General features: G+C 65.6%; 114 protein-coding genes, 2 tRNA genes, 2 rRNA genes and 1 pseudogene. 71 read left to right on the top strand and 48 right to left on the bottom strand.

All coding sequences use genetic code 11. The features are described 5' to 3' along the window. From ABWP22_RS14095 to ABWP22_RS14060, 8 genes are all read left to right on the top strand, one after another. Positions 1-163: ribosomal RNA gene (locus ABWP22_RS14095) — 23S ribosomal RNA — on the top strand; the annotation flags it as partial. A 68-nt stretch (positions 164-231) separates the two neighbouring features. Beyond that, positions 232-346, top strand: a 5S ribosomal RNA gene (rrf, locus tag ABWP22_RS14090). Between the two features lie 99 nt (positions 347-445). Further along, positions 446-522: transfer RNA gene (locus ABWP22_RS14085), tRNA-Met, on the top strand. Between the two features lie 183 nt (positions 523-705). After that, the gene (locus ABWP22_RS14080) at positions 706-1,689 is read left to right on the top strand and encodes an aldo/keto reductase (protein ID WP_353200616.1); all 984 of its coding nucleotides are present in this window, start codon (positions 706-708) and stop codon (positions 1,687-1,689) included. Between the two features lie 78 nt (positions 1,690-1,767). Next, positions 1,768-3,054, top strand: a complete 1,287-nt coding sequence (locus ABWP22_RS14075) for an MFS transporter (RefSeq protein WP_353200615.1) — start codon at positions 1,768-1,770, stop codon at positions 3,052-3,054. Next, positions 3,041-3,379, top strand: coding sequence for a TIGR04076 family protein (locus tag ABWP22_RS14070; RefSeq protein WP_353200614.1), 339 nt, complete (start codon positions 3,041-3,043; stop codon positions 3,377-3,379). Before ABWP22_RS14075 ends, ABWP22_RS14070 begins: the two co-directional genes overlap by 14 nt. Beyond that, positions 3,376-4,437: an aldo/keto reductase gene (locus ABWP22_RS14065; RefSeq protein ID WP_353200613.1), complete on the top strand. Its 1,062-nt coding sequence runs from the start codon at positions 3,376-3,378 to the stop codon at positions 4,435-4,437. Before ABWP22_RS14070 ends, ABWP22_RS14065 begins: the two co-directional genes overlap by 4 nt. Before the next feature lie 290 nt (positions 4,438-4,727). Continuing rightward, the gene (locus ABWP22_RS14060) at positions 4,728-7,754 is read left to right on the top strand and encodes a TonB-dependent receptor domain-containing protein (protein WP_353200612.1); all 3,027 of its coding nucleotides are present in this window, start codon (positions 4,728-4,730) and stop codon (positions 7,752-7,754) included. A 184-nt stretch (positions 7,755-7,938) separates the two neighbouring features. Here ABWP22_RS14060 and ABWP22_RS14055 read toward each other — a convergent pair whose 3' ends face one another. Both ABWP22_RS14055 and ABWP22_RS14050 read right to left on the bottom strand, forming a co-directional pair. Then, positions 7,939-8,763, bottom strand: coding sequence for a class I SAM-dependent methyltransferase (locus ABWP22_RS14055; protein ID WP_353200611.1), 825 nt, complete (start codon positions 8,761-8,763; stop codon positions 7,939-7,941). Beyond that, positions 8,760-10,586 carry a 2OG-Fe(II) oxygenase family protein gene (locus ABWP22_RS14050; RefSeq protein WP_353200610.1) on the bottom strand — a complete coding sequence of 609 codons (1,827 nt, stop codon included), beginning with the start codon at positions 10,584-10,586 and terminating at the stop codon, positions 8,760-8,762. The genes ABWP22_RS14055 and ABWP22_RS14050 overlap by 4 nt, the downstream gene beginning before the upstream one ends. Here ABWP22_RS14050 and ABWP22_RS14045 point away from each other — a divergent pair. Next, positions 10,579-12,078, top strand: a complete 1,500-nt coding sequence (locus ABWP22_RS14045) for a TonB-dependent receptor (protein WP_353200609.1) — start codon at positions 10,579-10,581, stop codon at positions 12,076-12,078. The genes ABWP22_RS14050 and ABWP22_RS14045 overlap by 8 nt on opposite strands. Here ABWP22_RS14045 and clpB read toward each other — a convergent pair. Continuing rightward, positions 12,075-14,651 carry an ATP-dependent chaperone ClpB gene (gene clpB / locus ABWP22_RS14040; protein WP_353200608.1) on the bottom strand — a complete coding sequence of 859 codons (2,577 nt, stop codon included), beginning with the start codon at positions 14,649-14,651 and terminating at the stop codon, positions 12,075-12,077. The genes ABWP22_RS14045 and clpB overlap by 4 nt on opposite strands. 79 nt (positions 14,652-14,730) lie before the next feature. Beyond that, complete coding sequence (locus ABWP22_RS14035) at positions 14,731-15,180, bottom strand: hypothetical protein (protein ID WP_353200607.1); 450 nt, start codon at positions 15,178-15,180, stop codon at positions 14,731-14,733. Between the two features lie 167 nt (positions 15,181-15,347). On the opposite strand from ABWP22_RS14035, the gene ABWP22_RS14030 reads away from it, so the two are divergent. Beyond that, positions 15,348-16,391, top strand: a complete 1,044-nt coding sequence (locus ABWP22_RS14030) for a PQQ-dependent sugar dehydrogenase (protein ID WP_353200606.1) — start codon at positions 15,348-15,350, stop codon at positions 16,389-16,391. A 5-nt stretch (positions 16,392-16,396) separates the two neighbouring features. Here the strand turns inward: ABWP22_RS14030 and ABWP22_RS14025 are convergent, their stop codons facing one another. The 3 genes from ABWP22_RS14025 to ABWP22_RS14015 all read right to left on the bottom strand — a co-directional run bounded on the left by ABWP22_RS14025 (position 16,397) and on the right by ABWP22_RS14015 (position 19,637). Further along, positions 16,397-17,206: an SDR family NAD(P)-dependent oxidoreductase gene (locus ABWP22_RS14025; protein WP_353200605.1), complete on the bottom strand. Its 810-nt coding sequence runs from the start codon at positions 17,204-17,206 to the stop codon at positions 16,397-16,399. 75 nt (positions 17,207-17,281) lie between these two features. After that, positions 17,282-17,677 carry an MAPEG family protein gene (locus ABWP22_RS14020; RefSeq protein ID WP_353200604.1) on the bottom strand — a complete coding sequence of 132 codons (396 nt, stop codon included), beginning with the start codon at positions 17,675-17,677 and terminating at the stop codon, positions 17,282-17,284. Positions 17,678-17,714: 37 nt separating this feature from the next. Beyond that, positions 17,715-19,637, bottom strand: a complete 1,923-nt coding sequence (locus ABWP22_RS14015; protein ID WP_502951132.1) for a CocE/NonD family hydrolase — start codon at positions 19,635-19,637, stop codon at positions 17,715-17,717. A gap of 131 nt (positions 19,638-19,768) precedes the next feature. Here ABWP22_RS14015 and ABWP22_RS14010 point away from each other — a divergent pair, with 131 nt between their 5' ends. Further along, positions 19,769-20,344, top strand: a complete 576-nt coding sequence (locus tag ABWP22_RS14010) for a hypothetical protein (protein ID WP_353200602.1) — start codon at positions 19,769-19,771, stop codon at positions 20,342-20,344. 1 nt (position 20,345) lies between these two features. On the opposite strand, the gene ABWP22_RS14005 is transcribed toward ABWP22_RS14010, so the two are convergent. Genes ABWP22_RS14005 through xseA form a run of 5 tightly spaced genes read right to left on the bottom strand, consistent with a single transcriptional unit; the run spans position 20,346 to position 24,334 of the window. Then, positions 20,346-21,059 carry a 2OG-Fe(II) oxygenase gene (locus ABWP22_RS14005; RefSeq protein WP_353200601.1) on the bottom strand — a complete coding sequence of 238 codons (714 nt, stop codon included), beginning with the start codon at positions 21,057-21,059 and terminating at the stop codon, positions 20,346-20,348. Further along, entirely contained in the window at positions 21,056-21,823 is a 768-nt protein-coding gene (locus ABWP22_RS14000; protein WP_353200600.1) for a 2OG-Fe(II) oxygenase, read from the bottom strand. The genes ABWP22_RS14005 and ABWP22_RS14000 overlap by 4 nt, the downstream gene beginning before the upstream one ends. Beyond that, complete coding sequence (locus tag ABWP22_RS13995; RefSeq protein WP_353200599.1) at positions 21,820-22,671, bottom strand: M23 family metallopeptidase; 852 nt, start codon at positions 22,669-22,671, stop codon at positions 21,820-21,822. Before ABWP22_RS13995 ends, ABWP22_RS14000 begins: the two co-directional genes overlap by 4 nt. Further along, positions 22,671-22,892: a DUF2093 domain-containing protein gene (locus ABWP22_RS13990; protein ID WP_353200598.1), complete on the bottom strand. Its 222-nt coding sequence runs from the start codon at positions 22,890-22,892 to the stop codon at positions 22,671-22,673. The genes ABWP22_RS13995 and ABWP22_RS13990 overlap by 1 nt, the downstream gene beginning before the upstream one ends. Then, positions 22,892-24,334, bottom strand: coding sequence for an exodeoxyribonuclease VII large subunit (gene xseA / locus ABWP22_RS13985; protein ID WP_353200597.1), 1,443 nt, complete (start codon positions 24,332-24,334; stop codon positions 22,892-22,894). Before xseA ends, ABWP22_RS13990 begins: the two co-directional genes overlap by 1 nt. Positions 24,335-24,408: 74 nt before the next feature. Here xseA and purD point away from each other — a divergent pair, with 74 nt between their 5' ends. From purD to ABWP22_RS13970, 3 genes are all read left to right on the top strand, one after another. Further along, positions 24,409-25,665, top strand: coding sequence for a phosphoribosylamine--glycine ligase (gene purD, locus ABWP22_RS13980; protein ID WP_353200596.1), 1,257 nt, complete (start codon positions 24,409-24,411; stop codon positions 25,663-25,665). Between the two features lie 45 nt (positions 25,666-25,710). Next, a complete protein-coding gene (locus tag ABWP22_RS13975; RefSeq protein WP_353200595.1) occupies positions 25,711-26,781 on the top strand; it encodes a phosphotransferase family protein in 1,071 nt (356 codons plus the stop codon). Positions 26,782-27,005: 224 nt separating this feature from the next. Then, a complete protein-coding gene (locus tag ABWP22_RS13970; protein WP_353200594.1) occupies positions 27,006-28,727 on the top strand; it encodes a M20/M25/M40 family metallo-hydrolase in 1,722 nt (573 codons plus the stop codon). Between the two features lie 10 nt (positions 28,728-28,737). Here ABWP22_RS13970 and ABWP22_RS13965 read toward each other — a convergent pair whose 3' ends face one another. Further along, positions 28,738-30,054 (bottom strand): hemolysin family protein, encoded by a 1,317-nt coding sequence (locus tag ABWP22_RS13965; protein WP_353200593.1) that lies wholly within the window; start codon positions 30,052-30,054, stop codon positions 28,738-28,740. A gap of 139 nt (positions 30,055-30,193) precedes the next feature. Between ABWP22_RS13965 and ABWP22_RS13960 the strand changes: the two genes are divergently transcribed. Then, positions 30,194-30,880: a YiaD family glycine zipper/OmpA-like lipoprotein gene (locus ABWP22_RS13960; RefSeq protein WP_353200592.1), complete on the top strand. Its 687-nt coding sequence runs from the start codon at positions 30,194-30,196 to the stop codon at positions 30,878-30,880. On the opposite strand, the gene ABWP22_RS13955 is transcribed toward ABWP22_RS13960, so the two are convergent. The 6 genes from ABWP22_RS13955 to rpmI all read right to left on the bottom strand — a co-directional run bounded on the left by ABWP22_RS13955 (position 30,877) and on the right by rpmI (position 35,659). Beyond that, a complete protein-coding gene (locus ABWP22_RS13955) occupies positions 30,877-31,287 on the bottom strand; it encodes a PIN domain-containing protein (RefSeq protein ID WP_353200591.1) in 411 nt (136 codons plus the stop codon). The two genes, ABWP22_RS13960 and ABWP22_RS13955, sit on opposite strands and share 4 nt — an antisense overlap. Then, the gene (locus ABWP22_RS13950) at positions 31,242-31,517 is read right to left on the bottom strand and encodes a CopG family ribbon-helix-helix protein (protein WP_353200590.1); all 276 of its coding nucleotides are present in this window, start codon (positions 31,515-31,517) and stop codon (positions 31,242-31,244) included. The genes ABWP22_RS13955 and ABWP22_RS13950 overlap by 46 nt, the downstream gene beginning before the upstream one ends. A 36-nt stretch (positions 31,518-31,553) precedes the next feature. Next, a complete protein-coding gene (pheT, locus tag ABWP22_RS13945) occupies positions 31,554-33,917 on the bottom strand; it encodes a phenylalanine--tRNA ligase subunit beta (protein ID WP_353200589.1) in 2,364 nt (787 codons plus the stop codon). Continuing rightward, complete coding sequence (pheS, locus tag ABWP22_RS13940) at positions 33,914-34,987, bottom strand: phenylalanine--tRNA ligase subunit alpha (protein ID WP_353200588.1); 1,074 nt, start codon at positions 34,985-34,987, stop codon at positions 33,914-33,916. The genes pheT and pheS overlap by 4 nt, the downstream gene beginning before the upstream one ends. An 87-nt stretch (positions 34,988-35,074) precedes the next feature. Next, positions 35,075-35,443: a 50S ribosomal protein L20 gene (rplT, locus tag ABWP22_RS13935; protein ID WP_353200587.1), complete on the bottom strand. Its 369-nt coding sequence runs from the start codon at positions 35,441-35,443 to the stop codon at positions 35,075-35,077. 12 nt (positions 35,444-35,455) lie between these two features. Next, on the bottom strand, positions 35,456-35,659 hold the full coding sequence (gene rpmI, locus ABWP22_RS13930) for a 50S ribosomal protein L35 (RefSeq protein ID WP_353200586.1): 204 nt from the start codon (positions 35,657-35,659) through the stop codon (positions 35,456-35,458). A 194-nt stretch (positions 35,660-35,853) separates the two neighbouring features. On the opposite strand from rpmI, the gene ABWP22_RS13925 reads away from it, so the two are divergent. Beyond that, positions 35,854-36,225, top strand: coding sequence for a VOC family protein (locus ABWP22_RS13925; RefSeq protein ID WP_353200585.1), 372 nt, complete (start codon positions 35,854-35,856; stop codon positions 36,223-36,225). A 53-nt stretch (positions 36,226-36,278) separates the two neighbouring features. Here the strand turns inward: ABWP22_RS13925 and ABWP22_RS13920 are convergent, their stop codons facing one another. Then, positions 36,279-36,839, bottom strand: a complete 561-nt coding sequence (locus tag ABWP22_RS13920) for a YqgE/AlgH family protein (protein ID WP_353200584.1) — start codon at positions 36,837-36,839, stop codon at positions 36,279-36,281. Between the two features lie 84 nt (positions 36,840-36,923). Between ABWP22_RS13920 and ABWP22_RS13915 the strand changes: the two genes are divergently transcribed. The 6 genes from ABWP22_RS13915 (at position 36,924) to ABWP22_RS13890 (ending at position 41,931) form a co-directional block, all read left to right on the top strand. Next, a complete protein-coding gene (locus ABWP22_RS13915; RefSeq protein WP_353200583.1) occupies positions 36,924-37,409 on the top strand; it encodes a peroxiredoxin in 486 nt (161 codons plus the stop codon). A gap of 53 nt (positions 37,410-37,462) precedes the next feature. Next, positions 37,463-39,700 carry a xanthine dehydrogenase family protein molybdopterin-binding subunit gene (locus tag ABWP22_RS13910; protein WP_353200582.1) on the top strand — a complete coding sequence of 746 codons (2,238 nt, stop codon included), beginning with the start codon at positions 37,463-37,465 and terminating at the stop codon, positions 39,698-39,700. Beyond that, positions 39,697-40,722 carry a ferrochelatase gene (hemH, locus tag ABWP22_RS13905; protein WP_353200581.1) on the top strand — a complete coding sequence of 342 codons (1,026 nt, stop codon included), beginning with the start codon at positions 39,697-39,699 and terminating at the stop codon, positions 40,720-40,722. The genes ABWP22_RS13910 and hemH overlap by 4 nt, the downstream gene beginning before the upstream one ends. 92 nt (positions 40,723-40,814) lie before the next feature. Further along, on the top strand, positions 40,815-41,537 hold the full coding sequence (gene phbB, locus ABWP22_RS13900) for an acetoacetyl-CoA reductase (protein ID WP_353200580.1): 723 nt from the start codon (positions 40,815-40,817) through the stop codon (positions 41,535-41,537). A gap of 3 nt (positions 41,538-41,540) precedes the next feature. Further along, on the top strand, positions 41,541-41,726 hold the full coding sequence (locus tag ABWP22_RS13895) for a hypothetical protein (protein ID WP_353200579.1): 186 nt from the start codon (positions 41,541-41,543) through the stop codon (positions 41,724-41,726). A 1-nt stretch (position 41,727) separates the two neighbouring features. Then, entirely contained in the window at positions 41,728-41,931 is a 204-nt protein-coding gene (locus tag ABWP22_RS13890; RefSeq protein ID WP_353200578.1) for a ribbon-helix-helix domain-containing protein, read from the top strand. 42 nt (positions 41,932-41,973) lie between these two features. Here ABWP22_RS13890 and ABWP22_RS13885 read toward each other — a convergent pair whose 3' ends face one another. The 3 genes and pseudogenes from ABWP22_RS13885 to ABWP22_RS13875 form a co-directional block, all read right to left on the bottom strand. Then, positions 41,974-42,597, bottom strand: coding sequence for an SOUL family heme-binding protein (locus ABWP22_RS13885; protein ID WP_353200577.1), 624 nt, complete (start codon positions 42,595-42,597; stop codon positions 41,974-41,976). A 20-nt stretch (positions 42,598-42,617) separates the two neighbouring features. Next, positions 42,618-43,097 (bottom strand): cupin domain-containing protein, encoded by a 480-nt coding sequence (locus ABWP22_RS13880; RefSeq protein ID WP_353200576.1) that lies wholly within the window; start codon positions 43,095-43,097, stop codon positions 42,618-42,620. A gap of 166 nt (positions 43,098-43,263) precedes the next feature. Further along, positions 43,264-43,317 (bottom strand): annotated as a pseudogene (locus ABWP22_RS13875) (hypothetical protein); the annotation flags it as partial. Between the two features lie 486 nt (positions 43,318-43,803). Here ABWP22_RS13875 and ABWP22_RS13870 point away from each other — a divergent pair. Continuing rightward, entirely contained in the window at positions 43,804-44,049 is a 246-nt protein-coding gene (locus ABWP22_RS13870; protein ID WP_353200575.1) for a PEPxxWA-CTERM sorting domain-containing protein, read from the top strand. Here ABWP22_RS13870 and ABWP22_RS13865 read toward each other — a convergent pair. Further along, positions 43,998-44,792, bottom strand: coding sequence for a DUF1295 domain-containing protein (locus ABWP22_RS13865; RefSeq protein WP_353200574.1), 795 nt, complete (start codon positions 44,790-44,792; stop codon positions 43,998-44,000). The genes ABWP22_RS13870 and ABWP22_RS13865 overlap by 52 nt on opposite strands. Next, positions 44,792-45,409, bottom strand: a complete 618-nt coding sequence (locus tag ABWP22_RS13860) for a lysophospholipid acyltransferase family protein (RefSeq protein ID WP_353200573.1) — start codon at positions 45,407-45,409, stop codon at positions 44,792-44,794. The genes ABWP22_RS13865 and ABWP22_RS13860 overlap by 1 nt, the downstream gene beginning before the upstream one ends. Before the next feature lie 124 nt (positions 45,410-45,533). Between ABWP22_RS13860 and ABWP22_RS13855 the strand changes: the two genes are divergently transcribed. Then, a complete protein-coding gene (locus tag ABWP22_RS13855; RefSeq protein ID WP_353200572.1) occupies positions 45,534-45,938 on the top strand; it encodes a DUF2177 family protein in 405 nt (134 codons plus the stop codon). On the opposite strand, the gene serB is transcribed toward ABWP22_RS13855, so the two are convergent. Next, on the bottom strand, positions 45,935-46,828 hold the full coding sequence (serB, locus tag ABWP22_RS13850; protein WP_353200571.1) for a phosphoserine phosphatase SerB: 894 nt from the start codon (positions 46,826-46,828) through the stop codon (positions 45,935-45,937). The two genes, ABWP22_RS13855 and serB, sit on opposite strands and share 4 nt — an antisense overlap. Here serB and miaA point away from each other — a divergent pair. From miaA to ilvC, 7 genes are all read left to right on the top strand, one after another. Further along, entirely contained in the window at positions 46,809-47,699 is an 891-nt protein-coding gene (gene miaA, locus ABWP22_RS13845) for a tRNA (adenosine(37)-N6)-dimethylallyltransferase MiaA (RefSeq protein WP_353200570.1), read from the top strand. The two genes, serB and miaA, sit on opposite strands and share 20 nt — an antisense overlap. Before the next feature lie 179 nt (positions 47,700-47,878). Continuing rightward, positions 47,879-49,117 carry a collagen-binding domain-containing protein gene (locus ABWP22_RS13840; protein WP_353200569.1) on the top strand — a complete coding sequence of 413 codons (1,239 nt, stop codon included), beginning with the start codon at positions 47,879-47,881 and terminating at the stop codon, positions 49,115-49,117. 188 nt (positions 49,118-49,305) lie between these two features. After that, entirely contained in the window at positions 49,306-49,530 is a 225-nt protein-coding gene (locus ABWP22_RS13835) for a hypothetical protein (protein ID WP_353200568.1), read from the top strand. Between the two features lie 495 nt (positions 49,531-50,025). Further along, positions 50,026-50,760 carry a PEPxxWA-CTERM sorting domain-containing protein gene (locus tag ABWP22_RS13830; RefSeq protein WP_353200567.1) on the top strand — a complete coding sequence of 245 codons (735 nt, stop codon included), beginning with the start codon at positions 50,026-50,028 and terminating at the stop codon, positions 50,758-50,760. Positions 50,761-50,992: 232 nt separating this feature from the next. Continuing rightward, complete coding sequence (locus tag ABWP22_RS13825) at positions 50,993-52,753, top strand: acetolactate synthase 3 large subunit (protein WP_353200566.1); 1,761 nt, start codon at positions 50,993-50,995, stop codon at positions 52,751-52,753. Positions 52,754-52,756: 3 nt separating this feature from the next. Then, on the top strand, positions 52,757-53,266 hold the full coding sequence (gene ilvN, locus ABWP22_RS13820; protein ID WP_353200565.1) for an acetolactate synthase small subunit: 510 nt from the start codon (positions 52,757-52,759) through the stop codon (positions 53,264-53,266). 135 nt (positions 53,267-53,401) lie between these two features. Further along, positions 53,402-54,421, top strand: a complete 1,020-nt coding sequence (gene ilvC, locus ABWP22_RS13815) for a ketol-acid reductoisomerase (RefSeq protein ID WP_353200564.1) — start codon at positions 53,402-53,404, stop codon at positions 54,419-54,421. Positions 54,422-54,528: 107 nt separating this feature from the next. Here the strand turns inward: ilvC and ABWP22_RS13810 are convergent, their stop codons facing one another. Then, positions 54,529-54,990, bottom strand: coding sequence for a DUF2721 domain-containing protein (locus ABWP22_RS13810; RefSeq protein WP_353200563.1), 462 nt, complete (start codon positions 54,988-54,990; stop codon positions 54,529-54,531). Between the two features lie 222 nt (positions 54,991-55,212). On the opposite strand from ABWP22_RS13810, the gene ABWP22_RS13805 reads away from it, so the two are divergent. Then, positions 55,213-56,763, top strand: a complete 1,551-nt coding sequence (locus ABWP22_RS13805; RefSeq protein WP_353200562.1) for a 2-isopropylmalate synthase — start codon at positions 55,213-55,215, stop codon at positions 56,761-56,763. Between the two features lie 9 nt (positions 56,764-56,772). Further along, positions 56,773-57,126, top strand: a complete 354-nt coding sequence (locus tag ABWP22_RS13800; RefSeq protein ID WP_353200561.1) for a hypothetical protein — start codon at positions 56,773-56,775, stop codon at positions 57,124-57,126. A gap of 16 nt (positions 57,127-57,142) precedes the next feature. On the opposite strand, the gene ABWP22_RS13795 is transcribed toward ABWP22_RS13800, so the two are convergent. Continuing rightward, positions 57,143-57,976: a CPBP family intramembrane glutamic endopeptidase gene (locus ABWP22_RS13795; RefSeq protein ID WP_353200560.1), complete on the bottom strand. Its 834-nt coding sequence runs from the start codon at positions 57,974-57,976 to the stop codon at positions 57,143-57,145. Between the two features lie 213 nt (positions 57,977-58,189). Between ABWP22_RS13795 and rpsF the strand changes: the two genes are divergently transcribed. From rpsF to ABWP22_RS13775, 4 genes are all read left to right on the top strand, one after another. Next, positions 58,190-58,648, top strand: a complete 459-nt coding sequence (gene rpsF, locus ABWP22_RS13790; protein ID WP_353200559.1) for a 30S ribosomal protein S6 — start codon at positions 58,190-58,192, stop codon at positions 58,646-58,648. A 13-nt stretch (positions 58,649-58,661) separates the two neighbouring features. Then, positions 58,662-58,886, top strand: a complete 225-nt coding sequence (gene rpsR, locus ABWP22_RS13785; protein WP_353200558.1) for a 30S ribosomal protein S18 — start codon at positions 58,662-58,664, stop codon at positions 58,884-58,886. Positions 58,887-58,898: 12 nt separating this feature from the next. Further along, entirely contained in the window at positions 58,899-59,483 is a 585-nt protein-coding gene (gene rplI, locus ABWP22_RS13780; protein ID WP_353200557.1) for a 50S ribosomal protein L9, read from the top strand. A 90-nt stretch (positions 59,484-59,573) separates the two neighbouring features. Next, positions 59,574-59,858: a DUF3297 family protein gene (locus ABWP22_RS13775; RefSeq protein ID WP_353200556.1), complete on the top strand. Its 285-nt coding sequence runs from the start codon at positions 59,574-59,576 to the stop codon at positions 59,856-59,858. Here ABWP22_RS13775 and ABWP22_RS13770 read toward each other — a convergent pair. Beyond that, positions 59,855-60,985 carry an endonuclease/exonuclease/phosphatase family protein gene (locus ABWP22_RS13770; RefSeq protein WP_353200555.1) on the bottom strand — a complete coding sequence of 377 codons (1,131 nt, stop codon included), beginning with the start codon at positions 60,983-60,985 and terminating at the stop codon, positions 59,855-59,857. The two genes, ABWP22_RS13775 and ABWP22_RS13770, sit on opposite strands and share 4 nt — an antisense overlap. Before the next feature lie 87 nt (positions 60,986-61,072). On the opposite strand from ABWP22_RS13770, the gene ABWP22_RS13765 reads away from it, so the two are divergent. The 5 genes from ABWP22_RS13765 to ABWP22_RS13745 all read left to right on the top strand — a co-directional run bounded on the left by ABWP22_RS13765 (position 61,073) and on the right by ABWP22_RS13745 (position 64,165). Further along, positions 61,073-62,401 (top strand): replication-associated recombination protein A, encoded by a 1,329-nt coding sequence (locus tag ABWP22_RS13765; protein WP_353200554.1) that lies wholly within the window; start codon positions 61,073-61,075, stop codon positions 62,399-62,401. Continuing rightward, the gene (locus ABWP22_RS13760; protein ID WP_353200553.1) at positions 62,398-62,730 is read left to right on the top strand and encodes an MmcQ/YjbR family DNA-binding protein; all 333 of its coding nucleotides are present in this window, start codon (positions 62,398-62,400) and stop codon (positions 62,728-62,730) included. Before ABWP22_RS13765 ends, ABWP22_RS13760 begins: the two co-directional genes overlap by 4 nt. Before the next feature lie 78 nt (positions 62,731-62,808). After that, complete coding sequence (locus tag ABWP22_RS13755) at positions 62,809-63,027, top strand: DUF433 domain-containing protein (protein WP_353200552.1); 219 nt, start codon at positions 62,809-62,811, stop codon at positions 63,025-63,027. Then, positions 63,024-63,353: a DUF5615 family PIN-like protein gene (locus ABWP22_RS13750; RefSeq protein WP_353200551.1), complete on the top strand. Its 330-nt coding sequence runs from the start codon at positions 63,024-63,026 to the stop codon at positions 63,351-63,353. Before ABWP22_RS13755 ends, ABWP22_RS13750 begins: the two co-directional genes overlap by 4 nt. Next, positions 63,350-64,165 (top strand): hypothetical protein, encoded by an 816-nt coding sequence (locus tag ABWP22_RS13745; protein WP_353200550.1) that lies wholly within the window; start codon positions 63,350-63,352, stop codon positions 64,163-64,165. Before ABWP22_RS13750 ends, ABWP22_RS13745 begins: the two co-directional genes overlap by 4 nt. A 12-nt stretch (positions 64,166-64,177) precedes the next feature. Here ABWP22_RS13745 and ABWP22_RS13740 read toward each other — a convergent pair whose 3' ends face one another. After that, positions 64,178-64,732 carry a VOC family protein gene (locus ABWP22_RS13740; RefSeq protein WP_353200549.1) on the bottom strand — a complete coding sequence of 185 codons (555 nt, stop codon included), beginning with the start codon at positions 64,730-64,732 and terminating at the stop codon, positions 64,178-64,180. Positions 64,733-64,818: 86 nt separating this feature from the next. Between ABWP22_RS13740 and crcB the strand changes: the two genes are divergently transcribed. Then, on the top strand, positions 64,819-65,214 hold the full coding sequence (gene crcB / locus ABWP22_RS13735) for a fluoride efflux transporter CrcB (RefSeq protein ID WP_353200619.1): 396 nt from the start codon (positions 64,819-64,821) through the stop codon (positions 65,212-65,214). A 13-nt stretch (positions 65,215-65,227) separates the two neighbouring features. Then, positions 65,228-66,313, top strand: a complete 1,086-nt coding sequence (locus ABWP22_RS13730) for an RluA family pseudouridine synthase (protein WP_353200548.1) — start codon at positions 65,228-65,230, stop codon at positions 66,311-66,313. Positions 66,314-66,405: 92 nt separating this feature from the next. Here ABWP22_RS13730 and ABWP22_RS13725 read toward each other — a convergent pair whose 3' ends face one another. The 3 genes from ABWP22_RS13725 to ABWP22_RS13715 all read right to left on the bottom strand — a co-directional run bounded on the left by ABWP22_RS13725 (position 66,406) and on the right by ABWP22_RS13715 (position 68,713). After that, on the bottom strand, positions 66,406-67,008 hold the full coding sequence (locus tag ABWP22_RS13725; protein ID WP_353200547.1) for a hypothetical protein: 603 nt from the start codon (positions 67,006-67,008) through the stop codon (positions 66,406-66,408). Positions 67,009-67,097: 89 nt separating this feature from the next. Further along, entirely contained in the window at positions 67,098-68,129 is a 1,032-nt protein-coding gene (locus ABWP22_RS13720; protein WP_353200546.1) for a hypothetical protein, read from the bottom strand. Further along, a complete protein-coding gene (locus ABWP22_RS13715) occupies positions 68,126-68,713 on the bottom strand; it encodes a sigma-70 family RNA polymerase sigma factor (protein ID WP_353200545.1) in 588 nt (195 codons plus the stop codon). Before ABWP22_RS13715 ends, ABWP22_RS13720 begins: the two co-directional genes overlap by 4 nt. A 204-nt stretch (positions 68,714-68,917) precedes the next feature. Between ABWP22_RS13715 and ABWP22_RS13710 the strand changes: the two genes are divergently transcribed. Beyond that, complete coding sequence (locus tag ABWP22_RS13710; protein WP_353200544.1) at positions 68,918-69,775, top strand: autotransporter outer membrane beta-barrel domain-containing protein; 858 nt, start codon at positions 68,918-68,920, stop codon at positions 69,773-69,775. Between the two features lie 8 nt (positions 69,776-69,783). Here ABWP22_RS13710 and ABWP22_RS13705 read toward each other — a convergent pair whose 3' ends face one another. Beyond that, positions 69,784-70,725, bottom strand: coding sequence for a LysR family transcriptional regulator (locus ABWP22_RS13705; protein ID WP_353200543.1), 942 nt, complete (start codon positions 70,723-70,725; stop codon positions 69,784-69,786). A 115-nt stretch (positions 70,726-70,840) separates the two neighbouring features. Between ABWP22_RS13705 and ABWP22_RS13700 the strand changes: the two genes are divergently transcribed. After that, positions 70,841-71,155: a hypothetical protein gene (locus tag ABWP22_RS13700; RefSeq protein WP_353200542.1), complete on the top strand. Its 315-nt coding sequence runs from the start codon at positions 70,841-70,843 to the stop codon at positions 71,153-71,155. A gap of 273 nt (positions 71,156-71,428) precedes the next feature. On the opposite strand, the gene ABWP22_RS13695 is transcribed toward ABWP22_RS13700, so the two are convergent. From ABWP22_RS13695 to ABWP22_RS13640, 12 genes are all read right to left on the bottom strand, one after another. Continuing rightward, entirely contained in the window at positions 71,429-71,890 is a 462-nt protein-coding gene (locus tag ABWP22_RS13695; RefSeq protein ID WP_353200541.1) for a response regulator, read from the bottom strand. A gap of 113 nt (positions 71,891-72,003) precedes the next feature. Continuing rightward, entirely contained in the window at positions 72,004-72,519 is a 516-nt protein-coding gene (locus ABWP22_RS13690; protein WP_353200540.1) for a hypothetical protein, read from the bottom strand. 544 nt (positions 72,520-73,063) lie between these two features. After that, a complete protein-coding gene (pnp, locus tag ABWP22_RS13685; RefSeq protein ID WP_353200539.1) occupies positions 73,064-75,394 on the bottom strand; it encodes a polyribonucleotide nucleotidyltransferase in 2,331 nt (776 codons plus the stop codon). A gap of 150 nt (positions 75,395-75,544) precedes the next feature. Next, on the bottom strand, positions 75,545-75,814 hold the full coding sequence (gene rpsO / locus ABWP22_RS13680; protein ID WP_353200538.1) for a 30S ribosomal protein S15: 270 nt from the start codon (positions 75,812-75,814) through the stop codon (positions 75,545-75,547). Between the two features lie 12 nt (positions 75,815-75,826). Beyond that, entirely contained in the window at positions 75,827-76,717 is an 891-nt protein-coding gene (gene truB, locus ABWP22_RS13675) for a tRNA pseudouridine(55) synthase TruB (protein WP_353200537.1), read from the bottom strand. Next, complete coding sequence (locus tag ABWP22_RS13670) at positions 76,717-77,139, bottom strand: type II toxin-antitoxin system VapC family toxin (protein ID WP_353200536.1); 423 nt, start codon at positions 77,137-77,139, stop codon at positions 76,717-76,719. The genes truB and ABWP22_RS13670 overlap by 1 nt, the downstream gene beginning before the upstream one ends. Continuing rightward, positions 77,136-77,432, bottom strand: a complete 297-nt coding sequence (locus tag ABWP22_RS13665) for a hypothetical protein (protein WP_353200535.1) — start codon at positions 77,430-77,432, stop codon at positions 77,136-77,138. Before ABWP22_RS13665 ends, ABWP22_RS13670 begins: the two co-directional genes overlap by 4 nt. A gap of 69 nt (positions 77,433-77,501) precedes the next feature. Then, positions 77,502-77,960, bottom strand: coding sequence for a 30S ribosome-binding factor RbfA (gene rbfA, locus ABWP22_RS13660; RefSeq protein ID WP_353200534.1), 459 nt, complete (start codon positions 77,958-77,960; stop codon positions 77,502-77,504). Positions 77,961-78,002: 42 nt separating this feature from the next. Continuing rightward, the gene (gene infB / locus ABWP22_RS13655; protein WP_353200533.1) at positions 78,003-80,870 is read right to left on the bottom strand and encodes a translation initiation factor IF-2; all 2,868 of its coding nucleotides are present in this window, start codon (positions 80,868-80,870) and stop codon (positions 78,003-78,005) included. An 8-nt stretch (positions 80,871-80,878) separates the two neighbouring features. Further along, positions 80,879-81,631 (bottom strand): DUF448 domain-containing protein, encoded by a 753-nt coding sequence (locus ABWP22_RS13650; protein WP_353200532.1) that lies wholly within the window; start codon positions 81,629-81,631, stop codon positions 80,879-80,881. Further along, on the bottom strand, positions 81,618-83,192 hold the full coding sequence (nusA, locus tag ABWP22_RS13645) for a transcription termination factor NusA (RefSeq protein WP_353200531.1): 1,575 nt from the start codon (positions 83,190-83,192) through the stop codon (positions 81,618-81,620). The genes ABWP22_RS13650 and nusA overlap by 14 nt, the downstream gene beginning before the upstream one ends. Position 83,193: 1 nt before the next feature. Then, complete coding sequence (locus tag ABWP22_RS13640) at positions 83,194-83,778, bottom strand: LSm family protein (protein WP_353200530.1); 585 nt, start codon at positions 83,776-83,778, stop codon at positions 83,194-83,196. Positions 83,779-84,063: 285 nt separating this feature from the next. Here ABWP22_RS13640 and ABWP22_RS13635 point away from each other — a divergent pair, with 285 nt between their 5' ends. Then, positions 84,064-84,963, top strand: a complete 900-nt coding sequence (locus tag ABWP22_RS13635) for a PEPxxWA-CTERM sorting domain-containing protein (RefSeq protein ID WP_353200529.1) — start codon at positions 84,064-84,066, stop codon at positions 84,961-84,963. Between the two features lie 82 nt (positions 84,964-85,045). Continuing rightward, positions 85,046-85,630 (top strand): urate hydroxylase PuuD, encoded by a 585-nt coding sequence (locus ABWP22_RS13630; protein WP_353200528.1) that lies wholly within the window; start codon positions 85,046-85,048, stop codon positions 85,628-85,630. A 59-nt stretch (positions 85,631-85,689) separates the two neighbouring features. Here ABWP22_RS13630 and ABWP22_RS13625 read toward each other — a convergent pair whose 3' ends face one another. Continuing rightward, a complete protein-coding gene (locus tag ABWP22_RS13625) occupies positions 85,690-86,049 on the bottom strand; it encodes a hypothetical protein (RefSeq protein WP_353200527.1) in 360 nt (119 codons plus the stop codon). A gap of 185 nt (positions 86,050-86,234) precedes the next feature. Here ABWP22_RS13625 and rplU point away from each other — a divergent pair, with 185 nt between their 5' ends. The 14 genes from rplU to ABWP22_RS13555 all read left to right on the top strand — a co-directional run bounded on the left by rplU (position 86,235) and on the right by ABWP22_RS13555 (position 95,552). Then, positions 86,235-86,522, top strand: a complete 288-nt coding sequence (gene rplU / locus ABWP22_RS13620; RefSeq protein ID WP_353200526.1) for a 50S ribosomal protein L21 — start codon at positions 86,235-86,237, stop codon at positions 86,520-86,522. A 12-nt stretch (positions 86,523-86,534) separates the two neighbouring features. Continuing rightward, entirely contained in the window at positions 86,535-86,810 is a 276-nt protein-coding gene (rpmA, locus tag ABWP22_RS13615) for a 50S ribosomal protein L27 (RefSeq protein WP_353200525.1), read from the top strand. A 74-nt stretch (positions 86,811-86,884) separates the two neighbouring features. Further along, on the top strand, positions 86,885-87,922 hold the full coding sequence (gene obgE / locus ABWP22_RS13610) for a GTPase ObgE (protein ID WP_353200524.1): 1,038 nt from the start codon (positions 86,885-86,887) through the stop codon (positions 87,920-87,922). Positions 87,923-88,088: 166 nt separating this feature from the next. Further along, entirely contained in the window at positions 88,089-89,216 is a 1,128-nt protein-coding gene (proB, locus tag ABWP22_RS13605; RefSeq protein ID WP_353200523.1) for a glutamate 5-kinase, read from the top strand. A 2-nt stretch (positions 89,217-89,218) separates the two neighbouring features. Next, positions 89,219-90,454: a glutamate-5-semialdehyde dehydrogenase gene (locus tag ABWP22_RS13600; protein ID WP_353200522.1), complete on the top strand. Its 1,236-nt coding sequence runs from the start codon at positions 89,219-89,221 to the stop codon at positions 90,452-90,454. 17 nt (positions 90,455-90,471) lie between these two features. After that, positions 90,472-90,720 (top strand): hypothetical protein, encoded by a 249-nt coding sequence (locus ABWP22_RS13595; RefSeq protein ID WP_353200521.1) that lies wholly within the window; start codon positions 90,472-90,474, stop codon positions 90,718-90,720. Beyond that, positions 90,708-90,983: a type II toxin-antitoxin system RelE/ParE family toxin gene (locus ABWP22_RS13590; protein ID WP_353200520.1), complete on the top strand. Its 276-nt coding sequence runs from the start codon at positions 90,708-90,710 to the stop codon at positions 90,981-90,983. The genes ABWP22_RS13595 and ABWP22_RS13590 overlap by 13 nt, the downstream gene beginning before the upstream one ends. Then, positions 90,983-91,564: a nicotinate-nucleotide adenylyltransferase gene (locus ABWP22_RS13585; RefSeq protein ID WP_353200519.1), complete on the top strand. Its 582-nt coding sequence runs from the start codon at positions 90,983-90,985 to the stop codon at positions 91,562-91,564. The genes ABWP22_RS13590 and ABWP22_RS13585 overlap by 1 nt, the downstream gene beginning before the upstream one ends. Beyond that, a complete protein-coding gene (gene rsfS, locus ABWP22_RS13580; RefSeq protein WP_502951131.1) occupies positions 91,561-91,950 on the top strand; it encodes a ribosome silencing factor in 390 nt (129 codons plus the stop codon). The genes ABWP22_RS13585 and rsfS overlap by 4 nt, the downstream gene beginning before the upstream one ends. Next, on the top strand, positions 91,951-92,364 hold the full coding sequence (locus ABWP22_RS13575) for a 23S rRNA (pseudouridine(1915)-N(3))-methyltransferase RlmH (RefSeq protein WP_353200518.1): 414 nt from the start codon (positions 91,951-91,953) through the stop codon (positions 92,362-92,364). Positions 92,365-92,442: 78 nt separating this feature from the next. Further along, positions 92,443-93,801 carry a S41 family peptidase gene (locus ABWP22_RS13570; protein WP_353200517.1) on the top strand — a complete coding sequence of 453 codons (1,359 nt, stop codon included), beginning with the start codon at positions 92,443-92,445 and terminating at the stop codon, positions 93,799-93,801. Between the two features lie 128 nt (positions 93,802-93,929). Further along, positions 93,930-94,511: a YqaA family protein gene (locus tag ABWP22_RS13565; RefSeq protein ID WP_353200617.1), complete on the top strand. Its 582-nt coding sequence runs from the start codon at positions 93,930-93,932 to the stop codon at positions 94,509-94,511. Continuing rightward, positions 94,501-95,022 (top strand): disulfide bond formation protein B, encoded by a 522-nt coding sequence (locus ABWP22_RS13560; RefSeq protein WP_353200516.1) that lies wholly within the window; start codon positions 94,501-94,503, stop codon positions 95,020-95,022. Before ABWP22_RS13565 ends, ABWP22_RS13560 begins: the two co-directional genes overlap by 11 nt. Further along, positions 94,995-95,552, top strand: coding sequence for a demethoxyubiquinone hydroxylase family protein (locus ABWP22_RS13555; protein WP_353200515.1), 558 nt, complete (start codon positions 94,995-94,997; stop codon positions 95,550-95,552). The genes ABWP22_RS13560 and ABWP22_RS13555 overlap by 28 nt, the downstream gene beginning before the upstream one ends. Positions 95,553-95,855: 303 nt before the next feature. On the opposite strand, the gene hspQ is transcribed toward ABWP22_RS13555, so the two are convergent. Continuing rightward, positions 95,856-96,200 carry a heat shock protein HspQ gene (gene hspQ, locus ABWP22_RS13550; RefSeq protein ID WP_353200514.1) on the bottom strand — a complete coding sequence of 115 codons (345 nt, stop codon included), beginning with the start codon at positions 96,198-96,200 and terminating at the stop codon, positions 95,856-95,858. A gap of 192 nt (positions 96,201-96,392) precedes the next feature. Between hspQ and ABWP22_RS13545 the strand changes: the two genes are divergently transcribed. From ABWP22_RS13545 to ABWP22_RS13505, 9 genes are all read left to right on the top strand, one after another. Next, positions 96,393-96,482 (top strand) — tRNA-Ser (locus ABWP22_RS13545). Positions 96,483-96,641: 159 nt separating this feature from the next. Beyond that, complete coding sequence (locus ABWP22_RS13540; protein WP_353200513.1) at positions 96,642-97,874, top strand: tyrosine-type recombinase/integrase; 1,233 nt, start codon at positions 96,642-96,644, stop codon at positions 97,872-97,874. After that, positions 97,871-98,473 carry a hypothetical protein gene (locus ABWP22_RS13535; RefSeq protein ID WP_353200512.1) on the top strand — a complete coding sequence of 201 codons (603 nt, stop codon included), beginning with the start codon at positions 97,871-97,873 and terminating at the stop codon, positions 98,471-98,473. Before ABWP22_RS13540 ends, ABWP22_RS13535 begins: the two co-directional genes overlap by 4 nt. Before the next feature lie 63 nt (positions 98,474-98,536). Next, the gene (locus ABWP22_RS13530; RefSeq protein ID WP_353200511.1) at positions 98,537-98,737 is read left to right on the top strand and encodes a helix-turn-helix domain-containing protein; all 201 of its coding nucleotides are present in this window, start codon (positions 98,537-98,539) and stop codon (positions 98,735-98,737) included. Further along, positions 98,734-98,943: a hypothetical protein gene (locus ABWP22_RS13525; protein WP_353200510.1), complete on the top strand. Its 210-nt coding sequence runs from the start codon at positions 98,734-98,736 to the stop codon at positions 98,941-98,943. The genes ABWP22_RS13530 and ABWP22_RS13525 overlap by 4 nt, the downstream gene beginning before the upstream one ends. Next, a complete protein-coding gene (locus ABWP22_RS13520) occupies positions 98,940-99,296 on the top strand; it encodes a winged helix domain-containing protein (RefSeq protein WP_353200509.1) in 357 nt (118 codons plus the stop codon). The genes ABWP22_RS13525 and ABWP22_RS13520 overlap by 4 nt, the downstream gene beginning before the upstream one ends. Further along, the gene (locus ABWP22_RS13515; RefSeq protein ID WP_353200508.1) at positions 99,293-99,532 is read left to right on the top strand and encodes a transcriptional coactivator p15/PC4 family protein; all 240 of its coding nucleotides are present in this window, start codon (positions 99,293-99,295) and stop codon (positions 99,530-99,532) included. The genes ABWP22_RS13520 and ABWP22_RS13515 overlap by 4 nt, the downstream gene beginning before the upstream one ends. A 240-nt stretch (positions 99,533-99,772) precedes the next feature. Next, a complete protein-coding gene (locus ABWP22_RS13510; protein WP_353200507.1) occupies positions 99,773-100,384 on the top strand; it encodes a hypothetical protein in 612 nt (203 codons plus the stop codon). A 398-nt stretch (positions 100,385-100,782) separates the two neighbouring features. Further along, on the top strand, positions 100,783-101,038 hold a 256-nt coding region (locus ABWP22_RS13505), incomplete at its 3' end, for a hypothetical protein (RefSeq protein WP_353200506.1).

Here is a 101,038-nt window from a genome sequence, read left to right as displayed (position 1 = left end):
TAGCTATGTATGGACGGGATAACCGCTGAAAGCATCTAAGCGGGAAGCCTCCCTCAAGATAAGATCTCATCGAGTCGTGGAAGACCACCACGTTGATAGGCCGGGTGTGTAAGTGCAGCAATGCATTCAGCTAACCGGTCCTAATTACTCTGGTCGCGCCTGAAGATCCCACCATCAACGACATCGCTGTTACACGCATCGTTCAAATCCCCCTGTTTGCCGGCTTCATGGCTTGGTGGTCATAGCGCCTGTGACCCACCCGATCCCATCCCGAACTCGGCCGTGAAACCAGGCAGCGCCAATGGTACTTTCGCTCAAGCGATGGAAGAGTAGGACGCCGCCAGGCCTTGCAGCCGGCAATCAGCGGAAATATCCATTCACATATCTCTGAACACGCCGAGGCGCCCCACCGGGCGCCTTTGCGCGTCTTCGGAATAGATTTTGTCGCGGGGTGGAGCAGCCCGGTAGCTCGTCAGGCTCATAACCTGAAGGCCGCAGGTTCAAATCCTGCCCCCGCAACCAATATCCCCAACACCCGTCCAGGCGCAGGCCCGGGCGGGTGTTTTCGTTTGTCGGCAAGCGGCCGGCACGGCTGCTGCGTGGCGATCGCTGTTGCAAACCACCTGTACAGTGCTGTGATACCGCGTGTATCGCAGGGCGGCCGGCGGCGCAGTCCAGCATCGCCTCCTTTATGGGCCTTATGCCATGACCAACATCGCCGGACGCGCAGTCAATCCCATCGGTCTGGGTTGCATGTCGCTGTCGCATGCCTATGGCAAACCGCCGCCGCCGGAAGAGGGCGCCAAGCTGCTGCACCGGGCGCTCGATCTGGGTTATGATCATCTCGATACGGCGCGGATCTATGGGTTGGGCCGCAACGAAATACTGATCGGTGAAACGCTGAAGGGCCGGCGGCGCGAATTCGTGCTCGCCTCGAAATGTGGCATCGTCATCGATGGCGACAAGCGCCGCATCGATTGCGCGCCCGCCACCATCCATGCCGCGATCGAAGCCAGTCTGGCGGCGCTGCAAACCGATCATATCGATCTCTATTATCTCCATCGCCGCGACTTTACCGTGCCCATCGAAGAATCGGTCGGGGCGCTTGCCGATGCCGTGAAGGCCGGGAAAATCGGTGCCATCGGCCTGTCAGAAATGTCGGCCAAGACGCTGCGCCGCGCCGCCGCCGTCCACCCGATCGCCGCCATGCAGACCGAATATTCGCCTTGGACGCGCAATCCGGAAATCGCCGTCCTCGAAGCCTGTCGCGAACTCGGCACGACCTTTGTCGCCTTCTCCCCCGTCGGGCGCGGCATGTTGGCCGGCGGCGTTGCCGATCCCGCGCAGTTGGTGGACGGTGATCTGCGCCGGGGCATGCCGCGCTTCAACGCCGAAAACTGGCCGGTCAACAAGGCGCTGTACGATGGCTTTGCCGTGCTGGCGGCTGATGCGGCCGTTACCCCGGCGCAGCTGGCGCTCGGTTGGGTGCTGGCGCGCGGCCCACATGTCGTCGCCATCCCCGGCACCGCCTCGATCGCGCATCTGGATGAAAATATCGCCCGACACGATTGGCGGCCGGATGTGGCACTGATGGCGGCCGTCGATGCACTGATCAACCAGGCCACAGTCGCAGGCCACCGCTACAGCCCGGCCATGGACGCCTCGATCGATACGGAACGCTTTGCCTGAGGCTGGAGCGCCAGATGCGGTCGCGCAGCCCGGTCGTCACATTGACAACCCCGCCCACCGCCCGCCAATGACCGCACCATGATCGTGCCCGCCCCCGCCGCCGCCTGGCCCAGCCCCACCCGCGGCTGGCTGGTCGTCGCGCTGTTGTTTCTGGCCGCCATCCTTGCCTACACGGACCGCCAGGTCCTCAGTCTGCTGGTCGATCCGATCCGCGCTGATGTCGGGCTGACGGATGCCGATATCGCTCTGCTCATGGGCCCGGCCTTCGCCCTGGTCTATGGCGTCGCCGGCGTGCCGCTGGGCTTTGCCGCCGACCGCGTCTCGCGCAGCCGGCTGCTGTTTGCCGGCATCCTCACCTGGAGCATCGGCACCATCGCCTGCGCCTTTGCGCCGGATTTCCGCAGCCTGTTCGCCGCCCGTCTGATCGTCGGCCTGGGGGAGGCGGTGCTGTCCCCCGCTGCCATCTCGCTGATCGCCGACCATTTCCGCCCGGAACGCCGCAGCCTGGCAGTCGGCGTCTATTTCACCGGCATCGCCATCGGCATCGGCGGCGCCATCCTCATCGGTGCCTTCGCCATTGATCTGGTGCGCGCCGGCCTGTTCGTGGCCACACCGATCGCCGGGCTGGCGCAATGGCGGCTGGTGCTGCTGGCGGTCGGCCTGCCCGGCATCTTGTTTGCGCTGCTGTTCCTCACCGTGCGCGAACCGGCGAGGCAAGACGATCGCCAGCAAGCCGACACCACCGCCCCGCAACCGCTGGCGCGCTTCGTGCTCGGCATGGCAGCGCTGTTTCTCGCCGCTGCGACGGCCTCCCTGCTCGACAATGCCGTGGGCGCCTGGGCGCCGTCCCTGCTCATCCGCAATTTCGGCATGGATGAAGCTGATGTCGGCCGGCAATTGGGCCTTGGCCTGATGCTCGGCTATGGCGGCGGCATGCTGGTGGGGGGATGGCTGGCCGACGCCGCCGCCCGGCGCTTTGGTGCGCAAGGCAAGGCGCTGGTCTGCCTTGCCGCCATGCTGCTCACAATTCCGGCGGCGTTCCTGCTCGATGCGCCCAGCGCCGCCACCACCCTGATCGGCGTGCCGCTCTACTTCGCGTTGTCGGCGGTGGTCACGGCGTCCGGCCTGTCGGCCATCGTCGACGCCGCGCCTGCCACCCAACGTGGCGCCGCCACCGCTATCGCCTTTTTCTTGAATGTCGCCATTGGTGCCGGCATCGGCCCCGGCCTGGTGGTGGCGGTGGCCGACTGGCAGGGTGGCGGCCTGGGGCCGGCGCTCACCGTGACGGTCATCGCGCTCTATGTGCTGGCGGCCCTGGCGCTCACCGCCCACCTGTTGCAAGGACGCCGCCATGGCCGGGGATGACGCGTTCGAACTTTATGATCTGCGGGTCGAGGTGATCGCGCCCCCCGGCGCAAAACTGTGGTGCAACGCCGCCCCCGGCGATTGGTTCGAGCTGCGTGGCGAACTGCTTCACCTGCCGCCCGGCCAGGGCTTTTCAATCTACAGTCTGGCCGCCGTGCTGCCGCTGCTCGCCGCCAAGCAGCGCATCACTCACCCCAACGACTGGATGGACAGCGACGCCGAAATCGCCTGCCCCGATCCCAATTGCCCGTCGCGGCTGCGCATCACCCGGCTGGGCAAGCGCCGCTTTGCGCGCAGCGAAACCACGGCCACCGAGAAATCATGAGCATCGCCAACACCATCGAACGCATCACCCTTGCCGAAGGCCACGCGATTTCCCGCCTGATCCGCGGCGGCTGGCAACTTGCCGGCGATCACGGCCCGGTTGATCAAGCCCAGGTCAGTAACGACTTGCTGGCCTTTCACGATGCCGGAATCACCACGCTGGATTGTGCCGACATCTACACCGGCGTCGAATCCATGATCGGCGATTTCCGTCGCCACCTCGCCAATACGCACGGGGCAGAGGCGCTGGCCCGGCTGAAAATCCACACCAAATTCGTGCCCGATCTGGCGATCCTGCCCACGATCACGGCGGCAGACGTGACCGCCATCATCGATCGCTCGCTGCAGCGACTGGGGCAGGACCAGCTCGATCTGGTGCAGTTCCACTGGTGGGATTATGCGCAGCCGCGCATAATCGATGCCGCCCTTGCGCTGCGGGATTTGCAGCAGGCGGGCAAGATCAGGCTGATCGGCGGCACCAATTTCGATGCCGCGCACGTGGCCATGCTCGCCGACGCTGGCGTGCCGTTCGCCACGCTTCAGGTGCAATATTCGCTGCTCGATCGCCGCCCGGCGCAGGCCATGGCCGGCGTCGCTGCGCGGCTTGGCATGCACTGTCTCTGCTATGGCACACTGGCCGGCGGCTTCTTCGATGAAGCCTGGTTGGGCGCGCCTGATCCTGCCGGCACGATCGCCAATCGCAGCCGCATCAAATATCGCCTGATCATCGATGAATATGGTGGCTGGGAAGCGTTTCAGGCGCTGCTCGCCGTGCTGGATAACATTGCCCGGCGCCATGATGCCCGCATCGCCCAGGTCGCGGCGCGCTGGGTGCTCGATCAACCGCATGTCGCCGCCGTGATCATCGGCGCCAGCCATCCCCGCCACTTGCCAGCCACGCAGGCCATCGCCGCACTGCATCTCGATGCCGCCGATCATGCGGCAATCGCCGCAGTGCTGCAGCCCGGCCCGCAAGGCGAAGTCTATGCACTGGAACGCGATCGCGAGGGCCCGCACGGCCGCATCATGAAGTATAATCTCAGCACCGCCACCGGCTGATCCCGCACACACTGTGTTGCCCGAATGATACACCCGAATCGCGGCAAATTCGATGGTGGGCGAGCCGAAATAGGGCCTTGTGCACGGATACTGTTGCATTTGGGCGACAATGGCCGGTGAAGCGCGGTTTGGTTCCGGCCAATACACCCGCTTTGGCTTTACAGGGCCGGCACCGTTCTGCACTACCGCCGACAAGCGGAAGGGCTGCCAGCATTCCTGTACCCTAATCGGGGTCGTGATTGCTTGCAGCGGTTTCAGCGGACATTTTTTCCTTCCTCAAGGGGGTTATCGTGATCAAGAAGACACTTCTGGAACAGACCGGCCGCACCAGCCTCGCCGCCAGCCTCGTCATCGGCCTGGCCTTTGCCGCCGTCCCGGCTTTCGCGCAGACCGCCACCGCCGCCGCTGAAGACGCTGGCGACGAAATGATCCTCGTCACCGGTTCGCGCATCGCGCGCCGTGATCTGGATACTGCCGCGCCGCTCGCCGTCGTGTCCGGTGAAGAATTCAAGAATTTCGGCGCCGTGAACGTCGAATCGATCATCAACACCCTGCCGCAGGTCGTGCCGGGCACCACCGCCTTCTCGAACAACCCGGGCGGCGGCGTGGCCACCCTCGATCTGCGTGGCCTTGGTTCCACCCGTACCTCGGTGCTGGTCAACGGCCGTCGTTGGATGTTCTATAGCACCAACCAGATCGTCGATCTGAACACCGTGCCGTCGTTCCTGACCGAAAGCATCGAAACCATCACCGGTGGTGCTTCGGCCGTGTACGGTTCGGACGCCATCGCCGGCGTGGTGAACTTCAAGCTGAAGAATCTCGAAGGCTTCCAGGCCAATGTCACCCAGTCGCTCACCGAGCGCGGCGACGGCCAGCGCCTCGACATGAACGTGGCATTCGGTGGTACCTTCGCCGATGGCCGTGGCCATGCCACCGTCTACGCCAGCTATTACAATCGCAAGCCGATCTTCCAGGGTCAGCGCGCCTTCTCCGAAACCGCCTTTGCCGACAACGCTGCAATCACGGGCTTCACGCCCGGCGGTTCGGCCGCCGTGCCGCAGGGCCGCATCGCTGTTGGCCCTTCCAGCACCTTCGTCACGCCCGGCACCACGCCGGCGCCGACCTGCGCCGCGCTTGGTGCGGCGCAGCCCGCCGGCTGCAACGTGTTGCCGCTCGGCGTTGGCTCGTTCGCTTCGGCGCTGGGTGCCATCTGGGATACCCCGACCAGCACGTCGCGCGATTTCAATGGTCTGACCGATCTTTATAACTATGCCCCGGTCAACTATCTGATGGTGCCGCAGGAGCGTTATCTGTTCGGTGGTTACGCCGATTATGAAATCACCAAGGGCGTCACCGCCTATATGGAAGTTGCCTATGTGCAGAACGACGTGCGCGCCCAATTGGCCGCCACGCCGGTCACCGGCACGTTCAACATCCGCCTCGCCACCGTGGCGCCGTTCCTCAGCGCGGCCGACAACGCCCTGCTGACGCAGATCGATGCCAACGAAACGGCGATCAATGCCGCACGTACGGCTGCTGGTCTGGCGACCCCGCTCTATTCGGGTACGGCTGCTCCGGCCAACGCTGCGGGCATCATCTCGGCGAACGTCAACCGCCGCGTGATCGACATCAATCAGCGCATCAACAATGACGAACGCAACGCTTTCCGCCTGTTGGCCGGTGTGCGTGGCCAGATCGGCGAAACCGGCCTGAACTACGACGCCTATTACAGCTATGCGCGCACCCGCAACAGCAACATCCAGGAAGGCAACGTTTCGCGCGCTGGCTTCCAGCGTGGCCTCGACGGCACCGCCGGCGCCGTGGCACTCGACATCTTCGGCCCCGGCACGCTGACGCCGGCAATGGCTAACCAGATCGCCATTCTGGCCCAGAACAACACCACGTCCAGCGTGGAAGTGGCGCAGGCCAACCTTGGCGGCAGCCTGTTCAACCTCGGCTGGGGCGGCGGTGACGTCGGCTTCAACGTCGGGGTCGAATATCGCCGCATGACCTCGCAGTTCATTCCCGATACCGCGCTGTCGTCGGGTGACGTGATCGGCTTCAACGCCACCAACCCGACCAGCGGCGGTTACCACGCCAAGGAAGTGTTCGGCGAAATCGTGATCCCGATCGCTGCCGATCAGCCCTTCTTCCACAAGCTCGAATTGACGGCTGCCGGTCGTTATTCGGATTACAGCCTGCCGACCGTTGGCGGTGTGTGGACCTACGCCGTGTCTGGCCAGTGGGCCCCGGTCAAGGACATCACCTTCCGCGCTCAATACAGCAAGGCCGTGCGCGCACCGAACGTCGGCGAATTGTTCAGCGGCGGCGGTGTTGGCTTCTTCACTGCCAACGATCCCTGCGGCACCCCGGCTGCGGCCGCTGCCGGCGCCCTGCGCAACACCTGCATCGCCACCGGCGCTCCGGCCGGTAACCTCGGCCTCGGCATCCCGTCGCAGTTGCAGCCCAACACCCAGGTGCAGGGCCGTACCGGTGGCAACCCCAATCTGGCGGCCGAAGAAGCCGACACCTACACCGCCGGTGTGGTGCTGAAGCCGTCGTTCATCCCTCGCCTGTCGATCACTGTCGATTACTTCAACATCAAGATCGGCAACTCGATCGCCACGGCCGGTGGCGGCGTCGCGAACATCCTGAACCTTTGCTACAATGTGTTCTCGGATCCGACCAACGCCTTCTGCTCGCTGATCACCCGCAACCCGTCGTCCGGCGCGCTTGATGGTTCGACCAACCCGAACGGCAGCCTCGCGGTGGTGTTCGCCGGTGTGGCCAACCTGTCGTCGCGCGCAACGCGCGGCTTCGACATCGGCGCCGATTACTCGATCCCGCTGCAGTTCGGTCTGCTGGGCAGCGAATCCAAGCTGAACCTGAACTTCCTTGGCACCATCTATCAGCGGAACACCACGGTTCCGGTGCTGGGCCGCCCGGAAGTGATCGAATGCGCTGGCTTCTTTGGTGCGCGTTGCGGCACGCCGCAGGGCAAGTTCCAGAGCCAGAGCCGCCTGACCTGGATGGATGGCAACCTGACCACCAACCTGCGCTGGCGCTACCTGAGCGCGGTTACGGATGACAACGCTCTCGTTCGCCGCGTCGTGAGCCGGATCCCCGCCTACAGCCTGGTCGATCTGTCGTTCAACTATGACGTCAGCGACAATGTTGCGATCACCGCCGGTGTGAACAACATTGCCAACAAGCAGCCGCCGGTTCTGGGCACCAACCAGGAGCAGGCCAACACCTACGCTTCCAGCTACGACACGCTGGGCCGCGATTACTTCGTCTCGCTTGGTTTCCGCTTCTAAGCGGCAAGCCAGACGGCAAAATGAAAAGGGCGGCGAGGCAACTCGCCGCCCTTTTTCTTTGCCTCCCTCTCGCGGTCGCTGCGACGCCGGGCAATGCACGCACATTGAGAAAGGATAATCCGCTCAGGCTATCCCAGACGGGAACCAAGCCAGCCCGATCGGTTCACTCAAACCGACGTTCGCCCTATGCCTTTGTTCCCGATAGCACCCAAGCGATGGGCCCATCCGGCCCGACCAAAACGTCAATCTGTGTCAGCAGCCCCAGCCACACCGCGCGCTCGGCAATCGCCGCGCCATCCAGCGCCGCCGATTGCATCGCCGCCAGCCGTGCCATCTCGGCTTCGGCCTCAGCCCTGATCGCCGCCACCGCATCGCGGCGCCCGGCCCGCGCCCACTGGCCCAGGGCCGCCGGCAGTTCCACCACCACCGATTGCGCTGCATGCGCCTCCCGTGCTGCCAGCACCTTCGCCATCACCGCCGGATCTTCGCCACGCCCTGCCGCCAACCCTGCGGCCAGCCCAAACAGCCCGGCATCGTCCAGCGCCCGCATCGCCGCCAATCGCCGGCCGTTGTGCAGCACGGCCGCGCTGGCCTGATGGTGGCAGATCAGCAACATGTGCCCGCCGGGCGACAGCACCCGGGCCGCCTCGGCCCAGGCCGCGCGGCCGCAATATTCCAACCCGAACTGGCTGGTGACCATATCGAAGCTGGCATCGCCAAAAGTCAGCGCATGGGCATCAATGCCGCCGCGCACGCCCAGTGCCACCGCAGCCGGCCCCACCGCTGCCGCGTCGATGCCGATTCCAACAGCATCCTTCACGGTCTCCAACAGGATTTTCAGCACCGAACCGCCGCCGGATGCGACATCCAGCACGCGAACACCGCTGGAAAGGTCGCCGAAACCGCGTTTCCAGGTGCCAATCAGCGCATTCTGTACCGCCGGTGGCGCACCGGGCAGGCAAGCGCCGCTGGTTTCCCGCGCCCAGTACCGGCTCCATTCGGCACTCATGCCAGCATCACGTCGAACGCCACCGTCATCCGTTCCCCGGCTGGGAACGGCCGGGTGCCGTGGAACAGTGTGGATGGGAACAGCGCCAGCCGTCCCGGCTCTGGCCGGATCAGGTGCAACGGCTTCAGATTCAGGTCCAGTTCGGCCGGTGGTCCCCCAATTTCCAGCCAGCCCGGCTGTTCCGGCGCATCGATGCCGTCAGGCAGCGCGATATAGCAGGCAGACGACAGCCGCCCTTCGGGGTGGATATGCGCGACATGAAAACCGCCGCCCACCAGTCTTACCGACCAACTCCCTGAAAATACGGGACGCTTGCCCATATCGCGGAGCAAGGGATGGCCCGGATCGGCGGCCGGAAGCCCCTCAACATGGCGTTGCACGGCCGCCCTTATGGCCGCTTCCAGCGCCCGGATCGCCGGCTCCGGCCGGCCGAACAGCCGTCCCCTGGTCTGGGTCCCACCGCGCACACTCTGCCCGATGGGGTGCGCGCGGGCACGATGCAACCCGCGCAATACATCGCCAAGCTGTTGCCAATCCTCTGTATAATCAATCTGTTGCGCCGCAACCAAGCCCGGCTGCCCCGATAGCCAATCATGCCGCGCATCGCCCAGCAGCCGCCATGCCAGATCCAGATGCGCCCATAGATTGACGGCACCCAGATCAGCCCGCGCCAATGGCTCCAGCACCGCCGCAGCCTGCGCGGGGTCGCCCACGCGCAGGGCCAGCCGCGCCCGCGTCAATGTTGCCGCTGGCACCGTGCCGATCCGCGCCAGTGCCGCCTGTGCCCGCTCGACATCACCGATATTGGTGGCCAGCATTGCCTCATACAAGTCGCTGATTTCACTGCGTCCATGGCGTCCCACAACAGCATCGAGCGCATGCAGCCCGGCCTGCCAGCGGTCCGCCATGACCAGGCAGGCAACATGTGCAAGCGCCAGCGGCTGATCCTGCGGACGCGTGGCCACGGCGCGCCGATAGCTGGCATCAAAGGCGTCACCCGCGCCTGCCTCCGCCCGCATCCGGGCCAGCGCATCCTGCCCGACCGTCCAGCCTGGATCGCGCGCAACGGCCTGTTCCAGAACAGCAATTGCGCCATCCTCGCCGGCGGCTTCCAGCGCCTCTGCCAGGCCCAGCGCCAGTTCGGCATCGCCCGGCGCCTGGCGCAGTGCCGCGCGATAGAGACGGATGGCCAATACATCCTCGCCAGCGATCATCGCCACCCGCGCCCGGCCATGCAAGGCTTTCAGATCCTGCGATTTCACCGCCAGAACGGCATCGAAATCGGCAGCCGCCGCCTCCAGCATGTCCATCGCCAGATGAATGGCGCCGCTGGTCTGGCGCACCGCCGGATCATCGGGGCGCACCGCCAGCAACGCATCCACATCGTTGCGCGCCTCGCCATGGCGCGCCAGGCTGTTCAGCAGAATGGCGCGATTGAGCCGCGCCTGATGCAGCCCCGGCGCGGCCCGCAATGCAGCCCCATAATAGGCCAGCGCAGCTTCGGCATCCCCCTGTTGCTTCAGGAAATTTGCATAGTTATTCGCGACTTGCGCATCATTCGGCGCCGCTTGCATTGCCCGGGCAAACGCCGTGCGCGCCGCGGCCACATCACCGGCGCGCGCCTCATTCAACGCCGCCAGATGCAGCACCGCCGGCTGCGGCCCCGCCAGCCGCAGCACCTGCGCCAGATCGGCCCGTGCTGCCGCATGGCTTCCGGCAGCAAAGGCGCGCTCGGCCCGCGCAAACAGGGCGTTGATATCCACACCCAAATCATTGGCCGGCTGGCCTTTGCCTGTCCAGCCGGTAGAAAGGGGCATGGCCATCGACCTGCCCCCAGACGCACCGCAACGGCCGGCCATGGTGACCGAACATGTGTTGGGGGAAGATCGCCTGCGCCAGCGCGGCGCGACCCTGGCCGGCGAGGCTCTGGCAGATTGGAGCCTGCTCACCCCAGCCGGGCGTGGCGTGTCGCTTTCGGGCCTGCCGGGCACCATCGTGCTGCTGGACAGCCTGCGTCTGACGCCGGCCGCCGATGGCAAGGTCGATCTGTCGATGCTGCCGCTGGCCTGGCTGACGAATGCGGAACTGTCTGCCGGGCCAGTGGGTCTTGCCCAGGGGGCGGGCAGCATCGCCGGCGCGCTGAACCTGTCGCTGGCACAAGTGGGCAGCGACAGCCGTATATGGGCATTGGGCGGCGCGCAGTCGGGCCGGGGCATCGGTGGTATCGATGTGCGGGCAGGCGATGAATTTGGCTGGATTGGTGGCGGCTTTATGCAAGGTGGCGCGCTGGCCACGCCGGTCGGACTGGCAGCCACCGGACAGGGGCGCTGGCATCTGGGCGGTCGCTTTGCCCAGGATCTGGGGGGTGCAACCGTGTCGGGCCGTGCGCTGCTGGCCAGCCGGCGCGAGGGCGGCGAGCGGGCCGACTATCATGATCTGGCCTTGCAACTGCGGGGCGGCGGCCAGTGGAACTGGCACGTCGCCGTCGCGACCGGTGGTCATCATCAGGCAACGGCCAGCAGTCGCCAACTCGTCTCTGCGGTCGACGTGAACAGGGCCACGGGTCTGACCCTTCCCGGCGCGGTCGATCCGGTCAGCGTGGCCATGGGCGGCGAGCTGCGGCGCCTGCGGTTGGGTGCGGAGCGCGTGTGGTCGCGCGAATTGTTTGCCGAAGCCTATGTGCCGCTGTTGCAGGATCGCCCGGCCGCCGAGAATCTGGCGCTGGAACTGGGCTGGCGGCAAGCCTGGATCGCCGGGCGATCAGAACCGTTATGGAAGGCGCGGGCGCGTTGGGAGTTCTTCCCGGGCCTGGCGATCCGCGCGCAGGTGGCGCGCGGCATCGATGATCTGGCTACGCACGGGGGGATTGGCCGCAGCATCGGTCTGGTGGCGGTGCCGGTGTTCCTGCCCGGCGTGGCGCTGGCGGTGGATTGGCGCAGCCAGACCGCCGGGCCAGCGCGGGTGCAGGCCGTGGATGTCGCGTTGTCCCTGCGGCACAGCATCGCCGGATCAACGAACCTGCTGGTCAACGTCATGGCCACGCAGCACCGCCAGGCCCGCTTCACACCGTTGCCGGTGGCGCGTTTCCAGTCCCTGCTGCGCGTTGGTGTGGAGCACGGCCCATGGGTGATCAGCACCGGTTGGCGCCACCGCTCCAGCCTGGCCGGTGAACCCGCGCGCAGTGCCATCGATGCCAGCCTTGAACGGCACGTCACGGACAAGGTGCGACTTGTCGCCAGCATCAGCAACGCTGCAGACGCCGGCGTTGCACCGGTCGGTCGGCAGGCGATGCTGCAATTGGTGGCAGGCTTTTAAGCCGGCATCAACGCCAGCTTGCCGTCGCCTTCGTCCACCTGCACCGTGCTGCCATCGGGCACCGCGCCTTGCAGGATCAGTTCGGCGAGCGGGTCCTGCAAATGCTTCTGCACGCTGCGCTTGAGCGGCCGCGCACCATAAACCGGATCATAGCCGACCCGCGCCAGCCAGCGCCGCGCGGCGTCGGTGAGATTCAGGGTGATCTTGCGATCCTTCAGCAGCGCCTGCACGCGCAGCACCTGGATATCGACGATCGGCCCCATCGCGTCCTGGCCAAGACGCTGGAACAGCACGATTTCATCGAGCCGGTTGAGGAATTCCGGGCGGAAATGTCCGCGCACCACTTCCATCACCGCGGCTTCGGCATCGCCCACCGGCGCGCCGTCGGGCAGCGCGGCGATATATTGCGAGCCCAGATTGGATGTCAGGATGATCAGCGTGTTGGTGAAATCGACCGTGCGGCCCTGGCCATCGGTCAGCCGGCCATCGTCCAGCACCTGCAACAGGATGTTGAACACGTCGCCATGGGCTTTTTCGACCTCGTCGAACAGCACGACCTGATAGGGCCGGCGCCGCACGGCTTCGGTCAGTACCCCGCCTTCCTCATAGCCGACATAGCCGGGAGGCGCGCCGATCAGCCGGGCGACGCTGTGCTTTTCCATGAACTCGCTCATGTCCAGCCGCACCATGGCGCGCGGATCATCGAACAGGAATTGTGCCAGCGCCTTGGTCAACTCGGTCTTGCCGACGCCGGTAGGGCCAAGGAACAGAAAGCTGCCGAGCGGCCGATTGGGATCCTGCAAGCCGGCGCGCGCGCGGCGCACGGCGCTGGATACGGCCTTCACTGCGGCGGCCTGGCCGATCACCTGGCCAGACAATATGCTCTCCATCTTCAGCAGCTTGTCCCGCTCGCCCTCCAGCATGCGATCAACCGGAATGCCGGTCCAGCGGCTGACGACGCCGGCGATATCGTCGCTGGTCACTTCCTCGCGCACCATGGCCGTGGCGGCGCCGGCATCCGCTTCGGCCAACTGGCGCTCCAGGTCGGGAATCCGGCTGTAGGTCAGTTCGCCAGCCTTGGCATAATCGCCGGCGCGCTGGGCCTGTTCGACCTCCAGGCGGGCGGCGTCCAATTGCTCCTTGATGCGCGTGGCACCGGCCAATTTCTCCTTTTCGGCCTGCCAACGCCGGGTCAGGATGCCAGATTCCTCCTCCAGCCCGGCCAGTTCGCCGTTCAGCGTCACCAGCCGCTCCTTTGACGCGGCATCGGTTTCGCGGGCCAGCGCGGCGGCTTCGATCTTCAACTGGATGATGCGACGGTCGAGCGCCTCGATCTCTTCAGGCTTGCTTTCCACCTCCATGCGCAGGCGCGATGCGGCCTCGTCCATCAGATCGATCGCCTTGTCGGGCAGGAAGCGATCGGCAATGTAGCGGTTGGACAGGGTCGCCGCGGCAACCAGCGCGCCATCGGTGATGCGAACCCCATGATGCAGCTCGTATTTTTCCTTCAGGCCGCGCAGGATGGAGATGGTGTCTTCCACCGTCGGTTCACCCACCATCACCGGCTGGAACCGCCGCTCCAGCGCCGCATCCTTCTCCACATATTTGCGATATTCATCCAGCGTGGTGGCGCCGATGCAGTGAAGTTCGCCGCGCGCCAGGGCGGGCTTGAGCAGGTTGGAGGCGTCCATGGCGCCCTCGCCCTTGCCGGCGCCGACCAGCGTGTGCATTTCATCGATGAACAGCACGACATCGCTGCCTTCTGCGCGCACTTCATCCAGCACGCCCTTCAGCCGTTCCTCGAACTCGCCGCGATATTTGGCCCCGGCGATCAGTGCGCCCATGTCGAGCGCCATCAGGCGCTTGTCTTTCAGGCCATCGGGCACGTCGCCGTTGGCGATGCGCAGCGCCAGGCCTTCGGCAATGGCCGTCTTGCCGACGCCGGGTTCACCGATCAGCACCGGGTTGTTCTTGGTGCGGCGGGCCAGCACCTGGATGGTCCGGCGGATCTCCTCGTCGCGGCCGATCACCGGATCGAGCTTGCCGGCCCGCGCCGCCTCGGTCAGGTCGCGCGCATATTTCTTCAGCGCGTCGAAACTGTCCTCGGCGCCGGCACTGTCGGCGGTGCGGCCCTTGCGGATGCTGGTGATGGCTTCGTTCAAGGCCTGCGCGGTGACGCCGGCAGCTTTCAGGGCCTTGCCGGCTTCGGTGGTGGTGGCCAGCGCCAGCGCCACCAACAGGCGTTCCACGGTGACGAAGCTGTCGCTGGCCTTGGCGGCAATCTGTTCGGCGCTGTCGAGCAGGCGCACCGTATCGGTGTCCCAGCTCAGGGACTGTGCGCCGCTGCCAGAGACTTGGGCGATCTTTGCCAGTGCCTGGTCGGTAAGCTGCATGGCGGTGGCCGGCACGCCGCCGGCCGCCTTGATCAGTCCACTGCACAGGCCCTGATCATCTTCCAGCAGTGCCTTCAACACATGTTCGGGGGCGACGCGTTGATGATTGTTCCGGATCGCCACCGTTTGGGCAGACTGCAGGAAGCCCTTGGCGCGATCACTGAATTTCTCGATGTTCATGGCCCGTGTCTCCTGCTCACACGGGATATGGTGTGGCTTTACGGCAACACAAGTATAGGCGCGCCGGAATCTTTAGCGATCAGGTCGAGCTCGGTTTCAGCCAGGCAAAGATGCCGCCGCCGATGGCGCCCGCCGCGCAGAACAGGATGAAGCCATCCCAGCCGCGCGCCCCGGCGAGCGGCGTCGTCTGGAATTGCGCGTGCATGAAGCCAAGGGTCGTACCGATCGCGGCAGCCCCGGCCAGGGGCCAGGCAATCGGGGCCAGCATCGGCAGCTTCGGCTTTGCCCAGCCGGCCAGGGCAAAGGCCAAAGCCAGTGCGATGCCGAACACGGCCAGCACCGGCAACGCCAGCCCGGTAAAATCGCGCAAGGCGGTTTCCATTGCCAGATCGTCGGGGATGGCCACACCCAGATCGATCAGGCCGGATTGCACCTGCCAGCTCTGGATGATGCTGGCCATTGCCGTTGTCGCAACCACGGCGGCAGCCCAGGCGGGTCCCGTGCGCACCACATCTTTGGCCCAAGCCATGCCAGTTCACCTTCGTCCATACCGAGGAAGCGATACCAAGGTAGCCATACCAAGCTAGCCCATGTTAGCGACGTATGGAAAGGGTCCGACGGCCAAAAATGAAGATTTTCGTAAAATTAGTGTTAATAAATATGCTGCTTGCGCCGGCTGCCGGCCGGGCGGAGCGCGTGACGGAGATCGCGCGGGGGCTTGATCATCCATGGAGCATGGCCTTTCCGCCGGCGGCGTCCGGGCTGACAGGCGTGCTGGTCACCGAGCGCGGCGGACGCCTTTTGCAGGTGGTGCCTGGCCAGGCGCCGCGCGTGATCGCCGGTGTGCCGGCTGCTTATCACAACAGCCAGGGCGGGCTTTTCGACGTCGTGCTGCACCCGCGCTTTGCCGAAAATCATTTGCTCTATCTGTCCTATGCCACTGGGAACAAAGACAATAACTTCACGCGGATCACCCGCGCCCGGTTGCAGGATGGCCGGCTGATCGATGCGCGCGTGATCTTTCAGGTCACGCCCGGCAAAGACACGCCGGTGCATTATGGCGGGCGCATGGCCTTTCTGCCCGATGGCAGCCTGGTGATGACCACCGGCGATGGCTTTGATTATCGTGAACAGGCGCAGCGGTTGCAATCGGGCCTGGGCAAGATCGTCCGGCTGGCCGACGATGGTCGCCCGATGGCCAGCAACCCGTTTGTCGGCCGCAGGCAAGCGCAGGCCAGCATCTGGAGCTATGGCCATCGCAACCCGCAGGGTCTGGCGGTCGATTCGGTCAGCGGCCGGTTGTGGGCGCATGAACATGGCCCGCGCGGCGGTGATGAGCTGAATCTGATCCAGAAGGGTGGCAATTATGGCTGGCCGGTCGCCACCTTCGGCCTGGATTACAGCGGCGCGACGATCAGCCCGTTCAAACGTTACAAGGGCATGATCGATGGCCGTGTGGTGTGGGTGCCGTCGATCGCGCCATCCGGTCTGGCGGTGTACCGCGGCGCGCTGTGGCCGGATTGGCAGGGCGATCTGATCATCGGCGCGCTGGTCAACCAGGAGGTTCGGCGCATCGATCTGGATGCCGCCGGCAATGTGCTGGGCCAGGCGCGCATCTTCCCGTCGATCAAGGCGCGCGTCCGCGACGTGCGCGTGGCGCCCGATGGCGCCGTGTGGGTCGCCACTGACGAAGGCGCTGATCAGAAGCCGGGGGGAAGGGTGCTGCGCGTCACGCCGTGACGGCGTCAGTGCGCCGTCCAGCCGCCATCGATGACCAGTTCGGACCCGGTCATGTAACGGCTGGCGTCGCTGGCCAGGAACACCACGCCGGCGGCGATATCCTGCGGCTGGCCAGCGTGGCCAACCGGGGCACCAGCGCCGATCTGATCGACGTCCAGGGCATTTGCGCCAGGCGATACGGACTCCGCCAGTGCGCCCGACGTGTCGAGCTTTTGCCAGATCGGCGTGTCGATGATGCCGGGGTGCACACTGTTGCAGCGGATGCCGTCGCGCATCGCCGCGCACTCCATCGCCACCGCCTTGGAAAGCAGGCGCACCGCGCCCTTGCTGGCGCAATAGGCCGACATGCCGGCGGAACCGCCCAGCCCGGCGACCGAGGAAATGTTGATGATCGAGCCGCCGACATGTCCGTCGGGCCGCGGGCTGCGCATCGCCGGCAGCGCATGCTTGATGCCCAGGAAACAGCTGGTGACATTGATGTCCATCTGCCGGTTCCACTGCGCCAGCGTCACATCGGTGATCAGGCCCGATGTGCCGATGCCGGCATTGTTCACCAGGATGTCGAGCCGGCCATACAGGTCCATCACCCGCGCCACCAGTTCGGCCCAGCGGTCTTCCTCCACCACATCCTGGCCGCGGAACGTCGCCTGGCCGCCGGCCGCCTCGATCATCGCCACCGTCTCGCGGCCGCCCGGCGCATCGATATCGGTGACGAAGACGATCGCGCCTTCGGCGGCCAGGGCGATGGCACTGGCCCGCCCGATGCCGCTGGCGCCGCCGGTCACAAAGGCCACCCGGCCGGTCAATGCGCTCATATCGTCTCTCCCCAAGGCTGTTTTGCGCAGGGTGAGCGCATTGGCCAGGCAGCGCCAGCCCTCCTTTTTAAGTGATCAGATCAGCGCCGAAACGCCGCCCCACAACCCGGCCACCAGCATGATCAGCGTCGGGAAGAAGGTGAGGCCAAAACCTGGCCCGCGTTTGGCCGGGTCCGCGTAATAGGCGCGGGCATAGATCACGCGGCCCAGGCACCAGGTAGCGGTAAGGCCGCCGGCGATCAGATCGCCCAGGACCGGCGCACCGACGATCACCGCCGGCACCAGCAGGGCCAATTGTTCCAGCGTGTTGATATGGACGCGGTTGCGCTTGTCGAATTCCGGATGGCCGGTTGGTTGCGGGGCCGGAACGCCATATTTGGCACGCGCGCCGCCCACGACGATGCCAAGTCCGGCATAGACGAACAGCGCCGCAATCAGCGCCAGGGTGGTGAGTGGAAAGGCCGTCAGCATCTGTCTGTCCCCCTTGTGGAAATTCAATTCTGGAATGTCAGTTGTTCAGGGCGGCCCGCGCTGCGGCCGCGCCGCCCACCACCGGAATGGCGATGTGGCTGGGCCGCGGGCCATCGCGCCACACGCCCTGCGTGGCCTTTTGATAATCGGCGGCCTTGGCATGGAAGATGTTGGGCACAAACGTCTGCGGGTTGCGATCATAGAGCGGGAACCAGCTCGATTGCACCTGCACCATCAGGCGGTGTCCGGCCGGGATGACATGGTTCACCCCGGGCAGCAGAAAGCGATAGCGCTCCGCCTTGCCCGGCGTCAGCGGGGCCGGCGTGTCGAAACCGGTCACATAACGGCCGCGGAAAATCTCCATGCCGATGCCGAGCTGGAGTCCGGCCAGATCGGGCTGGGCGCTGTTTTCCTCCGGGAACACATCGATCAGCTTGACCACCCAGTCGCTGTCGGTGCCGCTGGTGCTGGCAAACAGGTTGGCCTCCGGTTGGCCATGGATCTGCAAGGCGGCCTTCAGCGGTGCCGAGACATAGGTGACGACATCGGGCCGTGCGGCGGCGTGGCGCTGGTCGCTGACCAGCCAGCTCGTCCACGTGGCGCGGTCGCGCACGTTCACCGGCACCGGCACGAACGGCACCGGGTGGGCGGGATCGGAGACATAATCATCATGCGCCTGGCCCTGAACCGGCGCATCCAGCGACAGGCTGAACCGGTCACCGAGATAGAGGTTGACTGTCTCCCCGGCCGGGAAGCGATCGTGCCGCTCCCAACGGTCGGCGCCCACGGCATAGGTGAGCACCGGCGGCGTATCATTGGCCGGTGCGCCGGTTTTCAGATGCGAATCCAGAAACGGCTTCATCACATCGCGGCGGAACTGCAACCCGGTGTCGCCGGCAAACTTCAGCACACCCAACGCCGACCCGTCATAGTTGACGCCGCTGTGCCGCCACGGCCCGATGACGATCGACAGCAATTTGTTGCCCGTGTCCTTGGGCTCCAGCGCGCGATAGACGGCCGGCGCGCCATAGCTGTCTTCCTGATCCCATTGCCCGACCACCAGCATGGTCGGCACCGTCAGCGGGCGGGCACCCAGGATGCGGTCCAGCGCCTGGCCCTGCCACCAGGCGTCATAGGCCGGGTGCTCCATGATCTTGCGCACGGGGGGCAGGGTATCGAGGCCGTATTTCTTCGCATAACCGCCGGCCGAACCTGCGCTCAGAAACTCGGCATAATAATCGCGCCGGCCCATGGCGACGGAATCGCCGCTGCCCTTGGCCACGGTCTGCGCGGTGAAATAATCCAGCATCGTCTGGCGGAAGGCGCCGTTGTGGAACCAGTCATCACCCATCCAGCCATCGACCATGGGGGACATCGGCACGCTGGCCTTCAGCGCCGGATGCGGATCGACCAGCGCCATCAGCGCGGTGAAGCCGGGGTAGGATGATCCGGTGATGGCGACGCGGCCGTTGGTTTCCGGCACATTCTTCACCAGCCAGTCGATCGTGTCATACGCATCGGTGCTGTGATCGGTGGCGGTGCGATTGAGCGGGCCGCGCAAGGGCCGGGTCAGCACATAATCGCCTCCCGATTTGTGGATGCCGCGCACGTCCTGATAGACGCGGATATAGCCATCGCGCACCAGCTCGCCGTCGCTGATCGGCAGGATCTCGTTGATCTGCTGGCTGGGGTTGCGCGCCGTGGTGCGCCCTGCGTTGTAGGGCGTGCGGGTCAGCAGGATCGGTCCGTTCTGCGTGCCCTTCTTCATCACCACCACGGTGAACAGTTTCACCCCGTCGCGCATCGGGATCATCACTTCGCGCCGGATATAATCGGCGGCGGGCGTCGTGGCGACAAAGCCCGGGGTCATGTCATCCTGCATCGTCGGCGTGGCAACCGGCATTTGCGCCACTGCGCTGCCGGCCATCACCAGCAGCAGGCCATAGACTGCAGATTTCATCACACCACCCCTTGTTTCCATTCGCCCCACGCGCCCTGTCATGGCCTGACCGCCCGCCGCCTGCAAGCCGATTGGCGTCGGCCCAGAACTGGCGTAACAACCGCGGGACAGTTTAGCGGGAAGGATCGGCCATGCGCCTGACACGCAACAGGATCGCCATTACCGTCGCGTTCGGCCTGGCCGCACCATCTGCCATGGCCGCCGACAAGCCAGTCGCACCGCCACCGGCCGTGGTGCAGAAGTTGCTGGAATGCCGTGCCATCACCGACACGGCGCAGCGATTGGCCTGCCTGGATGCCGGTGTGACGGCGCTGGCCGATGCCGTGGAGAAGCGGGACGTGGTGGTCGCCGATCGCGCCGCGGTCACCAAGGCGCGCCGCAGCCTGTTCGGCATCGCCCTGCCCAGCTTCAACCTGTTCGGCAACGGCAAGGACGACGCGGACAGCAAGGACAGCAAGGACCAGACCGACGAACTCGGCGCATTGAAAGAGATCGAGGCGACCCTGAAAGCCGCCCGCCCCGGCGCTGGGCGCAACTGGCGCTTCGTGCTGGATGATGACAGCGTGTGGGTGCAGACCGATGGCCGCCAGATCCCGCGTGATCCGCGCGCCGGCATGCAGATCCGCATCCGCCGCGCCGCGGTCGGCACGTTCCTGGCCAATATCGATGGCCAGATCGCCGTGCGGGTGCGCCGCCTGAACGAGTGACTCAGGGTTTGGCCCGCAGCCAGCCGGTGATCGAATAGCGGCGATTCGGCACCGATCCCGTCACCATCGACACGCTGTGCATCTGCGGGACGGCAAAGAGATCCAGGCTGTTGAAGGCCGGTGCCACGCCGCGCACGCGGGCATCACCATCATGGAACAACAGCAGCCCGCCCCATTCCACCCGCCACACCGGGTTGAGGCTGAACACATAGGCGGCGCGGCGGTGCTTGCCCGGCACCGCATCGTCGTGCCCGGTGAGGAAATCGCCGGGGGCATAAGCGGTGGCCTGGCCATCGGCGAAGCTGATATCGTCGACGCCGGTGATCGCCCGCAACAGATCGCGCACCACGCCGCCTGACAGAAACGCTGGCCAGGCGGCGATACCGCCATCGCCAGCGGCAAGCGGCGCATCGCCATCGGGCAGGCGCAGCGCTTCATAGCGATATTGAAACCCGGTTCGCGCCCCGGCCAGCACCGCCTGCTCCAGCCCATCGCGCTGCGCCGCGTTCATGGCCGCGCGGGTGGCGCGCGACAGCTCGAACACCTTGTCGCCGCTGTTCACCACCTGCACCCAATCCTCGCGGCGCTTCATTTCGGCGAGGGCTGCGATCGCCGCCGCTTCGGTCAGGAAGGGCTGCACCCGCACATGGCCATCCCGCGCATAGGCGGCCGCCGCCCCGGCCACATCGATGCCGTCGCGCAGTTCCAGCCTCATTTGTTGCGGAACCAGCCGGTGATGGCATAACGCCCGGCCGGCGCGAACGGCGGCACGTGGCTGACATTGTGGCGCAGCGGCACCAGAAACAGGTTCATCGTGTTGAAGCGCGGCATGAAGCCGGCGACGATGTTGCCGCTGGCGTCCATGACATTGAGATAGCCGCCCCAATCCGGCTTCCAATCCCTGGCCAGGTTGAGCACATAGGCCAACCGCCGCCCTTCCACCTCGACCAGATCGTCGTGATCGGTGAGGAAATGGCCGCCGGCATACAGCGTTGCCTGCGCATCGACCTTGATGATGTCGGCATGGCCCGATACGTCGCGGGCAAAATCCAGTGCCGGCGCCGAATTCATCTCCTCCAGCAACTGATACAGCGGGTGGCCGGGGTGCCAGTTCTGCTTGTAGGATTCGACCAGCGGATATTGGCCATAGAGGAAGGCAAAGCGCCCGGCGGCGGCGGCGCTGGCGGCGGCATTGCCCATCGCGGCTTTCTGCTGCGGGCTGAGCGTGCGCATCTGTTCGGGCCGCACGTGCTGGCCGTGCGGCTGACCGTCGCCGGCCCAGGCCAGACCAAACGGCGTGTGCTGGCGCAGCACCTGCCACAGCGCGTCGGCGGCGCTGGCCTCCAGGAAATCCTCGATCTGCACAAACCGGTTTTCCGCAAGCGCGGCGCGGATGGCCGCGCGATCCAGCGCCGGATTGATCGCCAACAGCGCTGGCAGTTCGGCGTCGTCGCTGATGCCGGTGGCAGCGTCGGTCATGCGGGCTGGTCCTTCGGCATGGCGGGCAGCAAGGCTTCGGGATCAACCCGCACGCCATTCCAGGTCATGCCCCAGTGCAAATGCGGCCCCGTCGAGCGCCCGGTCGTGCCGATGGCGCCGATGATCTGGCCCTGTGAAACGATATCGCCGGCCTTCACGTCGATGCGCGACATGTGGAGCATGGCCGAATGCAGGCCGCGGCCATGATCGAGGATGACGATATTGCCTTCCAGGCTGAACGGCCCGGCCGCCAGCCGTACGATGCCGGGGATCGGCGCGCGGATCGGCGTGCCGCTGGGCGCGGCAATGTCCATGCCGCTGTGATAGCTCGCCGGCACCTCGCCATAGACACGCTGCGCACCGAAATGCGTGGAGATGCGCCCGGTGGCAGGCCACTGGAACGGTGCGCGCCAGAACGGCAGCGGGCTGATCTCGACGCGTGCGCCGCGCACCTGCGCCACCTCGGCCTCGCGCTTGGCTTCCCATTCCAGATTGCGCGGAGCATTCGGATCGGCAGGCGGCATCAACCGCGCCGGCAGCCGGTCGATCTCCCAGGCGTGCGCTGTCACCACGATCTGGCGGCGCGCGCTGCGGCCGTCGGGCGTCACCCATTCCAGTTGCTGGCTGCCGGCAAAATCGCGGTCGACGCCCAACATATAGTGGCCGTCACGCTCGATATGCAGCGGCTGGCCATTCACCCGCAGGGCGTGGCTGCCGGCGGGCAGGCGGGCAATCAGCAACTGGCCCTGCACGGCCGTCAACGGCTCGCCCATCACCAGCGGCAGCGGCGATGCCGCCCCGGTGATGGCTGCCGCGCCCAGCAGCAGCGGCACGGCGAAGATGCGCATCAAGGCTGGAACATGCCTTTTGCCCGCTGCTCGGCATAGCGGTTGCTGGCGATTTCGGCGTTGAAATAGGCTTCCTGCAATTCGTGGCTCCAATAGCGCAGCGCGGCGAGCGGGATGCGCTGGTTGGTGACGGCGCAGAACACATGATCGCCGGATTCCAGGATGCGATAGCTGCCGCTTTCGTAATGGAGCCGCGCGGCGCGGCCGAAACGATCGAGCATCAGAACAAACTCCCCTGCGCAGATGGCAGTTTCGTGAAGACCGGTGTTTCGCCATCGGCAAAGCGGATCGTCAAGTTCTGCTGTGCTGCCGCCGCCGCGGCGCTGGCCACGACATGGCCATCGGGCCCGCGCACGATGGCATAGCCGCGCGCCAGCACCTGATCCGGCCCCAGGCTGGCCAGCAGGCGCGCGGCCTCGTTCAGGCGGGCATCGGCGCGGGCCAGCCGCGTGATGAGAAGGAACGGCCGCAGGCCGGCGCCGGTGCGCGCCAGTTTCTGGGCGTCGCTGGCCAGCGGGCGTGCCAGTGCCGGTGCCAGCCGCGCCGTCTGCGCCGCCAGCCGCTGGCCATCGCGCTCCACCCGTGTCGTCAGCAGCGCGGGCCGCAGCCGGCCACCGGCGCGTTCCAACCGCAGCGCAAAGCCGCCAGCGCGCGCGTCGAGCGCCTTGGGCAGGCGTTCGGCCAGATCATCGACACGCTGCGCCGCCAGCCCGATCAGATTGCGCGGCTGCGGCAGCCGGCGCGCCAGCGCCAGCGTGCGCTCCTGGCGCAAGGCCAGGGCGCGCAGCAGGCCTGCATCCATGCGACCGGCCAGCATGGTCAGGTTGGCCGCCAGTTCGGCCCGCACCGGCACGGCGCGTTCGGCGGCGGCGGTGGGGGTGGGCGCGCGCCAATCCGATGCATAATCGATCAGGGTGGTATCGGTCTCGTGGCCGACCGCGCTGATCAGGGGCACGCGGCTGGCGGCCGCGGCCCGCACGACGATTTCCTCGTTGAACGCCGCCAGATCCTCGATGGAGCCGCCACCGCGCGCCACGATGATCAGATCAGGCCGTGGCACCGGGCCGCCGACGGGGATGGCGTTGAACCCGGCAATGGCGGCAGCGACCTGTGCGGCCGATGCCTCGCCCTGCACCGCCACCGGCCACACCAGCACATGCGCCGGGAAGCGATCCGAAATCCGGTGCAAGATGTCGCGGATCACCGCACCGGTCGGGCTGGTGACCACACCGATCACCCGCGGCAGCGAGGGCAGGATCTGCTTGCGCGCCGGATCGAACAGGCCTTCGGCTTGCAATTTCAGCCGCCGCGCCTCGATCTGGGCGAGCAGCGCGCCCACCCCGGCGGGCTCCATGCGCTCGACAATCAGCTGATATTTCGATCGACCGGGATAGGTGGTCAGCTTGCCGGTGATCACCACCTCCAGCCCGTCTTCGGGCCGAAAGCTCAGCCCCGCTGCCGTGCCTTTCCACATGGCAAGGTCGATCAGCGCGCGCTCATCTTTCAGGCTGCCATACCAGTGCCCGCTGGATTGGCGGCGGAATTGCGAAAGCTCGCCGCGCACCCGCACCTGGCCAAAGGCGGTCTCTACCGTGCGCTTCAGCGCCCCGGCAATTTCGGACACGCTGTATTCGGGCAGGTTGCTGGCGGGCTGATCATTCACCCCGCTTCCATAAACCGCCCCGCCAAACCGGCAAAGCGCCTTGCCGCGACATTTTGGCATGATATGGCAGGGGCATGAGCGCAGCCCCCGAATCTCTTGATATTCTTGTGCTGGGCGGCGGCGGGCGGGAGCATGCGCTGTGCTGGCGGCTGCGCCAATCGCCGCGCTGTGGCCGGCTGGTCTGCGCGCCCGGCAATGCCGGCATCGCCGATGTGGCCGAATGTGCGGCGCTGGCGATCACCGATCCGGCGGCGGTCACGGCCTTCGTGGCGGCGCACGGCATCGGCCTGGTGGTGATCGGGCCGGAAGCGCCGCTGGTCGCCGGGGTCGCCGATGCGCTGCGCCGGGCCGGTGTGCCGGTGGTCGGGCCTTCAGCAGCGGCAGCCGAACTGGAAGCCTCCAAGGGATTCACCAAGGATCTGTGCGCCGAACACCAGATCCCCACCGCGCGCTTCCGCCGCTTCGCCAGCGCCGCCGATGCCCATCATTATGTCGCGGTGCACCCGTTGCCGGTGGTGGTGAAGGCCGATGGCCTGGCCGGCGGCAAGGGCGTGACGGTGGCGGAAACCAACGAGGTAGGCCTGGCAGCACTCGCTGAAATCCATGGCCCGGTGGTCGTCGAACAATGCCTGGAAGGCCCGGAAGCCAGTCTGTTCATCCTGACGGATGGAGACCATGTGTGCGTGCTGCCCACGGCGCAGGATCACAAGCGCCTGCAGGATGGCGACACCGGCCCCAACACCGGCGGCATGGGCGCGGTTTCGCCGTCCCCGCTTCTGACCCCGGCACTGCTCAGCCAAGCGATGGATCGGATCGTGCTGCCGACGCTGAAAGCCATGCGGGATCGCGGCACGCCGTTTCAGGGCTTTCTCTATGCCGGCCTGATGCTGACGGCCGACGGCCCGATGCTGATCGAATATAATGTGCGGCTGGGCGATCCTGAGGCGCAGGTGCTGATGATGCGGCTGGAATCCGATGCTGTCGATCTGCTGTGGGCGGCCGCCACCGGCACGCTGGCCAGCGTGCGCCCGCGTTTTGGTGCCGAGGCCGCGATCACCATCGTCATGGCGGCCAAGGGCTATCCGTGGCTGCCGCTGGCCGGCACGGTGATCGACGGCATTGCAGCGGCCGAAGCGCTGGGCGTTACGGTGTTCCATGCCGGCACCCGCCGCGATGCTGCGGGCCAGTTGCTGGCCGCTGGCGGGCGCGTGCTGAATGTGACGGCACTGGGCCATGACATTTCCGAGGCGCGGGCGCTGGCATATGCCGCTATTCGCAAGATCAAGTGGGACGGCGGCCAATACCGGCGGGATATCGGCAGGCCCGATTGACGCGCCTCCGCCAGCAGGGAGGCGTCGCCTCAAGGAGAATGGGCCATGAGCGATCGGCAAGAGCAGTTTTCCGGCACCAGTGCGGTGCGCGCCGGCCAGGAGATTGACGCTGACCGTTTGACGGCGTGGATGCAGGCCAACGTCGAAGGCTTTGCCGGGCCGCTGACCATCGAACAGTTCAAGGGCGGCCAGTCCAATCCCACCTACAAGCTGATCACGCCGGGGCAGAATTATGTGCTGCGCCGCAAGCCGCCGGGCCAGTTGCTGCCCTCGGCGCATGCGGTCGACCGTGAATACAAGGTGATCACCGCGCTGCACGCGCAGGGCTTTCCGGCCGCCCGGACCTTCGGCCTGTGCCAGGACAATGACGTGATCGGCACCTGGTTCTACATCATGGATTGTGTCGATGGCCGGGTGATCTGGGACACGACCTTCCCGTCGGTGCCCATCCCAGAGCGCCGCGCCTATTTCGATGCCATGAACCAGACGATGGCCGAATTGCACATGATCGATCCGGTGGCGGCCGGCCTCGGCGATTTCGGCAAGCCCGGCAATTATTTCGCCCGCCAGATCGGCCGCTGGTCGAAACAATATCTCGAAGATACCGATGCCGGCCGCTATCCGGCGATGGACAAGCTCGTCGAATGGCTGCCCGCCAACATCCCCGCCGGCGATGAGGTGAGCATCGTCCATGGCGATTATCGCTGTGACAACATGATCTTCCACCCCACCGAACCCAAGGTGCTGGCCGTGCTGGATTGGGAATTGTCGACGCTCGGCCATCCGCTGGCCGATTTTTCCTATCACCTGATGATGTATCGCATGCCGCCGTCCACAACGACTGGGCTGGTGGGCAATGATCTGGCCGCGATGGGCTTGCCGACCGAGGCCGAATATGTCGACGCCTATTGCCGGCGCACCGGGCGCGACGGGATTCCCGACATTGATTTCTATGTCGCCTACAACATGTTCAGGCTGGCCGGGATCATCCACGGCATCAAGGGCCGGGTGATCCGCGGCACGGCCACATCGGCCCATGCCAAGAAATCCGCCGAGGGCTTTGAGGCGCTGGCCGATCTGGCCTGGGATCAGGCGCAGAAGATCGGGGCAAACTGATTTTCAAAGAGCGCCGGCCGTGCCTTGTCCGGCCTTCGGTTTTGACAGGTTTGACGAATCCGGCGTGAAAAGGCGCTGAAAATACAGTCTATTCGAAAATCCAGTGTATTTGCCGCCGGATGGATTATCGAACGACACCATCATGACAGGCCTTGTCCGTGTAGGACAGGGCATTTGCCTGGGGGGGCTTGCAGGCGGACGCCGTGCAGGCCACCGTGGCCGCCATGAACCGTTGGCCGCTCTTCCTCCTCACTCTCCTTGCCGGCCTTGCCTGGGCGGCGCTGCGCATCCAGGTGCCGGCACCGCTGGATGCCGATGCGCCGCCCGGGCAGTTCAGCGCCGGGCGGGCCATGGCTGACGTGCGTGTGCTGGCGCGTGAACCGCACCCCACCGGCACGCCGGCCAGCGACGCGGTGGTTGCGCACCTCGAACGCCGGCTGGCCGAACTGGGCTTCCAGGTGCGCCGCGGGGTCACCCCTCTGCCCGAACGGCCGGCCAAACGGCTGGCGAAATGGGGCGGTGACCCAACAAAGCCCGCCATCAGCCTGATCGCGCTGCGCCCCGGCACTGACCCGGCCAGCCCGGCGGTGGCGCTGCTCGCCCATCATGATTCGGTGTGGGCTTCGCCAGGCGCGGCGGACGACATCACCGGCGTTTCGGCCGCCTTGGAAATCGCCCGCGCCATTCCCAAGGCGCAGCAGAAACGCGATCTGGTGCTGATCTTCACCGATGCTGAAGAGCTTGGCCTGGTCGGGGCCCGCGCCATTTTTGCGCCGGGTAGCGCCGGTGATCCGATCGCGGGCCGCATCGGCGTGCTGATCAACCTCGAATCGCGTGGCGGCGGTGGCCGGTCCATGATGTTCCAGACCGGGCCGAACAACGGCGATCTGATGCGGATGTTCGCGGCGAACGCGCCGGGTGCTTCGGCCAGCAGCCTGGCTGTCACCATCTATGAAAGCCTGCCCAACAACACCGATTTCACGCCGGTGAAACTGCGCGGCATCATGGGGCTGAACTTTGCCTTCTTGGGCGATGCCTGGGGCTATCACAGCCCGTTGATGACGCCGGACCGGCTGGAACAGGGTGCGATCCAGCATCTGGGGGACAGCGTGCTGGGCGTCACCCGCGCCTTGCTGGCCGCGCCGGAACTGCCCGCCGCAACCGAGAATGCGGTGTTCGCCTCGGCGCCCGGCTTTGGCATCATCGTTTATTCGGCGGCCATGGGCTGGGGCTTGTTGGCTGTCACCGCCGGGCTGCTGGTGCTGGCGGCGGGCTGGCGCAAGGCCGAATGGCGCATCGCGGATGCGGCGCTGGCGATTGGGCAGGCTGTGCTGGTGCTGCTGATCGCCGGGTTGCTGATGTTCGGGCTCAACCTGCTGTCGGGCAGCGCCGGCGCCGAATATTATGACCGGCTGGCGGCGCTGCCCCGGCTGGAGGCCGTCGCTTTGCTGGCGGCGTTTGCGGCGCTGCTGTTCGCGGCATCGGCCGGGGTCGGCACGCTTTGGGATCGCTGGCTGGGCTGGGCCATGCTGTGCTTCGCCGCAGCGCTGGCTGTGCAACTCGTCCTGCCCGGCGCCGGGCCGGTGTTTGCCTGGCCGGCGCTGCTGGCGGCGCTGGGCCTTGCCATCGGCGCGCGCTTGGGGCCGGGATTGACGCAACTGGCCCCTGCAGCGGTGCTCGCCGTGCCCGGCCTCGCCATGGCCGGCGAATTGTTCCACTTCACCTTCTTGGGCATCGGCGGGCCAACCCCTTACGGCACGGTCGTGCTGCTGATGCCCGTGCTGGCGCTGATCGCGCCGTTGGTGCCGACCGGCCCGCGCCGCCCGGCGCTGATGTCTGCGGCCATCGCGGTCAGCCTGGCGGCAGGCGTGGCGCTATGGGTGAAGTTCGATGCGGTCGCGCCGTCGGTACCGCCCTATGCCGGCACCGAAAAGCAGCAGGGCTGATCCCGGCGCCTTACGGGGCCAATGATCCCTCGGTCACCCGGCTGGCCAGCAATTTGTCGATCTTGCGGCCGTCCATGTCGATGATCTCGAACTGCCAGCCACTGATGCGGAATTTCTCGCCGGTTTCGGGCAGATGGCGCAATCGTTCCAGCGCCAGGCCCGCCGCGGTTTCGTAATCGCGCTCGTCGGGCAACAACAGTCCCAGCGTGTCGGCCAGTTCATCGGCGGGCAGCGCGCCCGATATCAACCAACTGCCATCGTCGCGTTCCACCGCTGGCGGATCGTTGATGTCGTCGATGTCGCTGCGGAACGCACCGGCAATCGCCGCCAGCAGGTCAGACGGGGTGACGATGCCTTCGAAATGGCCATATTCATCGTGCACCAGCGCCATCGGAATCTCGGCATCGCGCAGCGCCACCAGCGCATCGACGGCATCCAGCACATCCGGCAGCACCGGTGCCGGCCGCGCCAGCGCCACCAGATCGAGCGGTCGCCCCTCGATCAGCGCCTGCACCACATCGCGGGCCTGCAGCACGCCGATGATGTCGTCCACGCCGCCATGCGCCACCAGCAGCCGGCTGTGCGGCGTGGCGGCCAATTGCGCGCGCACGTCATCGTCATCGGCGTCGGCATCGATCCAGTCGATCTCGCCGCGCGGAGTCATCACGCCGCGCACCCGCCTGTCGGCCAGCCGCATGATGCCGGCGATCATCTGGCTTTCCTCGGCCTCGATCACGCCCGCCGACGTGGCGTCGGCAACGACAGATCGCAATTCCTCTTCGGTCACGGTCTGGGTGTTGTCGCGACTCTGGCGCAGCAGGCGGAAGATCAATTGGCTGGATTGATCGAGCACCCACACGAACGGCGTCGTCGCCCGCGCGAATTGCGCCATGAACGGCGCCACCATCGCGGCGATGGTTTCCGGTGATCGCAGCGCGAACTGCTTGGGCACCAGTTCGCCGGCGATCAGCGACAAATAGGTGGCGGTCACGATCACCACGCCAAAGCCCAGTTCTTCGGCCGAGTGCGCCGGCAGGCCGAACAGCCACGCCAGCCGTTCGCCCACCGGCTGCGCCAGCGTCGCCCCGGAATAGGCGCCGTTGATGATGCCCACCAGCGTGATGCCGATCTGCACGCCCGACAGGAAGCGGCTGCTATCCTCGGCCAGTGCAATGGCGGTGCCGGCCCCGGCCACGCCTTGCGCCTGCATGGCCCGCAGCCGCGGCCGCCGTGCCGACACGATGGCCAGCTCCGACATGGCGAAGAAACCATTGAGCAGGATCAGGCCGGCAATGATGGCGGCGTCCAGCCAGGGGAAGGGGCCCATGGGCTCCGTGTTTGCAACGCGGGGCCAGGCTGCCCGCTCGATGTTTACCTTAGGGGATGGAACGCAAGGCTGCAAAGCCCGTTCAGCTTGCGGCCAGCCAGACCATCGCGAAGACGTTCGGCATAACGGGAGAAACAGGATGAAACGCACGCTGATTGTCGCAGCACTGAGCAGCGCGTTGGTGCTGGGTGGCTGTGTCACCGATCCGGAAACCGGGCAGCAGCGCATTTCGCGCGGCGGCGGCGGTGCTGCCGCAGGTGCTGGCGCCGGGGCCTTGCTCGGCGCGATCCTGGGCGGGCGCAACAATCGGGCCGAAGTGCTGATCGGTGCCGGCCTGGGCGCCATCGCCGGCGGCGCGGTCGGCAGTTACATGGACAAGCAGGAGCGCGAGCTGCGCCAGCGCACGGCCGGCACCGGCATCGAAGTGGCGCGTGATGGCGAGGAAATTGCCATCAAGCTGCCATCGGGCATCAGTTTCGATACCAATCAGGCGATTCTGCGCCCCGACATGCGCCCGGCGCTCGATCAGGTGGCGCAGACGCTGGCCAGCTATCAATCGACCTTCATCGATGTCACCGGCCACACCGATTCGACCGGCAGCGATGCGATCAATCAGCCGCTCTCTGAACGCCGGGCCAATGCCGTCGCGGATTATCTGCAATATCGGGGCGTGCAGCGCGCGCGCATGGTGACGCGCGGTTACGGCGCGCAGTTTCCGCTGGCCAGCAACGACACCGAAGCCGGCCGTGCCCTGAACCGCCGCGTCGAAATTCGCCTGTCGCCGGTGACGCAGCAGGATGTACAGGGCCAGCAGCCGCCGCGTTAAGCGTAGGCCAGAACGGCGCCCGGCACCGCGGCCAGCGCCGCATCACGCGTCAACAGCGGCACGCCCTGCGCCGCCGCTGTTGACGCGATGATCGCATCAGGGGTTTTCAGGCGATATTGTTGGCGCAGCCGGGCGGCGGCGTCGGCGATGGCCGGCTCCACATCGATGGTGACGAAGCCGTCAAGCAGCGTGAGCGCATCCTGCCATTCCTGTTCCGATCGCGCGCCGGTCAATACTTCCGTGCGGGTCAGGGTTGAGATCAAGCGCAGCCTCACACTGGTGAGCAACTCCGCCGCAGCGGGGATTTCATTCAGAAAATCAATGAGGATGCTGCTGTCGAAGCAGGCAGAAAAGGGCGGCGTCACGCCTTGATGTCTTGGTCCGCGCTGTCGGCTCGCTGGTCCCATGGCCGGTCCCATTCGGCCCGCAACGCCTGTTGAAAAGCCAGTCCGTCGATGCCGCGATCCTTCCAGGCGCCGAACACCGCCATGATCGAAGCCTTGTCGGCCTGGTCATCGCGTTCCAGCATCTCAGCCACGGCTCGGCGCACGGCTTCGGCCCGCGACCAGCCTCTGGTGGCGGCCATCGCATCCAGCCGGCGGATATTATCCTCCGGGATATCGATCAACGTGCGCATGGACATGATGATATCATCACCTCCATGCGATATCAATCAGCCGCGCAGCACCGCCCCCAGCCTGGCTGCTGCCGCCACCACCTTGGCCGACACGGCTTCGATATCGGCGTCGGTCAGCGTGGCGGCCGTCGGTTGCAGCGTCACTTCCACGGCCAGGCTCAGCTTGCCGGCATCCACGCCCGGCCCTGCGTAGCGGTCGAACAATTTGACGTTGCTGATCAGGGCCTTGTCCGCACCGGCCACCGCACGCAGCAGGCTGTCGGCCGGCAGGCTTTCGTCGACCACAAAGGCGAAATCGCGGCTCAGCGCCAGCAACGCACTGGGTGCCCAGGCCTCGCGCTTGCGGCTGCGCGGCGGCAGCGCGTCCAGATACAGCTCGACTGCCGCCACCGGGCCCTTCACGTCGAAACCGGCGCTGATGCGCGGGTGGATGATGCCGAAATCGGCCAGCACCGCCTTGCCCAGCACCAGCCGCCCGGCGCGGCCCGGATGCCACCAGGCATCGCCCGGCGCGGCCACGTTCAGGCGCTGCACCGGTGCGCCGAGCGCGGCCAGCGCCGCCAGGGCTTCGGCCTTGGCATCAAAGGCATCAGGGCGGGTCGCCGGCCCGCCGCGCCAGTCGCGCCCGCGCGCTTCGCCGGCCAGCAACACGGCCGCGGTGGGATGTTCAGCGTCGGCGAGATAACGCTGGCCCAGCTCGAACAGCCGCACGGATGCGGCGCCGCGATCCATGTTGCGCGCGGCGGCCGCCAGCAAGCCCGGCAGCAGGCTGGGGCGCATCGCCGCCATGTCGGCGGAAATCGGATTGGCCAGGCTGAACGCCGCGCCGCCAAAGGCTTCGGCTTCGGCGGGCGGCAGGAAGCTCCAGGTGATGGCCTCATCCAGGCCTCTGCTGGCCAGCACGCGCCGCAGCCGGCGCTGGCTGCGTTGCAACGGCGTGGCAGTGGGCAGGGCAACGCCGTCGTTGCGCGGAAGCGGGGTTGCCGGAACATGGTCGAGGCCGTGGATGCGCACCACTTCCTCGACCAGATCGGCCTCACCATCGACATCGCGTCGCCACGACGGCACCGCCACCTGCCAGACATCCCCGCGGGTCACGTCAAAGCCGAGGCGGCCGAGGATGGCGGCCTGTTCGTCTTCGGCCACATCCAGCCCCGCCAGCCCGGCGACGCGCGCCGGGCGATAGGCGATGGCGCGGCCATGATCGGGAATCGCGCCAGCGACAACGATCTCGGACGCCTCGCCGCCGCACAGATCGAGCACCAGTTGCGTTGCCAGCTCCAGGCCCGGCACCACGAACAGCGGATCGACGCCGCGTTCGAAGCGGGCGCGGGCGTCGCTGTTGATGCCAAGCTTGCGCCCCGTCGCGCCGATGCGTTCGGGCGTGAACCAGGCCGATTCGATCAGCACGTCCATGGTATCGGCCGAACAGCCGCTATGCTCGCCGCCCATGATGCCGCCGATGTCATGCACCTCGGCGTCATCGGCGATCACGGTGATGCTCTCATCGAGCGCATAGGTCTTGCCGTTGAGCGCCAGCACCGACTCGCCGGCCCGCGCCCGCCGGGCGGTCAATCCGCCCTGCAGTTTGGCCACATCATAGACGTGCAGCGGACGGCCCGAATCGATGGAAAGGAAATTGGTGACATCGACCAGCGCCGAAATCGGGCGCAGACCGACGGCGCGCAGCCGGCGTTGCAGCCAATCTGGCGACGGGCCGTTCTTCACGCCGCGCACCACGCGCGCCGCGAAAGCCGGGCAGCCCTCATGATCCTCGATGGTGATCGGGCGCGGCATCGGGAACGCGCCAGCCAGCGGCGTGATGCTGCGGGCCTTGAGCGTGCCGACGCCGGCGGCGGCCAGATCGCGGGCAATGCCGAGCACGCCCAGGCACTCCTGCCGGTTCGGCGTGATGGCGATATCGAACACCGGATCGTTCAGCCCGGCCCAATCGACATAGCGCATGCCCAGCGGCGCATCGTCGGGCAGGGCGATGATGCCGTCATGCTCGTCCGACAGTTCAAGCTCGCGCATCGAACACATCATGCCCCGCGATTCGACACCGCGAATGGCAGCGATCTTCAAGGTGATGCCGCTGCCGGGAACGTACGTGCCGGGCGGGGCGAACACGCCCTTCATGCCGGCGCGCGCATTGGGCGCGCCGCACACCACCTGCATCGGATCACCCGTGCCGGTATCGACCATCAGCACCTGCAATTTGTCAGCCTGCGGATGGCGCTCTGCCGACACGACATGGGCGATGGTGAAGGCGCCCAGCGCTTCGGCCGGGTTTTCGATGCCTTCCACTTCGAGGCCGCAGCGGGTCAACGCGTCAGCGATGTCCGCGACGCTGGCCGCGGTGTCGAGATGGTCCTTCAGCCAGGAGAGGGTGAACTTCACGGGGTCGCTCCGGCAGAAATGGAGGGCAGGTCAAAGGCCGAAAAGCCATGATGTTTCAGCCATTTGGTGTCGCCGTCGAAAAAGGCGCGCAAATCGGTGAGGCCGTATTTCAGCATCGCCAGCCGATCGACGCCGGTGCCGAAAGCAAAGCCCTGCCATTCATCGGGATCGAGCCCACAAGCGGCAATCACACGCGGATGCACCATGCCGCTGCCCAGCACTTCCAGCCACTTGTCGACCTGACCAGCGCCGGCGGGCTTGCCCGTCTTGCTGTTGTAACCCACGTCTACCTCCACCGAAGGCTCGGTGAACGGGAAATAGCTGGGGCGGAAGCGCAAGCTGACATCGTCGACCTCGAAAAAGGCCTTGATGAACGTCTCCAGCGTCCAGCGCAGATGCGCCAGCGTGATGCCCTTGTCGATTACCAGCCCTTCGATCTGGTGGAACATCGGCGTGTGGGTGGCATCCGAATCGCTGCGATAGACGCGGCCCGGCGCGATGATGCGGATCGGCGGCTTCTGGCCCATCATCGTGCGGATCTGCACCGGGCTGGTGTGCGTGCGCAGCACCATGTTGGGCTTGCCGTCGATGTAGAAGGTGTCGTGCATCGCCCGCGCCGGATGGCTTTCCGGGATGTTGAGCGCGGTGAAATTGTGCCAATCGTCCTCGATCTCCGGCCCGTCGGCGACGGCAAAGCCCAGATCGGCAAAGATTTCGGCCAGTTCGTCCATCACCTGGGAAACCGGGTGGATGCTGCCCATAGGCGGCAGCGCGACCGGCAGCGTCATGTCCTGGCGCTCGGCGGCGAGCTTGGCGTTCAGTGCCGCCTCATCGAGCGCCGACTTCTTCGCGGCCAGTGCGGCGGTGACGGTTTCGCGCAGGCCATTGAAGGCCGGGCCGTTCACGGCGCGTTCGTCCGGGCTCATGCTGCCCAGCGTCTTCAGCAGCGCGGTGACGCTGCCCTGCTTGCCCATGGCCGCCACACGCACGGCTTCCAGCGCGTCGGGGCTGCCGGCGGCATCGATGCTGGCCAAGATGTCGCTTTGCAGCGCGAGCGTGTTGATGGTCATCGAACGGCCTGAAATGATAAGAAAAAACGCAAAAGGGGCGCGCGCCGGTGCCGGCGCGCGCCCCTTCATCCACGTCGGACGTCGCGGTTAAGCGGCGGCCTTGGCGTCGAGCGCGGCCTTCACCTGGCCGATGATGGCGGCAAAGCTTTCCGGCTGGTTCATGGCCAGATCGGCCATCACCTTGCGGTCGAGCTCAAGCCCGATGATCTTGGTGCCGGCGATGAACTGGCTGTAGGTGATGCCTTCTTCACGCACGGCGGCGTTGATGCGCTGGATCCACAATGCGCGGAAATTGCGCTTGTTGGCCTTGCGATCGCGATAGGCATATTGGCCAGCCTTTTCCACCGCTTGCTTGGCAATGCGGATGGTGTTCTTGCGGCGGCCGAAATAGCCCTTGGCCTGTTCCAGGATCCGCTTGTGTCTGGCTTTGGTGGTCACACCACGTTTGATACGCATGGGTGCTGCTCCTTACTTGATGCCGTACGGTGCCCAGGCGTGAACCCGGGCGGTATCGGCTTCGGCCAGCACGCTCGTGCCGCGATTCTGGCGGATATATTTGGCATTGTGGCTGATCAGGCGGTGGCGCTTGCCAGCGACACCATGCTTGATCTTGCCAGAGGCGGTGATCTTGAAGCGCTTCTTCACACCGCTCTTCGTCTTGAGCTTGGGCATTTTGGTCTCCTTCGTAAGACGCATCAAAAACCGCCATGGCAGCCCTTTTGGCCAGGCGGTCCGGTTCATGCGGAACGCGCGCAGTAGCGACTTGCCCCTGCGCTGGCAAGAGCATGGCCAATCTGGCCGGCAATCCAGCCTTGCCGACTCAATTTGTTCCATTTATGTTCCGTTTTCCACACGGAGGATGGACGATGATCGGCTATGTGACACTCGGCACCAATGATCTGGCGCGTGCGGCGCGATTCTATGATGCCATTGCAGGCGAGATGGGCGTGGGCCGCATGATGGAATTCGGCACCTATATTGCCTGGGGCACGCCGGGCGGCGCGCCGGGCATCGCGGCCACCGTGCCGTTTGATGGCAATGCGGCGAGCGTTGGCAATGGTGTGATGGTGGCGCTGGAGGCCGGCGACCGGGCGCAGGTGGACCGCATCCACGCCATCGCGCTGGAACATGGCGGCAGTTGCGAAGGCCCGCCCGGCCCGCGCGGCGACAGCGGTTTCTACGCCGCCTATTTCCGCGATCCCGATGGCAACAAGTTGAATGCGTTTGTGATGGCCTGAGCCGCGTTTCGCGCGGCGTGTCATGGCCTGAGCCGCATTTCGCGCGGTGAGGCTCAAGCGCGACCGGGCGTGGCCGACAGATTGGCCACGGCCACGCCGGTCAGCGCAAAGGCGCGTTCCCAGCGCCGGTCTGCGGCGACGTCCCACACGCAGGCGGTATCGGGCGGCGCGATGTGCCAGCCGTGCTGGCCAAGTTCGGTTTCGAGCTGGCCGGCGCCCCAGCCGGCATAGCCCAGCACCATGTGCCAACGCTGCGGCCCGCGCCCCTGGGCGATGGCCTGCAAGATGTCCAGCGAAGTGGTGAAGGCCCAGGCATCGCTCACCCGGATGGTGCCGGCGGCGGCATAATCGGAATCGTGCAGCACGAAACCGCGCCCCTGTTCGACCGGGCCGCCCGCCAGCACCGGCACATCCGGCGCCGCGCCGCTGGCAATGCCCAGTTGCGCCAGCACACCGTGAAAGCGGATATCCGGGTGCGGCTGGTTCACCACCAGCCCCAGCGCACCCTGATCATCGTGCAGGCACATCGCGATCACCGCGCGTTCGAAGCGATCATCGCCAATGCCCGGCATCGACAGCAGCAACTGGCCGGTGAGAAAAGGAGGCGCATGCATTGTGTCAGCATAGGCGCGTGCTGGACGCCAGCCAAGGCCAAGGCTAGGGAGTGAAGGCGGCATTTTGCTTGATGGAGAAACCCCATGACGATCAAGATTGGTGATGCGATTCCGGCAGCGACCCTGGCCAAGGCGACCGCCGATGGCCCGGCACCGGTCACCACCGATGCGCTGTTCGGCGGCCGCACCGTGGCGCTGTTTTCGGTGCCGGGTGCCTTTACGCCGACCTGTTCGGCCCGCCACCTGCCGGGTTTTGTCGACAATGCCGACGAGATGAAGGCCAAGGGCATTGACGAAATCGTCTGCATCTCGGTGAACGATGCCTTCGTGATGGGCGCCTGGGGCAAATCCGCCAATGTCGGCGAATCGATCACGATGGTGGCCGATGGCAACGGCGATTTTTCCAAGGCGCTGGGCCTCACCTTCGACGGCAGCGCCTATGGCATGGGCCTGCGCGGCCAGCGCTTCTCGATGATCGTCAAGGATGGCATCGTCACCCAGTTGAATGTCGAGCCGCCCGGCGCCTTCGGCGTTTCGTCGGCCGAGCATCTGATGGGGCAGCTCGCCTGACCCTGAAGCCGTCACGATCCCGGCGTCCATCCGGCACCGCCCCGCGCGCGGCCGTGAACCGCCGCACCCTGCTGGTGGCTGCGGTCGCCGGTGGCGGCTTGGCCGTTGGCTGGGCGCTGTGGCCACGCGCCTCCGCTGTCAATTGGGCGCCGGCGCCGGGCGACACGCTGCTCAACGCCTATGTGAAGATCGGCGCCGATGGCCGGGTCGTGGTTGCCGTGGCGCAGGCGGAGATGGGCCAGGGCATCTGGTCGGCGCTGGCGCAGATCGTCGCCGACGAACTGGGCGCCGATTGGCGCGGCGTGGGCGTGGAGCCGGCGCCGCTGGGCCCCGATTATGCCAATCCCGGCCTGGCGCTGGGGGCCGCCGCCGGCCTGTCGGAACCGATGCGATCCGTGGTGATGGCAGCCGGGCAGCGCGTGGCGCGATTTTTCGATTTTCAGATCACCGGCGGTTCGAACAGCGTGCGCGCCTGGGAGCCGCCCTTGCGCGCGGCCGCCGCGGCTGCGCGGGAAATGCTGGTGAAGGCCGCCGCGCGGCGCTGGGACGTGGATTGGCAGGAAATCGACACCGCGGGCGGCTTTGTCACCTACAAGGCCAATCGCCTGCCCTTTCACGCGCTGGTTGGCGAGATCGATCCGGACGATGCGCCTGCTGATCCGGAATTGCGAACAAATGGCCGTCTGGCCGGGCAAGCGCTGCTGCGGCTCGATGTGCCGGCCAAGGTCGATGGATCGGCGCGCTTTGGCATCGATGTGCGGCTGCCCGGCCTGGCCTATGCCGCCATCGATCAGGGCCCGATCGGCGCGCGCGTTGCCAGCCATTCGGCCTCGGCCTTGCCGGCGGGGGTCAGCATCGTTGCACAATCGGGCTTCATTGCCTGCGTGGCCGACAATTGGTTCGCCGCCCACAAGGTCCTGAAAAGCTTGTCCATCAAATGGCAGCCCGCCGAATCGGCGGCTGGCCCGTGGCTGGAGGCGGCGGTGCGCGGCGCGCTGGCCGCCGATGGCCTGCCGTTTCGCCCCACCGGCACCGTTGGCAAGGCGGTGCGCGACGATGGCGACGTGGCGATGGCGCTTGCTGGAAGCGGCGTGGTCACCGCCGAATATGGGCTGCCGTTCCTGGCCCACGCCTGTCTGGAGCCGATGACCGCCACGGCGCGGGTGGTCGATGGTCGCGTCGAGATCTGGGCGCCCACCCAAAGCGCCACGCTGGCGGCACGCGCCGTGGCGCAGGCGCTCGAGATCGATGCTGACAAGGTGGTGGTGCACCCCACGCTGCTCGGCGGCGGTTTCGGCCGCAAGGTGGAAGGCGATGCCTGCGCACAGGCCGCGCTGATCGCCCGCGCCGCCGGCCGGCCGGTGCAACTGATCTGGAGCCGCGAAGAGGATTTTGCCCACGACATGTATCGGCCGGCGGTGGCCGCGCGCTTGCATGGCAAGGCCACCCCGGATGGCATCAGCGGCTGGAATGCCGCCATCGCCGTGCCCGATGTCGGTGCGGCTTTTGCCGGGCGCAACATCGGCAGGTTTGCCGGGCGGCCCGCGGCTGGCGCCGGCGCGATCGAAGGCGCGGTCGATCTGCCCTATGCGATCCCCAATCTGCGCGTGCAGCATATCCTTGCTGATTGCACCGCGCCCTTGGGTTTCTGGCGCAGTGTCGGCCACAGTTTCACCGGCTTCATCGTCGAAAGCTTCGTCGATGAACTGGCGGCCAGCGCGGCGGTCGATCCTGGCGCGTTCCGGCTGGCCATGTTGAAGGATCGGCCGCGCCATGCCGCCGTGCTTGCGGCCGTGCTCGAAATGGGCGGGCCGTTGGGGCGCGATGCCGAATCGGCGGTGAATATGGCCAAGACCGGCGCCGTCGTGGCCAGGGGCGTTGCCCTGGTGGAAAGTTTCGGCAGCATCGTCGCCCAGATCGCCGAGGTCGTGGCGGTTCCCGGCGAGCGTCCGCGCGTCAGCAAGGTGTGGGCGGCGGTGGACTGCGGCCGTGTGATCAATCCCGACACGGTGGTGGCGCAAATCGAAGGCGGCATCGTCTATGGCCTGTCGGCCGCGCTTTTTGGCCGCATCAGTTTTTCGGGCGGCAGGGTGGAGCAGGACAACTTCCACGCCTATCCACTGATCACCATGGCCGACTGCCCCGAAATCGATGTGCGCATCATCCCGTCTGCTGCTGACCCCGGCGGCATCGGCGAGCCCGGTACCCCGCCGATCGCGCCGGCGGTGGCCAATGCGCTGTTTGCCGCCTCCGGCCGGCGCTGGCGCACATTGCCGTTTTTCCCTGCATGATGATTCCGCTCAATCTGCCGCCGCTGGCCCTGCCGGCGGATCACGTGGCCGTGAAGGCCGGGCGCGTTGGCGTGCTGCTGGTCAATCTCGGCTCGCCCGATGCGCCGGATGTGCCCGCTGTCCGCCGCTTTCTGGGCGAATTCCTGTCAGACAAGCGGGTGATCGAAATTCCGGCCTTCCTGTGGCAGCCGATTCTCAATCTGCTCATCCTCAACATCCGCCCGCGCACGGCGGCGGCCAATTATGCCAAGGTCTGGCTGCCCGAAGGCTCGCCGATCACCGTTTACACCCGCCAACAGGCCGAAGCGCTGCAGTTGCGCCTGGGGCAGGCTGTGCAGGTCGATTGGGCCATGCGCTATGGCACGCGCTCCATCGGCGAGCGGCTGGAAGCGATGATGAAATCCGGCTGCGATCGCATCCTGCTCGCGCCGATGTATCCGCAATACAGCGGTGCCACCAACGCCACCGTGGTCGACGAAGCGTCGCGCGTGTTGATGGCGATGCGCTGGCAGCCGGCGCTGCGCACACTGCCGCCCTATTACGACAATCCCGATCATATCGCTGCGCTGGCGCAATCGGTGCGCGATGGGCTGGCGTCGCTTGATTTCACCCCCGATCTGATTGTCACCAGTTTCCACGGCATGCCGCAAAGCACGCTGGCTGCCGGCGATCCCTATCATTGCCAGTGCCGCAAGACCGGGCGCTTGCTGCAGGATGCGCTCGGCCTGCCGGTCCGCGTCACCTTCCAGTCGCGCTTTGGCCGCGCCGAATGGCTGAAGCCCTATACTGACGACACCTTGCTCGCCCTGCCGAAAGAGGGCGTGAAGAAGATTGCGGTTGTCTGCCCCGGATTCGCCGCCGATTGCCTGGAAACACTGGAAGAAGTGGCGATGGAAGGCCGTGACGAATTTCTGGAGGCCGGCGGCAGCGATTTCGCCTATCTGCCCTGTCTGAACGCCAGCGATACTGGCATGGCCATGCTGGAAGCCATCGTTGGCCGCGAATTGGCGGGTTGGCTGTAATGGCCTGTTGAACGGGCTGCAATTCCGTATCAAGGTGAGAAAAGTTGTACCGCAAGCTACAGGGCGGGCGCTGGGAAAGGTTGGATTTCGATATGGCACGGGTGGCAGTGGTAACCGGCGGCACGCGCGGGATTGGCGAAGCGATCAGTCTGGCGCTGCACGGGATGGGCGTGACCGTGGCAGCCAATTATGGCGGCAGCGATGAAAAGGCGCGCGCCTTCACCGAAGCGACCGGCATCAAGAGTTACAAATGGAATGTCGCCGATCACCAGGCCTGCCTCGATGGCTGCGCGCAGGTGGTGGCCGATCTGGGGCCGATCGACATCGTGGTGAACAACGCCGGCATCACCCGCGACGGCACGCTGATGAAAATGAGCTGGGAAGCCTGGGACGAGGTGATCCGTGTCAATCTGGGCGGCTGCTTCAACATGGCCAAGGCGACCTTTGTGGGCATGAAGGAACGCGGCTGGGGCCGTTATGTGCAGATCGGCAGCATCAACGGCCAGGCCGGGCAATATGGCCAGGTGAATTATGCTGCGGCGAAGTCCGGCATCCACGGCTTCACCAAGGCGCTGGCCCAGGAAGGCGCGCGTTTCGGCATCACCGCCAATGCGATTGCGCCCGGCTATATCGATACCGACATGGTTGCCGCGGTGCCGGCGGATGTGCTGGCCAAGATCGTTGCCAAGATCCCGGTCGGCCGGCTGGGCCAGGCCAACGAAATCGCCCGCGCCGTGGCGTTCCTGTCCAGCGATGATGGCGGCTTCATCACCGGATCGACGCTGTCGATCAACGGTGGGCAGCATATGTATTGAGCGATGAAGGGTCGGTTTCGCGACAGCCTTGGCGCAGCCTGGTTGCTGGTGCCGGTGGTTCCGCTGGTGGTGGTTGGCGTGCCATGGTTGTTGACCAAGGCCGCCGCAGCCACCGGCATTGCCTGGCTGACCTGTGCGACGGTGCCGATCCTGATGATGTCCGTGACGCAGCGCTCTCTCAGGCGCTGACGTGCCAAAAAAATACAGCCTCACCATCCAGGGCCATGCCACCAGCTTGACCCTGGAACCGATCTTCTGGGCGGCGCTGAACGAAGCCGCGGCGCAGGAGGGCAAATCGCTGGCCGCCCTCGTCGCCGAAATCGACGAAGCGCGCACCACCAACCTGTCGAGCGCGGTGCGCGTCTGGCTGTTTGAACGGGCGCGGGCTGGTTAAAGCGGCTGGCGCCGTATGAGGGCAATGCCAGTGGCCAATGGTTCAGGTGGCAGCATCCGGCGCGATGGGGATCATCACTTCGTTGCGGCGCAGGAACCACAACGTCCACGGCGGATCATATTGCGCCAGGGCCGGCGGCCCGATCGCGTGCAGATGCTGTGCGCTGACAAAGCCCTGCAAGGCGGCGGTTTTTGCCGCGATGCTGTCCGGCCGGGCCAGGCCGCTGAAGCGGACCACGGCCATGCGCGCCGGCGGGATGCCTTTGAGTTGCACCCTGGGATTGTTCGGCCGGGGCAGGTTTTCCAGCGTCGAGCCCTTGGGCATGATGAAGCTGATCACCCACGCGCCATCGCCGCCGCTCTGCATCACGGGGGCGGTCATCGGAATCTTCTGGCTGGCAGCCTGCATGACCGGTGCCGTCATGGCGATCTTCTGCCGGGCGGTGTTGCCGCCAAAGATATAGCCGGCAAGCAGGCGAAAGCCGGCGCTCGCGGCGGCCTTGCGGTCACCGGATACCGCGACTTCAGCGACCATCAGCGCGGGATAAGCGCGGACTTCAAAATCAGCCTTGGCCAGGCTGACGGTGAAGGCGGGTTCTTCGGCGGCGATGGCACAGGCTCCTGTCAGGCAGAGGCCCACTATCAGGGCAAAATATCGCGGTGTCATGGCGTGTGCAATCAGCCGAATCAACCGTGCTGGTCGGGCGCATGGCCGGGCTGCGTCGACCAGTCCGCAGGTTCGTCATCCGTGTCGGCGCTGGCAATGGCGGCGGTGGCCTGCACCTTGCCGGGGCTGTGGTGCGCCGGGGCATAAATGGCATAGACCTGCATGGGCGTGGTGCCGGTGTTGGTGATGTTGTGCCAGGTTTGCGCCGGCACCAGCACGCACCAGCCGTCGGACACCTGCGCATCAAAGCTCATCTGATCCTTGGCTGTCCCCATCTGGACGCGGCCGGTGCCCGCCTCAAGCCGCAGGAACTGGTCGGTATCGGGATGCGCCTCCAGGCCGATGTCACCACCAACCGGAATCGACATCAGCGTGACCTGCAGGAAGCGGCCGCTCCACGCGACCGAACGATAATCGCCATTCTGCGTTGTCGCGCGTTCGATGTCGAACGCTTGCGGCTGTGGGCCGATGTCCTCGATGTGTGCGCCCGTGCCTGACATGGCCGATCTCCTGAAGACCGGAAGCTTAGGGGCAACCAGGCGGGCCGAAAGGCTCGGAAACCACCCACACTGAACAAGTGACGCTGTCTTCAACGGCGTTTGGGCGGCCGCGGGAAAAGCCCCGACGTTCGCGCGATATCGTCGGCATGGCCCGGCCGGTGCGTCTTCAAGCCAGGGTCCAGATCGGCGCGCCGGCCGCAACGCCGACGATGAACATGCCCCACCTTGCAGTGAAGTCGCCGAAATAATTCGGATGGCGGGCCTAAGCGCGCTGAGACCTGCTGCAGTAGCGGCCGACCACGCAGATATACGGATGGTTTTCATAGCGCCAACGGCCGAAGATGAGAATGGCGGGATGCACCGTTGGCTTGGCAAGAGGAGGATCGACGGTGAAGATTGGCCTTCGTATGATGCTTCTGGGCATGGTGGCAGCGACGGCGTTGCCGGCTGCGGCCAGCGTCCTTTACGTGTTTCGCACTGTAAACACTGCGACGCCCTTGCCGTTCACCGTTCTTGACACATCGAACGGTGTATCGGTGTTCAGCTTCACCATCCCGCCCCCTATCCCGGTCCGCTGTTCGACCATGATTCGGAGCACTGGTATACCAAGACCTACCTACACAGCATTATATTTCGGGGGCTGGCGGCTATTGGTGACCCCGTACCCTTTGTCGACGCCAGGTTTACCCCGCGTGATCTTGGAAAATTGACCAGCAGTCGTGATCTAACGCAGGGATTTACCAACACTGATCTTTATGCTTATCGATTGCTGTTCGCCAACTTCCAGATAACCGCGGTGGAAGCAAGGTTGGTGGACGCCTATATCCCCGAACCGGCCAGTTGGGCGATGCTGCTTGCCGGTTTCGGCCTGACCGGAATGGCCCTGCGGCGCCGGCGGTTTCAGCTGCGACGGGGCGGCAGCGGGAAAAACCCCGACGTGCGGCGGATATAGTCCTCATAGCCCGGCCGGTGTTTCTTCAGGCTGTGTTCCAGCATCGGTGCGCCGGACCAGCGGGTGAGGGTGAAGCTGAGGAAGATCGGCCCGATGATCGTCCAGATCGGCGCGCCGGCCGCAACGCCGACGATGAAAATGCCCCACCAGGCGGTGAAGTCGCCGAAATAATTGGGGTGGCGGGTATAGCGCCACAGGCCGGTATCCAGCACCTTGCCCTTGCTGGCCGGATTCTTGCGGAAAGCTTCGAGCTGCGCGTCGCCGATGGTTTCGAAGCCGATGCCGATCAAGGCGATGGCGACGCCGGCCCAGCCCCATAGTGGCAGCGGGCCGCCGCTGTCGGCCAAAATCCCGGTCTGCGCCGGCAGCGACACGGCCCACAACAACGGCCCTTGCAGGCCGAACACCTGCAACAGTGCCGTGCGTTCGAAGCTCCAGCCTTTTTTGGCGAGCGCGCTGGCCATGATCTTTTCATAGCGCGGATCGCGACCCAGCCGGCGCCAGCGGGCAAACAGATGGCCGCCCAGGCGCAGGCCCCACAAGCTTACCAGCGCCAGCAGCGCCCAGCCCGCCGGCCCGGCCGGGCCGCCGGCCAGCACGGTGGCGACCGCGACGGCATAGACCATGCCCCAGGCCCAGACGACATCGATGAACGAAACATCGCGGATGCTGACCGCGATCCGCCAGCAGGCCAGCATCAACGCAACGACGGCCACCAGGGTGAGGGCGAGACTGCTGACCATCAGGCAGCCCTGGCGTAGGGTTTTTCGCTGGCGGCAAGGATTGACTGCATCGCCTTGTGCGGATGGCGCGGCGTGGTGTTGTGGTAAAATTCCTCGATCCGCATCATGTCGGCCGCATAATCACCGCTCGGCATGAAGGCCTGCGCCAGGCCGCCCATCTTCTTGGCATAATCCATCATGCCGACGATCAACGGCACGCCGGCGCCCATGGCGATGTGATAGAAACCCGTGCGCCACTGCGCCACGCTGCTGCGGGTGCCTTCGGGCGCAATGGTCAGCAGGAATTCGTCGCGGCGGGCAAATTCGTCGATCATCGCCTGCACATAATTGCCGCCGGCTTCGCGGTTGATTGCCACGCCGCCCATGTCGCGCATGAAGCGCCCCAGCGGCCATTGGAACAATTGGCGTTTGGCCATGAAGCTGGGCGCGATGCCGAGATCACGGGTGAGGCCGATGAAATAGAGGAAATCCCAATTCGATGTGTGCGGCGCAGCGATGATGATGGCCTTCTTGGGGATCGATCCGTGGCTGACCGCTTGCCAGCCTTGCGCGCGATAGAAGCGCAGCAGCATCCCCTCCAGCCGGCGCGACAGCCACAGCTTCTTTCTGTCGGTCATGCGATCCCCCACATATCGTGCCGGGCGTTTGCCGCCCGCATTGCCAGCGACACAGCATCGCGGATGCCGGGTGCAATTGTCAAACCGGGTGGCAAAGCCGCGACATTTGGCTATGGCGCGAAGCATGACAAAGATGCTGATCGCCTATTTCGCCACGCTGGTGGCCTTTGCTGCCATTGATGCCGTGTGGCTGATCAACATGGCGCCGCGCCTGTACAAGCCCGAAATCGGCGAAGTGATGATGGAAAACGGCTTTCGGCTGGCACCGGCGATGATCTTCTACGCCCTCTATATCGGCGGCATCGTCTATTTCGCGGTGTGGCCGGGCCTGACCGAAGGGATTGCGCGCGCGGCGCTGCAGGGCGCGGTGCTGGGTTTCCTGTGCTATGCCACCTATGATTTCACCAACTATGCCACGCTGAAGGTGTGGAGCCTGAAGGTGACCGTGCTCGATCTGATCTGGGGCACCTTCCTCACCGGCAGCACGGCGGCGCTGGGCACCTGGATCACGGGCAAGTTCACCGCCTAACCATTGATCCAATCGGCACGGCGATAGCCCTGCGCGCGCAGCAGCACGGTGAGATCGCCGCTGCGCACATGGGCCCGGGCCGCAGCAGCGGTTTTCGGCTTGGCGTGATAGGCGATGCCCAACCCGCCGGCATCGACCGCCGCCGTGATCATCGGAATGTCGTTGGCGCCGTCGCCCACCACCAGCGCGGCGCTCAGTGCGGTGCCATCGGCTTCCAGCAGGATGCGTTTGGCGGCGGCATCGATGATCGGATCGGCCACCGTGCCCGCCAGCACGTCGCCATCAAGATCGAGTCGGTTGGCCACAACGCGCGCAAAGCCGATCTGGCGCGCCACCGGCACGGCGAAGTGCATGAAGCCGCCGGACACCAGCAGCGATCGCGCGCCGTTCGCCACCATGGTCTGCACCAACGTGCGCGCACCGGGCGTCAGCCGCACCCGCTCCTTCAGGCATTGATCCAGCGTGGCGACCGGCAGCCCCTTCAGCAGCGCGACGCGGGCATGCAGCGCGCCGGCAAAATCCAGTTCGCCCCGCATCGCCGATTCGGTCACCGCGGCCACTTGCGCTTTCACGCCGGCATAATCGGCGAGCTCATCGATGCACTCGCAACTGATCATGGTCGAATCCATGTCGGCCACGATCAGCGTCTTGCGGCGCGGGCTGGCCGCAGGCTGCACGATCACATCGACTGCTGCCAGCGCGGTTTCCAGCGCCGCCCGGATGCTGGCGGCATCGCCGCGCGCCATGATGTCGAAGGCGTCACCGGCCTCCAGCCAGCTTTGCGCCACGATGCCGGCGCCGGTATTGGCCACCACATCGCTTGCCGCCGACGCGTCGCCGGGCGACAAGCGGCCTTCGGCAACCAGGGTGATGATGAGCGCTTCCGACATTGACCTCGATCCTGAACGGGTCACGGTTCTTACAGGGCCGACCGCGGGCGGCAAGTCTGCACTGGCGCTGGCGTTGGGAGCCTGCGTGAATGCTGTGATCATCAACGCCGATGCCAGCCAGCTCTATGATTGCCTGGCGGTGGTATCGGCGCGGCCCACCCCGGCGGATGCCGCTGCGGTGCCGCATCGCCTGTATGGCGTGCTGGCCGGCGATGATGTGTGCACGGCGGCGCGCTGGGCAGAGATGGCGAAGGCCGAGATTGCGGCGGCGCGCAACGGCGGCCTGCACCCGATCGTGGTGGGCGGCACCGGCCTGTATCTGGTGGCGCTGGTGCACGGGCTGGCGCCGGTGCCGGAGATCGATGCCGGGGTGCGGGCGGCGGTGCGGGCCTTGTCCACCGATGCGGCGCGCGCGGCGTTGCTGCAGGAAGATCCGGCCAGCGCTGCGCGGCTGATGCCGGCGGATCGGCAACGCACGCTGCGCGCGCTGGAAGTGGCGCGCAGCAGTGGCCGCACGCTGGGCGATTGGCAGCAGCAACGTGAAGGCGGGATTGGCGAAGCCGCGGTGCAGGGCCTGGTGGTGGAGCGGCCGCGTGCCGATCTGCATGCGCGAGCCGAAGCGCGGCTCGATGCCATGCTGGCGGCCGGTGCGCTGGCGGAAGTGGCGGCGCTGTTGGCGTTGAACCTGCCGGCCGAGGCACCGGTGATGAAGGCGCTGGCGGTGCCGCAACTGGCGGCGCATCTGGCCGGGGCGATTGGCCTCGACCAGGCGATGGCACAGGCGCTGTTTGCCACCCGCCAATATCAGAAGCGGCAGGCCACCTGGGCGCGCGGCCAGGTGCCGGGGTGGCAGCGGGTGATCCTGGGATAGGCTGTGCCTGATCCGGCGCAGCACCGACGATCGGCAGGCCAGCGCGGCGGGGCCGCTGGTCAGACGCAGAAAATCGCACGTCGCGGTGGTTGATTTGCGTATTAACCAAAAATTAGTATTTATTTCGCGTTAAGATTGTGTAAACAGACGGGCAAGGGAGTCAGTCAGGGATATTCAGTATGTCGGGTACGGGGCGTTGGGCGGGCATGGCGTTGCCGGCCGCAGTGATGGCCGTTATGGCGAGCGTGCCGGCCGCAGCCGTTGCGCCGCTTTCCCCGCCGCTTTCCACGCCGGCACGCGATGGCTTGCAGGCGATGCGGGAACTCAATCTGGTCGTGCTCGGCAACATGACCACCAGCAGCCAGGTGGAAGGCAAGGCCTTCATCGCGGGCGATCTCAACGGTTCCAGTAGCTTCGGCGCGGGCCGCAGCGCGCAGGGTGCGACGCCTTCGCCGCGGCGCACGCTGACGGTTGGCGGCAATCTGAACGCAAACATCAATCTGAACAACGGCCCCAACGGCAACAACGGCCCGGTGGCGACCAACCACGGTGTGCTGGTTGGCGGCAACTATACGGTCGGTTCGATCAACGGTGCCGCTGCGGTCGATGTCGGCGGCAATATCACCGGCGGCGGCAATTTGAACCTTGCCAACGGTCAGGTTGTCAATGCCGGCGGCAACATCAGCGCTTCGATGAACGGTTCCAATGCCAGCCAGACGGTCAATGCCGGTGGCAGTATCAACGGCAATGCCAATGGCGCCGTCTTCAACCGCAATCTTGGCGCCGGCTGGAACGCAGCTAGCACCTCGCTGGCCACGGCGGCTGAGGCGGCAACGCTCACAACCAATCTGGGTGCGCTGTCGCAGGCCTTGCGCGGGCTCACGCTGGCCAGCAATCCCAGCTTTGTCACCATGGGTGGGCAGGGGCCGATCTTCCAGGCGGTCAATGGCGGCAACGATTTTGCGCTGCTCAACATTTCGGGCGGCCTGCTGAACAGCAACGAGATTGCCTTCACCCAGAGCGGTGGGCCGATGCCGATCATCATCAACGTGTCGGGTACCAGCATCAATTGGCGCGGCAACAGCGTCGGCGGCTACAATGCCAGCCTCAATCCCTTCCTGATCTGGAATTTCTACGAAGCGACCAGCCTCACCATCGGCGGCGCGATGAAGCATGGTTCGATCCTGGCGCCGTTGGCCAATCTGATCACCAGCGGTGTCGATCTGGAAGGCTCGATCGTGGTGCGCAACTTCACGCAAAGCGGGCAGGTCCACCTCGGCACCTATGCCGGTGACAGTAATTATCTGCCCAATCCCGTGCCCGAACCCGGCAGCTGGATGATGATGATTGCCGGATTCGGCCTTGTCGGCGCCATGAGGCGCCGCCGGGCTGCAACCGAGGTAAGTCTCAATGCGTAACTGCCGTGCTGTCGCAACGCACAAATGATTTGGCCGCATGGATCGAACAACTGGCCGCAATGGGTGAATTTTCCTATTTGCAGCAGCGGTTTGTAACGTGACCGAAACCTCTTGTGTCTAGGTGCGGTGCAGCAATCGTGGGGAACGCGGCAATGCGAGTGATGTGTTTGGCAGTATTGGCCATGGCGATGTCTCCGGTTCCGGCTGCGGCCGCGGTGATGTTGCAGGTCGGCGCCGGTGCCACGCCGCCCTGTTACCTCGATTCACCCGCATGTGACCCCGGCCTCGCCGTGCCGCAGGGCAGCACGGGGGACAGCTTGCCCGAACCTGCGGTCGCCGCCATCGTCGGCCTTGCCCTTCTCGGATTGGCCCTCAGCGGCCGCCGCACGGGCATGCCCCAAGTCGTATCCTGATCCGGGATCGGGCGAGCTTCGATCGCAGTTAGGTTCCCCTCTGCGTTGCGGAGAGAGGCGAGACCCGCGTGGGCGCGCGCTCCCGGTCGGCGCCGCAAAGCACAATTTCACCGTCTTGTTGACGCCGGCAAATCGCCTCTCCCGATGGCCGAGAGGCGCTGATCAACATATGCGCAAGCGGTCTCCAGCCCGTTTTGGGGCCAGCTTGGCGCAGGCCGCGTGGCGATGTGATAACACCGGCTTTCCACACCAGATCCGTGCGCGCGCAGCGGCCGTTGCCGGCGTGTCGGCGGGCAGCCGCGCGGTCGCTGCGGACCGGCTTTTTCAAAAACGCCTCAAAAGTGTCGGCTGGCTTTACAACTGCGCGTTCTGGTTGACGTTAACTTTTACTTAACTACATGGAAATAAAGGGGTCGCCAAAACTGGCACGTTAATTGCTTATAAACCAAATGTGCAGCCAGGCCCGGCTGCAACATGGTTGCAAGGGAATCTGAAATGCGTGTTAAAGTTGCTCTTTCCATCGCCGCGGCCCTGGTCGCCGCCACGCCTGCGCTGGCCGTCACCAACCTGATCACCAACGGCAGCTTCGAAGCCGGCACTGTCGGTTCCACTGCGTTCACCGGCTGGACCAAGTCCGGCACGGTTGGCGATGTCTATCCGGCCAGCGTCATCGCTTATGGAAGCGGCGCCAGCTATCCGGGCGGCGCGTTTGGCGAAGCTGTGACCCCTGACAATGTTGTCGGCTCGGGCAGCCCGGACGCCGTTGGCACCAAGGCGGCTTATTTCGTCAGTGACCTGTCGGTGAATGAGAGCCTTACCCAGCTCACCTATCTGACGCCGGGCAACTACCGCGTCGGCTTCAGCTTCTATCTGACCGCCAATGGCCTCGCCAACGTCAACAATTCCAGCCTGAAGGTCACCATTCTGAGCATTCCGGTGGCGATGACCAACATCACCGGTTCTTCGACGGGGCAAACCTGGTTCTACGCCACCGGTGTTGGCCAGATCGTGTCGCCGGGCTTCTACCCGACCGCGCTGGTATTCAACTCCAACGGCGATCCGTCGAAGGACGTCGTGGTTGATCGCGTGTTCGCCATCAGCACCACCGATGCCGCCGATGTCGTGATCCCGGCCATTCCGGAACCGGCCACCTGGGCGATGCTGGTCGCCGGTTTCGGCATGGTTGGCTTCGGCCTGCGCCGTCGCCGCCCGACCGTGGTGGCCGCCTGAACCTGATCGCCATCCCCGGTTCGCCGGGGCTGGTACTGCAGGCCCCCGTCGCATCGCGGCGGGGGTCTTGTTGTATCGGCGACGGATTGTAGACAGCAAACTTGCCAAATATTGTTTCAATACCGGCATTTTGCGCATGAAAATTACGCAGTTTGGGGTTGACGCAGCATTTTGCTTCTCTTAACAGCAGCCGTCCGCCGAATTGTGGATATGTCATTCTGGAAAGCAGATCATGGGCCTGGAGATTGCCGGCGCCGAAATCGTTGTGCAGGCGCTGATCGATCTCGGCGTTGAGGTGGTGTTCGGTTATCCGGGCGGCGCCGTGTTGCCGATTTACGACGCGCTGTTCCAGCAGAATCGCATCCGCCACATTCTCGTGCGCCATGAACAGGCTGCGGTGCATGCCGCTGAAGGCTATGCACGCAGCAGCGGCAAGGTCGGCGTGGTGCTGGTCACCTCCGGCCCCGGCGCCACCAATGCGGTGACTGGCATCACCGATGCGCTGATGGATTCGGTGCCGCTGGTGGTGATCACCGGCCAGGTGCCGACGCATCTGATCGGCACGGACGCCTTCCAGGAATGCGACACGGTCGGCATCACGCGCCACTGTTCCAAGCACAACTATCTGGTGAAGGACACGGCCAGGCTCGGCCCGGTGCTGCACGAGGCCTTTTACATCGCGCGTTCAGGCAGACCTGGCCCGGTGGTGATCGACATCCCCAAGGATGTGCAGATTTTCAAGGCGCGCTATATCAAGCCGGGCACCATTGCGCACAAGACCTACAAGCCGCAGGTCAAGGGCGATCTCGCCGCCATCGAAGCGGCGGTGGACATGCTGGCCGCGGCCGAGCGCCCGATCCTTTATACCGGCGGCGGCATCATCAATTCCGGCCCGGTGGCCAGCCAGTTGCTGCGCGAACTCGCCAAGGCGAGCGGTGCGCCGGTGACCAGCACGTTGATGGGCCTGGGCACGCTGCCGGCCGATCATCCGCAGTTCCTCGGCATGCTCGGCATGCACGGGTCTTACGAAGCCAACATGGCGATGAACCGCTGCGACCTGATGGTCTGCCTGGGCGCGCGTTTCGATGATCGCGTCACCGGGCGGCTGGATGCGTTCAGCCCCACCAGCCGCAAGATTCATGTCGATATCGATCGCTCCAGCTTCAACAAGACGGTGCGGGTCGATCTGACCATCCAGGGCGACGTTGGCTCTGTGCTGGAGGATATGATGAAGGTCTGGCGCGCGCGTGGGCATGCGCCGGCCGACCTCGCGCCCTGGTGGGCACAGATCGCCGGCTGGCGCGCGCGCAACAGCTTCGGCTTTGAGCAGAAGGGCGTTGATCCGTCTGGAGCGCTGCTGCCGCAAAAGGCCATCCAGCGGCTGTACGAGATGACCAAGGCGAAGAAGCCGATCATCTCGACGGAAGTCGGCCAGCATCAGATGTGGGCGGCGCAGCATTTCGGTTTCCACGAGCCGAACAAGTGGCTGACCAGCGGCGGGCTGGGCACCATGGGCTATGGCCTGCCCGCCGCCATCGGCGCGCAACTGGCCTTCCCGGGCGCGCTGGTGATCGACATCGCCGGCGAAGCCAGCATCCAGATGAACATCCAGGAACTCGGCACGGCGACGCAATATCGCCTGCCGGTGAAGATCTTCATCATCAACAACGAATATATGGGCATGGTGCGCCAGTGGCAGGAACTGAACCACGGCAGCCGGTACAGCGAGAGCTATTCCGACAGCCTGCCGGATTTCGTGAAGCTGGCTGAGGCCTATGGCTGGAAGGGCGTCGTCATCGATGGCCCCGGCAATCTCGATGCGGGCATCCAGGCGATGCTCGATCACCCCGGCCCGGTGGTGGTGGATTGCCGGGTGTCGAAACTGGCCAATTGCTTCCCGATGATCCCGTCGGGCGCGGCGCACACGGACATGATCCTGAGCGCGGCGGACGAGGTCGGCCCGGCGGATGATGATGCGAAGGCGCTGGTGTAAGCCATGAAACACCTCCCTCCCGAGCGGCACACGCTGTCGATCCTCGTCGACAACGAAGCCGGTGTGCTCGCCCGCATCGTCGGTCTGTTTTCGGCGCGCGGCTATAATATCGAAAGCCTGACCGTCGCCGATGTGTCGGATGATCATCTGGTCAGCCGCATCACCGTCGTCACCAGCGGGCCGCCGCCGGTGATCGAGCAGATCATGGCGCAGCTCGACCGGCTGGTGCCGGTGCACCGCGTGCTGGATCTGACGGCGCTGGGCCCCCACGTCGAGCGCGAGATGGCGCTGGTGAAGGTGGCCGGCACCGGCGACAAGCGCGTGGAAGCGCTGCGGCTGGCCGATATCTTCCGGGCGCGGCCGGTCGATACCAGCACCAACAGTTTCGTGTTCGAAGTGTCGGGATCGACCGACAAGGTCAACCAGTTCATCGCCCTGATGCGCGAGGTCGGCCTGGTGGAGGTCGCGCGCACCGGGGTTGTGGCCATCGCCCGCGGCGCGGAGGCGGCGTGAATTCTCCCCTCCCGCTTGCGGGAGGGGCCGGGGGTGGGCATTCGTCCCGCGACCCCAATGTGTCGTTAGGGCGGTGAGACCCACCCCCAGCCCCTCCCGCAAGCGGGAGGGGAGCCAAGAAGGAAGTGAACGATCATGCGCGTTTATTATGATGCCGATGCCGATGTCGGCCTGATCAAGGCCAAGAAGGTCGCCATTGTCGGCTATGGCAGCCAGGGCCATGCCCATGCGCAGAATCTGCGGGACTCAGGTGTTGTTGACGTTGCCATCGCGCTGCGCGCCGGTTCGGCGACCGCGAAGAAGGCCGAAGGTGCTGGCTTCAAGGTGTTGAGCAACGCCGAAGCCGCGGCTTGGGCCGATGTGGTGATGGTGCTGGCCCCCGATGAGCATCAGGCCGCCATCTATGCCGACGATCTGGCCGCCAACATGAAGCCCGGCGCCGCGCTGGCCTTTGCCCATGGCCTCAACGTGCATTTCGGCCTGATCGAGCCGCGCGCTGATATCGACGTGTTCATGATCGCGCCCAAGGGCCCCGGCCACACCGTGCGCGGCGAATATCAGAAGGGCGGCGGCGTGCCCTGCCTGATCGCCATCCATCAGGATACCAGCGGCAATGCGCATGATATCGCGCTGTCCTATGCCTCTGCCGTTGGCGGTGGCCGTTCCGGCGTGATCGAAACCAGCTTCCGCGAAGAGTGCGAAACCGATCTGTTCGGTGAACAGGCTGTGCTGTGCGGCGGCCTCACCCACCTGATCCAGGCCGGTTTCGAAACCTTGGTCGAGGCCGGTTACGCGCCGGAAATGGCCTATTTCGAATGCCTGCACGAAGTGAAACTGATCGTCGATCTGATGTATGAAGGCGGCATCGCCAACATGCGCTATTCGATCAGCAACACCGCCGAATATGGCGACATCACCACTGGCCCCCGCATCATCACGCCCGAAACCAAGGCGGAAATGAAGCGCGTGCTCGCCGATATCCAGGGCGGGCGCTTCGTGAAGAACTTCATCCTCGACAACCGCGCCGGCCAGCCGGAACTGAAGGCGTCGCGCAAGGCCGCGGCGGCGCACCAGATCGAGGAGACGGGTGCCAAGCTGCGGGCGATGATGCCGTGGATCGCCAAGAACCAGTTGGTGGACAAGGCCCGCAATTGAGCGGCCTTCCTGCCCGATAGGGACCGAGCCATCCTGAACTTGCTTTGCGCTGCCAAACAAGTTCAGGATGACTTGTGCTTGTTGGTGAGATCGCTCGGTCGCGAACCTTACCGCCGCTCCTCCAGCATCTCCGCTGCGCGTACCCGCACGCTGCGCAACGCCAGTTGCACTTCCCACAGGAACAGCGACAGCCCGCCGGTGAGCAGCAGCGTGGCAGCCACGAACAGCCAGGCGATCACCTGCTGCAACCGCCCGCCCAGCAATTGTTCCAGGAACAGCAGCGCCACCACGATGCACACCAGCAGCGCCGCCAGGGTGCACAGCGCGATGGCCCAGTTGGCCGCCGACATGCGCTTGGCCAGCACGGCCAGATCACCCATGGCGAGGCGGCGGCGCTCGGCCGGGTAACCGGCGATCTGGCTTTCGAGGTGCCGCGCGCGATCAACGACCCGGGACAGCCGGTGCACCATCACGTTCAGCATCCCGCCGATCGCGGTGAGCAGAAACACCGGGGCCAGCGCCTGTTGCACCGCCGAGCTGATGTCGATGCTGGTGAAGATATCGGCCATGTTCACAACAAGCCGGCAAAATCGGCGCGAGGCAAGCGGGCATCTTGCGCTGTGGCTGCACTTGGGGTTATGCACACGCCATGGCTTTTGTGTCTGCCCGCGCCCTTCTGCGACTTATCCGCCCTCGGGCGTGATCGGGCTGTTGGGCTGTGTCCCTCGGCCTTGCGCCTTGAGGGGATGAACCGCCCAGGAAATTCCGCATAGATCGACAAGGCCATACCCATGAGCATCATTGCCCCGAACCATATCCGCATCTTCGACACCACCTTGCGTGACGGCGAACAATCGCCCGGCTGCTCGATGAATCTGGAAGAGAAATTGAAGGTCGCCGCCCAGCTCGAAGCGCTGGGCGTTGACGTCATCGAGGCGGGCTTTGCCATTGCCTCCGAAGGCGATTTCGAAGCCGTGCAGGCGGTGGCGCGCCTGTGCGATACCGCGATCGTCGCCAGCCTGGCCCGCGCCGCGCCGGCCGATATCGAGCGGGCATGGGCGGCGTTGAAAGACGCACGCAACCCGCGCATCCACACCTTCATCGCCACCTCGCCGCTGCACATGCGGGTGAAATTGAACAAATCACCCGACGAGGTGATCGAGGCGATCCGCATGTCGGTGAGCCTGGCGCGCAACCTGTGCGGCGATGTCGAATGGTCGGCCGAAGACGCGACCCGTTCCGATCCGGATTTCCTGTGCCGGGCCGTCGAAACCGCGATCAAACATGGCGCGACCACGATCAACCTGCCCGATACGGTGGGCTATGCCACGCCGGAAACCTATGGCGCGATGTTCCGCGATTGTCTCACCCGCGTGCCCAACGCCGATCAGGCGATTTTTTCCACCCATTGCCACAATGATCTGGGGCTGGCGGTGGCCAACACCCTTTCTGCGATCATGGCCGGGGCACGCCAGTGCGAGGCCACGGTCAACGGCATCGGCGAGCGCGCCGGCAATGCCGCGGTGGAGGAAATCACCATGGCGCTCAAAGTGCGCCAGGATGTGATGCCCTACCAGACGCGCATCGTCTCCACCGAAATCACCCGCGCCAGCCGGCTGGTCAGCGGCATCACCGGCATGGCGGTGCAGGCCAACAAGGCCGTGGTCGGCGCCAACGCCTTTGCCCACGAAAGCGGCATCCACCAGGATGGCATGCTGAAGGACAGCTCAACCTACGAGATCATGACGCCGGATTCGGTGGGGCAGGGCGCCACGTCGCTGGTGCTCGGCAAGCATAGCGGCCGGGCGGCGTTCCGGTCGAAGCTGGCCGAAATGGGCTATGACCTGTCCGACAATGAATTCGGCGATGCCTTCAAGCGCTTCAAGGATCTGGCCGACGCCAAGAAGCAGGTGTTCGACGAGGATATCGTTGCGCTGGTCGACGATGAGGTGCTGCGCGGGCATGACCGCATTCAGGTGCTGGAAGTGGAAGTCTATTGCGGTTCGAACGGCCCGCAGCGCGCGGTGCTGACCCTGTCGGTGGACGGCGTGGAGGCCACGGCGGCCACGCGCGGCAACGGCCCGGTGGATGCGCTGTTCAACGCCATCCGCAAGTTGGTGCCGCATGAGGATGCCGCGCTGAACCTCTATCAGGTGCACGCGGTGACCGCCGGCACCGATGCCCAGGCCGAAGTGAGCGTGGTGCTCGCCGAACATGGCCGCACCGTGCGCGGCACCGGCGCCCACACCGACACGCTGGTGGCATCGGCGCGGGCGTATGTGAATGCGCTCAACAAGCTGACGGTCAAGCGCGGCCGGCAAGCCATGACGGCGGCGGGGTGAAGCGGCCCCATGCGTAGGCTCGTCATCGTCTACAACGCCAACGCCGGCCTTGCGGCAGGGGTGATGGACAGCGTGCACAAGATCGTGTCGCCATCCACCTACCCCTGCCAGCTTTGCGCCGTCACCTATGGCCTCACCTCGATGCGGCGCGACTGGCGGGTGTTTCTCGATGGGTTGGGCATAGATCTGGTGTTTCACCACCGGCCGGATTTTCGGCAGGCGTTTCCAGCGGCGGCGGATTGGCCGTTGCCGCTGATGGCGTTGGAGGAAGACGGTGTGCTGCGTGAGCTGGTGAGTGCGACGGATCTTGGCGGCATCGCCGATCTGCCGGGCCTGATCGCCGTCGTGCGTGAACGGCTGTAACAGGCCGGCATGTCCGCTATGGCCGGGCCGCCGTTCGCGCCAGGCAGGCCAGCATCGCCACAGCCAATATTGTCCGCAGCGCCAGTTCCAGCGGCGCCAATGTGGCCCAGACCTGAGGGTCTGCGTTCGGCCACAGCGGTCGCACGATCTGGTCGGAGGCGTTGCCAGCCCAATGATAGGCCATCGCCACCGGCACACTGCCGCGACAGGCTGACAAGAGGCCGATGAGAAGCGCGGATGAACTGACCATGCCCAGCCAATAGATTGCCCAATCGGACGCCGTTGCCAGGGGCGGCGTCGTCCCCGGCGTGAACGACAGTGGCACGTGCCAGAAGCACCAGATCGTGCCGATCAGCAACGCCGTCTGCCAGGGCCGCACGCGCCCCAGCAACCTGGGCTGCAGATAGCCGCGCCAGCCCAGTTCCTCGCACAGCGGGCCGCCCAGGATCAGCAGCAGCGAAGCCGGCGGCACCACTGCCCCCCATCCCGGCCAGACCGGCGCCCCTGACGGCCCACCCGCCAGGAAGACCAGCACCAACAACAGCATTGGCAGGGCGATGGGCAACAAGGTCGCGATCCACACCCAAAGCGGCGCCCGCCACCGCCGCCACCGATCCATCAGGTGCAGCAGGCCGGCCCGGCCGCCGGCCAGGGCGCTGAGCGTCAGCGCCGCCAGCACCGGGGCACCGGCACCCAGATAGATCAGCAATATGCTGCCGGGATGTTCAAAAAGGGCATCGATCGGCTCCCGCCCACGCCAGTGCAGCAGTCCGCCCCACGCCAGCAGGGTGAGCGCGTAGCAGCACGACACATAGGCCAGGATCGGCCGCCGGGTGAGAAGGCGCTGCATGTCAGTGATCGCTTGCAATCGTGATTGTCAGCATTGCATTGCGCGCCCCCGACCCCGCGACCCTTGTTCCACAGGGGAGAATCGCTTGCAATCTTTGGTGTCATGCCACATACGCGCCGCTTCACCGGGCCGGGCCTGTCCTCGCGCGGTGAAGAAGCAAGCCGGAGGGGCGTTCGCATGGGGCGGCGTCAACGATCGGCACAGGAGAGATGCATGCCGTTTTACGAGCATGTCTTCCTCGCGCGACAGGACCTGACCACAGCTCAGGTTGAAGCGCTGACGGAAGGCTTTACGAAGGTTTTGACCGATAACAAGGGCAGTGTCGCCGGAACCGAATATTGGGGCCTGCGCACCCTGGCCTATCGCATCGCCAAGAACCGCAAGGCGCATTACGTGATGCTGACCATTGATGCGCCGCCGGCCGCCGTGGCCGAAATGGAGCGCCAGGTTGGGCTCAACGAAGATGTCGTGCGGTCGATGACCATCCGCATCGATGCGCTGCCCACCGAGCCGTCGGCGATGACCCGCCGTGGCGGTGAGCGCGAAGGTGGTCGCGAAGACCGTCCGCGCGGCGACCGTGATGGCCCCAGAGGCGGTGATCGAGGCGATCGTGGCGACCGTGGTGATCGGGGCGGCGAACGCCCGCGCCGCGAACCGCGCGCAGCGTATTAAGGGGAGAATGTAGATGGGACGTCCGTTCTTCCGTCGCCGCAAGTCGTGCCCGTTCGCGGGTCCGAATGCGCCTGCCATCGATTACAAGGATGTGCGCTTGCTGCAGGGCTTTGTCTCTGAACGTGGCAAGATCGTGCCGGCCCGCATCACCGCGGTGTCGGGCAAGAAGCAGCGCGAGCTGGCCAAGGCCATCAAGCGCGCCCGCCATCTGGGCCTGCTGCCCTATCTCGTGAAGTAAGGAGCAGCCGACATGCATGTGATCCTGCTCGAACGCGTTGAAAAGCTGGGAACCATTGGCGATGTCGTCAATGTGAAGCCGGGCTTTGCACGCAATTTCCTGTTGCCGCGCGGCAAGGCGTTGCGCGCCACCGAAGCCAACAAGAAGCGGTTTGAAAACGACCGCGCCCGCATCGAGGCCGACAACGCCAAGCGGCGTGACATTGCCCGGTCCGAATCCAAGGACATCGAAGGCGCCAGCGTGGTGATGATCCGCGCAGCGTCGGCCACGGGCCAGCTTTACGGTTCGGTCGCAGCCCGCGATCTGGCCGAAGCGCTGACCGCTGGCGGCCACAAGCTGACCAAGGCGCAGATCGTGCTCGACAAGCCGATCAAGAACCTGGGCGTGCACGACGTGAAGGTCGCGCTGCACCCGGAAGTGGTGATCATGGTCAAGGTCAACATCGCCCGCTCGGCCGAAGAAGCCGAATTGCAGGCGGCCGGGGTGGACATCAATGCCACCGCCGAGCGTGAGGAAGCCGGCTTCACCGAAGCCTATGATCCGAACGCCGAACCGGGCACCATTGCGCTGGATGACGACGAGCCGGCCGAAGGCTGAGCCGTTTCACCGGAAACATGAGGGGCCGCTGGCAGATGCCGGCGGCCCCTTTTTCTTGCCCACGCCGCCGTGCCCGCTTAAGAGCGCGCCATGACTGATCAGCCAGAACCCCCGGAAACCCCGGAAACCGCAAGCATGCCCACCGATACGCCGCCGGATCGCCTGTCGGTCAATCCGCGCAGCGAATATCATGATTGGGATCTGCTGCGCCGCGGCGTGGGCATCCGCTTCAACGGTGCCGAACGGACCAACGTGGAGGAATATTGCGTCTCCGAAGGCTGGATCCGCGTTGCCGCCGGCAAGAGCCTCGACCGCAAGGGCAACCCGCTGACCCTGAAGCTGACCGGCACGGTCGAGGCCTGGTACAAGAGCTAGATCGCCACATCCACCCACAGCGCCGCGTGATCGGACGCGGCTTCGACCTGGCGGGTCAGGGTGGGATAGATCGGCCAGGGCGGTGCGCCCTTGTTGGGGCGCATGCCGGTTCGGATCACGCCCGAAGCCGTTGCCGCGGCCGCCATTGCCGGTGACAGCAGGATATAATCGATCTTGGTGCCCGCCCGGCAATTGCCGTGGGTGCCGGGGAAGCCGCCGTCATCGTGCACGGGCAGGGTGAAGCTATCCACCAGATCGGTGCCGGCCAGCAGCGGCGCCAGTGGCGCCGAATCGGGCGTGTCGTTGAAATCGCCCATGATGGCGATGTGATCGATGCCGGCGGCGCGATGCGCCTGATAGAGCGCCGCGACGCGGGCCGCCTCGTCGCGGCGCTTGGCCTGGGATTTGGCATCATTGCCGCCGAACTTCGATTTGAAATGCACCACCATCACCAACAGCCTGGCACCGCCGGGCGTGGTGATATGATATTCCGGGCAATCCCGGCTGAACAGCGGGCTGCCATTGGTGCGGCGATCATCGACGCGGCTGCGCATCAGGCCAATCGGGTGCGCTGGCCCGGTCATCAGCCCGACATCGATGCCGCGATCATCATTGCCGTCGATCAGCATGACGTGGCGATAGGCGGTGCCGCCCACCACCGGGCTGCCCAGGATATCGGCATTGAAATCACCCAGTGACGGACGATGTTCGGCCTCCACCACACCCAGCACATCGGCGGAAAGGTCGCGGATCACCCGCGCGGTGTTGAGCATGGCCTCGTGGTTGACCGGCGCGCGATTCAATTCCAGCGAGCCAACCCAATCGGCCCGGCCATTCGCCACGATTTCTGGCGGCGCGCTCTTGGGGCGCTTCAGCAGATTGCCCTTGCTCTGGCGCAGCAGCACATTGGCGTTGCTGTCGGACCGCAGCAGGCCCAGCGTGGTGAATTCGGCGATGATCTGCGCCTTGGTGGCCGCGCTGTAGACCGGTTCGGCGAGCAGGGCCTGGGCGCGGCCGAAGGCATCGAGCACGGCCTGGTTGTTGGTATCGAAGGCGCGGGCGCGATCGAACAGATTTTCGACATTGAACACGGCAAGGCGCATGATGATGCTCTCCAACTCAATCACGACCCTGGGCAGGAATGTGCGCCCGCTTGATGACAGCGGCAAGACAGGTGGCTTGCATGCCCACGCGATTTGCGGCTTGGCTGTCGCATGGCTGATCTGTTCGGCAGCACCGAAACCACCACCGCGGGCACGGCCCCGCTGGCGGAACAGTTGCGCCCGGCCCAGCTCGGCGATGTGGTCGGCCAGCCGCATCTCACCGGCCCGGACGGCGCCATCACGCGCATGGTGGCGGGTGGCAGCCTGTCCAGCCTGATCCTGTGGGGCCCGCCGGGCACGGGAAAAACGACGATTGCGCGCCTGCTGGCCGACGCGGTGGGCATGCGCTTTGTGTCGATTTCGGCGGTGTTTGCCGGGGTGGCGGATCTGAAGAAATTGTTCGCCGAGGCAAGACAGGCATCCTTGGCGGCGGCCACCCGCACCTTGCTGTTCGTGGATGAAATCCACCGCTTCAATCGCGCCCAGCAGGATGGTTTTCTGGGGCCGATGGAGGATGGTACCATCACGCTGGTCGGCGCGACGACGGAAAATCCCAGCTTTGAATTGAACGCCGCCATCCTGTCCCGCGCCCGCGTGTTGATCGTGCGGCGGCTGGATGAAGCGGCCTTGGCCAATCTGCTGCTGCGCGCCGAAGCCCATGCCGGCCGTGCGCTGCCGGTGACGGACGATGCCCGTGCCGCGCTGATTGCGTCTGCCGATGGCGACGGCCGGTTTCTGCTGGGCCAGGCCGAAAGCCTGTTCGGTCTGGGGGACGTCGCTCCCATGGATGCCGCCGAACTGGCAGCGTTCCTGCATCGGCGCATGCCCGTGTATGACAAGGATCGTGAAGGCCATTACGGGCTGATCTCCGCCCTGCACAAAAGCTTGCGCGGTTCCGATCCCGATGCCGCGCTTTACTGGCTGGCGCGCATGCTGGTGGCCGGGGAAGAACCGCTCTATCTGCTGCGCCGGCTGGTGCGCTTTGCCAGCGAGGATGTGGGCCTTGCCGATTCAAACGCGCTGCGCGTGTGCTTGGATGCCAAGGATGCCTTTGATTTCCTCGGCTCCCCCGAAGGCGAACTGGCGATCGTCCACGCCTGCCTCTATCTGGCGACCGCGCCCAAATCCAACGCCGCCTATGTCGCCCAAAACGCCGCGATGAAACTGGCCGCCGCCACCGGCTCGCTCACCCCGCCGGCGCATATCCTGAATGCGCCGACGCGGCTGATGAAGGAACTGGGGTACGGCAAGGGCTATGCCTATGATCACGATGCGCCCGATGGGTTTTCCGGGCAGGATTATTGGCCCGAAGCCATGGCCGGGCAGATCCTGTACGCGCCGTCCCCGCGCGGCACCGAAGCGCGCATCGCCGAGCGTCTGGCAGAATGGGCCAGACGACGTGAAGAGCTGCGGCGGGCGGCGCTGAGGGACGGCGGATGACCTGGGACGCAATTGTCGAACTGGCGCTGGCGTTGCCGGGCGCCACGCGCGGCACCAGCTATGGCCGCGATGCGGTGCTGGTGCGCGGCAAGATGTTCGTGGTCATCGGGCGCGATCCGGATCATTTCGTGCTGCCGGCAGGCCTCGACGCGGTCGAGATGCTGATGGCGACCGATCCCGACTGTTTCTACCAGACCCCGCATTATGCCGGCTGGCCCGCCGTGCTGGTGCGGCTGGCAGCGGCCGATCCGGATCGCAACGCCCTGCTGGTGGAGCGGGCCTGGGCCGGCCGCGCCTCGGCCCCGCAGCGCAAGGCGCGCGGCGTGTGAGCTGCCTTGTTCGCGTGGCAGGCCCGGGTCCGGCTTGGCGCTTTGCCGTGCAACCGCTATGATCAGGTCATGGTCGCCATGAGCCGCATTGAATCACGGATGGACGTGCTGGGCGGCAAACCCTGTGTCGCCGGCACGCGCATGCCAGTGCGCGATGTGCTTGCGTATCTGGCGGCTGGCGACAGTGTCGATGACCTTGTGGCAGCGTTCCCCTATCTGAAGCGCGAAGACATAATGGCGTGCCTCGCCTATGCAGCCGCATTGACAGATCAGCCGCTGGTGATCGCGGCTGAATGAGATTTTTGATTGATGCGCAGCTGTCGCCGGCCTTGGCAGTGCAATTGCGCGCACTTGGCCACGATGCAGTCCACGTGACGGATATTCTGCCCGCCAACGCCCCCGATACTGCGCTGCTTTCACATGCTGCGGCCGATGCAATGGCCATTGTCAGCAAGGATGCGGACTTCGTGCAATTGGCCGCACAAGCCCGGCAACCGGTGCAACTGGTGTGGGTGCGAATGGGAAATTGTTCAACCGCAACACTGGTCGAACGGTTCATGGGCAATCTTGATCAGATCGTGCAGGCGCTTGCGGACTGCAATCAGGTTGTGGAGCTTCGGTGAGGTTCACCCGCTTTGTCGGCATCGACTGGTCGGGCGCGAAAGGCGCACGGCATCCCTCTATCCAGATTGCCGTCTGCGCGGCCGGTGATGCACCGCCGCAGCTCGTGGTGCCCGCCGGTGGCGTCTGGTCGCGCCGTGCGGCGCTGGATTGGCTGGGCGGGCTGGCCGGCGATGTACTGGTGGGCATGGATGCCGGCTTCGGCTTTGCCGCAGTCCCGCCGTTTGACCAGCCGGCGCGCAGCCTGTGGGCCGAGGTGGAGGCGGTGTGCGCCGATGAGGTTGATCTGGGGGCGCATGGTTTCATCGCGCACCGCCGCGATTCGTTCTGGCTTGGCGCCGCCGATGGCCCCCGCGCAGACCGCGCGCATCTGCGGCTGACCGAGCAGGTCTACAAGGCCAGCGGGCTGGGCGTGCCGACATCCAACTTCGTGCTGCTCGGCGCGTCGCAGGTCGGCAAGGCGACGCTGACGGCGATGCGCGTGCTGCATCGGCTCGATTGGTCGGTGTGGCCATTCGATCCGTTGCCCGCGGCCGGCCCGGTCATCCTGGAAATCTATGCGCAGGCCTTCGCGCGGCAGGCCGGGTTTCGCGGCAAATTGCGCGATGTGGACAGCCTCAATCTGGCGCTCGCCCGCCACGGCAGCCGGCCCATGCCGGGCGGCTTCTCCGCCATATTTCCTGATCATGTCGGCGATGCCATCGTCACGGCCGCCGGCCTGCGCGCCATCGCGCATCAGCCACACTGGTGGCACCCGCAGGCGATGACGCCGCAGATTGCAGTGGTGGAGGGGTGGACGTTCGGGGTGGTTTAGGAGCCGGCGGGCTCAATGCATCGCCGGCGGGAAGGTCGGCGGGCCTTCGGGTGGGGCCAGAAGCTCGGCCTCCGACGCGCCAGCTTCAAAGCGGGCGAGCAACAACTCGGGATCGAAGGCAACGCCGATCGGGTTGGCGGCAAACTGTGGCCCGGCGATAAAGACGGCGGCTTCACCGGGGGCGAGGGCTTCGACCTGGAACTCGGTCTGGTTGCCATCGGGATCAGCATAATAAAGCGACAGGGTCAGGCCATGGTGCACGGGCCAGACGGGGTGGATGCCTTGGCGCTTCAGATCGCGATAGCGGGTGAGCAAGGCGGCGGCGCTGGGGAGTGTCCAGGCGATGTGGTTGACGCCGATGTCGCCGCGGATGCCGGGCCCGCCGGGCGCGATGATGTCGAGATTGAGGAAGGCGAAGCGGTGATGTTCATCATCGAACGTCATGAAGGTCATTGCCGGATTGGCGTGAACGGGGCGGGCGCCAAAGACCTTGGCATACCAATCGATCATTGCCGGCATCTGGCGCGTTTGCGCGACGAAATGGGCGATTTGTGGTTGGCTGGTCATGGCTGTTTCACCCCGCGTGTTTGGCGGCAATTGTGGTGCGCTGCGGCATGATTGGCAAGGTTGGTGCATTGGCCTATGGGGTGGCGATGAACGGCGTCGCCACCTTTTCCCAAATGTTGCTGGTGGCATTGGGCGGCGCGCTGGGTTCGGTGCTGCGCTATGGTGTGGGCCGCTGGGTGATCGGCTTGACTGGCCCCGGCTTCCCCTCCGGCACGCTCGCCGTGAATATATTGGGCGGCTTGCTGATGGGCCTGCTCGCTGGCTGGCTGGCGCGCATGGATGACGGGGTGGAGGGTTTGCGCCTGCTGCTCGGCGTCGGCGTGCTTGGCGGCTTCACCACCTTTTCGGCGTTCAGCCTGGAAGTCTACAACATGATCATTCGCGCCGAAATCGCGCTTGCGGCGGCCTATGCCATCTCCAGCACTGCGGGCAGTGTGCTCGCCGTGCTGGCCGGCGTGTGGCTGATGCGAAGCCCCGCCTGATGAAAGTTTCCTGATGCCCAGTGCCATCATTGCCGAGGATGACGACGGCATCCGCCTCGATCGCTGGTTCCAGCGCCATCATGCCGAAGTGACGTTCAACATCGTGTCGCGCTGGTCGAAAACCGGTGCGGTGCGGCTGGATGGCGTCAAGGCCGGGCCGGGGGACCGCATCAGCGCCGGGCAAGCGCTGGTGTGGCCCGATGTGCTGCCCGAACCGGCAACACCCCGCCCGGTGGAGAAGGTCCGCCCGCCGCTGCACCCCGATCAGATCGCGTATATGCGTTCGATGGTGATCCACATGGATGCCCACGCCATCGTCATCAACAAGCCGCCGGGCCTGGCCACGCAGGGCGGCACCGGTATTTCCACCAGTGTCGATGCCATGCTCGATGCGCTGCAATTTGATGCCGCGGCCCGCCCGCGCCTGGTGCACCGGCTCGACAAGGATACGTCGGGCGCGTTGCTGCTCGCCCGCACCGCGCGCGCGGCGGCGTTTTTCAGCAAGGAATTTGCCGGGCGCGAGGCGAAGAAGACCTATTGGGCGCTGACGTTGGGTGTGCCCGAAATCCGCTCCGGCACCATCGATGCCGCGATCTCCAAACAGCCCGGCAGCGGCGGCGAGAAGATGCATGTCGATCCCGAAACCGGGCTGAAGGCGAAGACGCGGTACCGGGTGGTCGACAAGGCCGCGGCGCGCGCCGCCTGGGTGGAGTTCCAGCCGCTGACGGGCCGCACCCACCAGATCCGCGTGCATGCCGCCGCGATCAGCCATCCGTTGATTGGCGACGGCAAATATGGCGGCAAGGAATCCTATCTGACCGGCGGGATCAGCCGCAAACTGCACCTGCACAGCCGGCGGCTGGTGATCGCCATGCCCGATGGTGGCACGCTCGACATCAAGGCCGACATGCCCAGCCACATGGCCGAAAGCTTTGCCATGCTGGGCTTCGATCTGGCGCTCGGTGACTATGAGGAACCGCCGCCCCCGCCGCCGCCGAAGAAACTGCCGCGTCGGCTGTCGAGCGCCACCAGCGGCAATCGTCGCGGTGAACGGCGTTCCCGTGGAACAGTGGCAGAAGCGCCGCCGCGGCGGAAATAGAGGCTGCAACGAATGATGGCCGGGTGCTGGGGGAGCGCCCGGCCATCTTCACGGCGGAGATCAGGGCGGGCCCCGCCGGCGTTCCGGCGCGATCAGCCCTGCGGCGCGCGGCGCGGACCGCCCGGACGAAGGGCGCCGGGGCGGCCGGCGCGGCTGAGCAGGCGCTGCGGGCCGGTGGTCGTGACGTTGCGGGTCACCTGGCCGTTCGCCGCGCGGGTCGCTTGCACGTTCCGGCTGGCCACGGTGGCACCAGCGGCATCGGTGAGGGCGCGATTGGCGGTGATGCTGCCATCGATGCGCACGACACTGCCGTTCAGGTTCAAAATGCTGCCGTCGCGGCGCGTGATGGTGCCGGTTTCGGTGGCGCCGGTGTCGGTGCGGGTGCGGGTGTAGCTGCTGCTGCTGGTCTGGCCGTCGAAACCGGTGCGGGAGGAACTGGCGGTGATGCCGTCCTCGGTGCGCGTGCGGGTCTGGCTGGCGGTGGCGGTGGCGCCATCGCTCTTGCGGGTCAATTCGGTGGCGCGCGTGAGGGTGCCGGCATTGCGCGTGGTGGTAACGGTGCCCGAAACGCGTTCATTGTCGATCGTGCGGGTGCCGGTGGCGGGGGCAGAAGGCGGTGCGGTTTGCGCCAGGCCAGCGCTGGAAACGCACAGCAGGGCGGTGGCCGCAGTGGCGGCAAGCATCTGGATACGCATGACAATCTCCCTTGGGTTGGTCGACGGGATGCGTCTTGCATCCACAACTGCCTCAACGCTGGACCGCGCCGACTCCTTCGCGGCCCAAATCAGTTGGGCGGGCGCCGAACGGCATCGCGCGCACCGCGGGCGCTGCGTGCGGCGCGCAATTGCTGCAAGGCGCGCAACCGCTGGGCCTGGGCGGCGGTCAGCGTGCCGGCGGCTCGCGCCGCCCGCAGTTCGGCGATGGCCGTGGCCCGTTCGGCTGCGGTGGCCGGCAATGCGGCCGCCAGCCGATCCGGCGCCGGATCGGGGATCGCGGCATCGGCTGGCATTCCGGTCGCCGCCCCGGTTGCCGCGTCGGCCAGCGGCGCCGCAGCGGCGCGTTGTTCGACGATGGCCGCCGCGCGCGCCGGCAGGCCCGGCCGGTCTGCCGGCGCGCCGCCGGCATCCGGGCGAACCGGCGCATCCGGCAGGGCCGCAGGTAGGGCAGATGGGCCGCCTGCGTTGGCGCGCGCCTCCAGCCGTTGCATCGCCGCTGCCGGCAAGGATCGGTCCGCGGCAACGCGCTGTGCCGGCGCGGCAGCGGCGATGCTGCTGGGCCTTGATCGCATGGGCATCGCCGGTGCGATTGGCGCAGTGGCGGGCCGATCTGCGGCGGGCGGCGGCAGCATGGGGGCCGGCAGCAAGGGCATGCTGCCCGGCGTTGGGGCCGGCAGGCGGGCCTCGATCCGCACCGGCGGTGATGGCAGCACGGCGGCCACCGAAGGCGACGACGTGGTCATCCGTGTGCTGGGCGGCGGATTGGGCCGTTCGGCCGGCGCAGCGCCTGCCACGGCCGCCACCCGCGCCAGCAACGGCTGCAGATAGGGTGCCAGGGCCGGCGATTGCGCGAGACCGGCGGCCACCGCAGTGCCGATCAGCAGGCTGACCCCGGTGCCGATACCGATCCGCAGCCCGCGCCGGTCGCGCGGCGGACGCAGCGCCGGCACCGGGGCCATGGCCGACGACGCCTCAGGCTCCAGCCGGGCCATGATGCGATCCACCAGATCCACCGGGGCCGCCGGGGTGTTGCCGGCCAGGCCGAGCAGCCGCGCCAGATCGGCATCGCCGATCGCCGGGGAGGCGGTGGACGGGGTCATGACACGTCTCCCGGCAGGTCACGCGGATCGATGCCGGCCTGCACCAGCACGGCCTTCAACGCCATCCGCGCCCGGATCAGCAACGATTCAAACGCCTTGGGCGAAATTTCCAGTGCTTGCGCGGCCATCGGCCCTGTCAATCCTTCCCAATAGGTCAGCACGATGGCAGCGCGTTGCCGATCGGGCAGCGCCGCCACGCAGCCCTGAATGCGCGTGGCCAGATCGGCGCCCGCCAGCGTGGCATCAGCCAACGGCGCCGGATCGATGCTGTCCGGCAGGTCGGCCATGGTTTGCGGCCGCTTGCGGCGGCTGCGATCGATGGCCAGGTTGGTCACGGTACGGTGCAGCCATGCTCCCACCCCGGCCTGCCCGGCCTGCCAGCGTGCCGCCTGGCGCCACAGCCGGGCAAAAGCCTCCTGCACCAGATCCTCGGCCTCGCCGGCATCGCCGGTCAGCCGCCACGCCAGCCGGAATCCGGCGGCGCCATGGCGTTCGAGCAGCCAGCGCAGGGCCATCGCCTCACCGCGGGCGACGGCGGCCATCAGGCTGTCATCATCCTGACCGGGATCGGCCAGTCGTTGCATCAACACCGCGCGCTCACCTGGTTGCTCAAGCGCTCAACGACAACGGACGGGATTTCCCTTCGCGATCGGCGCGATTTTCTTTGCCGGCCGCGAAGGAGTGCCCGCCAATTGCCCGTTGTACCCAGAACAATTGGCGCGGCGCGGGGATCAGGCATGATGACACCAAGAATTTCACGGGCTGTGATGGGTGCATTGGCAACAGCAATGTTTGTGGGGTTGGCGGAGCCTGCCGCCGCGCAAGACGCTGCCCCCGGCCAGACCGTTGAGGATGCCCGGCCATGGACCCTGTCGGTTTCGGGCGGGATCACCGCAGTGCAGGCCCAGGCCGATCAGCCGTTCGTGGCCCTGGGTCTCACCCGCAATTTCGGTGACAATTGGGTCAAGGCCGACGTGACCTATGTCGGCAGCGGCAATGCGCGCGGCCTGACCATCCCGGCCAACAACTGGATTGTCGGGCTGGCCGCCGGCACCTATGCCGACAATCTCGGGCTGGAAGCGCATGTCTCGCTCGGCCGGCGCCAGTTCGATGCCAGCAGCTTTCGCACCGCGGCCGGGGCGGCGATTGCGGTGGACCGGTCGGGCAGTCTGTTCGGCATCGGCGCCTCGCTCAGCTATGATGTGGCGCTCACCGATCGACTGTTCCTGACCCCCTTTGCCGGCGTGGATTACAACCGCATCGATTTTGCCGTCGCGCTCACCGGCCCGACCGGGCGGCCGCTCAGCAGCCAGCGTCAGGACAGCGATGGCGTCACCGGCTCGGCAGGGGCGGCGCTGACCCATGTGTTTGCTGCTGATGCCGGCAGCATCGGCCTGTCAGGCACGATCAACACCGCCAGCAATATCGCGGCGGTGGGCCAGGTCGGCTTTGGCCAGCGCACCACCGCCGGTACGCCGCGCTTCGTCGATGCGCCGCGTCAGTCGGGCACCTGGGGGGAACTGGCCGCCACCGTTTCGTTCAACGCCAGTGCGGCCGTGGCCATTGATCTCAGCGTCATCCGGACGTTCAGCTTCCCGTTTGGCGAGACCACGGCCGGCATCGGTGGGCTGCGCTTCCGCTTTTGAGGCGCGGATTATTGATGCAACTGCGGCAGCCGGCCATCGGCCATGGCGGCCTTCAGGAAATCGATGAAGGCGCGCAGCTTGGGCAGCACCTGGGCATGGCCGGGATAATGCAGGAACAGGCCGGGGCTGGTCGGCGCCAGATGATCGAGCACGGTTTCCAGCCGGCCATCGGCGATCTGCTGTTCGACCAGCGGCCCGCTGATCTGCGCCAGGCCCAGCCCGCGTTCCACCAGTGCGCCCACCGTGCTGTAATCATTGACGATGATGCGGCCCTTCACATTGACCTCGACGCTGCGGTTGCCATCACTGAACCGCCACGGGAACAGGCCGCCACTGCCGCTGAGGCGTTGGCGGATGCAATTGTGGCTTTTCAGATCGGCGAGCGTCTGCGGCCGGCCATGAGATTCGAAATAGTCCGGCGTCGCGACGACCACATATCGGAACGGCGTGGAGAGTCGCACGCTGATCATGTCTGCCTCCAGCAGTTCGCCGATGCGGATGCCGGCATCATGGCCGCTGGCCGCCAGATCGATGATGGCGTCTTCGGCGATGATCTCCACATCGATATCGGGATAGGCGGCGCAGAAATCGGCCAGGATCGGCTCGATCACCAGTCGCACCACGGCGCGTGGCATGTTGAGCCGCAGCAGGCCCGACGGGCGGGCGCCCAGCGTGCGGGCATCGGCCCAGGCGGCATTCAGGCTGGCCCAGGCGGGCACGGCCTGGGCGTGAAAGCGCAGGCCCGCCTCGGTCAGGCCCACCGATCGTGTGGTGCGGATGAACAGCGGCACGCCGATCCGGTCTTCCATCTGGCGGATCGTCTGGCTGATGGCGGATGGCGACACGCCCAGATCCTCGGCGGCGGCGCGGAACGATCGATGCTCGGCGACGCGCAGGAAGGCGTCCAGGCCGTCCAGGAGGTTGCGAGGAATTATATAGTCCTGCTTCACGGGGCGACCATTATTATGTGGATTATCTTGTATCTGAGTGTGACTTAAAACTTGCTCATCGGCAAGCCCCCCGGCAACGCCCGCCGTCAGCCGATCGCAAGAAGGACCCCGGACCATGATCACCAGCTTCAACCTCGACCGCATCACCCTCGTTGGCCTGGCCATGGCCGGCCTGCTGCCCTTCCTCGCCTTGAGCCCCGCCCCTGCCCATGCTGCGTCCCGCGCGGTGCCGGTTGACTGCGCTGCGGATGCCGCTGCCGTGCGCGGCCAAGCCGAATCGGCCGATCCCAAGGCCGCCGCCCGCGCGCTGAAGGCCGTGCGCATTGCCGAGAAGATCTGCGCAGAAGGCGGCAGCTTCGAAGCTGGCAAGAAATTCGCCCAGGCGCGCGCCCAACTCGACGCCGGCGTGCAGTTGGCCGCCCGCCGCTGAGCGCCGACCGGCAAGCCGAAAGGGCCGCGCTTCCGGGTGGAAGCGCGGCCCTTTTCTGCACGGGGTCATTCGACCCGATCGGCGTTACGGCCCGATCGCGGGCGAATTGCGGTTATCATGAGGGTGAAGCCACTGGCCCGGCCGGTGGCGACCGGACCAGTGGCGAACCATGCCGTTGTCTGTTGCACATGTGGACAGCGCCGGGGGGCGTGTCGCGTGCACGGCACGATTCTCGCGGCGGCTCCCCTATTCAGCCGCCGCTTACTCGGCAGGTCATGGGGCGCCTGCGTTATCCTGTACACCGGTACTGACAAGGGAGCGCAAATTATTGTAAAGACTGTGGAAGTCGCCTTCCTTGCTCAACAGATGCTCAAAGCCGTTGACCTTGCAATACGACGACGCCCACATGTTGTTCCGTACGGAGTTGGGAGTGGTCGCGATGATCCGGGAATGCTTGTCCCTGAATTTGATGCGTCGTGCCAGCTCGATGCCCGTCATGGCAGGCACCTCGATGTCGATCAGCGTCAGATCAAAGTTGCTCTGGCGTACCCGCAACCAGGCGTCGTTGCAGTTGGAAAAGCTGACGACGACGTGTCCCTCCTCGCTCAACTTCCTGGCAAGGCGAGTGCGAAAACTGGCATCCGCATCGACCAGCAGGATTTGAAGCGGCTTGGCATTCTCGGCCCGAGCGGCTTTGGCTGCGTCGAGGGCCGCTTCCATTCTCTCGTCATGCATTGTTCATGCTCCATGCTTCCCACCGGCCCGCCTTGGGCACAGACTGCCCGCTGCGCTTCACGAGCAGGAAACGTCCCGGCACCACCGGGGCATGGCGCCGATCAGTTCGAGGTTCATGATGATGCGCCCTGGTCGGCCATCAGCGCGCCGGGTGTGGTCACCGTCCCGGGCAGACTGCGCAACAGTGCAAGCACAGTGAGATTGTCGAAGTTTATGACCAGGCCTTGTTCGGTCGAACCCACCGTGCCCATCGAAATCAACTTTTCCAGCCGACGCCGCATCGTCTGGCGCGGGGTTCCCGTCGCGCGTGCGACTGCGCTTTGCGATGCCGGAACCAATCGGATCGACGCAAGCACAGCGCCCTTGCAGCCCGTCGTGCGGTGCCAGCGTTGCAGATTTGCCGTAGCGATCGTGGCCAGCGTCAGCAGTTCGTCGGGGTTCAACTGGGTGGCCCGTTGCAATTCCTGAAACAACACGGCAGTGCTGTTCAGCACTGTATAGACATCGCTCTGAATTTCGTCAGGTGCGCCCGCCGGGCGCCGGGGCGCGTGCGCATCCCCGCGAGCCGATATTGCAGCCTCGAAGCCACGCGCGAGGCTGGGCGCTGGAACCTGGTTTTCCACGGACATCTACCCTTCCTGCATACAAACGCTACAGACTCGAAAAGGTTAATCGAATTAAAGCAAAAGTAATTCTATCGATAGTCGTTCCGTCATTGCCATTGTGCCAATTAGTATCTTCTTTAGTTGAAACGAATTAGGCAGTGCCAACGTAGTCGCATATATCGGTAAGATATTCGGTTTATACCTACTACTGCGAAATCTGACATTGGGCGAGAGGGGTTTATGCTCATAATGAGCACGAGTGCCCCGCGTATACGTATGGAGATCTCGACATATCCAAAAGGATATAGACTGCTATACGTTCAAAAAAATGCCCGTTCTGGGGCCGCCCCATGCAGCCTGTGGCCTCACCGGCCGCCGTTTTCCGGGCGTGGATCGTGCTGGGCAATCGCGCGTGTTGATCCGGCACCGCCGTCGAAACGCAAACCGTCAGGGCGCGCACCTGTTGATTCGGCAGCCGCTTCATTGCGGAAGGGCACCGCAAAAACGAAAAAGGCCGCGCTTCCGGGTGGAAGCGCGGCCCTTTATCTTGCCCTGATGGCCGATAGCGTCAGTCGTTGCCGCCGGTCAGGAAGTTGGGCAGGCCGCCGGGCTCGCCCTCGCTCGCTTCGGCTTCACGCGGGCGGCGTTCGCCGCCGCCATCACGGCGGGGGCCGCGATCGTCACGGCGAGGGCCGCGATCGCGGTCACCGTCACGACGCGGGCCGCGATCGCCGTCACGGCGAGGCCCGCGATCACCGCGGGGGCCGCGATCATCGCCGCCTTCACGCGGCGGGCGGGTATCCGGCAGTTCCTCGCCGGTTTCCTGATCGACCAGGCGCATCGAAAGCTTGACCTTGCCGCGATCGTCGATGCCGAGCACCTTGACCTTGACCTGCTGGCCTTCGGTCAGCACGTCCTTGACGTTGGCCACACGCTCGTTCTTGATTTCCGAGATGTGCACGAGGCCATCCTTGGCGCCCATGAAGTTCACGAACGCGCCGAAATCGGCCATGTTCACGACCTTGCCGGTGTAGATCTTGCCCACCTCGGCTTCCATGGTGATGCCTTCGATCCACTTGCGCGCGGCGGCAATCTGGGCCGGATCGCTGCTGCTGATCTTCACCGTGCCATCGTCTTCGATGTCGACCTTGGCGCCGGTGGTGGCGACGATCTCGCGGATCACCTTGCCGCCGGTGCCGATGATGTCGCGGATCTTGTCCTTGGGCACCTGCATCGATTCGATGCGCGGCGCGTGCGCGGACAGGCCTTCGCGGGTGCTGTCCAGCGCCTTGGCCATTTCGCCCAGGATATGCTCACGGCCGGCCTTCGCCTGATCAAGCGCGACGCGCATGATCTCTTCGGTGATGCCGGCGACCTTGATGTCCATCTGCAGCGAGGTGACGCCTTCGGTGGTGCCGGCGACCTTGAAGTCCATGTCGCCCAGATGATCTTCATCCCCCAGGATGTCGGACAGGACGGCAAAGTCCTTGCCTTCGAGGATCAGCCCCATGGCGATGCCGGCGCACGGGCGCTTCAGCGGCACGCCGGCGTCCATCAACGCCAGTGAGCCACCGCAGACGGTCGCCATCGAGGACGAACCGTTCGATTCGGTGATGTCGGCCAGCACGCGCACGGTGTAGGGGAATTCTTCCTTGGCCGGCAGCAACGGATGCAGCGCCCGCCAGGCGAGCTTGCCATGGCCGACTTCGCGGCGGCCCGGCGCGCCGAAGCGGCCGACCTCACCCACCGAATAGGGGGGGAAGTTGTAGTGCAGCATGAAGCGTTCATAGCGCAGACCATCGAGGCCATCGATCATCTGTTCGGCATCGGCCGTGCCCAGCGTCGTGGTGACGATCGCCTGGGTTTCGCCGCGGGTGAACAGCGCCGAACCATGGGTGCGCGGCAGGAAGCCGACCATCGCTTCGATCGGGCGGACCGTCTTGGTGTCGCGGCCATCGATGCGGCGGCCTTCGGAGAGGATGGCGCCGCGCACGATGGCGGCTTCCAGCTTCTTGAACAGCTTGCCGGCCTTCATCTGCTCCTGCGGCGTACCGCCGGCAAACACCGCCTTGGCCTTGGCCTTGGCCTCGGCCAGCGCGTTCTGGCGATCGGACTTGCCGCGCAGGCGATAGGCGGCATCGATGTCGGCGCCGATGGCGTCCTTCAACGTGGCCAGCATCGCCTTGTCGTCGGTGATGCTCAGATCCCAGGGATCCTTGGCGGCCTTCTCAGCGAGGCGGATGATGGCATCGATCACCGGCTGGATGGAGCGGTGGGCGAACATCACGCCGTTCAGCATTTCGGCTTCCGAAAGCTCCTTGGCTTCGGATTCGACCATCATCACCGCGTCGGCAGTGCCGGCAACGACGAGATCGAGGCTGCCGTCCTTCACCTGGGTCTTGGTGGGGTTCAGGATATACTCGCCATCGATGTAACCGACGCGGGCACCCGCGATGGGGCCCATGAACGGCACGCCTGACAGGGTGAGCGCAGCCGAAGCCGCGATCAGCGCCAGGATATCGCCTTCGGCTTCGCCATCATAGCTCAGCACATGGGCAATCACGTTGATTTCGTTGTAGAAACCTTCCGGGAACAGCGGGCGCAGCGGGCGATCGATCAGGCGGCTGGTGAGCGTTTCATGCTCGGTGGCGCCGCGTTCGCGCTTGAAGAAGCCGCCGGGAATGCGGCCGGCTGCGGAATATTTTTCCTGATAGTGCACGGTCAGGGGGAAGAAATCCTGCCCCTCCTTCACCGACTTGGCGGCGGTGACAGCGCACAGCACCACGGTTTCGCCCAGGGTGGCGACAACGGCGGCATCAGCCTGGCGGGCAATGCGGCCGGTTTCCAGGGTCAGCTTGCGGCCGCCCCACATCAGTTCTTCTTTGTGAATGGTGAACATGGTCTTCTTCTTTTCCGGGCGACAGGCCCGATTGCCAGCCGCCAACAGCGTGTGTGCCGCCCCTTGTGGCGGCGCCGGCCCGGACACGCGAATTCGTGAAGGGCCGGATAAACGAACGGCCCCCGGTTGGGGGCCGTTCCGGTTGTGGGCTTACTTGCGCAGGCCCAGTTTGGTGATCAGCGCGGTATAGCGCGCGGCGTCTTTTTTCTTCAGATAATCCAGCAGCGAGCGGCGCGTGTTGACCAGCACCAGCAGGCCGCGCCGGCTGTGATTGTCCTTGCCGTGGGTCTTGAAATGTTCGGTCAGGTTGACAATGCGTTCCGTCAGGATGGCGACCTGAACTTCCGGCGAACCGGTGTCGGTGGCGCTGCGGGCATTGCTGCTGATGATTTCGGCTTTCTTTTCGGCGGATACCGACATCGTGTTACTCCTTCAATCGAGGTTGAACCCGCGCAGCACCCGCACCTCGCCCTGATGGGCCTCGACCAATGCAACGGGAACAGAACCGTTGCAGGCGAGATGAGTGCCGTTGCTGGCTGGGTGCCCGACAAGCCTGCGCCCCTGATGGAGTGCCGCCGCTTCGTCTGGCGTGATATGCAGAGCCGGGATGTCGTCCAGCCCTGCCATCAATGGCAAGAGTGCCTGTTCTGGCGTCGGCCCCTGCACCAGTGCGGTCAGTTTGTCCAGCGATATCGCCTGACCAAGGCTGAACGGCCCGGACTTTGTGCGGCGCAGCATCGTGACGTGGCCGACCGTGCCGAGCGCGTAGGCGATATCGCGCGCCAGGCTGCGGATATAGGTGCCCTTGGAGACATGGCTGCTGAACGTCGCGCTTTCCGGCGTGGAGGCGGTGAGCGTGAGCGCGTGGATGGTGAGCTGGCGGGCGGCCAGCGTGACCTCGGCCCCGGCGCGGGCGAGGGCATAGGCGCGCTTTCCATCGACCTTCAGTGCGGAATATTGCGGCGGAATCTGCGAGATCGGCCCGGTGAAGCGCGGCAGCACGGCGGCAATGGCGGCGGCATCGGGGCGCACGTCGCTGCTGGCGGTGATGGCGCCTTCGGCGTCCAATGTGCTGGTCTCGCTGCCGAACTGCACGGTGAAGTCATAGGCCTTGGCGGCATCGAGCATGCGCCCGGCCAATTTGGTGGCTTCGCCCAGCGCGATCGGCAGCACGCCGGTGGCCAGCGGATCGAGCGTGCCGCCATGGCCGATGCGCGGGATCGGCAGGCCGGCGGTGCGGAAAATGCGCTTCACCGCGGCGACCCCCTGCGCACTGGTCAGGCCGAGCGGCTTGTCGAGAATGATCCAGCCGTTGAGGGACATCAGCAGGCCAGCGCCTGGACATGGCCGGCTTCGGCATAGGCGAGGATGCTGCGGTCACTTGTGAGCAACAACAGATCGTCGGCGCGGGCCTGGGCGACCAGCAGCCGGTCGGCCGGGTCACGGTGGAAGGGTTCCGGAAGGTTCGCGGCTGCCAGGGCCGACTGCCACGATAGATCAAGGGCGTCGGCGCGGAAATTCGTGAGGAAGCGTTGCACCCAGCCGCGCGCATCGCCGCCAAACAATATCCGTGTGTTGCCGGTTCGCGTGGCCAGCGTGCCAATTTCCCAGGCCGACACCGACGAGACCAACAGACGACCGGCGGCGCTGCGCACCGCTTCGCGGCAGGCTGCCGAAACCGCCATACCCTCGCTCAGCCGCAGGATGACATTGGTATCGAGCAACAGATAGCCCGAGCGGTTCACTCGAAGCTCGCAGCCGACGCTTCGACAAGCGCAGCCATTTGCGCGCCGAGTTCGGCCAGGTCGGCTTCAAGGGTGGCGAAATCGGTGACGGTTAGGCCGGTGCTGCCCTTCATGCAGCCGAACGGGTCCATCACAGCGGCTCCGGCCTGCTCACCTTCAAAGCTGAGCGTGACATAGGCCTTGCCGCGCTTGGTGATGTTCACCCGATCAAGGCGGTGCGTCGCGCCAGCGGCCATCAGGTCCAGGCATTGTGCCTTGAACTGGCTGGCTGACAAGGTGAGTTCGCGGGGCATGGGAGTCGTCCTGCGGCTGAAATGACCATTTCAATATGACCATTTCAGCCCGATAAAGCAACTGGTGCCTCAATCCTCATCCTCGATGCCGTCGGCCAGGTTTTTCCATGGGCGCGGCGCCGTGGTGGGCAGCGGCGGCAGATCGCGGGCGATGTCCGGGCGTTTCAGCACGGCATCGATGCGGGCGCCGGCGTCAAAGCTTTCGTCGCGGCGGAAGCTCAGGTCGGGCGTGTATTTCGTCGCCAGCCGCTTGGCGACTTCGCCGCGCAGCCAGCCGCGGTGCTGGCCGAGCGCTTTGACCACCGCGTCGTCATCGCCGTTGGAGGCCTTCACGAACACGATGGCGTGGCGCAGATCGGGGGTGACGCGCACTTCCGATACCGAAATGATGGTGCGGGTGATCACCTCGTCGCGCAGATCGCCGCGCGCGACGATTTCGGCCAGCGCATGGCGCACCTGTTCGCCGATGCGCTGCAGGCGGATCGGGCGGCCCTTGGGATCGGCGGCTGGTGGTGTGGGCTTGGGCATCGGCAAAATCCTCCCCCTCCCGCACGCGGGAGGGGGTGAGAATTACAAGGTCCGCTCTTTCATCTCGACTTCATAAGTCTCGATGATGTCGCCCACCTTCACATCCGACGAATCGGCCAGCGTGATGCCGCATTCCAGCCCCACCTTCACCTCTGGCACATCTTCCTTGAAGCGGCGCAGCGAGGCGATGAAACCGGTGTAGATGATGACATCGTCGCGCATGACGCGGGCACGCAGGGCCTTCTTGATATAGCCTTCGGTGACCCGCAGGCCGGCCGCCTTGCCGACCTTGCCGGCCTGGAACACATCCAGCACCTGGGCGCGGCCAACGACCGTTTCAAAGGCTTCGGGGCCGAGCTGGCCCGCCATCGCCGCCTTCACGTCGTCGATCAGATCATAGATGACGTCGTAATATTTCAGCGCCACCTGATCACGCTGGGCGATCTCGCGGGCCTTGGCATTGGCGCGCACGTTGAAGCCGATCACCGGGGCGCCGCTGGCCTTGGCCAGGGTGACGTCGCTTTCGGTGATGCCGCCGGTGCTGGCGATCAGCACCTTGGCGCGGATCTGGTCGCTGCCGATCTTGTTCACCGCGCCGGCGATGGCTTCGGCAGACCCTTGCGTGTCGGCCTTGATCACCAGCGGATATTCCTGGACCTTCTTGGCGCGCAGCACCGAGAACATGTCCTCCAGGCGCGCCGGGCCATTGGCGCCGGTGCGCTTGGCGGTGGCGAGACCGGCACGATATTCCGCGACTTCGCGGGCACGGGCTTCGTCTTCCACCACGGTGACCAGATCGCCGGCTTGCGGCACGCCGCCCAGGCCAAGCACTTCGACCGCCGCCGACGGGCCAGCCTCTTTCACCTGCACACCCTTGTCGTCGGTGAGCGCACGCACGCGGCCCCATTCCTGGCCCATCACGAAGATGTCGCCGCGCTTCAGGGTGCCGCGCCCGATCAGCACGGTGGCCAGCGGGCCCTTGCCCTTGTCCAGGCGGGCTTCGATCACGGTGCCTTCAGCGGATCGGCCGGGATTGGCGCGCAGATCCAGCACTTCGGCTTGCAGCAGGATCTTCTCCAGCAACTCGTCGAGGCCGGTCTTCTGGGTAGCGGAAATTTCCGCGTCCATCACGTCGCCGCCCATTTCTTCCACCTGCACATCCTGTTGCAGCAGGGCGGTGCGGATGCGGCTGGCATCGGCGCCGGCCTTGTCCATCTTGTTGATGGCCACGATCATCGGCACGCCGGCCGCCTTGGTGTGCTGGATGGCTTCGATGGTCTGCGGCATGATCCCGTCATCCCAGGCCACGACCAGCACGACGATATCGGTCACGCCGGCGCCGCGGGCGCGCATCTGGGTGAAGGCTTCGTGGCCGGGCGTGTCGAGGAAGGTGATCTTCTGCTTGTCCTTGGTGACGATCTGATAGGCACCGATCTGCTGGGTGATGCCGCCGGCTTCGCCCTTCACCACATTCGATCCACGCAGCGCATCGAGCAGGCTGGTCTTGCCGTGATCGACATGGCCCATGATGGTCACCACGGGCGGACGCGGGCTCATGTCCTCTTCAACGTCGGCCGCGCCAACCATGCCCTTTTCGACATCGCTTTCGGAAACGCGGATGATGTTGTGGCCGAATTCGGTCAGCACCAGTTCGGCGGTGTCCTGATCGATTTCCTCCAGCGCCGCCGTCGGCACGCCCAGCCGGGCGAGCAGGCGCACGACATTGTTGGTGCGTTCGGCCATGCGGTTGGCGAGTTCCTGCACGGTGATCGTGTCGGGCACGGTCACATCGCGCACCTGCTTGGCCTGGCTGCCCAGCCGGCCGCGTTCCTTTTCGCGGGCGCGGCGCAGCGCCGCCAGGCTGCGGACACGGGTGTTGCCTTCATCGTCCAGCGCGCGCGTGACGGTCAGCTTGCCGGATTTGCGGCGATCATCGGCGCCCTTGACCAGGCGCTGCGGCTTGGGCGCTTCGGGCTTGCGGCCCGGAATGATGCGCACGCGCATGCTGTCGTCGTCATCTTCCATCGCGCCGGCCGGGATCACCATGCCATCGGCATCGGTTTCCGGCACCGGATCGGGGCGGGTGGCGAGTTCCTCGGCGGCAAGCCGCTTTTCATCCAGGCGGCGGCGATCTTCCTCCTCGCGAGCGGCGCGCTCCTGCTCTTCGCGGATGCGCACCTCTTCCATCAGGCGCAGCCGGTCTTCCTCGGCCTGGCGCTGATAGAGCGCGGCCATTTCGCCCGGAGTCATGCGGCCACGCTGCGGCGCGCCGGTCTGCTGTGGCGGGCGCATGCCGGGGCGCTGTCCGGCGCCGGCTTGTGGCGGGCGGCCGGTCTGGCCGGGACGCGGCTGCGGTGGCGGGGCCGGGCGCGCGACCGGTGCCGTGGCAGCCGGCTTCGGCGGCGGCACGGGTTCCGGTGCCTTGGCCTCCGCCGACGGCGCGGTTTGCGGTGCCGGCGTTTCGGGGGCCTTGGCTTCGGTGGCCGGTGCGTCCGCAGTTGGCGCGTCCGGTGTCGGTGCTTCAGGGGTCGGCACGTCGCGCGCCGGCGCCGGCACGCGCTCGACCGGGCGGAAGGTGACCGGCGGCGGCATTGTCGGGCGCGGCGGGGCCGGCTCCGGTGCGCGGGTGGTGACGGGCGGCGGTGCAGGTTCCGGTGCCGGCGGTGTCACCGGCTGGGGCGCGCGCGCCACCGGCGGCGCGGCGACGGGGGCAGGTGGCGGTGCAGCCGCAACCGGCTCCGGCGCGGGGGCATCGCCGGGGCGATGCAGCACGCGCGTGCGCTTCACTTCCACGACCACCTGTTTGGTGCGGCCATGGCTGAATTGCTGCTTCACCTTGCCGACCTCGACCGACTTGTTGAGGCCGAGGGGGGCACGCATGCCAAGCTTGGGTTTGTTGTCGTCACTCATTGTCGCGCCTAATGCCTCTCAAGGGCGTCTGCCGCAACCTCTGTTGCGCCGCCCGTCTGTTCAAACTCAGTCTCTGTTTCGGTTCCGGTATCGCGTTCGGGCTGGGCAAAGCCCGCCCAGCGATCGATATCAGCCAGCACCCGCGCTGCCGCCGCCGGGTCGGTGAGCGCGGCATGCACCGCATTGTCGCGGCCCAGCGCTGCCGACAAGGCGTCGCGGGGGATCGGCAAGCGGCGTTGGGCGATATCGACGCCCAGTGATTCGCCCACCGCCCGCGCCATGCCATCCAGCCGGTCGGCCCCATCGGGGCGGGCATCGCCAGCGTGCAGCACCAGCCACACCTTGCCGGCGCGCAGCGCCTCGCGCACCCGTTCCTCGCCGATGATCAGGTTGCCGGCACGCTTTTCCAGCCCCAGCCGCGCCAGCAGGCGTTGCCGCAGGCTGACTTCGATGCGCAGCCCCAGATCGTCGGGGAATGTGAAGCTGTTGGCCTTGAACGCGCGCGCCAACGCCCCGCGCAGGCGGCCGCGCGCCGCCACGCTGTCGAACAGGCTGCGATCCGCGCTGATCCAGGCACCACGGCCCGGCAGCCGTTCCGACCAGTCGGCGGCGACCTGGCCATCGGGCCCCAGCGCCAGCCGGATCAGGTGCGCGCGCGGCGCAGCTTCGCCGGTCAGGATGCAGCGGCGTTCGCTGCTCCCTTTGCGGTGCGCTTCATCGGCAGCCGGCGGTTCCGGCGTCAGGCGATCATTGGCTTCCATCCGCTGATGCGTCCTCCTCATCAGCAAACCAGTGTGCCCGCGCGGCCATGATGATGCGGTTGCCATCATCTTCGGACAGGCCGAATTCCTTGAGGATGCCGCTGCGGCCGACCAGTTCATCAGAGGCCAGGTCGCCCAGATCATCGAGGGTGCGGATATTCTTCTTGCCCAGCACCACCAGCATGGCCTCGGTCAGCCCTTCGATGGCGGCAACATCATCCTCGACGCCCAGCCCGCGGCGTTCTTCACGGGCGGTGGCTTCGCGGCGTTCCAGCGCTTCGATGGCGCGATTCTGCAATTCGGTGCCCAGATCCTCGTCAAAGCCTTCGATGCCGGCGATTTCGGCGAGATCGACATAAGCAACTTCTTCCAGCTCGGAGAAGCCTTCGGCGACCAGCAGCTGCGCCAACGTCTCATCGACGTCCAGTTCGGTCTGGAACAGTTCGGACTTCTCGACGAATTCCTTCTGCCGGCGCTCGCTTTCATCGGCTTCGGTCATGATGTCGATCTGCTTGCCGGTCAGCGCGCTGGCCAGACGGACATTCTGGCCGCGACGGCCGATGGCCAGGCTCAACTGATCGTCGGGCACCACCACATCGATGCGATTGTCTTCTTCGTCCAGCACGACCTTGGCGACTTCGGCCGGCTGCAGTGCGTTGACGACGAAGGTGGCGGTATCGGCTGACCAGGGGATGATGTCGATCTTTTCGCCCTGCAATTCCTGCACCACGGCCTGCACGCGGCTGCCCTTCATGCCGACGCAGGCGCCAACCGGATCGATGCTGCTGTCGCGGCTGATCACGCCGATCTTGGCGCGGCTGCCCGGATCGCGGGCGACGGCCTTGATCTCGATGATGCCGTCATAGATTTCCGGCACTTCCTGGGCGAACAGCTTCTTCATGAAATCGCCGTGCGCGCGGGACAGGAAAATCTGCGGGCCGCGCGGTTCGCGGCGCACACTGGCGATCAGGCTGCGCACCCGGTCACCGGGCTTCAGCACTTCGCGCGGGATCTGCTGGTCGCGGCGGATCACGCCTTCGGCCTTGCCCAGATCGACGACGACATGGCCGAATTCGGCGCGCTTGACGACGCCGGTGATGATCTCGCCCTGGCGGTCCTTGAACTCTTCATACTGGCGGTCGCGCTCGGCATCGCGCACCTTCTGCACGATCACCTGCTTGGCGCCCTGGGCGGCGATGCGGCCGAATTCCACCGGCGGCAGCGGATCGACGACATAGCTGCCGATTTCGGCCGACTTGTCTTTCTTCAGCGCGTCCTTCAGGCTGACCTGCTTGAAGAAATCTTCGGGTTCCTCAACCACTTCCAGCACGCGCCACAGCCGGGTTTCGCCGGATTTCGGGTCGATCTTGGCGCGAATGTCGTTTTCGGCACCATAGCGCGCGCGGGCGGCGCGCTGGATGGCGTCCTCCATGGCTTCGATCACGATGCCGCGGTCGATGCTCTTCTCCCGCGCCACCGCATCGGCAATGGCGAGCAGTTCGGCGCGATTGGCCGTCAGGGATGTGGCATGAGCATTGTTGGGGTTGGGGGCAAGGGCCATTTCAGTCCTCCGAAAGATCGTGGTCGGGGGTTTCGTTGTCATTGTCGGCGGCAGCACCGCTTTCGATGATTTCGTCGGCGCCGGTGGTGTCCAGCGGGCGGGTGGCGGCAATCAGCCGGTCGGTCAGCACCAGCTTGGCCGCGCGGATATTGGCCATGGGCAGGCGCAACTGCTGCCCGGTCTTGCCGGTGATCAGCACGTCGTCGCCGTCCAGCGCGGTGATGTCGCCGTGGGCACGGGCGCGGCCGTCCACCATCGGCTCCAGCTTCATGCGGGCTTCGTGGCCGATCCAGTTCTGCCAGTCGATGGCGCGGGTCAGCGGCCGGTCGATGCCAGGGGAGGAGACTTCCAGCGCATATTCGGACGGAATCGGATCGGATTCTTCCAGCGGCAGATCGAGCGCACGGGACAGCGCGGCACATTGATCGAGCGTCAACTGGCCGGTCGCCTTGTCTTCGGCCATCACCTGCAGCGTCAGCGCGCCCGGCTGGCCCGAAAGCTGGATGCGCACCAGTTCCAGGCCCATCGCTGCCACCACGGGCGCGATGATGCTGGACAGGCGGGCATCAAGATCGGTCTGGGACAAAATCTGGCGTCTCCGGTTGGTGGTCTTGGCAGGGAAAGCGGTCTGGCGCCGCGCAGCGGGGCCGCGCAGCCTGCAAACCATCAGCCATGCAGGAACAAGGCCGCCTATACGCCAGCGGTGGCCATGCAGCAAGCATCCTGTCGTGCGCCGCGCCAGCATCGGCACAAGGATGTTTTTCCGCTTAACAAAGCCTATCGAATAGGCTAACGAAAGCTGCAATTAACTCTAAATTAACGTTCTTGGAGTGCGATCGACATGCGTGCCGTTCAGATTCTTCTCGTGCCGATGCTCGTGGGACTGGCTGGGGTCGATCAGGCCGCGGCGGTCGCCGTTGCTGTCAACAAGCCCAGCTTCCAGGTCACCAGCATCGGCAATCTGGTGATGGGGGCGAAATATCGCGTGTCGCCGACCAATTTCGACCTTTCGCTGGATTCGGGCGGCGGCACGCAGGGCTTCAACACCATCAGTACGAATGTCGGCAATCTGGCCTCCTTGCACAACGTCACCTTCGACTTCAGCCTGCGCAATATTGCCGGGCAGGGCATCGTGTTCAGCCTGACCAGCCCGTCCAATGTGGTGCGTTCGGCGGCGTGGGGCAGTTTTTCGCCAGAATTGACGCCAACACCCACCGTGGCCGCTGCGCAGTTGCAGGCCGCCGCGGCAACCGGGCAGACGGTGGGCACCTTGCTCAGCCCCGGCCAATTGCCGATGAACGCCTTGCATCTGGAGGTATCGAGCCGGATCCGGCCCAACCCCAATGCCACCTACAATCCGGTGGTCAGCCTGTCTGATGTCGCCTTTGTCGCGACGGGCGTTTCCACCTATGGCCACACCATCGCATCCCAGACCGTCACGTCGACCACCAACCTGGTCAATGCCAATTTCAACGAGGTCGGCCCCGGCTTTGCCTCGCAATGGCTGGTGACCAATGGCGATTTCTGGGATTTCGATTGGACGCTGTCGGGCAAGGTGAATGCCCAGATCAACAATATCACGTTTTTCAACGGCGCGACCAACATCGGCAACATCGACGAATTCGTGAAGTTCGGCGTGTCCGGCAAGCAGGTGTCGTTCACCGGCGCCATCCCGGAACCGGCGAGTTGGGCGATGCTGATCGTCGGGTTCGGCCTGGTGGGTGCGGCGATGCGTCGTCATCGTGGCGGGCCGTGGCGGGCATTTGCCTGACCGATCCAGCCATCGCCGCCCTTAACAAGCGCGTTTCCGTTGCCTATAGGCGGCAGCGGAAACAACTTTCGGGGCATCAATCATGGCTGCAATTCTCGGCAAACTGTCCAACGCGCTGCTCATCGGCCTTCTGGCCATGGTCGGCGTCATCATGGCCTTTCATGGCGGGCTGATCGCAGCCGATCCGGGCGGTTGGGTGTTGGGCTTCCTGCGGGTGATCCACGTCTGGGCCGGCATCCTGTGGATCGGCCTCCTCTATTATTTCAATTTCGTGCAGATCCCGACGATGCCGACCGTGCCGGCCGAACTCAAGCCTGGCGTGACCAAGTATATCGCTCCCAAGGCGTTGCTCTATTTCCGCCACGGCTCGCTGCTCACCGTGCTGGCCGGCATCGGCCTGTCCGGCGCGAATCTGGTGGATGCGCTCACCTTTGCCGAAGGGCAGCGCGTGATCGGCCTGGGCATGTGGCTGGGCCTGATCATGGCCTTCAACGTGTGGTTCCTGATCTGGCCGAATCAGAAGATCGCGCTGGGCATCGTGGATGGCACGCCGGAGCAGAAGGCCAAGGCCGGCACCACGGCGATGATCTTCTCGCGCACCAACTTCCTGCTGTCGTTCCCCATGCTCTATTGCATGATTGCGCAGCACGCGATCGGTACGGTCTGATCACAGCGGCAGCGACATGATGGGCCGGCCTGCGCACAGCGGGCCGGCCCTTTTCACGATCAAACCGTGCGCGCAGGGCCGCCGATGCCGGTGGCCGGCGCGCAATCGGGAAATTCGGCATAGCTCGCCTTGCGACCGTTGCGGCTGATCCAGATGCGCAGGGAGGCCAGTTCCGGGCATGCCTTGAAGCGCCAGCGAAATTCCCAGCCATCGGCCCATTGCCGGCCTTCGCGCACTGCAAACTCGCTGCTCGGCAGGCCGGATCGCCGATGATATTCGCGTGCCAGCCGATCGGCGCGTGCCGCGGCGGCCGGCGCATCGATATCGGGATCATACAGGCCCAGCGCCAGCGATCCGCCGGCCAGGGCAGCGATGATGATGAGCAGGATGCGGCGACGGGTCACCGAGCGCTTCTGCATCAAGCCGCCCGGCGGCAAAAGGGGGAAGCGCGGGGCGCGTCCATCATGCACAAACCCCCTGCGGTTTGTGGCAACCGCGTTGACAAGCCTCAGGCCATCCATTACCTGCCCGCCTTCGCATGCGCCGGGGTCTCCCGATTCTGGCCGCATGTTCCGTTTTGAACCATATATCTAAGGTTGAAGTGATGTTCGCAGTGGTGCGCACCGGCGGCAAGCAATACCGGGTCGCCGACGGTGACAAGATCATCGTCGAGAAAATCGATGGGGATGCCGGCGCTGCCGTCAATCTCGAAACCCTGATGACCGGCGAAGGTGCCGCGCTCACCATGGGCGGCAACGTCACCGCCGAAATCGTCGCCCAGACGAAGGGTGACAAGGTGATCATCTTCAAGAAGAAGCGTCGCCACAATTATCGCCGCAAGAACGGTCATCGTCAGCAGCTGACGGTGCTGAAGATCACGTCGGTCGCGTAAGGACATTAACCCATGGCTCACAAGAAAGCAGGCGGCTCGTCCAGGAACGGCCGTGATTCGGAAAGCAAGCGCCTTGGCGTGAAGCGCTTCGGCGGCCAGGCGGTCAACGCCGGCACCATCATCATCCGCCAGCGCGGTACCCCCACCCATGCCGGCCGCAATGTCGGCGTCGGCAAGGATCACACACTCTATGCACTGAGCACCGGCACCGTGGAATTCCACACCGGCAAGCTTGGCCGCAAATATGTGTCGGTCAATCCGGTGGCGGAACCGCTCGCGGCTGAATAAGCCCGGCATCCCGCTGATTTGACAAAGGGGAGCTGGGCGACCGGCTCCCCTTTTGTTTTGGAAATTCCCGCAAAATGCAGTTTCTCGATCAGGCCAAGATCTTCCTCGCATCCGGCGCCGGTGGCGACGGTGCGGTGTCGTTCCGCCGCGAGAAGTTCGTCGAATATGGCGGCCCCGATGGCGGCGATGGCGGCAAGGGCGGCGACATCATCTTCGAATGTGTCGATGGCCTCAACACGCTGATCGATTTCCGTTATTCGCAGCATTTCAAGGCCAAGCGCGGCGAACATGGCATGGGCCGCAACCGCACCGGTGCCGGCGGCGGCGATCTGCTGATCAAGGTGCCGGTGGGCACGCAGATCCTGGCCGACGATGAGGAACGCACCCTGATCGTCGACATGACCAGCGCAGGCCAGCGTGCCATCCTGCTGAAGGGCGGTGACGGCGGCAAAGGCAATGATCATTACAAGACCAGCACCAACCGCGCGCCGCGCCAGTTCCAGCCGGGCTTCCCGGGCCGCGACATGTGGATCTGGCTGCGGTTGAAGCTGCTCGCCGATGTCGGTCTGGTCGGGCAGCCCAATGTCGGCAAATCCAGCCTGATCAACGCGATTTCCAACACCAAGGCCAAGGTCGGCAACTATGCCTTCACCACGCTGAAACCGCAGCTTGGGGTCGTGGCCCACAAGGGGCAGGAACTGGTGATGGCCGATATTCCGGGGCTGATCGCCGGCGCTGCCGATGGCGTCGGCATCGGTGATCGGTTCCTCGGCCATATCGAACGCTGCCGCGTGCTGCTGCATATCGTGGATGCCAGCCTGCCCGGCCCGGTGGCGCAGTGGCAAACCGTGCGCGAGGAACTCGGCGCCTATGGCGGCGGCCTCGATCGCAAGCCGGAGATCTTGGCGCTGTCCAAGATCGATCTGGTCAGCCCCCAGGCGCTGGCCGCCAAGAAGCGCGCGCTGGAACAGGCCAGCGGCGCGCCGGTGTTCTGCATGAGCGCGGTGACGCGCCAAGGCGTGGATGCGGTGCTGGACAAGTTGATGGAGATCGCCGGCCGATCGCAGGCGACGCGCACGACGGGCGGAGATCGGCCGTGGTCACCGCTGTAACGGCCGGATGTGGGGCGCGCGCCCTCACGACACGCACCCAGTCACGCTGGCGCAGGCCAGCATCCCCTATGGGGCGCGTGCCCGTGTCGGCACAGCAGGGCCTGGCGGCGCGCTGGATGCTGGCCTGCACCAGCAGGGCCGGGGAATATCGGAGAGGGGAGTCTGCATGACGCCTGCCGCCGCCTTCGATCCCGCCCTATGCCCGCGATTGGTGGTGAAGATCGGTTCGGCGCTGCTGGTCGATAGCGCCGGCGCGGTGCGCAGCGACTGGTTGGCCGGCGTCGTCGCCGATATTGCCGAGCGTCGCAGCCAGGGCCAGCAGATCGTCCTTGTTTCCTCAGGCGCCATCGCGCTGGGCGCGCGGCGGCTGGGGCTGGAGCGCGGCGGCCGGGCCAGCCTGGAGGATGCGCAGGCGGCGGCCGCGGTGGGCCAGGTGGCGCTGGCCGGCGTTTGGGAACAATTGCTGGCGGCGCGGGGCATGACGGCAGCGCAAGTGCTGCTCACCCTTGGCGATCTGGAGGATCGGCGGCGCTACCTGAATGTCGCGGCGACCATCGCGCGCCTGCTCGATCTGGGCGCGGTGCCGGTACTGAATGAAAATGACACGGTCGCGACCGCCGAAATCCGCTTTGGCGACAATGATCGGCTGGCGGCGCGCGCGGCGCAGGCGGCCGGTGCCACCGGCGTGATCCTGCTGTCGGATGTCGATGGCCTCTACACCGCCAACCCCGCCAGCGATGCCAGCGCCACGCGCATCCCGGTGGTGAAGGCGTTGACGCCAGAGGTGATGGCGATGGCGACCGGCGAGACACGGTCGGGCATGGGATCAGGCGGCATGGCGGCGAAATTGCTGGCGGCGCGCATGGCCGGTGCGGCCGGTATCGCGCTCGCCATCTGCGACGGACGGATTGATCGGCCGTTGACGCATTTTGCCAACAATGCCGGCGGCACGCTGTTCCTGCCGCCGCGCGCTGCGAAGGGCCGCAAGGCCTGGCTGGCCGGGCGCATCACCGTGGCCGGCACGATCATGGTCGATGCCGGTGCGGCGGCCGCGCTGCGGCGCGGCGCGTCGCTGCTGGCGGCGGGCGTGTGCGGGGTTGATGGCCGCTTTCGGCGCGGCGATGTGTTGGCGATCATCGGCCCGGATGGCGAATTGCTGGCGCGCGGTCTCGCCGGCTATGATGCCGATGATGCCGCCACGATCATGGGCCTGCGCAACGAAGCCCATGCTGCTGTCCTTGGCTACGCGCCGCGCGCCGCGTTGGTGCATGCCGATCATCTGGTGCTGATATGAACATGATCAACGATCTCGCCCGCGCCGCGCGCGCGGCCCTGCCGGCGCTGGCGGCCGCGCCCACCGCGCAGAAAGCGCGCGCAGTCCGCACCGCTGCTGCCGCCATCCGCGCACGCGGCACCGAATTGCTGGCGGCCAATGCCGCGGATGTCGCCGCCGCCGTCGGCCTGTCGGCGGCGCTGGTCGATCGGCTGGCGCTGGATGGGCTCCGCGTCGAAGGCATCGCCGCCGGGCTCGATACGGTCGCCGGCCTGCCCGATCCGGTCGGTGAAGTGATCGCGCGCTGGCAACGGCCGAACGGCTTGCAGTTCAGCCGGGTGCGGGTGCCCTTGGGCGTGATCGGCATCATCTATGAAAGCCGGCCTGGCGTGACGGCGGATGCCGCGGCGCTGTGCCTGATGGCCGGCAATGCCTGCCTGTTGCGCGGCGGCAGCGAGGCCGCGCGGTCAAACGCGCTGCTGCTCGATTGCATGGCCGCCGGATTGCGTGATGCCGGCTTGCCGGCAGCGGCGGTGCAGATGGTGCCGGCCGGTGATCGCGCGCTGGTGGGCCAGATGCTCGCCGCGCACGGCCTGATCGATGTGATCATCCCGCGCGGCGGCAAGGGGCTGGTGGCGCGGGTGCAGGCCGATGCACGTGTGCCGGTGCTGGCGCATCTGGATGGCATCAATCATGTCTATGTCGATGCCAGCGCCGATCCCGATGCTGCGGTGGCGGTGGTGGTCAACAGCAAGCTGCGCCGCACGGCGGTGTGTGGTTCGATGGAAACATTGCTGATCGATGCCGCCGCGCCGGCCGCGTTGAAGCAGCAGTTGGTGGCGGCGCTGCTGGATGGGACATGCGAAGTGCGCGGCGATGCGGCCGTGCAGGCGCTGGATGCGCGGGTGGTGCCGGCCGTGGCGCAGGATTGGGATACCGAATATCTCGATGCCATCGCCAGCGTGGCCGAAGTGGCCGGGGTGGACGGCGCCATCGCCCATATCGCCGCCCACGGCAGCCAGCACACCGAATGTGTGATGGCCCAGGATGAAGCCGTGGCCGAACGCTTCCTTGCGCGGGTCGACGCCGCCATCGTGCTGCACAATGCCTCCACCCAGTTCGCCGACGGCGGCGAATTCGGCTTTGGCGCGGAAATCGGCATCGCCACCGGGCGCCTGCACGCCCGCGGGCCGGTCGCGCTGGAAGGATTGACCATCTTCAAGACGCTGGTGCGCGGCACTGGCCAAGTGCGGGCGTGATGGGGTATGGTAACGGAATGGATGCTCGCCGCGCCAATTCTCCGCTTCAGGCTGCCGAACCAGCGGCATGGCCACCGGCGGTCGATGATGGCTGGACCGATACCCCGCTTACCGACGCAGAATGGAACGCCATGCCCGAGGCAGAGCGGCAGGCGATCCTTGAGGCAGAAGCCGAGCTCGACCGTGGTATCTTCGTGCCGCACGAGGAGGTCATGGCCGAACTGCGTGCCATGAAGGCGAAATTTGCGGCCAAGTGCCGATCCTGAAATGGTCTGTCCCCGCCCGGCTGGACCTGCGACGGGTCTATGCCTGGCTTGGTGACGTTGAGCCCGGTATCGCTGAGCCGGTGCTCGATGCGTTGGAAAGCCGGGCCGAATTGCTGATTGAATATCCACGCATCGGCTCACCCGTCCCCGGTGGCCGCCGCAAGTTGAATGAGCCACGCTTCGGCTATCTCATCATCTATCGGCTGCGCGGGCCGGCGGTGGAAATCCTGCGCATCCGCCACGCGCGTGAGGATTGGCGCTGATGGCGCGCATCGGCCTGTTGGGCGGCAGCTTCAACCCGGCGCATGCCGCGCATCGCCACATCAGCCTGGTGGCGATGCAGCAATTGCAACTGGATGCCGTTTGGTGGCTGGTTTCGCCGCAGAACCCGTTGAAATCGCCGGAATCCATGGCAGCGCTCGGTAGCCGCGTCGCCCGCGCCCAGCGCGAAGCGCGGCACCCGCGCATCCGCGTTACCGCGCTGGAGACGGTGCTCGGCACGCGTTATGCGGTCGATACGGTGATCGCGCTCAAACGCCGCTACCCGCAGCATCGCTTCATCTGGCTGGCCGGTGACGACATCGTCGCCGAACTGCACCGCTGGCGGCGTTGGCGGCAGTTCCTGCGTGAAATCCCGCTGGCGGTGGCGCCGCGCCCAGGCGTGACACTGATCGGCGCGCCAGCGCTCAGTTGGGCCGGCTGGTCGCCGATTCTGCCTTCGCGCTGGACGGATGCGCCGCTGCCAGCGATAATCAGGCTTCATGCCGGGCTGCGGCCAGAATCGGCAACTGCACTTCGGCGCCACGATCCCGATTGGGCCAATACAACAAGGATGCACGTTTGACCAAGACTGACCGGGTGGACGAACTCCACGCCATGATCATGCAGAGCCTGGACGATGACCAGGCCGTGGACCCCGTATCCATCCCGCTTGCCGGCAAGACCAGCATCGCCGATTACATGATCGTCGCCAGCGGCCGCAGCGGCCGGCAGGTGGCATCGATGGCCATGAAGATCGCCGAGAAGATGAAGGCCGATTTCGGCCGCAGCGCGCGCGTGCAGGGCCTGCCGACCGCCGATTGGGTGCTGATCGATTGTGGCGACATCATTGTCCATATCTTCCGCCCCGATGTGCGGGTGTTCTACAATCTGGAACGCATGTGGGGCCTCGATGATGCGCCCGCAGCGCCCGCCGCCGGCACGGCCCCGGTCATTGCCACTCCGCGCTGAGTGAAGCTGCACATCATCGCGCGCGGCCGCATCGGTCAATCGCCAGAGGCCGATCTGGTGCAGCGCTATGCGGTACGGCTGAAGGGCCGGCTGGCGATCAGCGAAATCAGCGATACGGCCGCCTGGCCTGCATTCACCGCTGGCCGCACCGTGGTGCTCGATGAACGCGGCCAGGATCTGGCCTCGGCCGATCTGGCCGCGCTGCTGGGCCGCTGGCGCGATGATGGTGCGCGCGAGGTGCGTTTCCTGATCGGGGCGGCCGATGGCCATGATGCGGCAACGCGTGGCCAGGCTGATCTGCTGCTCGGCTTTGGCCGCGCCACCTGGCCGCACATGCTGGTGCGCGCCATGCTCGCCGAACAATTGTATCGCGCGCTGTCCATCCTCGATGGTCATCCCTATCATCGCGGCTGAGCCTGAAAGGCCGCAGGGAGTGGCATTGGCCCCGGCTTCTGCTATTCTGGCCTTTCATTCAACCGAGTCATCCCCACGATGAGCCTGAGCAATAGCTGGAAGATCGCCCTGCCGGTGGCCGCCCTGATCCTGGTGCCCGGCTATGCTGCGGTGCAGGCCGCCGCCGAAACCGATACCTACAAGGAACTCGATGCCTTGATGGACGTGTTCGAACGCGTGCGGGTGATCTATGTCGACAAGGTGGACGACAAGACGCTGATCCGCGGTGCCATCACCGGCATGCTCGCCAGCCTCGATCCGCATTCGGCCTATCTCGATGGCCGGGATTACGCCAATCTGAAACAGACCACCGATGGCGAATATACCGGCCTTGGCCTCACCGTCACCTCCGAAGACGGCGCAGTGAAGGTGGTGACGCCCACCGACGATACGCCGGCCGCGCGCGCTGGCATGAAGGCCGGCGATTACATCACCCACCTGGATGACGAGCTGATCTATGGCGGTTCGCTGAACGACGCCGTGGACAAGATGCGAGGGCTGGCCGGCACCAAGATCAAGCTGACCGTGGTGCGCCAGGGCGAGACCAAGCCGCTGGAATTCACCCTCACCCGCGAGGTCGTGGTGATCCGCCCGGTGAAATGGGAAACGCGTGGGAGCGTCGGCCTGATCCGCATTTCCACCTTCAACAGCAAGACCGGCGATTCGACCCGCGCCGCAGTTGACGGCATCAAGGCCAAGCTGGGCGGCGATGTCGCCGGCTATGTCATCGATCTGCGCTCCAACCCCGGCGGCCTGCTGGATGAAGCGATCAAGGTGTCGGATGTGTTCCTGGAAGGCGGCGAGGTCGTGTCCGAACGCCGCCGTGCCAAGAATGATGTCGATCATCATTATGCCAAGCCGGGCGATGTCACCGATGGCAAACCCGTGCTGGTGCTGGTGGATGAAGGCACGGCGTCGGCGGCTGAAATCGTCGCTGGCGCGCTGCAGGATCATCGCCGTGCACTGGTGCTGGGGCAGCGCAGCTTCGGCAAGGGCAGCGTGCAGACCGTCTATCCGCTGTCCGGCGATACGGCGCTGCGCCTGACGACGGCGCGCTACTTCACGCCGTCAGGACGCAGCGTGCAGGAAAATGGCATCGAACCCGATATCCAGGTGCCGCAATTGTCCGACCCGCGCGTCGCCGATCGCAAACCGATCCGCGAAGCCGATCTGAAAAAGCATCTGATCAACGAATTGAAGGATTCCACCGACAAGTTGGTGGAGCAGGACGCCATCCCCGACCCGCGCTTTGTCGTGAAATCCGACGAGCTGAAGGCCAGGGGCGTGCTGGATTACCAGTTGGATTATGCGCTGAAACTGGTCGGCCGACTTGCACCGCCGGCGGCACCGGCCGTGCAAGTGGCCGGTGCCGGCCCGGCACGCGGCGGATCGCGCTGAATTCACGACAGGCTGCGCGGCGCATCGGTGCAACATGGCCAGATTATTGCGCGTGTCACAACTCGCCGCTAAGCGCATGACGGTCGGCGTTGCGCGTTCGCCGGCCCCGTCCAACGAAAGCCTTGCCTGTGTTGCGTCGCCTGTATGACTGGACCCTGGCCAAGGCCGCCGGCCCCGGCGCCGAACGCTGGTTGATGGGCATCAGCTTTGCCGACAGCAGCTTCTTCCCGGTGCCGCCCGACGTGATGCAGATCCCGATGTCGATCGCGCGCCCGGAACGCTCGCTGCGCTATGCCGGCCTGTCCACCGCGGCGTCGGTGGCAGGGGCCTTGCTCGGCTATGCCATTGGATCGGTGCTGTACCAGACGGTCGGCGTGCCGCTGCTGGATTTTTACGGCTATCAGGACAAGTTCGTGTCCTTCGCCGCCGACATCAAGGCCAACGGCTTCCTGTGGATGCTGGCCTTTGCCTTCCTGCCGATCCCTTACAAGGTGGCGACCATCGCCGCCGGTTCGGTGTCGCTGTCCATCCCGGTGCTGATCGCCGCCTCCATCCTGGGCCGCGGCGGCCGGTTTTTCCTGGTGGCGCTGGTGCTGCGGCGCTTTGGCGCCAAGGCGCAGGAACTGATCGACCGGTATTTCAACACGCTGGCGTTGGCGGCGACGGTGCTGTTCGTCGGCGGCTTTGTTGTGGTCCGCTATGCCTTCTGATGCGGCCGGGCGATTCAAGGCCTCTGCCGGGCCGGCCGTCCTGCTGGCCGGCAGTGCTGCGCTGCTGGCCGGGGCCTGGGGCTTCGAGATCATCGGCGGACTGATGCCGTGTGAAATGTGCTGGTGGCAGCGCTGGGCGTTGCTGGCGACGGCGTTTCTGGCCTTCGATGCGCTGTTGCTTGGCCAGTGGCAGGCGCGCCAGCCGATCTTGCGCCTGGCGGCGCTTCTGTCGGGCTGGCTGGCCCTGCTGGCGATGGCCGGCAATGCCGGCCTCGCGCTGTTTCATGTCGGGGTGGAACAGAAATGGTGGCAGGGGCTTACCCGCTGCACCGCGCCGCCGTTGGCCGGTGACATGAAATCGATGATGGCCGACATATTGGCGCAGCCACTGGTGCGCTGCGACGCCATTCCCTGGCAGATGTTCGGCATTTCCATGGCAGGATGGAATTTCCTGATCGCCCTCGTGCTTGCCGGAGTTGCCGCATGGCTGATGTTGAAACCCAGATCGTGAAGCGTCGCCTTCCCGGTGACCGCCGCCCCGATACGCGCGCGATGATCCGCGTGGATCAGGCCGGCGAAACCGGCGCGGCGCGCATCTATGCCGGGCAATTGGCCGTGATGGGCGGGCGCCACGCCATGGCCGGCGAGATCCGCCACATGGCGGGCCAGGAACAGCGGCATCTGGATGGCATGAACGGCATCATGGTCCGCCGGGGCGTGCGGCCGACCATCTTTGGGCCACTGTGGCACGTGGCCGGCTTTGCCCTTGGTGCCGGCACGGCCCTGCTGGGGCCGAAGGCGGCGATGGCTTGCACCGAAGCGGTCGAAACCGTGATCGACGAGCATTATGGCGAGCAAACCGTGGCACTGGCGGACGGCAGCGATCCGGCGCTGCGGGCGATGATCGACGATTATCGCGCCGACGAAGTCGAGCACCGCGAGGCCGCCACCGCCCACACCGGCGGCGGTGCCTTCCCGATCATGGAAGCCGTGATCCGCGCTGGCTGTCGCGCCGCGATCGCGGTGGCCAAGCGCATCTGACGCGCTAGGCCGTGAACTCATAAATTCCATGCCCCGGCACGGCCCGGAGCGGTCCGGCACGAGTGAGTGAGCGCCGTGGCGGTGGCAGAGCCACCGTCCAAGCGAAGCGAGCGCCCCAGCCGCGTTTACGCGGCGTCCGCCGCTGGGGCCGGGCCGCTCCGGGCCGCCCTTCGGGTTGCCCGCAGAAGCGAAATGGCGTCGTCGACCGGCCTTGCCGGGGGGCGAAGCCCCGCCAGCGGCCGCTCTCCTAGCCATTTCGCTTCTGCGGGCAATGACGGGGTATGGAATTTATGAGTTCACGGCCTAGTTCCGGATCTGGCTGCGCATCTGGTAACGACCGCCGACCCGGCCGGAGAACATCTGCGTCACGCCGGGATGATGCACCGGATCGCCATCCGCATCCGGCAGCAGATTCTGCTGGCTGACATAGGCGACGTAGGTCGATTCCTCGTTTTCGGCGAACAGATGATAAAATGGCTGGTTCTTGTGCGGCCTGATGGCTTCCGGAATCGATTCCCACCATTCCTCGGTGTTGTTGAACGTGGGATCGACATCGAAAATCACGCCGCGGAATGGGAACACGCGGTGGCGCACCACGTCACCGATGGTGAAGGAGGCGGTGTCGGCGGGGCTGTCGGAATCGGGCATTGGCAGCATAGGGATCCAATAAGGGACGGAAATGCCGGCAAACGCAATCCGGCATCCCGCACAATATAGGGGCGCGGCGCACGGGTTGAAGGGGCAGAGATGTCGCGCAAGCCATCGGCCACCCGAACAGGCTTGGCATCTCCGCCCCCCTCCGCTATAGGCGCCCCCCTGACCAGCCTGCGGGCGCATCACGGAGAGGTGCCGGAGTGGTCGATCGGGACGGTCTCGAAAACCGTTGTGGGTGCAAGCTCACCGTGGGTTCGAATCCCACCCTCTCCGCCAGCGCCACATTTCTGCACATCCCCAATCGACCCAAAAAGCCCTTTTCACCTAGGGGCTAACCGGCGTATGCTTCCCCCATGATGCCACGCCGTTCCCCACAATCGCACCGCTGCCGTGGTGGAAAGTGTGGGGAACGGTGTGGGGGCTGGAGCGGGTGACATGGCCGAGAAACTGTTGAAGCCGACGCAACTGGAAACGCTGCGCAAGACGCCGGGGCGGCATGCCGATGGCGGCGGGCTGTTTTTGGAGGTGCGGGAGAGCCGCGCCAGTGTGGGGGAAGACGCCAAGCCAAAGCCCAAAGCCTTCGCCGCGTCTTGGCTGGTGCGCATGCAAGCCGGCGGCAAGCGGCGGGATTTTGGGCTGGGCAGTCTCGATAAGGTGCCGCTGGCCACGGCGCGGGATAAGCGCGATGCCATCCGGGAACAATTCGCGGCGGGTATTGACCCGGTGCTGGAGCGCAAAAAGGCGGCTGGGCTGCCGACGTTCCAAAAGGTGGCGGAGCAACTGCACAAGGAACGCTTGAAGGGCTGGAGCAATGGCAAGCATCGCGACCAATGGATTGCCACGCTGCGCACCTATGCCTTTCCCAAGATGGGCGCGGTGGCGATTGATGAGGTGGAGCGCGGGCATATCCTGGATGTGTTGACGCCGATCTGGCTGGAGAAGCCGGAAACGGCGCGGCGGGTGAAGCAACGCATCGGCGCGGTGCTGGATTGGGCCTATGGCAAGGGCTGGCGCGAGGCTGAGGCTCCCACGCGGGCGCTGGCCAAGGCGCTGCCCAAGAATGACGCCGGGGCCGGGCATTTCACGGCGCTGGCCTATGCCGACATGCCGGGCTTCATGGCCGATCTGCGCAACCGGGAGGGCATGGGCGCGCTTGCGCTGGAGGCGCTGATTTTGACGGCGGCGCGTAGCGGGGAAATCCGGCTGGCCACATGGGGTGAGCTGGACTTGGACGCGGGCCTGTGGAGCATCCCGGCGGCGCGCATGAAGCGCAAGCGGGCGCATGTGGTGCCGCTCTCCAGCGCGGCGCTGGCGGCTTTCCAGCGGGCCAAGGCGCTGCGCACCGATGATGCCGATCTGGTGTTTCCGGGCCTGTCGCCCAAGAAGCCGCTTAGCGATGCCACGCTGGCGGCGGTGTTGAAGCGCATGGGGCAAGACGCGGTGCCGCATGGCTTCCGCTCCAGTTTCAAGGATTGGGCCGGAGAGGTGGGCGGCTTCCCCAATGAATTGAGCGAGGCGGCTTTGGCCCATGCCATCGCTAACAAGGCCGAGGCCGCATATAGGCGCGGTGATCTGCTGGAGCGGCGGCGGGTGATGATGGAAGCATGGGCGCGTTACTGTGACGGCGCGGCGGCTGGCGGCAACGTGGTGCCGATGGTGGCTGCGTGACAAAGCGCCAATCCCGCGATGCTTTAAAACTTTCTTGGAGTTTAGAACTTTTTCATTCGATGGCCCACAGTGCTGGCAAGTGTGAAGCCGCACTCAATGAACAGTCTCTTGCGCAAGCTTTGGATTGGGCGATTGAACAGCATCGCATCCGGCATCCGGCCCTAATGGTTGGATTTGAGGTGGTGGATGCATTGTCAATAATTGCCCACGCGCTAGACAATCCATCTTCAGAATATCGATTAGAGTTGGTGCGGAAGGGTAGGCGCTCCAAGCGTAAATCTATGCCGCAATGGGAGGCTGAGTTTGCTAATGCAGAGCAAATAGCGGTATTTGTGTGGGAGCGATTGGGCGAAGGAGTTCAGAGCAAAGCAGCCTTCGGTAAGGCGTGTGATGAATTCAATATAAGCCATGAAACCGCCTATAAGGCAGTTCGCACTACCGCTAATCGATTGATGGAGCGCCGCCGATTCCACACAGCGTCCAACGAGCGAATTGAAGGATATGGCTTGCCGCCTTTCGGCTGGAAAGTTCAACATTCAAGCGAATTCGAGAAATGGCTTGAAGGCTTTGCTGGTGCATCGCCGGAAATTGAGGGGTAGTTGGACGGCTGGGCATCGCCCGGCATCCAGCCGGGCTGCATGACCCGCTGAGGGCCATTGGCCATGCACGAGTCAATCGCAGGCTTCTACACGGTGGCGGAGTTCATCCGTCTTTTCGGTTTGCCGAGGTCAAGCCTTTACCGGCTGGTCAAACAGGGCAAGCTTCGCATCCACAAGATCGGGCGCGCATCGCGCATCGCCAAGAGTGAGGCGGCATCATGGGCGGCTGGCTTGCCGACGTTAGGCGGGGAGACGCGGCCATGATGGGCGGTCTCGAAATGGGGGGAGCCGGTGGTGCGGCTCCCGCCCAAGTCTGCGCTGAAATTGGCACTCCAGCGCCGCTTTCCTACCCCTTCACCGGCATCGCTTCAAGCGACTATGCCACGCGCATCATCGCGGCGCGGTGCCACGTTTCGCCAACCATGGCGCGCCAGATTGCCGAGATCATCGGCATGGGCGGTGCAGCATGAACGCGGCAATCTCCCATCCCCAAAGCGGTGACACGGCAATTGCCAATGCCGCTGGCCAGCCGCGCAAGCGACGGACACGCGGCGCGCCAGTGCTGAGCGCGCAAGGGCCGTTCGGCTTGTTCACCGTGACCGGGCAAACGGCGCGCGCGCTGGTGGCGCTGGTGAAGGCCGGGCCGGCGGGCGTGACGGCGCTGGAGGTCAACTCCTGGGCGTTTCGCAAAGCTGCCTACGTTCACCGGCTCCGCAAGGATAACGGGCTGGCAATCGAAACAGTGCGGGAAAAGCATGATGGGGGGTGGCACGCGCGATACGTGTTGTGCTGCCCTGTCACCTTGCTGGAGGCGGGCCAATGACCGGGCTGATTTTTGAAACGCCGGGCCGATCTGGCGAAACTTGGCGGCTTGAGGTGGTGCAGCACAATGGCCGCACCTTCGCCAATCTGCGCAAGTGGTGGCTGGATAGAGACGGTCAATGGAAGCCGACAAAGCAGGGCGCGACGTTCCCGCGTGAACGCCTATCCGATCTGCGCCGCAACATCGAAGCCTATGAAGCTGGCGACGCGCTGAGCGGGCCGGAAAACGGCTCCTGAGGCCATAACCGGGATGGGGGAGCGGTGCGATTGTGCCGCTCCCTTTTCCTTTGAGCGGCAATCTTGAAACTTACGGAAGGGGGCGCGGCAATGGCGGCTCCGAAGGCCAGCCGGGCGCGTGCATCCTTGGAGAGCGCGGGCGGCGGGCAAGCTGGCACGGTTCGTGCAAATAGAGACGTAGAACCTAAGGTGTGCGCTGAGCGTTGCCGGTGGGGTGGGGCGCGTAACAGCCGCAATCGGGTGACGGCGGCGATATCGCTGCAACAGGCGCGCGGGCTGGTGGCGGCGGCGGCGCATGCGGAGCGCATCGGATTGCCCCCAAATCGGCTGGTGACGCTGCATTGGGCCGCGCTGGGCTTGGGCGATGATCTGGCGGCGGCGGCTATCGGGCGCGTGTTGAAACTGTGGCGCGAGGCGCTGGCGGAGAGGGGCCTTCCGTTCGCGTGTGTCTGGGCGCGGGAGAATGACGACGGCGACGCCAGCAAAGGCTCCCATGTGCATATCCTGGCCCATGTGCCAGCGGCGGCGGGGCCGGGCTTCATGCGACGTTTGCGGGGCTGGGCGCGGCTTGCGGCGGGCGGGCGCATAGACCGGCGGCGCGGGCGGATTGACGGGCCGGCTTATGTCGCGGGCGCGGTCAACACGCGGCGCATCGGCGGGCGGCTGGTGGTCGCACAAGGCGTGCATGAGGCCAATCTGGCTGCGGCGCTGGGCTATCTGCTGAAAGGGGCCGATGAGGCCACGGCGGCGGCGCTGGGCCTGACACGCCGGGAGCCGGGCGGGCGCTTGACCGGCAAGCGTGTCGGCTGGAGCGAGAATATCGGGGCGAAGGCGCGGCGAAGGGTTGAATAAATATTCGGAAATCAAACGGGAGAGCGGCGCGGGTGGCCAATAAAGTATGGGGATTTATTGGGGGAGCGCGGCGGCGGCGAACCGTAAAAGAGGGCGAAATAGGCATCGGGCGTGTCTAAAATAGACGCAGATAGACAGGGCCGGGCCGGGCATGACAGGCCAGCCGGGGCGTTTTCCGTAGCGGTAACGCGGGCGCGCGCTATGTCAGACGATGCCTGAATGTTGGGGCCAGTGCATGGGGGCCAGTCAGCTCGAAACCGGGCCATGCTTCAAGGCGTTGCGGGCGTTGTGAAGGCCAACCGGCGGGCGCGGCGTTTGAATAGAATCAAGCGAAATCAAACGGGCGCTTCGGCTGGGCAACGACAAGCGGGCCTGTGTCGGGCTTCACGCGCGGGCGCATGCGCGAGGCCGGGGGGCGTGAAATCCATGCGGGTGGCGAAACCGGAAACCGTCTACCCTCCACTTCGCACGTATCCACGGTTGAAAATTCACGCCTCCCGATCTGGCAATTTCAAGGGTGCCAGCCGCAAGTGTGGGGAAAAATGTGGGGAACTGGAAAAATGGCGGCAATTTACCGTCATGCGTTGGACGGACACCCTCTCCGCCAAATTTCATTGAATTTGTTACGCTTTTTTTCGATTTTGGGATATGTTC

The sequence above is a fragment of the Sandarakinorhabdus sp. genome (assembly GCF_040398665.1).
Lineage (GTDB): Bacteria > Pseudomonadota > Alphaproteobacteria > Sphingomonadales > Sphingomonadaceae > Sandarakinorhabdus.
This window is presented reverse-complemented; position numbering and strand designations above follow the sequence as displayed.

What these genes read in the sequence shown, in the direction of transcription:
- ABWP22_RS14080 (WP_353200616.1), top strand. Translation starts at nt 706, where the DNA reads ATGACCAACATCGCCGGACGCGCAGTCAATCCCATCGGTCTGGGTTGC.
- ABWP22_RS14075 (WP_353200615.1), top strand. Translation starts at nt 1,768, where the DNA reads ATGATCGTGCCCGCCCCCGCCGCCGCCTGGCCCAGCCCCACCCGCGGC.
- ABWP22_RS14070 (WP_353200614.1), top strand. Translation starts at nt 3,041, where the DNA reads ATGGCCGGGGATGACGCGTTCGAACTTTATGATCTGCGGGTCGAGGTG.
- ABWP22_RS14065 (WP_353200613.1), top strand. Translation starts at nt 3,376, where the DNA reads ATGAGCATCGCCAACACCATCGAACGCATCACCCTTGCCGAAGGCCAC.
- ABWP22_RS14055 (WP_353200611.1), bottom strand. Translation starts at nt 8,763, where the DNA reads ATGAGTGCCGAATGGAGCCGGTACTGGGCGCGGGAAACCAGCGGCGCT.
- ABWP22_RS14045 (WP_353200609.1), top strand. Translation starts at nt 10,579, where the DNA reads ATGGCCATCGACCTGCCCCCAGACGCACCGCAACGGCCGGCCATGGTG.
- ABWP22_RS14050 (WP_353200610.1), bottom strand. Translation starts at nt 10,586, where the DNA reads ATGGCCATGCCCCTTTCTACCGGCTGGACAGGCAAAGGCCAGCCGGCC.
- clpB (WP_353200608.1), bottom strand. Translation starts at nt 14,651, where the DNA reads ATGAACATCGAGAAATTCAGTGATCGCGCCAAGGGCTTCCTGCAGTCT.
- ABWP22_RS14035 (WP_353200607.1), bottom strand. Translation starts at nt 15,180, where the DNA reads ATGGCTTGGGCCAAAGATGTGGTGCGCACGGGACCCGCCTGGGCTGCC.
- ABWP22_RS14025 (WP_353200605.1), bottom strand. Translation starts at nt 17,206, where the DNA reads ATGAGCGCATTGACCGGCCGGGTGGCCTTTGTGACCGGCGGCGCCAGC.
- ABWP22_RS14020 (WP_353200604.1), bottom strand. Translation starts at nt 17,677, where the DNA reads ATGCTGACGGCCTTTCCACTCACCACCCTGGCGCTGATTGCGGCGCTG.
- ABWP22_RS14015 (WP_502951132.1), bottom strand. Translation starts at nt 19,637, where the DNA reads ATGAAATCTGCAGTCTATGGCCTGCTGCTGGTGATGGCCGGCAGCGCA.
- ABWP22_RS14010 (WP_353200602.1), top strand. Translation starts at nt 19,769, where the DNA reads ATGCGCCTGACACGCAACAGGATCGCCATTACCGTCGCGTTCGGCCTG.
- ABWP22_RS14005 (WP_353200601.1), bottom strand. Translation starts at nt 21,059, where the DNA reads ATGAGGCTGGAACTGCGCGACGGCATCGATGTGGCCGGGGCGGCGGCC.
- ABWP22_RS14000 (WP_353200600.1), bottom strand. Translation starts at nt 21,823, where the DNA reads ATGACCGACGCTGCCACCGGCATCAGCGACGACGCCGAACTGCCAGCG.
- ABWP22_RS13995 (WP_353200599.1), bottom strand. Translation starts at nt 22,671, where the DNA reads ATGCGCATCTTCGCCGTGCCGCTGCTGCTGGGCGCGGCAGCCATCACC.
- ABWP22_RS13990 (WP_353200598.1), bottom strand. Translation starts at nt 22,892, where the DNA reads ATGCTCGATCGTTTCGGCCGCGCCGCGCGGCTCCATTACGAAAGCGGC.
- purD (WP_353200596.1), top strand. Translation starts at nt 24,409, where the DNA reads ATGAGCGCAGCCCCCGAATCTCTTGATATTCTTGTGCTGGGCGGCGGC.
- ABWP22_RS13975 (WP_353200595.1), top strand. Translation starts at nt 25,711, where the DNA reads ATGAGCGATCGGCAAGAGCAGTTTTCCGGCACCAGTGCGGTGCGCGCC.
- ABWP22_RS13970 (WP_353200594.1), top strand. Translation starts at nt 27,006, where the DNA reads ATGAACCGTTGGCCGCTCTTCCTCCTCACTCTCCTTGCCGGCCTTGCC.
- ABWP22_RS13965 (WP_353200593.1), bottom strand. Translation starts at nt 30,054, where the DNA reads ATGGGCCCCTTCCCCTGGCTGGACGCCGCCATCATTGCCGGCCTGATC.
- ABWP22_RS13960 (WP_353200592.1), top strand. Translation starts at nt 30,194, where the DNA reads ATGAAACGCACGCTGATTGTCGCAGCACTGAGCAGCGCGTTGGTGCTG.
- ABWP22_RS13955 (WP_353200591.1), bottom strand. Translation starts at nt 31,287, where the DNA reads ATGGGACCAGCGAGCCGACAGCGCGGACCAAGACATCAAGGCGTGACG.
- ABWP22_RS13950 (WP_353200590.1), bottom strand. Translation starts at nt 31,517, where the DNA reads ATGCGCACGTTGATCGATATCCCGGAGGATAATATCCGCCGGCTGGAT.
- pheS (WP_353200588.1), bottom strand. Translation starts at nt 34,987, where the DNA reads ATGACCATCAACACGCTCGCGCTGCAAAGCGACATCTTGGCCAGCATC.
- rplT (WP_353200587.1), bottom strand. Translation starts at nt 35,443, where the DNA reads ATGCGTATCAAACGTGGTGTGACCACCAAAGCCAGACACAAGCGGATC.
- rpmI (WP_353200586.1), bottom strand. Translation starts at nt 35,659, where the DNA reads ATGCCCAAGCTCAAGACGAAGAGCGGTGTGAAGAAGCGCTTCAAGATC.
- ABWP22_RS13925 (WP_353200585.1), top strand. Translation starts at nt 35,854, where the DNA reads ATGATCGGCTATGTGACACTCGGCACCAATGATCTGGCGCGTGCGGCG.
- ABWP22_RS13920 (WP_353200584.1), bottom strand. Translation starts at nt 36,839, where the DNA reads ATGCATGCGCCTCCTTTTCTCACCGGCCAGTTGCTGCTGTCGATGCCG.
- ABWP22_RS13915 (WP_353200583.1), top strand. Translation starts at nt 36,924, where the DNA reads ATGACGATCAAGATTGGTGATGCGATTCCGGCAGCGACCCTGGCCAAG.
- hemH (WP_353200581.1), top strand. Translation starts at nt 39,697, where the DNA reads ATGATGATTCCGCTCAATCTGCCGCCGCTGGCCCTGCCGGCGGATCAC.
- phbB (WP_353200580.1), top strand. Translation starts at nt 40,815, where the DNA reads ATGGCACGGGTGGCAGTGGTAACCGGCGGCACGCGCGGGATTGGCGAA.
- ABWP22_RS13895 (WP_353200579.1), top strand. Translation starts at nt 41,541, where the DNA reads ATGAAGGGTCGGTTTCGCGACAGCCTTGGCGCAGCCTGGTTGCTGGTG.
- ABWP22_RS13885 (WP_353200577.1), bottom strand. Translation starts at nt 42,597, where the DNA reads ATGACACCGCGATATTTTGCCCTGATAGTGGGCCTCTGCCTGACAGGA.
- ABWP22_RS13880 (WP_353200576.1), bottom strand. Translation starts at nt 43,097, where the DNA reads ATGTCAGGCACGGGCGCACACATCGAGGACATCGGCCCACAGCCGCAA.
- ABWP22_RS13865 (WP_353200574.1), bottom strand. Translation starts at nt 44,792, where the DNA reads ATGGTCAGCAGTCTCGCCCTCACCCTGGTGGCCGTCGTTGCGTTGATG.
- ABWP22_RS13860 (WP_353200573.1), bottom strand. Translation starts at nt 45,409, where the DNA reads ATGACCGACAGAAAGAAGCTGTGGCTGTCGCGCCGGCTGGAGGGGATG.
- ABWP22_RS13855 (WP_353200572.1), top strand. Translation starts at nt 45,534, where the DNA reads ATGACAAAGATGCTGATCGCCTATTTCGCCACGCTGGTGGCCTTTGCT.
- miaA (WP_353200570.1), top strand. Translation starts at nt 46,809, where the DNA reads ATGATGAGCGCTTCCGACATTGACCTCGATCCTGAACGGGTCACGGTT.
- serB (WP_353200571.1), bottom strand. Translation starts at nt 46,828, where the DNA reads ATGTCGGAAGCGCTCATCATCACCCTGGTTGCCGAAGGCCGCTTGTCG.
- ABWP22_RS13840 (WP_353200569.1), top strand. Translation starts at nt 47,879, where the DNA reads ATGTCGGGTACGGGGCGTTGGGCGGGCATGGCGTTGCCGGCCGCAGTG.
- ABWP22_RS13835 (WP_353200568.1), top strand. Translation starts at nt 49,306, where the DNA reads ATGTCTCCGGTTCCGGCTGCGGCCGCGGTGATGTTGCAGGTCGGCGCC.
- ABWP22_RS13830 (WP_353200567.1), top strand. Translation starts at nt 50,026, where the DNA reads ATGCGTGTTAAAGTTGCTCTTTCCATCGCCGCGGCCCTGGTCGCCGCC.
- ABWP22_RS13825 (WP_353200566.1), top strand. Translation starts at nt 50,993, where the DNA reads ATGGGCCTGGAGATTGCCGGCGCCGAAATCGTTGTGCAGGCGCTGATC.
- ilvN (WP_353200565.1), top strand. Translation starts at nt 52,757, where the DNA reads ATGAAACACCTCCCTCCCGAGCGGCACACGCTGTCGATCCTCGTCGAC.
- ilvC (WP_353200564.1), top strand. Translation starts at nt 53,402, where the DNA reads ATGCGCGTTTATTATGATGCCGATGCCGATGTCGGCCTGATCAAGGCC.
- ABWP22_RS13810 (WP_353200563.1), bottom strand. Translation starts at nt 54,990, where the DNA reads ATGGCCGATATCTTCACCAGCATCGACATCAGCTCGGCGGTGCAACAG.
- ABWP22_RS13805 (WP_353200562.1), top strand. Translation starts at nt 55,213, where the DNA reads ATGAGCATCATTGCCCCGAACCATATCCGCATCTTCGACACCACCTTG.
- ABWP22_RS13800 (WP_353200561.1), top strand. Translation starts at nt 56,773, where the DNA reads ATGCGTAGGCTCGTCATCGTCTACAACGCCAACGCCGGCCTTGCGGCA.
- ABWP22_RS13795 (WP_353200560.1), bottom strand. Translation starts at nt 57,976, where the DNA reads ATGCAGCGCCTTCTCACCCGGCGGCCGATCCTGGCCTATGTGTCGTGC.
- rpsF (WP_353200559.1), top strand. Translation starts at nt 58,190, where the DNA reads ATGCCGTTTTACGAGCATGTCTTCCTCGCGCGACAGGACCTGACCACA.
- rpsR (WP_353200558.1), top strand. Translation starts at nt 58,662, where the DNA reads ATGGGACGTCCGTTCTTCCGTCGCCGCAAGTCGTGCCCGTTCGCGGGT.
- rplI (WP_353200557.1), top strand. Translation starts at nt 58,899, where the DNA reads ATGCATGTGATCCTGCTCGAACGCGTTGAAAAGCTGGGAACCATTGGC.
- ABWP22_RS13775 (WP_353200556.1), top strand. Translation starts at nt 59,574, where the DNA reads ATGACTGATCAGCCAGAACCCCCGGAAACCCCGGAAACCGCAAGCATG.
- ABWP22_RS13765 (WP_353200554.1), top strand. Translation starts at nt 61,073, where the DNA reads ATGGCTGATCTGTTCGGCAGCACCGAAACCACCACCGCGGGCACGGCC.
- ABWP22_RS13760 (WP_353200553.1), top strand. Translation starts at nt 62,398, where the DNA reads ATGACCTGGGACGCAATTGTCGAACTGGCGCTGGCGTTGCCGGGCGCC.
- ABWP22_RS13755 (WP_353200552.1), top strand. Translation starts at nt 62,809, where the DNA reads ATGAGCCGCATTGAATCACGGATGGACGTGCTGGGCGGCAAACCCTGT.
- ABWP22_RS13750 (WP_353200551.1), top strand. Translation starts at nt 63,024, where the DNA reads ATGAGATTTTTGATTGATGCGCAGCTGTCGCCGGCCTTGGCAGTGCAA.
- ABWP22_RS13740 (WP_353200549.1), bottom strand. Translation starts at nt 64,732, where the DNA reads ATGACCAGCCAACCACAAATCGCCCATTTCGTCGCGCAAACGCGCCAG.
- crcB (WP_353200619.1), top strand. Translation starts at nt 64,819, where the DNA reads ATGAACGGCGTCGCCACCTTTTCCCAAATGTTGCTGGTGGCATTGGGC.
- ABWP22_RS13730 (WP_353200548.1), top strand. Translation starts at nt 65,228, where the DNA reads ATGCCCAGTGCCATCATTGCCGAGGATGACGACGGCATCCGCCTCGAT.
- ABWP22_RS13725 (WP_353200547.1), bottom strand. Translation starts at nt 67,008, where the DNA reads ATGCGTATCCAGATGCTTGCCGCCACTGCGGCCACCGCCCTGCTGTGC.
- ABWP22_RS13720 (WP_353200546.1), bottom strand. Translation starts at nt 68,129, where the DNA reads ATGACCCCGTCCACCGCCTCCCCGGCGATCGGCGATGCCGATCTGGCG.
- ABWP22_RS13715 (WP_353200545.1), bottom strand. Translation starts at nt 68,713, where the DNA reads ATGCAACGACTGGCCGATCCCGGTCAGGATGATGACAGCCTGATGGCC.
- ABWP22_RS13710 (WP_353200544.1), top strand. Translation starts at nt 68,918, where the DNA reads ATGTTTGTGGGGTTGGCGGAGCCTGCCGCCGCGCAAGACGCTGCCCCC.
- ABWP22_RS13700 (WP_353200542.1), top strand. Translation starts at nt 70,841, where the DNA reads ATGATCACCAGCTTCAACCTCGACCGCATCACCCTCGTTGGCCTGGCC.
- ABWP22_RS13695 (WP_353200541.1), bottom strand. Translation starts at nt 71,890, where the DNA reads ATGCATGACGAGAGAATGGAAGCGGCCCTCGACGCAGCCAAAGCCGCT.
- ABWP22_RS13690 (WP_353200540.1), bottom strand. Translation starts at nt 72,519, where the DNA reads ATGTCCGTGGAAAACCAGGTTCCAGCGCCCAGCCTCGCGCGTGGCTTC.
- pnp (WP_353200539.1), bottom strand. Translation starts at nt 75,394, where the DNA reads ATGTTCACCATTCACAAAGAAGAACTGATGTGGGGCGGCCGCAAGCTG.
- rpsO (WP_353200538.1), bottom strand. Translation starts at nt 75,814, where the DNA reads ATGTCGGTATCCGCCGAAAAGAAAGCCGAAATCATCAGCAGCAATGCC.
- truB (WP_353200537.1), bottom strand. Translation starts at nt 76,717, where the DNA reads ATGTCCCTCAACGGCTGGATCATTCTCGACAAGCCGCTCGGCCTGACC.
- ABWP22_RS13665 (WP_353200535.1), bottom strand. Translation starts at nt 77,432, where the DNA reads ATGCCCCGCGAACTCACCTTGTCAGCCAGCCAGTTCAAGGCACAATGC.
- rbfA (WP_353200534.1), bottom strand. Translation starts at nt 77,960, where the DNA reads ATGCCCAAGCCCACACCACCAGCCGCCGATCCCAAGGGCCGCCCGATC.
- infB (WP_353200533.1), bottom strand. Translation starts at nt 80,870, where the DNA reads ATGAGTGACGACAACAAACCCAAGCTTGGCATGCGTGCCCCCCTCGGC.
- ABWP22_RS13650 (WP_353200532.1), bottom strand. Translation starts at nt 81,631, where the DNA reads ATGGAAGCCAATGATCGCCTGACGCCGGAACCGCCGGCTGCCGATGAA.
- nusA (WP_353200531.1), bottom strand. Translation starts at nt 83,192, where the DNA reads ATGGCCCTTGCCCCCAACCCCAACAATGCTCATGCCACATCCCTGACG.
- ABWP22_RS13635 (WP_353200529.1), top strand. Translation starts at nt 84,064, where the DNA reads ATGCTCGTGGGACTGGCTGGGGTCGATCAGGCCGCGGCGGTCGCCGTT.
- ABWP22_RS13630 (WP_353200528.1), top strand. Translation starts at nt 85,046, where the DNA reads ATGGCTGCAATTCTCGGCAAACTGTCCAACGCGCTGCTCATCGGCCTT.
- ABWP22_RS13625 (WP_353200527.1), bottom strand. Translation starts at nt 86,049, where the DNA reads ATGCAGAAGCGCTCGGTGACCCGTCGCCGCATCCTGCTCATCATCATC.
- rplU (WP_353200526.1), top strand. Translation starts at nt 86,235, where the DNA reads ATGTTCGCAGTGGTGCGCACCGGCGGCAAGCAATACCGGGTCGCCGAC.
- rpmA (WP_353200525.1), top strand. Translation starts at nt 86,535, where the DNA reads ATGGCTCACAAGAAAGCAGGCGGCTCGTCCAGGAACGGCCGTGATTCG.
- obgE (WP_353200524.1), top strand. Translation starts at nt 86,885, where the DNA reads ATGCAGTTTCTCGATCAGGCCAAGATCTTCCTCGCATCCGGCGCCGGT.
- proB (WP_353200523.1), top strand. Translation starts at nt 88,089, where the DNA reads ATGACGCCTGCCGCCGCCTTCGATCCCGCCCTATGCCCGCGATTGGTG.
- ABWP22_RS13600 (WP_353200522.1), top strand. Translation starts at nt 89,219, where the DNA reads ATGATCAACGATCTCGCCCGCGCCGCGCGCGCGGCCCTGCCGGCGCTG.
- ABWP22_RS13595 (WP_353200521.1), top strand. Translation starts at nt 90,472, where the DNA reads ATGGATGCTCGCCGCGCCAATTCTCCGCTTCAGGCTGCCGAACCAGCG.
- ABWP22_RS13585 (WP_353200519.1), top strand. Translation starts at nt 90,983, where the DNA reads ATGGCGCGCATCGGCCTGTTGGGCGGCAGCTTCAACCCGGCGCATGCC.
- ABWP22_RS13570 (WP_353200517.1), top strand. Translation starts at nt 92,443, where the DNA reads ATGAGCCTGAGCAATAGCTGGAAGATCGCCCTGCCGGTGGCCGCCCTG.
- ABWP22_RS13560 (WP_353200516.1), top strand. Translation starts at nt 94,501, where the DNA reads ATGCCTTCTGATGCGGCCGGGCGATTCAAGGCCTCTGCCGGGCCGGCC.
- ABWP22_RS13555 (WP_353200515.1), top strand. Translation starts at nt 94,995, where the DNA reads ATGGCTGATGTTGAAACCCAGATCGTGAAGCGTCGCCTTCCCGGTGAC.
- hspQ (WP_353200514.1), bottom strand. Translation starts at nt 96,200, where the DNA reads ATGCCCGATTCCGACAGCCCCGCCGACACCGCCTCCTTCACCATCGGT.
- ABWP22_RS13540 (WP_353200513.1), top strand. Translation starts at nt 96,642, where the DNA reads ATGGCCGAGAAACTGTTGAAGCCGACGCAACTGGAAACGCTGCGCAAG.
- ABWP22_RS13530 (WP_353200511.1), top strand. Translation starts at nt 98,537, where the DNA reads ATGCACGAGTCAATCGCAGGCTTCTACACGGTGGCGGAGTTCATCCGT.
- ABWP22_RS13525 (WP_353200510.1), top strand. Translation starts at nt 98,734, where the DNA reads ATGATGGGCGGTCTCGAAATGGGGGGAGCCGGTGGTGCGGCTCCCGCC.
- ABWP22_RS13520 (WP_353200509.1), top strand. Translation starts at nt 98,940, where the DNA reads ATGAACGCGGCAATCTCCCATCCCCAAAGCGGTGACACGGCAATTGCC.
- ABWP22_RS13515 (WP_353200508.1), top strand. Translation starts at nt 99,293, where the DNA reads ATGACCGGGCTGATTTTTGAAACGCCGGGCCGATCTGGCGAAACTTGG.